This is a genomic window from Simplicispira sp. GW247-4R2A (genome assembly GCF_059424465.1).
In genome coordinates, this window is sequence record NZ_JBWKZM010000018.1 from 1 (window position 1) to 93,616 (window position 93,616).

Here is a 93,616-nt window from a genome sequence, read left to right on the forward strand (position 1 = left end):
GCGTACTGGAGGTACGTGAGGATTCCCCGACGGGCCCCGCAACAACGCAGATCGCCCGCCCGGTAGCCAGTCACACCCCCACCCTCAAGGGCGTAGCGAGCGGGATGAGCTGCTAGGCGCGGGTGGCGGGGAACCGGAGCGTACTGGAGGTACGTGAGGATTCCCCGACGGGCCCCGCAACAACGCAGATCGCCCGCCCGGTAGCCAGTCAACTAAAACGGGAATTTCATGCCGCCGGGGAGGCCGGGCATCCCCGCCGTCAGCTTGCCCATCTTCTCCTGCGACGTATCTTCCGCCTTGCGCACCGCAGCATTAAACGCCGCGGCCACCAGGTCTTCGAGCATGTCTTTGTCTTCGGCCAGCAAGCTGGGGTCGATGGTGATGCGTTTGACGTCGTGCTTGCAGGTCATCACGACCTTGACCAGCCCGGCGCCTGCCTCGCCTTCGACCTCGACATGCGCCAATTCGTCCTGCGCCTTCTTGAGGTTGTCCTGCATGGCCTGGGCCTGCTTCATGAGGCCGGCGAGTTGTCCCTTGTTGAACATGGTGAAATCCTTTGTTGATCGATGGGGGGCGGCCTACAAGGGCCGGATGCTTCCAGGAACGATTTTCGCGCCATGGTTCTGCACCATGGCTTGCACGAAGGGGTCGTTCATGACAATGGCGCGGGCGCGCTCCAGGTCGGCATTTTCCTGTGCCGTATTGCGCCGGGCCGGCGTATCGCTGACGCGGCCCGTTTCAACACTAATGCGCTCGGCGTGCCCCGCGGCAGACAGCGCCGCCCGCAGACGCTCGCGGCTTGCCGGCTGGTTGAGCGATTCGCGCTCCACCCGCAGCAGCCAATGGTCGCCATCGCGCGCGATGAGCTGCGATTGCAGCGCCAGCTCGCGCACCAGGGCGGTGACCGATTCGCTGGCAATGAGCTGCTGCACCACGGCGTGCCAGCAATCGCCCTCCTCGGTCGGCTCGGACTGCGGCGCCTGCCCCTCGGCCCGGGGCTGCAGGCGAGGGCCGGGCTCGGGCATTTCGCGCACCGGCACGTTAAGCACAGACGGCGCTGGTTCGCGGGCGAGTACTGGGGGATGCGCGGAGGCTGTCGCCGTGGCGCTGGCTTCGGGCGCTGCGTGCTCGACCCCCTCGCCAGACACCACTGGCGCCGCCGGGGTGCCATTCGCTTCGTTTTCGATAGCTGCTTGCGCAGGCGGGGCATGCGCTAGAGGCTTATTTTCCTCAGAATTTTCGGCTGTCGCGGGCGGCACCACCATTTCTGCCGCCGCGGGTGCGACCGGCGCTTGGGCCACTGGCGCAGCGGGCTCAGCCGTCAGCGCTGTTTTTTTTTCCGGCGCGCCGCCCGCTGGCTTGAAAGCCAGCAGGCGCAGCAGGACCATGGTGAGCGCCGCGTACTCGTCGGGCGCCAGGCCCAGCTCGGCGCGGCCGTGCAGGCACATGCTGTAGAGCAGTTGCGTCTCGTCGGGTGGCAGCAGCGCCGCCAGGCGCGCGGTTTCCTGCGCCTCGGCGTCGTCTTCGCCCGATTGGCGGTGGCCAGGGACCGCCTGCAGCACGGCCATGCGCTGCAGCAGGGCGCACATGTCTTCCAGCGCAGCGGCAGCCGACAGGCCGTGCAGGCGCAGCGCCTCGGCGGTCTCAACCACCGTGCGGCCGTCGCCACGCGCCAGTGCATCGACGAGGCGGGTGACGTGCGAGCGGTCCACACTGCCCAGCATCTGGCGCACTGCGGCCTCCTCGATGCTGCCGCTGCCAAAGGCAATGGCCTGGTCGGCAAGCGAGAGCGCGTCGCGCATGGAGCCGCGCGCGCCGCGCGCCAGCAGGCGCAGTGCCGCCGGCTCGGCGGCCACCTGCTCGGCGGCGAGCACATGAGCGAGGTGCTCCTGCACGGTATCGGGCGCCATGGGGCGCAGGTTGAATTGCAGGCAGCGCGAGAGCACCGTCACCGGCACCTTCTGTGGGTCGGTCGTCGCCAGCACGAACTTGAGGTATTCGGGCGGCTCCTCCAGCGTCTTGAGCATGGCGTTGAACGCCGTGGTCGTCAGCATGTGGACTTCGTCGATCATGAAGACCTTGAAGCGCCCCTGCACCGGTTTGTAAACCGCTTGTTCAAGCAGACTTTGCACCTCGTCCACGCCCCGGTTGGACGCCGCATCCAGCTCGGTGTAGTCGACAAAACGGCCGGCATCAATCGCCGTGCAGGCCGCGCAGACGCCGCAAGGGGTCGCCGTGATGCCGCCCTTCCCATCTGGCCCCTGGCAATTGAGCGACTTGGCCAAAATGCGAGAGACCGTGGTCTTGCCGACGCCGCGCGTGCCGGTAAACAGATAGGCATGGTGCAGCCGCTGCTGGGTGAGCGCATTGGTCAGTGCCTGCACCACATGCTGCTGGCCAACCATTTCGCCAAAATTGCGCGGGCGGTACTTGCGGGCGAGCACGAGGTAGGACATGTGGCAGGATTCTATGTGGCAGCGAACGTGACCCGCTCGCGTTCATGAGATATTCATCTTGCACTGCTAGCATCGGGTTTCTTTGTACAGGAAAACCCTATGACGCCCAACACCTTGGCCCATCACTACAGCCGCTGGTCGATTGCCCTGCACTGGTTGATGGTCGTGCTGCTGGTGGCTACCGCCGCCACCATGGAGCTAAAAGGAATCTACCCCAAAGGCAGCGCCGGGCGCAATTTGCTCAGGTCGGTGCATTTCCTCCTCGGTCTGTCCGTTTTTGCCTTGGTGTGGCTGCGCCTGCTGGCGCGCGCACTGGGCAGGACCCCCACCATCACCCCGGCGCCACCTGCATGGCAAGCCATGCTGAGCCATGTGGTGCACCTGGCGTTGTATGCGCTGATGATCGGCCTGCCGCTTCTGGGCTGGATGACCCTGAGCGCCAGGGGCGCACCCGTCACCTTGCCAGGCGGGTTTGGGCTCCCCCTGCTGCCTATCACTGAGAGCAAGGAAACAGCAAGCTGGATCAAGGAACTGCACGAAACCGGCGCCACGGTCGGCTATGTGCTGGTTGGCCTGCACGCCGCAGCCGCCCTGTTTCACCACTATGTCCAGCGCGATGACACCGTGCTGCGCATGCTGCCTGGCACACGCTGAAGCGCACGCAGCGCGTCGCATACAATCAGCGGTGACGGGCCTCCTCGCATGGTGAAGCAGCCAACCGGGTCAGGTGGGGAACCAAGCAGCCCTAACTGTGGAGCCAGTGCCGGGGTAAGGCTCGTCAACTTCTTCTTCGGCACTGCGCCAGGCAGTGCCTTCACTGCGTGCCGTGCGCCAGCAACGTTGCGACTTCCGGCGCCGAGCGCACGCCCAGCTTGCTGAAAACCCGGGCGCGGTGCACCTCCACGGTGCGCACGGCAATGCCCAGTTCATCGGCAATGACCTTGTTGAGCCGCCCCAGGGCGACGCGCTGCATGACCTCTTGTTCGCGCTCCGTCAGGCTGGCCAAGCGGGCGCGCAGCTCTGCACCGCGAGCCTGGTGGTTGTGCATCGCAGCATCTACCGCCAGCGCCTGCTCCAGGCGGTCCACCAGCGTGTTGTCGCTATAGGGTTTTTCAAGAAAATCAAAGGCCCCTTTCTTCAGGGCCTCCACCGCCATGGGAATATCACCATGGCCAGTCATCAGAAGCACGGGGTTGCGCACGCCGCGAACCAAAAGTTCACCGTGCAGCGCCAGGCCTGAGACCGGATCCATGCGCACATCGAGCAGAAAACACCCGCGCAGGCGGTCCGCAGGCGCCAGGTTCTGCAGCAGTTCGGCCGCGCTGGCAAAACTTTGCACCGCCAGATTGCGCGACTGCAGCAGAAAGACCAGCGCGTCGCGCACCGCCGCTTCGTCGTCCACCAGATAGACACAGGGTTGGAGCGCGCCGCTTGCAGTGTTCATATCAAAGCTTTCTCAATGATCTCTGGCGAATCTGCCAACACGGTCACGGCCATCGGCAAAATGAAACTGATGCGCGCGCCGCCCTGGGGGAGATCCGCCGCATCCATGGAACCGTAATGCGCCTCAATGATCGAGCGGCAAATGGCCATGCCCATGCCCATGCCGTCGGTCTTGGTAGAGAAAAAGGGCTGACACAGCTGCTCAATGCCCTGCCCCTTCAGACCAGGGCCATTGTCACAAACATCAAAGCGCACAAACCGCTCCGAGACGACACTAAAACCCAGCGTGATGGTTTTGGGCAAGCGCCCGGAATCCGCGCCTGTAGTCAGCGCGTCGGCGGCGTTGCGGATCAGGTTGATGAGCACCTGCTCCAGCAGCACGCGGTCGCCCTCCACCAGATGCGTACGCACGGGCAGCTGGTTGACTACGCGCACCCGGCGCTGCGACAGGTCGCGCCCCAGCAATTGCACCGCTTGGGTGGCAATGTCCGCAAGATCGCAAGGCTCTCGGTGCGGTTCTCTGCGCGACAAAAAATCCCGGATGCGTTGCACGATGGCCGCGGCATGCTCCGTCTGCTCGGCCTGGCGTGCCAGCGCCAAGGTGATGTGCCCATCGGTCACGTCGCGGTTCTTGAGCGCATTTTGCAAACCGGCGTTGTAGCTGGAAATTGCCGCCAGCGGCTGGTTGAGCTCGTGCGCCAAGGTCGAGGCGATTTCGCCCAAGGTGGCCAACCGAGCCTGGGTCGCCATGGCTTCGGTACGGCGCCGCTCGCTCTCCTGCGCACGAAGGCGTTCGGTGATATCGAGCACCGACCCCATCCAGCCGACCTGGCTGCCGCGCGCATCAATGAGGGGCGCTTCCACGATCAGCACCTCCAGAACGCCACCATCCCGCTTCCTCCAACGCACCTCATAGCCTTCTGGGGGCGCCCGCCCCGACATGGTGCGCCGGTGCAAGACCTGCATCTCATCCATGTTCTCGCTTTCCCAGTAAGGCATGGGCGGAACATGGCCCAAGAGCTCCTGAACACTGTAGCCGACCATATCGGCAAAGGCGCGGTTGACGTAGAGCAGGCGCCCGTGCAGGTCGCGGGCACGCAGGCCGACACGCAGCGACTCGCCCATGGCCGTGCGCCAGGCTGCCTCGGTGCGCCAGGCCGCCTCGGCACGCCGCACGCCCTGCATCTGGCGGCGCAGCAGCAGCGAGGCCCAGCCGATCATGGCCAGCAAAGCACCCAACAGCCAAGACGGAAAGGTGCGAAACCAGGGGCGAAAGCGCTCACGCAGAGCCAGTTCCAGGTAGGTCTCGCTCAGCAGGGGCGAGAGGCTGATGCGGTGCGACAGCGGTGGAACCGCAAAGCGCCAGGCGGCGCCAGGCGCGGCAGCCACCACCTGGTCAAAATCGTCCATCAGGCGGATGTCGTAGCGCTGTCCCATCCACCAGGGCGTCAACTCTTTGAGCAAGCGCGCCGGCTGCAGCCTGGCAATGAGCATGCCGGTCTGCCTGCCGCCATGGTGGAGCGGCGCCAGCAGATGCACCGAGACACCCGTCGGCGTGTCGTCGCGCCCCAGGGCATGGCGCGGGTCGGGCACCTCCGCCAGAATGCGATTGTTCGGGTCAAGCCAGATCAGGCTGACCCAGTACGCCTGTTGCGCACTGCGCACCGCGCTGTCCAACGCCAGGTTCTCGGGCGTAACCCCGTCGGCCACCAAATGCGCGGCCAAGCCGTCAAGGCGCAACTGCTCGGACTCAATGCGCGCACTCAGCTTGTCTTGCAGCCCCAGTGCGTCCACTTCCATGGTGTGGCGCAGCGCCTCCAGGTCGCGCCGATCGCTGGCCTCAAGCACCGCCATCACGGCCAGCACCAGAACCACCGCCAGGCAAAACGGCAAGACCCACAGCCATGCGCGCAGCTTCTGGTGCGACGGTGATGCGGGCAATGCGGGGGGAATCAGTGGCGACGGCACCAAAACAGTCTAAGGCCTCGGCACTGCGGTTGTCGGGGCGGCGGCTGTGTTGTGGAAATCCACAATGCCGCAAAATCGGGAAATGCAGAAAAATCCCCCTGCACAGCGGTGCACTCCTGCCCCGTTTCATCACCGGAGACATCTCATGAAAAAACGTTCTTTCCTGCTCGCGGTCGCCCTTACAGCCAGTTTTGGCGCCTATGCCCAGGCGCCCATCGTCATCAAGTTCAGTCATGTGGTGGCAACGGACACCCCAAAAGGAAAGGCAGCAGATTTCTTCGCCAAACGTGCCGCCGAGTTGACCAAGGGCCGCGTCAAGGTTGAGGTGTACCCCAACAGCCAGCTCTACAAGGACAAAGAGGAGATGGAAGCGCTGCAGCTGGGCTCGGTCCAGATGCTGGCGCCGTCGCTGTCGAAGTTTGCACCGCTCGGCGTGCGTGAGTTCGAGGTGTTTGACCTGCCCTACCTGTTCGACAACTACGACGAGCTGCACAAGGTCACTCAGGGCCCCGTCGGCAAGAGCCTGCTGGACAAACTTCAGCCCAAGGGCATCACCGGCCTGGCCTATTGGGACAACGGCTTCAAGTCGTTCTCGGCCAACCGGCCGCTGCACGCGCCGGCAGACTTCAAGGGCCTGAAGATGCGCATCCAATCGTCCAAGGTACTGGACGCGCAGATGCGTGCCCTGGGCGCCATCCCGCAGGTGATGGCGTTCAGCGAGGTCTACCAGGCCCTGCAGACCGGTGTGGTCGATGGCACAGAAAACCCGCACTCCAACCTCTACACCCAGAAGATGTATGAAGTGCAAAAGGACATGACGCTCTCCAACCACGGCTACCTCGGCTATGCCGTTGTCGTGAACAAGAAGTTCTGGGACGGCCTGCCAGCAGATATCCGCACCGAGCTCAACCAAGCCATGACCGAAGCCACCAAGGTGGCTAACGACGATGCGAAACAGGACAACGACAACGCACTGGCCAAGGTGAAGGCTTCCGGCAAGACCAACGTCTACACACCCACCGATGCGGAAAAATTGGCGCTGAAAAAAGCCCTGATTCCCGTGCACAAGCAGATGGCCTCGCGCATTGGCGAAGACACCATCAAGGCGATCTACAAGGAAACCGGCTTCGATCCGTCGAAGCTCTAAAGCAGCAGCAGCATGAAGCGCCGGGTTGATCGCCGTGTCAGCCCGGCGCTTCGCGCATCCGCAGGCAGATGCCCCTTCCCCGCCTTTTGTCCACGCCGCATCTCGGTAGCGCATACCGAAAACGTTCCGCGGTCGCTTGTGACCGCAAGGAGAAGCTGTTGTGAAATGGCTTGATCATCTTGAAGAGTGGCTCATCACCGTGTTGATGGGGCTGGCCACGCTCATTACTTTTCTGGCGGTGATCCACCGCTACGCCTCGGGCCTGGCGATACCGGGCCTGCAGGACTGGCTGCTGCGGCAGGACGTGTCCTGGGCGCAGGAAGCCACCATCTACCTTTTCGTGTGGATGGCCAAGTTCGGCGCTGCCTACGGCGTGCGGACCGGCATCCACGTCGGCGTTGACGTGGCGATCAACCGATTGCCCGAGCGCACACGCGGAAAAATCATCGTCTTTGGCTTGCTGGCTGGCGCCTTCTTCACCTTCTCGCTCGCCTCCTTCGGCGGAAGTTTTGTTTGGGAAAATGGCGCGCACTACCGCATTTTCAGCATCCTGGGCCTGAGCCTTGACGGCCTCACGCAAGGGCCTGTCACGCCCGACATGGAGATGCCGACCTGGATCGTGTACTCCGCCATTCCGCTGGGTTCCGGCTTGATGTGCTTTCGCTTCCTGCAAGTGGCGTGGAATTTCATCCGTACCGGCGAACTGCCCCACCATGACCACGGCCACGTCGACGGCCTGGAAGAAGGCGTCGAGGAAGACGCCGCCCCCGATTTGCACCCGCAGGAGCACACGCGATGAACGGTCTGATCATTTTTGGGCTTTTGCTCACGCTGATGCTCACCGGCATGCCGGTGTCCATTGCTCTGGGCCTGACCGTTCTGAGCTTCATCTTCGGTTTCACCGATGTACCGGCACAGGCCGTGGCATTGAAGCTTTTCACCGGCATCGAGAACTTCGAGATCATGGCGGTGCCGTTTTTCATCCTGGCAGGCAATTTTCTGACGCACGGTGGTGTTGCCAAGCGGATGATCACCTTCGCCGCCTCCATGGTGGGCCATTGGTATGGCGGCCTGGGTCTGGCCGGCGTGCTGGCCTGCGCGCTGTTTGCCGCCGTTTCCGGCTCATCCCCGGCAACCGTGGTGGCCATCGGCTCGATTCTGCTGCCAGCGATGGTCAAGGCAGGCTTTCCCAAGAGCTTCGGTGCCGGCGTTATCACGACCTCGGGCGCGCTGGGTATCCTGATCCCACCCTCGATCGTGATGGTGATGTATTCGGTCTCCACCAACACCTCGCTCGGCGCACTGTTCATGGCCGGCGTGGTCCCCGGCATCGTGCTGGCGTTTTTGCTGGGGCTGACAACCTGGTACCGGGCGCGCAAAAACAACTACCCTCGTTTGCCCAAAGCCAGCTGGGCCACACGTGGCAAGGCGTTTCGCGAGTCCTTCTGGGGGCTCATGCTGATCGTGATCGTGATGGGCGGCATCTACGCGGGCCTCTTTACGCCAACAGAAGCAGCAGCCATGAGTGCGGTGTACGCGTTCGTCGTGGCGGTCTTTGTCTACAAGGATTTGCGCCTGAGCGAAGTGCCACGGGTGCTGCTGGCATCCGCCAACATGAGCGCCATGCTGCTCTACATCATCACCAACGCGGTGCTGTTCAGCTTTGTTCTCACCAACGAGCAGATCCCGCAGCACCTGGCGGACTGGATGGTGGGAATGGGACTGGGCCCCATCGCCTTCCTGCTGGTGTGCAACGTCCTGCTGCTGGTGGCAGGCAATTTCATGGAGCCATCGTCCATTGTGCTGATCATGGCGCCCATCCTCTTTCCGGTCGCCGTGAAGATGGGCATCGACCCGGTGCACTTCGGCATCATGATGGTCGTCAACATGGAGGTCGGCATGTGCCATCCGCCGGTGGGGCTCAATCTGTACGTGGCCTCCGGCATCACCCAGATGGGGATTACGGAGCTCACCGTCGCCGTCTGGCCCTGGCTGCTGACGATGTTGGGCTTTCTTGTCGCCGTCACCTACTGGCCGCCAATGACGCTCTGGCTACCGCACATACTGGGGATGGGCAGGTGAGCCGCTAAACCCTTTATCGCGCCACTTCTGGCCTGCTGCGCCTCCCCGTTCAGCAGTGCCTCAGTGGCGCGAACGGCGCTTGCGGGGCCGAGGCGCGTCGGCGCTTGCGGCGTTTTCTTTGGATTTTCCCAGGCGCGACTCCGTTCCCTTGATCAGACGCGCGATGTTGTCCTTGTGCCGCCAGGTCAGCAAGCTCGACATCACCACGATGGACGCGGCGATGGTGCGCTCGGTATCCCAGACGATGCCGCCCACCATCACGTAGTACACCGGTGCAAACAAGGCGCTGGCCAGCGAGGCGAGCGATGAATAACGGAAGAAAAACGCCACGATGAGCCAGGTGGCGACAGTGGCCAGCCCCAGCCAGGGACTGAAGCCCACCAGCACGCCCAGCGCGGTGGCCACGCCCTTACCGCCCTGAAAACGGAAAAACACCGGCCACAGGTGGCCCGCGAAAGCGGCCAGCCCCACCATCGCCTGCGTGCCGTCCTCCAGCCCATACGGCGCACCGTACCAGCGCACCAGCACCACCGGCAGCCAGCCCTTGGCGGCGTCGAGCAGCAGCGTGACGATGGCGGCGGCCTTGCTGCCCGAGCGCAGCACGTTGGTGGCTCCAGGGTTCTTGCTGCCAAAGGTACGCGGATCGGCCAGGCCCATGGCGCGGCTGACGACAACGGCAAACGACAGGGAGCCCAGCAGGTAGGCGGCAAGCACGGCGACAAAGCTATAGGCAACAGGCACGGAGGCAACTCCAGAAATTCAAACGCAAACGGACAGCAATGGCCCGCACCAGCGAACGGCGGGCCATTGTGCCAGCCACCCGGACCTGGGCGGCGAACACGCGCCTACATCTCCAGCGCGCATTGCACCGGCCGAGCACCCAGCAATTGCACACAGACCTGTGGATCCATCTGCACCAGAAACCCACGCCGCCCGCCGTTGATGGCGATGCGCGGCAGCGTGAGGATGCTCTCCTCGATGTACACGGGCATCTCGCGGCGCGTGCCAAAGGGCGACGTGCCACCCACCAGGTAGCCGCTGTGGCGGTTGGCGACCTCGGGCTTGCAGGGTTCGACCGATTTGGCACCTATCTGGCGTGCCAGGTTCTTGGTGGACACGGTGCGGTTGCCGTGCATCAGCACCAGTAGGGGTTTGGCGTCCTGGTCCTGCATGACCAGCGTCTTGACCACGGCGTACGGGTCCAGCCCCAGCACCGCCGCGCTGTGCTGGGCGCCACCGTGCTCCAGGTACTCGTAGGGGTGGCCGGTGAACGCCACGCCGTGCGCACGCAGCATCTGCGTCGCAGGGGTTTCGCTGACGTGCGCGGCCTTGCTGTCTTTCTTTGCCATAGTTTGAAAATGATAGCTGTTCGCGCTTACAGCATAAGCGCTAGGGCCTCATTTGACCTCAAATTGCGGGGTCGCCCATTTCCCAGCGCAGCACGTCGATCGCGGCGAGCAGCTCCGGGCTGAGCGTGGCGCCAAAAGCGCCAATATCTTCCTCCAGCTGCGCCAGCGAGGTCACGCCAATGATGGTGCTGGCGACCTGCCACTTGGTAGCGCAAAAGGCCAACGCCATCTGCGTGGGGCTCAATCCGTGGTCGCGTGCCAGCTGGTTGTAGCGGCGCGCGGCCGCGAGCGCCTCGGGCCGGCCCCAGCGCTGCTTGCGCACGCTGGCGTAGCTGGCAATGCGCGCACCAGCGGGCGCATTCGGGCCCTCGATGCCGCTTGCGTCGTACTTGCCGGTGAGCAGACCAAAGCCGAGGGGCGAATAGGCCAGCAAGCCCACCTTCAGCCGATGGCAGGTTTCGTCCAGGGCGTTCTCGTAGCTGCGGTTGATCAGGCAGTACGGGTTTTGCACGCTCACGACGCGGGGCAGCCCGTGTTGCTCGGCCAGCCGCACAAATTCATGCACGCCATACGGCGTTTCATTGGACAAACCAATGTGGCGCACCTTGCCAGCGCGCACCAGGCCGGCAAGCGCATTGAGTTGCGCGTGGATGGGCGTTTGCGATGTTTCCTTGGCCGGGTCGTAGTACTGGGTGCCAAAGGCTGGCACATGGCGCTCGGGCCAGTGGATCTGGTAGAGGTCAATGACGTCGGTCTGCAGGCGCCGCAGGCTGGCCTCACAGGACGCGACGATGTCGGCCGGCGTCATGCCCTTCCCTTCGCGCACCCAGGGCATGCCGCGCGACGGCCCAGCCACCTTGGTGGCCAGCACGATCTTGGCGTGCAGACCGGGCCGCGAAGCAAACCAGTTGCCGAGGATGGTCTCGGTCGCACCAAAAGTTTCGGCACGCGCCGGCACGGCGTACATCTCGGCCGTGTCAAGGAAATTGATGCCGCGCTCGACCGCACGGTCCAGGATGGCATGGGCGGTGGGCTCGTCCACCTGTTCGCCAAAGGTCATGGTGCCCAGGCAGATGGGGGTGACGTGCAGGTCGCTCTGACCGAGTTGGAGTGTTTTCATGCGGTGCGGGGCTTGTCAAAAGGGAGCGCTGCAGTTTACGGGCGCGGGCGCAATCGTGCAGGCGAGCAAGCGCACAGGTGTTTGTCGCCGCAAGGACAAGCCGCTTGCGCAAGCCATGAATAATTGGCGGATGTATTTCGAACGCTTTCCCGCCCGCACCGAGTTCGTGCGCATCCGCTCACTCGACTACCACGTCTGGCGCTGGGGAGCGCCCGAGGTCGATGCTCCGCCACTTGTTTTGGTGCATGGCTGGATGGACGTGGGCGCTTCCTACCAGTTCATGGTGGACGCCCTGTCCGAGGCCTTCGTGCAAGGCCGGACCATCCTCGCACCCGACTGGCGCGGTTTCGGGCTCACCAAGCCCCCGGTGCCCACCGACCACTACGCCTTTGCGGACTACCTGGCCGACCTGGACCAGTTGCTGGACCACTGCGCCGGCGATCGCCCGGTGGACCTGGTGGGCCACAGCATGGGCGGCAACATCGCCATGATGTACGCGGGGGTGCGGCCGGCGCGGGTGCGGCGCCTGGTGAACCTGGAAGGCTTTGGCCTGCCCGCCTCCCAACCGGAGTCTGCGGTGCGCCGCTATGCGGAGTGGATGGACGAAATCCGCCAACTCGAACGCGGCGAGATGGCGCTCAAAAGCTACGACAGCCTGGACGGCGTGGCGCGGCGGCTCATGAAGACCAACCCACGCCTCTCGCAGGACAAGGCGCAATGGCTGGCACAGCATTGGGCCGCGCAGGACGCGTCAGGCCGCTGGGCCATCCTGGGCGACGCCGCGCACAAGGTGAAGAGCGCGCAGATCTACCGCGTGGACGAGGCGCAAGCGCTCTACGCCGCCATCACCGCGCCCACGCTGGCGGTGGAAGCCAGCGGAGACAGCCTGGGCCAGTGGTGGCAGGGCCACTACACGCTGGCGCAGTACCACGAGCGCCTGAAAGCCGTGGCGGACTGCCGCACCGCCGTCATCCAGGACGCCGGCCATATGCTGCACCACGACCAGCCCGAGGCGCTGGCACAACTGATAGAAACCTTTTTGCGCGACTGACGTCCGATTTATTTGATGAAAATAGCCATCTAACGCTTATCCTGTAAGCGTTAAAAGCTATCAAGAACATAGTATCAGGCTGCGCGAGCAGCTTCGGCCAAGCGCTCGGCACAGCGGCTTGCCTGCGCAGCGTCGCGCGCCTCCACCATCACCCGCAGTACCGGCTCGGTGCCGCTGGCGCGAATCAGCACACGGCCCAGGGCGCCCAGTTCGGCCTGCACGGCTTCGGTTTCCCGCGCCAGATGGGCATTGCCGCGCCAGTCGCTGCCGGGCGCCAGCCGGACATTGAGCAGCACCTGCGGGAACAGCGTCACCTCTTCCATCAACTGCGCCAGCGTGCGGCCACTGCGCACCACACACTGCAGCACCTGCAAGGCGCTCACCAGGCCATCGCCCGTGGTCTGCTTGTCGAGCGCCAGCAGGTGGCCCGAGCCCTCACCGCCCAGCAACCAGCGGCGCTGCGCCAGCTCTTCCAACACGTAGCGGTCGCCCACCTTGGCGCGCACGAGCTTGACACCGCGTTCGGCCAATGCCAGCTCCACCGCCATATTGGTCATCAGGGTGCCGACCACGCCCGGCACGAGTTCGTCGCGGCCCATGCGCTCGCGCGCCATGAGGTAGAGCAGTTCGTCGCCGTTGTAGAGGCGGCCAGCGGCGTCCACGACCTGCAGACGGTCGGCATCGCCGTCGAGTGCAATGCCGTAGTCGGCATGGTTGGCGCGCACCGCGAGCACCAGGGCGTCGGGATGCGTGGCACCGACCTCGTGGTTGATGTTGAAGCCGTCCGGCGCGCAGCCCATGGCGATCACGTCAGCACCCAATTCGTGGAACACCTTGGGTGCTACCTGGTAGGCAGCTCCGTGCGCAGCATCCACGACGATTTTGAGCCCTTTGAGCGTGAGGTCGTGGGCAAAGGTGCTCTTGCAAAACTCGATGTAACGCCCCGAGGCATCGTCCAGCCGACGCGCTTTGCCCAAGGAGGCCGAATCCGCCCACACAGGCAGTTCCTGCAGCGCCTCCTCAACGGCCCGCTCCCAGCTGTCCGGCAGCTTGCTGCCTTGGGCACTGAAGAACTTGATGCCGTTGTCTGCAAACGGGTTGTGGCTGGCGCTGATGACCACACCCAGGCTGGCCCGCTGGGCACGCGTCAAGTAGGCAACGGCGGGCGTGGGCAGCGGCCCGAGCAAGACCACATCGACACCAGCAGAATTAAAGCCTGATTCCAGTGCGCTTTCGAGCATGTAGCCCGAAATGCGCGTGTCTTTGCCAATCAGCACCGTAGGGCGCTCTTCGCTGCGCTTGAGCACGCGGCCCACGGCATGGCCGAGGCGCAGCATGAAGTCGGGTGTGATGGGCGGTTGCCCTACCGTACCGCGGATGCCATCGGTGCCGAAATACTGTCGGTCCATTTTTCCTCCCAAAATTTTCTTGTGCAGGCCGTGCGAGCAAGCCACTTAGAGCCTGTTCAAAGTGGCCTGCCCGCTGGCCGAGCGCCATACGGCGAGCGCCTGCACGGTCTCACGTACATCGTGCACACGCACGACACGGGCGCCACGCTCGACCGCCAGCAGTGCCGCGGCAATGCTGGGAATCAGGCGCTCGCCCACTTCCTGCCCCGTCACCGCACCCAGCGATGACTTGCGCGACCAGGCAGCGAGCAGCGGGTAGCCAGTGGCCAGCAGCTCGTGCTGACGCGCCAGCAGGGAAAAATTCTGCGCCACGGTCTTGCCAAAGCCAATTCCAGGATCGAGCAAAATTCGGCTCTTTTCAACGCCTAGCGCTTGCAGAATGGACGCTTGCCGCTTCAAAAAAAGGAGCACTTGTGCAGGCACATCGCCCTCCATGGGCGCTGCCTGCATGGTCTGCGGTTCGCGGTGCATGTGCATCAGGCAGACGCCACAACGCGGGTGCCCGGCCACCACTTGCGCCGCATCGCCGCAGCGCAGGGCCCAGACGTCGTTGATGACGTCGGCGCCCAGGTCAAGGACCGCTCGCATCACCTCAGGTTTGTAGGTATCCACCGAGACCGGCACACCCAGCGCCACAGCACCGCGCACCACTGGCAGCACACGGGCAAGCTCCTCTTCCAGAGGGACGGGAGGACTGCCGGGCCGCGTGGATTCGCCACCGATGTCAAGCAGATCAGCCCCGTCCTTCAGCAGCACCTCGCAGTGGCGCAGGGCGGCTGCAGCGTTGGCGTGTTTGCCCCCATCGGAGAAAGAATCTGGCGTGACATTGACGATGCCCATGACCTGCGGGCGGCCGAGGTCGATGGCGAAGCGGCTGGTTTGCCAGAGCATGGGGGTGATTGGTGCAGAAGAATGAACAAACGGGGCTTGCGCCCCGTTTGTTCGTTGCAGGAATGCCTGCATCAGGCCGCTGTCGGCGCCGGATCGGGTGCCACGGCAGGTGTGCCGCCGGTCGGGCCATCACCGCCCGACGAGGGCGTGCGCGGCGTCCAGTCCTTGGGCGGGCGCGGCGGCTTGCCGGCCATAATGTCGTCGAGTTGGTCGGTGTCGATGGTCTCCCATTCGAGCAGCGCCTTGGCCATGGCGTGCATCTTGTCGCGGTTGTCCTCGATCAGCTTGCGTGCCTGGGCGTACTGCTCATCGATGATCTTGCGCACTTCCTGATCGACCTTTTGCATGGTCGACTCGCTCATGGTGGTGGTTTTGGTGACCGAACGCCCCAGGAACACTTCACCTTCGTTCTCGGCATAGACCATGGGACCAAGCGCATCGGTCATGCCGTAGCGCGTGACCATGTCGCGGGCAATCGAGGTCGCCCGCTCGAAGTCGTTGCTGGCGCCCGTGGTCATCTGGCCCATGAACACTTCCTCGGCAATGCGGCCGCCAAAGAGCATGCTGATCTGGTTCAGCATGTATTCCTTGTCGTAGCTGTAGCGGTCTTGCGCCGGCAGGCTCATGGTGACACCCAGCGCACGGCCGCGCGGGATGATGGTGACCTTGTGCACTGGATCGCACTTGGGCAGGAGCTTGCCGATCAGCGCGTGGCCCGACTCATGGTAGGCCGTGTTGCGGCGCTCTTCCTCGGGCATGACCATGCTCTTGCGCTCAGGGCCCATCAGGATCTTGTCCTTGGCGCGCTCGAAATCCTGCATCTCGACCGTACGCGCATTGCGGCGCGCGGCCATCAGCGCGGCCTCGTTGCACAGGTTGGCCAGATCGGCGCCGCTCATACCCGGTGTGCCGCGCGCGATGACGCTGGGGTTCACGTCCTGGCTGACCGGGATTTTGCGCATGTGCACGTTGAGAATCTGCTCGCGGCCGCGGATGTCCGGCAGCGTCACATACACCTGCCGGTCGAAGCGGCCGGGGCGCAGCAATGCAGCGTCAAGAATGTCGGGCCGGTTGGTGGCAGCCACCACAATCACACCCAGGTTGGTCTCGAAGCCGTCCATCTCGACCAGCATCTGGTTCAAGGTCTGCTCGCGCTCGTCGTTGCCGCCGCCCAGGCCTGCGCCACGCTGGCGGCCCACGGCGTCGATTTCGTCGATGAAGATGATGCAGGGAGCGTTCTTCTTGGCGTTCTCGAACATGTCGCGCACCCGGGCCGCGCCCACGCCGACGAACATTTCGACGAAATCAGAGCCGGAAATCGAGAAGAACGGCACCTTGGCCTCGCCCGCAATCGACTTGGCCAGCAGCGTCTTGCCGGTGCCCGGAGGGCCGACCAGCAACAGGCCGCGCGGAATGCGGCCGCCGAGCTTCTGAAAGCGTTGCGGGTCTTTCAGGAAATCGACAACTTCCTTGACTTCTTCCTTGGCCTCGTCGCAACCGGCCACATCGGCAAACGTCACCGTGTTGTTGTTCTCGTCCATCATGCGCGCCTTGCTTTTGCCAAAGCTGAAAGCGCCGCCCTTGCCGCCGCCCTGCATCTGGCGCATGAAGTACACCCAGACACCAATCAGGAGCAGCATCGGGCCCCAGCTGACCAGCAGGGTCATGAGCAGCGAGCCTTCCTCGCGCGGCTTGACATCGAACTTGACGTTGTTGTTGATGAGGTCGCCCACCAGGCCGCGATCGAGGTACGTCGCGGTGGTGCGGATGCGCCGGTCGTCGTTGGTGACAGCGACGATCTCGGTTCCGCCCTGGCCTTCCTGAATGGTGGCGCTCTTGATGCGGTTGTTGCGCACCTCGCTCAGAAACTCGGAGTAGCCCACATGGCCAGCCGACGCACTGACGCGGGTGTCAAATTGTTTGAACACCGTAAAAAGCACCATGGCGATGACAAGCCATACGGCGACTTTCGAAAACCACTGATTGTTCAAGCGGGGCTCCAGAGGGATTGGCAGGGTTGGTTTGACCCAGATAGCGCCAATTTTAGGCCTTTCAAGGTCTGCCGCTCTTGCGCCGTCAGGAAACCGGCCATTGCGCCGGTGCGGTCTCTCAATCTTTGCGGCCTATCCCGACCAGAAAGGTTTCAGAAGACTTGTCGCGCGAGGCCTTGGGTTTCACGGTTTTCACCACACGAAACTGCGCGTGAAAGCCTTGCACCAGCGCGTCGTAGCCCTGGCCGTGAAACAGCTTGGCCACGAGCGCTCCTTGCGGCTGCAGATGGGCACGGGCAAAGTCAAGCGCCAACTCGACCAAGAGCGAAATACGCGCGCCATCGGTTGCTGCAATGCCCGAGAGATTGGGCGCCATGTCCGAGACCACCAGGTCCACCTTGCGCCCCTCAAGCGCTGCTTCCAGTTGTGCCAGCACCGCGTCTTCGCGGAAATCCCCCTGCAGAAAGCGCACGCCTTCGATAGGTTCCATGGGCAGTATGTCGAGCGCCAGGATGGTTCCCGCCAGTTGGCCACCACCGCTGCTTCCCAGGCGCCGGCGCACATACTGGCTCCAGGCCCCAGGTGCGCTGCCCAGATCGACCACCACCGCGCCTGGGCGCAGCAGGCCAAACTGCTCGTCAATCTCCTTGAGCTTGTAGGCGGCGCGCGCGCGGTAGCCCTCATGCTGAGCGAGTTTCACGTAGGTGTCGTTGACGTGGTCGTTCAGCCAAGCCTTGTTGACCTTCTTGCTTTGGGTTTTGACTTTCATGGAAGTCCATTGTCGCTCGACATTCGGTAGTGGCGATTGCGTCAAGCACACATGTCGCGCAAGTGCAGTGAAGGCACCCTACGCCGGGCCGCAGACATAATACGTGCCATGCCCCAAATAGAACTCCACTCGGCCGAGCGCCGCGAATTGCGCGCCCAGGCGCACCACCTGAACCCTGTGGTCATGGTAGGCGGCGATGGCCTGACGCCCGCAGTGCGCAAGGAAATCGAAGCTGCGCTCGACGCGCATGGCCTGATCAAGATCCGCGTCTTCAGTGACGACCGCGCGGCGCGCGAACTGATGTACCAGGAACTCGCTGCAGAACTGAATGCCGCACCCATCCAGCACATTGGCAAGCTCCTGGTGCTGTGGCGCCCCCAGCCCGAGAAGCTCAAAACTCCCGACGAGGACCGCATGCCCGGCCCGCGCGATGTCAAGGTGCTCAAGTACAGCAAGCGCGGCGGCCAACGCCCAGAGATCAAGCAACTGCGCGTGCTGGGCAACCAGCGGCTGACGCCAGGCGGCCAGGTCAAGCGCGCCAAGAAACCCAGGCCCATCTCGATCAAGAAACGCCAGGCCCCTTGACGGCGATGCGTGAGGCCAGCCAGGCGCACCCGCGCCACGTCATTTGCATGAAATGGGGCACGAAATACGGCCCCGAGTACATCAACCGGCTCTACACCATGGTACGCCGGCACCTGAGGGGAGACTTCAACTTTGTCTGCCTGACGGACGATCCCGCAGGCATCCGCAGCGAAGTGCAGTGCCTGCCAATCCCACCGCTGGACCTGCCCGCTGGTATTCCCGAGCGTGGCTGGAACAAGCTCGCCACCTTCGCCGCCGATCTCCATGGTTTGCAGGGCACGGCGCTGTTCCTGGACGTGGACGTGGTGGTCACCGGCAGCCTGGACGATTTTTTCACCCAGCCGGGTGAATTTCTCATCATCCACGACCACAAGCGGCCCTGGCGCATCACCGGCAACTCGTCGGTGTACCGGTTCGAGCTGGGTGCCCATCCCGATGTGCTCGCTTACTTCCGCACGCATTTCGACGAAATTCGGCGGCGCTTTCGCAACGAGCAGGCGTATCTGTCGGATTTCCTGCACCGCCAGGGCAAGCTCGCCTACTGGCCCGACACCTGGTGCCCGAGCTTCAAATACCACTGCATTCCGCGCTGGCCGACCAATTACTGGCGCCTCCCCTTCGTGCCAGAGGGCGCACGCGTCGTGATCTTCCATGGCGAATGCAACCCGCCCGACGCATTGGCGGGGCGGCGCAACCGACGTTTTCGTTTTATTCGCCCCGCTGCGTGGGTAGCCGAGCACTGGCACGAGTAGCATCGGCGCGGCGGCAGTCGACTCGTGTCTCTACCAGCGAACGCCGCGCAAGCGGCTCAGGGGAATGGTCGCTTATCTGCCGTACACCACAGCACGGCCAGCGCACACAACCACTGCAGGCCAAACATTGTGGAGCCCACGCCGTGCCACAGGCGCAGGTTTTGCCGCGCCTCGATGCGCGGCGCCACACCAAACTGCACCAGCACAGCGAGCAGCATGCCCGCCAGTATGAAAACCATAGCTGCGCGCGCCCATGGATATTGCGCTACCTCCCCTCTTGGCCTTGAGATCAGGAGCAGAAGCAGGCCACAGCCAACGGACACCCAGGTCTGCACAGCAAACAAGCGCGCCGCCATATTGCCCGCCATGGCTGGGGTCGCCAGGTGGACGAACAGCATGGGAACGACCAGCGCGCCAAGCGTGGTCAGGCTCCCCCACCACAAGGCGGCGAGGAGGACAGGAAAGCGCTGGCGCAGGGGGCTCATGTGCGCACCCTATCGCTTGCGCCGTGCGCAGCCCGCGACACTGGCGCAACCCACGCCAGCGGCCGCCGTGCAAAGGCTACTTCGCCGCACTGGCGGTGCCTACTAGGGGGTTGTCGCCTCATCAGGCGTAGCTGACTGCCACGATTTCGTAGTGGCGCACGCCACCTGGTGCCTGCACTTCGGCGGTATCGCCTTCGACCTTGCCAATCAAGGCACGTGCAATCGGGCTGCCAATGTTGATCAGCCCTTGCTTGAGGTCGGCCTCGTCTTCTCCCACGATCTGGTAGGTAACGGCTTCGCCCGTGTCTTCTTCCTCCAGCTTGACCGTGGCGCCAAACACCACCCGCCCTTCAGCATCGAGGGTGCTCGGATCGATGATCTGAGCCGCCGAGAGCTTGCCTTCAATTTCCTGGATGCGCCCTTCAATGAAGCCCTGGCGGTCCTTGGCGGCGTCGTATTCGGCGTTTTCGCTCAAATCGCCCTGGGCGCGAGCCTCGGCAATGGCGGCGATAACGGCGGGACGATCCACCGTTTTGAGTCTATGCAGTTCGGCCTTGAGTTTCTCGGCGCCGCGTTTGGTAATGGGAAGAGTGGCCATGGCCCGACGTCTCCGTTGGTGGTGGTGTGCCGCAGAAAAGCGCGGCTTGTCTACGCATGCACAGCCAGAAGGTGGTGTGGCATGCCCCAAAAGCAAACCGCCGCACGTTGCCGCGCGGCGGTGTTGATCTGGCGCTGATTATGCCGTGTTTGCGTTCTCGAAAGAAGCCCCCCCGGGGGGCCTCAGGCCAGGAGCTGCGCGTGCATCTCCTGCACGGAGATCACGTCGAGCTGGTCCATGTGGCGCATGCCCTCAACCGCGGCTTCGGCGCCAAAAATGGTGGTGAAAGTGGTGACCCGGGCCAACAAAGAACTGGTGCGAATGGCGCGCGAGTCGGCAATGGCATTGCGGCGCTCTTCCACGGTGTTGATGACCATGACGATTTCGTTGTTCTTGATCATGTCCACGATGTGCGGACGCCCTTCCGTCACCTTGTTGACCACCTGCACCGGCACCCCGGCAGCGGCAATCGCAGCGGCCGTGCCTTTGGTGGCGACCAGCTCAAAGCCCAGCTCGACCAACTGGCGCGCAATGTCCACCGCGCGCGGCTTGTCGCTGTTTTTGACCGTAAGAAACACCTTGCCGGACGTCGGCAGGTTGGTGCCGGCTCCGAGCTGGCTCTTCACGAAAGCCTCGCCAAACGTCTTGCCAACACCCATGACCTCGCCGGTGGATTTCATTTCGGGGCCAAGGATCGTGTCCACACCCGGGAATTTGACGAAGGGGAAAACCGCCTCCTTCACGCTGAAATAGGGCGGCGTCACTTCTTTGGCAATACCCTGGCTTGCCAGTGTCTGCCCCGCCATGCAGCGCGCCGCCACCTTGGCCAGCTGAATGCCCGTGGCCTTGCTGACGAAAGGCACGGTGCGGGAAGCCCGCGGGTTTACTTCAAGCACGTAGATGATGTCCTGGCCGTCCACCTGCTGGATGGCGAACTGCACGTTCATCAGGCCCACCACGCTGAGCCCCTCTGCCATGGCGGCTGTCTGGCGCTTGATTTCGTCGATGGTGGGCTGCGACAGGTAGTAAGGCGGCAGCGAACAGGCCGAATCGCCACTGTGCACTCCTGCCTGCTCAATGTGCTCCATCACGCCGCCGATGAAGGTGACACCGGCGCAGTCGCGCACGCAGTCCACGTCGCATTCGATGGCGTTGGAGAGAAAGCGGTCCAGCAGCACGGGCGAATCGTGGCTGACCTTCACGGCCTCGCGCATGTAGCGCTCCAGGTCGCGCTGCTCGTGCACGATTTCCATGGCGCGGCCACCCAGCACATAGCTCGGGCGCACCACCAATGGGTAGCCCAGGGCCTCGGCCTTCTCCAGTGCCTCGGGCTCCGTGCGCGCCGTGGCATTGGGCGGCTGGCGCAAGCCCAGCGCACCCAGCAGCTTCTGGAAGCGTTCGCGGTCTTCGGCGGCGTCGATCATGTCGGGGCTGGTGCCGATGATGGGCACACCCTCGGCGGCGAGTGCCAGCGCCAATTTGAGCGGCGTCTGGCCACCGTACTGCACGATCACGCCTGCGGGCTTTTCTTTGTCCACGATTTCCAGCACATCTTCCAGCGTGACCGGCTCGAAATACAGACGGTCCGAGGTGTCGTAGTCGGTGGACACGGTTTCAGGGTTGCAGTTGACCATGATGGTCTCGTAGCCGTCCTCGCGCATGGCGAGGGCAGCGTGCACGCAGCAGTAATCGAACTCAATGCCCTGGCCAATGCGGTTCGGCCCGCCGCCCAGCACCATGATCTTTTTCTTGTCGGTAGGCTCGGCCTCGCACTCTTCCTCGTAGGTCGAATACAGGTAGGCGGTGTTGGTGGCGAACTCGGCCGCGCAGGTGTCAACCCGCTTGTAGACCGGGCGCACATTCAGTGCTCGGCGCTGGTCGCGTACGGCCTTTTCGGTCGTCTTGAGCAGCTTGGCCAAGCGCCGGTCGGAAAAACCTTTTTGCTTCAAAGTGCGCAGCTCACCGGCATCCAGCGCAGCCAAGGCGCCCTCACCTTGCTCGGCGGTCAGTTGGTCGATATCCAGCTCGATCTTCACGATCTGCTCGATCTGCACCAGGAACCAGCGGTCGATCTTGGTGAGCTCGAACACTTCGTCCACGGAGAGTCCCATGGCGAAGGCATCCCCCACGTACCAGATGCGCTCGGGGCCGGGCTCGCCCAGCTCTTTTTCGAGCACTTCACGATCCTGGGTTTTCTCGTTCATGCCGTCCACGCCCACTTCCAGGCCGCGCAGTGCTTTCTGGAAGGATTCCTGGAAGGTGCGGCCCATGGCCATGACCTCACCCACGCTCTTCATCTGCGTAGTCAGGCGGCTATCGGCAGCCGGGAACTTTTCGAAAGCAAAGCGCGGGATCTTGGTGACCACGTAGTCGATCGAGGGTTCGAACGACGCCGGTGTGGCGCCACCCGTGATCTCATTGCGCAATTCATCGAGCGTATAGCCCACGGCCAGCTTGGCCGCCACCTTGGCAATCGGGAAACCCGTGGCCTTGGAGGCCAGTGCCGACGACCGCGAGACGCGCGGGTTCATCTCGATGACGATCATGCGGCCGTCCTTCGGGTTCACCGAGAACTGCACGTTGGAGCCGCCCGTGTCCACGCCGATCTCGCGCAGCACGGCCAGACTGGCGTTGCGCATGATCTGGTATTCCTTGTCGGTCAGCGTCTGCGCGGGGGCCACGGTGATGGAATCACCGGTGTGCACGCCCATGGGGTCCAAGTTTTCAATCGAGCAGATGATGATGCAGTTGTCCGCCTTATCGCGCACCACTTCCATCTCGTACTCTTTCCAGCCCAGGAGCGACTCTTCAATCAGCAGCTCGCTGGTGGGCGAAGCTTCAAGGCCGCGCTTGCAAATCGTCTCGAACTCTTCGGGGTTGTAGGCAATGCCGCCGCCCGTGCCGCCCAGCGTGAAACTGGGGCGGATGACGGTCGGAAAGCCCAGCGTTTTCTGCACGGCCCAGGCCTCGTCCATGCTGTGGGCGATGCCCGATCGCGCCGAACCCAGGCCGATGCGGGTCATCGCATCCTTGAACTTGAGACGGTCTTCGGCCTTGTCGATGGCTTCGGGCGTGGCGCCAATCAGTTCGACCTTGTACTTGTTCAAGACGCCGTGGTGCCACAGGTCCAGCGCGCAATTGAGCGCCGTCTGGCCACCCATGGTGGGCAGGATGGCGTCGGGGCGCTCCTTGGCAATGATCTTCTCGACCGTCTGCCAGGTGATGGGCTCGATATAGGTGACATCAGCCGTGGCCGGGTCGGTCATGATCGTCGCGGGGTTGCTGTTGATCAGGATGACTTTGTAGCCTTCTTCGCGCAGCGCCTTGCAGGCCTGCACGCCGGAGTAGTCGAATTCGCAGGCCTGGCCAATCACAATGGGGCCGGCGCCGATGATGAGGATGCTTTTGATGTCTGTGCGTTTTGGCATGGGGTGCAATCAGTCGTTGGATGCGGCTGGGGCATCGGGCCCGGCCGCGGCGCGGCGCTGCTGGAGCTTTTCCAGGAGCTGCGTGGCGCGCTCGGCGGGCAGGTTTTTCTGCATCAGCTGCAGCAGGCCGTCGCCCTGAACGAGTGGGCTCAGCACTTCGGTCTCGGCTTCATAGAAGGTGGCGTCCCACTCCTGCAGCGCCTCGGCGAAGGTGGCGTCGTCCCAGGTCTTGCCTTTGGCCACCAATGTGACCAGCGGCATGGCCTTGTGTTCAATGAACGCCTTCTTGTAGGGTTTTTGCTGCCAGCGCTCGGCAAACCATTCACGGTGCGGCGGTGGCAGGCTGAGCACGCGTTTGTGGATGGCCTTTTCAAACGCCGCGGCAGGAAAACTGAACAGCTTCATGCCGCCACGGCTCCAGCTGTCGAACCGGCAGCAACTCGGGCATCGTGCATGGCATCGACAAAGCGGTCGAACAGGCCGGCGATGTCGTGGGGCCCAGGCGAGGCTTCAGGGTGGCCCTGAAAGCTGAAGGCCGGCTTGTTCCGGTAGGCCAGGCCCTGCAAGGTACCGTCGAACAGGCTCACGTGCGTGGCGCGCAGGTGCGCCGGCAGGCTCTCTGTTTTCACGGCAAAACCATGGTTCTGGCTGGTGATGCTTACGCGCCCGGTATCCAGGTCTTTCACGGGATGGTTACCGCCGTGGTGGCCATGCGCCATCTTGAACGAGCTGGCACCCGCCGCCAACGCCATGATCTGGTGCCCCAGGCAGATGCCGAAAACTGGCATGCCGGAGTCAATGATCTCGCGGGTGGCGGCAATGGCGTAGTCGCAGGGCTGCGGGTCGCCCGGGCCATTGGAGAGGAACACGCCGTCGGGTGCCAGCGCGAAGGCCTCGGCAGCCGTGGTCTGCGCCGGTACGACGGTGACGCGGCAGCCGCGCGCGGCAAGCATGCGCAGGATGTTGTACTTGACCCCAAAATCGTAGGCCACCACGTGGAATTGCGGTGCCTGCTGCTCGCCATAGCCGGCGCCCAGTTGCCATTCGGTCTGGCTCCACTCGTAGCGGGTTGGCGTGGAAACCACCTTGGCCAGATCCAGACCGGTCATGGAAGCCGCAGCACGGGCTTGCGCCACCGCCTCGTCCCGCAGCGCCTGGGTGACTTCCTGGCCGGGCGCCAACGCCAGAATGGCACCGTTTTGCGCGCCCGTACTGCGCAGCCGCCGGGTGAGCGCACGCGTGTCGATGTTGGCAATACCCACCGTGTTCGCGCGCTTGAGGTAGCACGAGAGGCTTTCGGTACTGCGAAAGTTGCTGACGACAGCGGACAGGTCTTTGATGATCAGGCCAGCGGCATGAATCCTCGCGGCTTCGACATCCTCAGCATTGGCGCCGTAGTTGCCCACATGCGAGACCGTGAGGGTCACGATCTGCTGGCAGTAGCTCGGGTCGGTGAGGATTTCCTGGTAGCCGGTCATGGAGGTGTTGAACACCACCTCGCCGACCGTGGAGCCGGGGGCTCCAATCGAATTGCCGATAAAGACCGTGCCGTCTGCAAGCGCCAGGATGGCGGGCGGGAAACTTCCCTTGAGAGACAAAAGCACTGGGTTCTCCGGATGGTTACGGTCGCCCGGCGCCTGCGCACAATCCCGCATGGCATGCGTGGATGGCGGCTCTCGGATAGTTTATTGCTTTGGGTGCGGTCGGGCGACGCTGTTGCGAGAAAAGCCCCCGATTGTAGCCGCAGGCGCCTGCTCATGCAGGCGACGGACCGCGCGAGACCCCGATCCCGATCCGCCTTGGGTGCTTCCAGGCTCAGCGCATGCAGCCGCTGGCGTGCAGACAGATGGCGGCAGCGGCTGCCACGTTGAGGGATTCTTCACCGCCTGGTTGTGCAATCCGAATGCGCTGCGTAGCGTGCGCCTCAATACCGGGTGCAACCCCTTGCCCTTCGTGCCCAAACACCCAGGCGCAAGGCCAGGGAAGCGCTGCCCGGTGCAAAAAATCGCCCTCATGCACATGCGTCACCAAAAGCGGCACCTGCAACGCAGCCAGATCCTCGCTCTCCAGACCTTCTACCAGAGTGAGCCCAAAATGCGCCCCCATACCAGCACGCAGCACCTTGGCTGACCACAGGGCCGCACTGCCCTTCAAGGCCAGCACCTGGCGAAAACCGAACGCCGCGCTGCTGCGCAGGATAGAGCCAACGTTGCCGGCGTCCTGCACGCGGTCGAGCACCACCGTGGGCGCCTGCGGATCGGGCCGCGCGGCGACCGGAAGATCCAGCACGTAGCCCATGCCGGCAGGCGACTCCAACGCACTGATGCTGGCAAACAAAGCATCTGGAAGTACTATGACTTTAATAGCTGAAGGCGCTTTATCCATATGCGCCAGAGGCCAAAAAGACTCTGAAAAAACCGCGATGGCAGGTGCGCGGCCCCGCTGGCGCGCCGCCTCGCACAAATGTTCGCCCTCGATCCACACGCGCCCCTGCTTGCGGTACTGCGTACTGTCTTGCGCCAGGCGCCGCAGGTCCTTGACGAGCGGGTTGTCGCGTGAGCTGATGTGCACCACCTGCGGCGCTGTCATGGCGCTGGCTCCCCAGGGGCGCGCCAATGCAAGGCCACGGGTGCAAACGAGCGCCGGTGCAGCGGGCAGGCGCCGTGGGCCCGCAAGGCGTCCATGTGCGCCGCCGTGCCATAGCCCTTGTGGCCAGCAAAGCCGTATTGCGGGTACTGCGCATCCACCTGGACGCACCAGCGGTCGCGGTACACCTTGGCCAGGATGGACGCGGCAGAGATGGATGGCACCAGCGCATCGCCCCCCACTATCGCCTCGGCCGCGCAATCGAGCACCGGCAATCGGTTGCCGTCCACCAGCACCAGGCCCGGGCGCAGGCGCAGACCGGCCACGGCGCGCTGCATGGCCAGCAGGGTCGCCTGCAGGATGTTGAGCCGGTCGATCTCCTCGACGCTGGCCTCGGCAATGGCAAAACACAGGGCGCGGGCGCGAATCTGCTCGAACAGCGCTTCACGCCGCGCCGGTGAGAGTTTTTTGGAATCGTTCAGCCCGGCGATGGGCTGGCGCTCGTCCAGGATCACCGCCGCTGCCACGACGGGGCCTGCCAGAGGCCCTCGCCCAGCCTCATCCACGCCGGCCGTCAGAACCGGACCATGCCAGGGAAGGTGGCCTTGTTCAGGCTTCAATGATTTGGCGGATCGCATCCGAGGCCAGTTCAGAGGTATTGCGCGCGAGTGTGTCGTGCAATGCGGCAAAGCGCTTTTGCAGCGCCGTGACACGGTCAGATCGGGACTGGCAAGCAGCCAACCACTCCAGCACCGCAGCGGCCAGCGCCTCGGGCGTGGCGGCGTCCTGGATCAGCTCGGGCACGACAAAATCCTGGCACAGGATGTTGGGCAGGCCCACCCAGGGCTGGAGCTGGCGGCGGCGCATCAGGCGCCAGCTCACTGGGTGCATGCGGTAGCCGATGACCATGGGGCGCTTGAAGAGCGCGGCCTCCAGTGTGGCGGTGCCGCTGGCAATCAGCGTGACATCGCAAGCCGCCAATACCGTATGCGACTGTCCCGTGACGATCTGCAGCGCGTCCTGCATACCGCACTCACGCGCGCAAGCGGCAATGCGTTCCTGCAGCGCCGGCACCGCGGGAACTATCATTTTGATAGCTGGAAGCGCTTGTCGGATAAGCGCTGCGGCCTTGAAAAAGGCTGGAGTGATGTACTGCACCTCGGCACTGCGGCTGCCGGGCAGAATGGCCAGCACCGGCCCCTCCTGCGGCAAGCCGAGCCGTGCGCGCGCCGCAGCGCGGTCGGGCTCGCGTGGAATCACGGCAGCGAGTGGGTGGCCCACGTAGGTCGCCGCAATGCCGTGCTTCGCGAGCAATGCCGGTTCAAATGGGAAAATGCACAGCACGTGGTCGGCAGCGCGGCGGATTTTCTCCACCCGATCGGCACGCCAGGCCCAGATGGACGGACAGACAAAATGCACCGTGCGCGTGCCGGCGGCGCGCAGATCAGTCTCCAGCGCCAGATTGAAATCGGGGGCATCCACGCCGATGAAGACCGAGGGCGGCGCAGCCAGCAGCCGCGCGCGCAACTGGCGCCGGATGCGCACCAGTTCCACCAAACGCCGCAGCAGCTCGACGCTGTAGCCGTGCACGGCAAGCCGGTCGCTCGGCCACCACGCATCAAAGCCTTGCGACGCCATCTGCGGCCCGCCGATGCCAAAGGCCTGCAAATCCGGCCACAAACCCCGCATACCGCCCAGCAGCAGGCTGGCCAGCAGGTCACCAGAGGCTTCGCCCGCCACCATGGCGATGCGCGGTTGCGACGGCATCATTCAGCGCACGATGCCGCGCGACGACGCATCCAGCAGGTCGAGCATCATCGCCACGTCCTGCTGCGCGTCCTCGGCCGGCAGTTCTGCAATCGCCGCGCGCGCTGCGGCCAGCGTCAGGCCCTGGCGGTAGAGCAGACGGTGCATCTGCTTGATGACCCGCACGCGCGCTGTCGAGAAGCCGCGGCGGCGCAGGCCGACGATGTTGAGGCCGCGCACGGCCAGCGGATTGCCGTCGACCAGCATGAAGGGGGGCACATCTTGCGACACGGCGCTGGCAAAGCCAACCATTGCGTGGGCGCCGATCGAGACAAACTGATGAATGCCGGTGAGTCCGCCGATCGTGACCCAGTCAGCAAGGTGAACATGACCGGCCAGCGTGGTGTTATTGGCCAGCGTGGTGTGGTTGTCAACGCGGCAGTCGTGCGCGATGTGCGTATACGCCATGATCCAGTTGTCGCTGCCCACGCGCGTGATGCCACCTGCCCCCGGCACACCGATGTTGAAGGTGCAGAACTCGCGGATCACATTGCGGTCGCCAATGACAAGTTCGGTCGGCTCGCCAGCGTATTTCTTGTCCTGCGGCACCGCGCCCAGGGAAGCAAACTGGAAGATGCGGTTGTCGGCGCCAATCGTCGTGCGCCCTTCGATCACGCAGTGTGCCCCCACCGTGCTGCCAGCACCGATGGACACATGCGGGCCAATCACGGCGTAAGGGCCCACCTCGACAGAGGAATCAATCTGCGCCGCCGCATCAATGACGGCGGTGGCGTGTATGCGCGCCGCGACCACTTCTCGCCTCTCTTTAGCCGACGGCGCGCATGGTGCACATGAGTTGCGCCTCGCAGGCAACCTCGTCGCCGACGCTGGCGATCCCCTTGAACTTCCAGATACCGCCACGCACGCGATCGATGGTGATGTCCAGCATCAGCTGGTCGCCCGGCTCCACGGGCCGCTTGAAACGGGCGCCGTCGATACCGACGAAGTAGTAAATGTTGTTTTCATCAGGCACCTGGCCCATGGCATCAAACGCCAGAAGCCCTGCCGCCTGGGCGAGCGCCTCAAGAATCAAGACACCCGGCATCACGGGATGCCCGGGAAAATGCCCCATGAAATAGGGCTCGTTGAAGGTGACGTTCTTGACGGCCTTGATGCGCGTGTTGCGCTCGAGTTCGAGCACCCGGTCCACCAGCAGAAAAGGGTAGCGGTGGGGGAGTTGCTTGAGAATTGCGTGGATGTCCATCATGGGCGTTCGGGTGTGTTGTTTTCCAGGCAGCTTTCCAGCGCCTTGATGCGCTCGCGCAAGCGGTGTAACTGCTTGAGCGTAGCGGCGTTTTTTTCCCAGCGCGCATTGTCATCGATAGGGAACATGCCAGTGTAGTGGCCGGGCCGATGGATCGAATGCGTCACGACCGTAGCGGCCGAAACATGGACGTCATCGGCCACACTGAGGTGGCCGAGCACAATGGCCCCGCCCCCAAAAGTGCAGCGTGCACCAATCTTCGCACTGCCGGCAACGCCCACGCAGCCCGCCATGGCGCTGTGGCGTCCGACATGCACGTTGTGGCCGATCTGCACCAGGTTGTCGAGCTTGACACCGTCTTCAATCACCGTGTCGTCCAGGGCGCCGCGATCGATACAGGTGTTGGCGCCGATCTCTACATCGTCGCCAATGCGCACCGCGCCGAGCTGCTCGATCTTGGTCCAGGCGCCTCGCTCCTGCGCAAAGCCAAAGCCGTCGGCGCCAATCACCACGCCCGAGTGGACGATGCAGCGAGCGCCGATGTGGCAATCCTCGCCCAACGTGACTCGGCTGCGCAGCACAGTGTCCGCGCCGACCTCGGCACCTCGTTCAATGACGCACAGGGGTCCAATGGCGGCCGAGGGATGCACCACGGCGTCCGGGCTGACCACGGCGCTGGGGTGAATTCCGCCCACTCGCGCAGGGCCGATATGTCGCTTCCATAGCTTGGTCGCACGTGCAAAGCAGGCATACGGGTCGTCCGCGACGATACAGGCACCGCGCGCTTTCGCCAGCTCGGCCATGGCGGGAGCCACGATGACGCACGCCGCTTTGGAAGCGGCAAGCTGCTGCTGGTAACGCGGATTGCTCAGAAAGCTCAGCGCGTCGGGCCCCGCTGTCTCAAGCGGCGCCAGCCGATCAATGCCTAACTGCGCGTCGCCATAAAGATGCGCACCCAAGGCCTCGGCGATTTCCCCCAGGCGAAGACTCACGCCAACACCGCAACTCGCAGGCCGCGCTTACTTGGCAGGCGCCGCATTGAGCGCCTTGATCACTTTGTCCGTGATGTCATTCTTGGGATTGATGTAGACCGCCTGGTCAAGAATGAGGTCGTATTTTTCCTGCTCGGCGATCTGCTTGACGACCTTGTTCACACGGTCGCCCATTTGCGTCAGCTCTTCGCTCTTGCGCGCGTTCAGGTCTTCCTGGAATTCGCGGCGCTTGCGCTGGAAATCACGGTCCTGATCCACCAACTGGCGCTGGCGGGCGGCCCGCTGGCTCTCGGAGAGCGTAGGTGCCTCGCGTTCGAACTTGTCGTTGGCCGCCTTGAGAGTATTGCCTTGGTCGAGCAGGTCCTTATCGCGGCGCGAGAACTCCTGCTCAAGCTTGGCCTGTGCGGCCTTGGCGGTGTTGGCCTCGCGAAATACGCGTTCGGTATGAACGAAGCCGGCCTTGAACTCTTCGGCTTGAGCAGGCGCCCAGGCGGCAACAGACGCCAGAGCCAGAGCGTACGCGAAGTGACGGGAAATATGTTTCATTAGAAGGACGTTCCGATCTGGAATTGCAATGCCTGGATTCTATCGCCGGCGAATTTGCGTATAGGCTTGGCGTATGCTAGGCGCAGAGGCCCAAGCGGTGAGATCCAGCTGATTCCCACACCTGTAGAGGCACGCATTTCATTGAAGCGAATGGGGTCGCCATCGCCATACACATTGCCCACGTCGAGGAAGGTAAACACGCGCAGCGTGCGGTCGTTGCCAGCCCCTGGGAAGGGAGCGATCAGTTCGGCGTTCAGCGTCACCTTCTTCGGTCCACCCAGCGATGCGCCCGTCACATCACGCGGACCCAGGGTGCCCTGATCGAAACCGCGCACCGAGCCCAAGCCGCCGGAATAGAAATTCTTGAACACCGGGAACGGGCGGCCACCAAGCCCCTTGCCCATTCCCAGCTCACCATTGAGGGCCACTGTGAACTTCTTGTTCAATGGTACGTACTGCTGGTACTGGTAGTTAGCGCGCAGATAGCGCGCATCCCCCGCGACCGACCATTCAGAATTCAGGCGCTGGTAACGGCCTGAGTTGGGTGCCAGCGCACTGTCGCGGCTGTCACGCGACCAGCCGATGGTCAGCGGCACGGCCGAGCTGCTGGCGCCATAGCGGTCTGCATAGACCAGGTAGGCCGCCGGAATGTTGGTCCCCGCCTTGATGCGCGTCTGCTCCAGGCCACCGCCGAAGAACACCGTATCGGTTTCGCTGAACGGCACGCCAAAACGCGCGCTGGCACCCGTGGTCACCAGTTCGTAGTTGCCGCCCTGGTCTTGGTACGGTTTGTCGGTACGGTAGTAAACGTCGAGTGTGCGCGAAATACCGTCCTGCGTGAAATAAGGGTTCGTGGTGCTCAGGACAAGGGTGCGCTTGTATTTGCTGGTATTGACGTCGATGCCCAGATAGTTCCCCGAGCCAAAGACATTCTCCTGCTTGATGGCAAACGAGAACGACACCTTTTCGGCACTGGAGAAACCTGCCCCCAGCTGCAGTGAGCCTGTGGGCTTTTCCTTGACGGCGATGACCAGATCCACCTGGTCGGGCGCACCTGGAACCTCCACGCTCTCGACGCTGACTTCCGTGAAATAGCCCAGCCGGTCGACGCGGTCACGTGACAGGCGAATCTTCTCACCGTCGTACCACGAGGCTTCAAACTGGCGGAATTCGCGCCGCACCACCTCATCACGCGTGCGGTCGTTGCCTGAAACGTTGATGCGCCGCACATAGGCGCGCCGCTGCGGGTCTGCCGTCAATACCAGCGCCACCCGGCCGTGCTCGCGATCAATCTCTGGAACAGCCTCAACGTGGGCAAAGGCAAAACCGAAATTACCAAAATGGTCCGAAAACGCCTTGGTGGTTTCCGTGACCTCGTCGGCGTTGTAGGGCTCACCAGGCCGAATGGCGACCAGGGATTTGAATTCGTCCTCGCGGTTCAGGTAGTTGCCTTCAAGCTTGACGCCGGACACCACGAAACGCTCACCCTCGGTGACGTTGACAGTGATGGAAATGTCTTGCTTGTCAGGTGAAATTGCCACTTGCGTGGAGTCGATGCGGAACTCCAGGTAGCCGCGCTGCAAGTAGTAGGAGCGCAGAGTTTCCAGATCGGCGTTGAGTTTGGGCCGTGCGTAACGGTCGGACTTGGTGTACCAGCTTAGCCAGCCACCCGTGTCCTGGTCGAAGAGCCCCTTGAGCGTCGAGTCGCTGAACGCCTTGTTGCCAACAATGCGGATGTCCTTGATGCGCGCCGTCTCGCCCTCGGTCACCGTAAAAGTGAGGTTCACGCGGTTGCGATCCACCGGCGTGACCGTGGTCACCACCTCGGCAGCGTAAAAGCTCTTGTTGATGTATTGGCGCTTGAGCTCCTGCTCGGCGCGGTCAGCCAGCGCCTTGTCGTACGGGCGACCATCGGTCAGGCCAATGTCGCGCATCACGTTTTTGAGCGTGTCCTTGTCGAATTCGCGCGCCCCGGAAAACTCCACGGCGGCAATCGTGGGTCGCTCCTGCACCACCACGACCAGCACATCGCCAGACGCTTCCAAACGCACATCGGTGAACAGGCCCAGGGCAAACAACGCCCGAATGGCCGCTGCGCCCTTCTCGTCGTTGTAGTCGTCGCCGACATGCACGGGCAGCGACGCAAAAACCGTTCCGGGCTCTACACGCTGCAGACCCTCCACCCGGATATCACGCACCTTGAAAGGCGCAAGCGCCCAGGCCGCCTGTGCTGCGAGAACCAGGGCCGCCACGGCCGCAACGGTCCGCACGCCAAAGCGAGGTAGTTTCTTCATCATGGAGAGAGATCGATGTCGGGTACCGCCGTATGCTTTCGCACGGGCCCGCAAGTTAGCCAAATAGCCGGGTGAAATCGTTGAACAATGCGATGGACATCATAAGCAGCAAGACCGCAATGCCGCCACGCTGCAGATTTTCCATCCAGACTTCGGACACGCCCTTGCCTGTAATGCCCTCCCAAAGATAATACATCAGGTGGCCGCCGTCGAGCACCGGCAGTGGCAGCAGGTTCAGCACCCCGAGACTGACGCTGATCAGGGCCAGAAACGTCAGGTACTGGGTCACGCCCACATGGGCTGAGCGGCCGGCGTAATCGGCAATGGTCAGTGGGCCGCTGATGTTCTTGAGGGAGGCCTGGCCAATCACCATGCGCCCCATCATCTTGAGCGAGAGTGCCGACACCTGCCAGGTGCGCTTGACCCCATTCCACAAGCCTTCCAGCGCTCCATAACGTACCGTGGTAAAGCGGGGGGGCTCGCCCACATACGCGCCAATGCGGCCAATCACCTGGCCTTCGTCGCCCACGGCATCGGGCGCCACCGTGATCTCCAGTACATGACCGCCGCGCTCGACGCTCCAGTTCTGCGCCAACGGGGCACCCGCGCTCACCGAGGCGCGGATACGTTCACGCAGTTGCTGCGCGTCGTCTATTTCCGACGGGCCGATACGCAGCACCAGATCCCCCTTTTGCAGGCCGGCGCGGGCTGCGGCGCCGTCCGCTACCAACTCGCCAATCACGGGCCGGCTCCAGGGGGTAGCAATGCCGACCTTGCGCAGCAGGTCGGCATCGGCTTGCTTGGCATCTATCTCATCGAGCGGCAGCAGCACGCTGCGCGACACGCCAGGACGGGCTTGGACCTCCAGCCGGGCAGGTAGACCATCGAGCGCACCGCGCGTCAACGTCCAGCGAAGATCCTCAAACGAGCGCACTTCGCTGGGCTGGTCGTCTCCCAATGCAATGCTCTGCACCAACTCACCGCCATGCAGCCCGGCGCGCTGGGCGATGGAGCCCTCTGGTGGGCTTGACAGGTACGCCATAGGCTCTTGCACGCCCGCCCAGTTCACCACGGCGTAGAGCAGTACCGCCAGCAGCAAATTGGCCAGCGGCCCGGCCGCCACCACGGCCGCTCGTGCGCGCAGCGGCTTGTTGTTGAACGCCAGGTGCTTTTCTTCAGGGGCTACAGGCGCCTCGCGCTCGTCGAGCATGCGCACGAAGCCGCCCAGCGGGATGGCGCCCACCACGAATTCAGTGGGCGAGCCCTTGGGCTGCCAACGCAGAATCGGTTTGCCGAAACCCACCGAAAACCGCAGCACCTTGACACCGCAGGCCACCGCCACGCGGTAGTGGCCGTATTCATGCACAGCAATCAGGATGGCAAGTGCGCCAACGAAAGCAATGAAGGTCAGCATGGCTGTTTCCTCGAAACTCAGGCAGACATGCGCATGGCATGCTGCTCGGCGCTGCTGCGCGCTTTGGCATCAAGATCGAGCAGGGCGTCGAGTGAATCGGGATTGGACGAGGGGACTGCGGACAAAGTTTCAAGATTCAAGGCGTGAATCTGGTCAAAACGGATACGCCGTTCCAGAAACGCTTGCACCGCCACCTCATTCGCCGCATTGAGCACCACCGTGGTTCCGGGCGCTGCGGCCAGCGATTCCCAGGCCAGGCGCAAGCCTGGGAATCGCTCGGGATGGCCATGGTCGTCGATGGACTCAAAGGTCATGGCACTGAGTGCATGGAAATCGAGCGCTGCGGCGCCCGAGGCGACGCGTTCCGGCCAGGAGAGCCCATAGGCAATCGGCACGCGCATGTCGGGGGTGCCCATTTGTGCCACCACCGACATGTCGCGGTACTGCACCATCGAATGGATGGTGCTCTGCGGGTGGATCACCACATCGAGCTGCGCCGGCGCCAGCCCGAAGAGGTAGCGCGCCTCGATCACCTCCAGCACCTTGTTCATCATGGTGGCCGAATCCACTGAAATCTTGCGCCCCATGACCCAGTTCGGGTGCGCGCAGGCGTCTTCGGGGGTGACATCGCGCAGGCTCGCCGGCGCACGGGAGCGAAAGGGCCCGCCCGAGGCGGTCAAAATAATTTTGTCAACGCGCCCGGCCCAGGTCGCCGGGTCTTCCGGGAGTGACTGGAAAATAGCCGAATGCTCACTGTCGATCGGCAGCAAGGTGGCGCCGCCGCTGCGAACCGCCTGCAAGAAAACCTCGCCGCCCACCACCAAGGCTTCCTTGTTGGCCAGCAGCAGGCGCTTGCCAGCACGCGCCGCAGCCAGACAGGGCGCCAGGCCCGCAGCCCCGACGATGGCGGCCATGACGCTGTCCACCTCCGGGTGAGACGCTATCATTTCAAGAGCATCATGCGCTTGAATTACCTGCGTCAGAAGCCCATTTGACTTGATTTTTTCAGCCAATTCGCGTGCGTGAACTGCACTTGCCATGACCGCGTAGCGTGGCTGGAACTGGGCGCACTGCGCCAGCAGCAGATCCACCTGCGTGGCGGCACTGAGGGCAAACACCTCGAAACGCTTGGGGTGACGCGCGACGACGTCGAGGGTGTTTTTGCCGATTGACCCGGTCGAGCCAAGTACCGTGATACGTTGGCGCATCAGGCCACCAACGAGGTCAGCATCATGGCCAGCGGTAGCGTGGGCAACAAGGCGTCCACACGATCGAGCACGCCACCGTGACCAGGGAGCAGATTGCTGCTGTCCTTGGCACCGGCACTGCGCTTGACCAGCGATTCAACCAAATCCCCCACGACACTCATGCAAGCCATGAACAATACGCCAAGCACCAGCAGCCACGGGCCCTGGCTTGCCAGGCGCGAGTAAAGGCTGGGTACGGTGGCGCCCCAATGGCGGTCTAGCACAGACCACGCCAAAGCCAGCAGCAACACTCCGGCAACACCGCCCCACACGCCTTCCCAGCTCTTGCCCGGGCTGATCGAGGGGGCCAGCTTGTTTTTCGTGAAGCGCAGGCCAAAGCTGCGGCCAGTGAAATAGGCGGCGATGTCGGCCATCCAGACCAGCGCCATCACCGACAGGAGAAAGTTGATACCGATCATGCGCGCCCGCACCACCGCCAGCCATGCCAGCCAAAGGGCGAGCACGCCAGCGACAAGCCGCAGCGCCTGTGGAATGCGAGGCCAACCCGCAACCCCCGCGCGCAGCAGCCAGGCCGAGCCCAGCACCCAGGCCCCAGTCGCCACGGTCCACAACAGCACCAAGGGGCGTAGCAGCCAGCCGGCCTGCCAGGACGCAAGGCACAGAAGCGCACAAAGGGCTGCCAGCACGAGCGATGCGGCAAACGTGCAGCCATTGAGCCGCCCCCACTCCCAGGTTGCTCCCACCACCAGCACCAGCACCACGGCCGCAAATGCAATCGGCTGTGGGTAGAAAAGCGCCGGCAACAAAATGGCCAACAAGACCAGGGCCGTGACGATGCGCTGCTTGAGCATGGCGGTCCTTCAGGCACGCGCCAGAGCGTGCGGCTCTTGGGCAAGTTGCTCAGAAATCAGGCCAAAGCGGCGCTCGCGGCCATGGTAGGCCGCTATGGCCGCATCCAGCGCTGCCTCGTCAAACTCCGGCCAGAGCTTGTCGCTGAAAAAAAGTTCGGAATAAGCACTTTGCCACAGCAGGAAATTGCTCAGCCGCATCTCGCCGCCAGTGCGAATCAAAAGGTCGGGGTCGCGCACATGCGACAGCGCCATGGCGGCGTCCAGACTGTCCGGCGTGATCGCCTCGCCGCGCGCCGCCAGGCTGGCTGCGGCCTGGGCAATGTCCCAGCGGCCACCATAGTTGAAGCAAATGTTGAGCACCATGCGCGTGCAGTGTGCCGTCTGCTCCTCGGCCTGCTCCAGACCCGCACGCATGGAAGCCGTAAGGTTGGCGCGTTCGCCGACGAAGTGCAGGCGAATGCCATCGCGCGCCAATTGCGACACTTCGCGCCCTATGGCCCGTGCCAGCAGTTCCATCAGGCCGGACACTTCGTCGGCCGGGCGATTCCAGTTTTCGGAGGAAAACGCGAATACGGTAAGCACCGACACGCCACGCTCGGCGCAGGCCTTGACGCAGCGGCGCAACGCATCCACGCCCTGCTTGTGGCCCGCGAGACGCGGCAGGAAACGGCGTTTTGCCCAGCGGCCATTGCCATCCATGACGATGGCGATGTGGGTGGGTGCAGCGAGGGATTGGGCCATGCAGACGGGGTGCAGCGGTGCTTTCACACCGCCATGATGTCCTGTTCCTTGGCGATCACCAAGGCGTCGATGTCCGCCACATGGCGGTCGGTGATTTTCTGAATCTCGGCCTCGGAGCGCTTCTGGTCGTCTTCGGACGCCAGCTTGTCCTTGACCATGCGCTTGACAGCTTCGTTGGCGTCGCGGCGCAGGTTGCGCACGGCGATCTTGGCCGACTCGCCCTCGTTGCGCGCCAGCTTGGTCATTTCCTTGCGGCGCTCTTCGCTCATGGGCGGCATGGGAACACGGATCAGATCGCCCAGAGATGCCGGGTTCAGACCCAGGTCGCTCTCGCGGATGGCCTTTTCGATCTTGGCCCCCATGCCCTTTTCCCACGGCTGCACGCTGATGGTGCGGGCGTCGAGCAATTGCACGTTGGCCACCTGGCTGAGTGGCACCATGGAGCCGTAGTACTCCACATGGATGGAATCGAGCAGCGCGGGGCTGGCGCGGCCGGTGCGGATTTTCTGCAGGTTGTTCTTGAAGGCAACGATGGACTGGTCCATCTTGCCCTCCATGGTCTTGCGAATATCGGTTGTCATGTTCTTTCTCCTCGAAATCGGGGCCCGCGGCCGCGCAGTGCTTCAGGCATGCACCAGCGTGCCTTCGTCCAACCCCATCACAACCCGCTTGAGTGCCCCGGGCTTGAAGATGGAAAACACCTTCACCGGAAGCTTCTGGTCGCGGCACAGAGCAAACGCGGTGGCGTCCATGATGCCCAAGTTGCGCACCATGGCCTCGTCAAAGCTCAGTGTCGCATAGCGCGTGGCCGACGGATCCTTGTGCGGGTCGGCGGTGTACACGCCATCCACCTTGGTGGCCTTAAGAACGAGTTCGGCGCCAATCTCGGCGCCGCGCAGCGCCGCTGCCGTGTCGGTGGTGAAAAACGGGTTGCCGGTGCCGGCGGCAAACACCACCACCTTGCCTTCTTCCAGGTACTGCAGCGCCTTGGGCCGCACGTACGGCTCCACCACCTGCTCGATGGAAATGGCCGACATCACGCGCGCCGTCAGTCCCTGTTTGTCCATGGCATCGGCAAGCGCCAGCGCATTCATCACCGTGGCCAGCATGCCCATGTAGTCGGCTGTGGCCCGGTCCATGCCCTCGGCACCACCCGCGACGCCGCGAAAGATGTTGCCCCCACCAATCACCACCGCCACCTCGACGCCCATGCGGGTGATTTCTACCACCTCGCCCACCATGCGCACAATGGTGGCGCGGTTGATGCCAAAGGCATCGTCGCCCATCAGCGCCTCACCGGACAGCTTGAGCAAAATGCGCTTGTAGGCCGGTGTGGCAGTCGTCATGGAACGCTCCTTCTTGAGGCTTTGGTTGGTGAACAGACGTATGGACAGTGTTCAGGCGCCGGCCTTGGCAGCGGCGACCTGGGCAGCCACTTCGGCAGCAAAGTCGTCCACCTTCTTCTCGATGCCCTCGCCGACCACGTACAGAGCAAAACCCTTGACGGTGGTGGCGCGCTCTTTGAGCATCTGCTCGACGCTTTGCTTGTCGTTCTTCACGAAGGCCTGGTTGAACAGCGACACCTCCTTCAGGTACTTCTGCACGCCGCCTTCAATGCGCTTGGCCACGATTTCGTCGGACTGCACCGGCTTGCCTTCGGCTTGCGCCTTGGCTTTGTCTTCCGCAGCCTTGGCAGCGGCCACCGAGCGCTCTTTTTCAATCAGCTCGGCAGGCACATCGCTGCTGGCGAGGGCCACAGGCTTCATGGCGGCAATGTGCATCGCCACATCCTTGGCGGCAGTTTCGTCGCCTTCGTACTGCACCACCACGCCAATGCGCGTGCCGTGCAGGTAAGACGCAAGCTTGTCGCCGCCAGCAAAGCGCTGGAAACGGCGGAACGACATGTTCTCGCCAATCTTGCCAATCAGACCCTTGCGCACGTCTTCCAGCGTGGGACCGAAGCTGTCTTGTTCATACGCCAGTGCGCCCAGCGCGGCGATGTCGGCCGGGTTGTGCTTGGCAACAAGCTCGGCGGCGGCATTCGCCATGGCGATGAAACTGTCGTTCTTGCTGACGAAGTCGGTTTCGCTGTTGACTTCAACCAGCGCGCCGGTGTTGCCGTCGATGAAGCTTGCCACCACGCCCTCGGCCGTGATACGCGACGCCGCCTTGCCGGCCTTGGTGCCGAGCTTGACGCGCAGCAGCTCTTCGGCCTTGACCATGTCGCCATTGGCCTCGGTCAGCGCCTTCTTGCATTCCATCATCGGGGCATCCGTCTTGCCACGCAGTTCACCCACCATGCTTGCGGTAATTGCAGCCATTCTCAGTTCTCCAAATTCAATTCAGTCGTATCAAGATAAAAAAAGGGGGCCGATTCAGCCCCGCTTTTTCTTGCGACAAACGTCGCGCGGGCAGGGGACTCTCAGGCCACGGTCTCTTGCACTTCCACGAACTCGTCAGAGCCTTCAGTGGACACCGCCTTCACCACATCGGACACCACGTTGTTGCGGCCCTCAACGACCGCATCCGCCATGGCGCGCACGTACAGGTCAACCGCTTTGGCGGAGTCGTCGTTGCCAGGAATGACGTGGTCAATGCCTTCGGGCGAATGGTTGGTATCAACCACACCAATCAACGGAATGCCGAGCTTCTTGGCTTCAGCAATGGCGATCTTGTGGAAGCCCACGTCGACCACAAAGATGGCATCGGGCAGGGCCGTCATGTCCTGGATGCCGCCGATATCCTTTTCGAGCTTCTCGATCTCACGCGTGAACATGAGTTGCTCTTTCTTGCTCAGGGATTCAAGGCCAGCTTCCTGCTGCGCCTTCATGTCCTTGAGGCGCTTGATGGAGGTCTTGACGGTCTTGAAGTTGGTCAGCATACCGCCCAGCCAGCGCTGGTTCACGAAAGGCACGCCAGCGCGCTGGGCTTCAGCTGCGATGGTGTCGCGGGCCTGGCGTTTGGTACCGACAAACAGCACGGTGCCGCGGTTGGCGGTGAGCTGCTGAGCGAACTTCGTCGCCTCCTGGAGCATCGGCAGCGACTTTTCCAGGTTGATGATGTGAATCTTGTTGCGGTGGCCGAAGATGTACGGGGCCATCTTGGGGTTCCAGAACCGGGTCTGGTGGCCGAAGTGAACGCCGGCTTCCAGCATTTCGCGCATGGTGACTGCCATAAAAGTACTCCAAAGGTTGGGTCTAAAATCCAGTCCGACATCGCGGCCCGCCACTTCATTCGCTGGCACGGCCGCAACACCTTGGCGGGACTGGTTTGCTATTGTTTTCGCTGAGGTTTAACGCTCTGCAAAACCCAAGGATTCTAGCATAGGCATGGCAAAAGACCTTGACAGCACGCTGCGCCTGCTGCACACAGGCGCCACCAGCGCCAGCGCGGAAATGCAAACCTGCATCGCCCGCGCGCAAGCGCCGGAATGCCACCACGCGTTTTCGCTTCCTTTATTTGATGAGGCGCTGCAGACGGCCGCATCGCCCTCACTGGCGCACCGCCCCCTGGCTGGTTTGGCGGTGTCGGTCAAAGACCTGTTTGGCATGCAGGGCATCACCAGCATGGCGGGCTCCACCGTGCTGGCGGCCGAGCCGCCCGCCCTGCAAGACGCCCCCGCCGTGGCGCGCCTGCGTGCCGCTGGCGGCGTGGTCGTGGGCCGCACGCACATGGTGGAATTCGCCTTTTCGGGCGTCGGCACCAACCCTCACTACGGCACCCCGGCTGCCTTTGACGGGCGTTTTGGCGCCCTGCCCGGGCCGGCGCGCGTGCCCGGAGGCTCTTCATCGGGGGCCGCTGTGTCGGTGGCGACTGGTGCTGCCTTCATCGGCCTGGGCTCGGACACCGGCGGCTCGATTCGCATCCCCGCAGCGCTGTGCGGCATCGTCGGCTTCAAGAGCACGGCGCGCCTGGTGCCGACCGAAGGCGCCGTGCCGCTCTCCACCACCCTGGACACGGCCTGCGCCATGACCCGCTCGGTCCGGGACGCCGTGCTGGCGCACGAAATTCTGGCGGCCCGGCGCATCACACGCAGTGCGGCGCCGCTGTCGATGTGGCGCCTCGCCGTGCCCGGCGGCGTGTTTCTGGACGGGCTGGACGCCACCGTGCGCACGGCGTTTGAGCGCAGCATCGCGCAACTGCGCGCCGCCGGCGCCCACATTGAAGCAATTGAGCTGCGGCAAGCCGAGGAACTGTCAGGGCTGCAGGTACGCGGCAGCTTTGCCGCCGCCGAGGCCTTCGCCTGGCACCGCCACCGCTTGGCCCGGCACGCAGCCGCCTACGACCCGCGGGTGCGCGTGCGCATCGAGCGCGGCGCCACCATGTCTGCCGCCGACTACATTGATCTGTTGCAGGCGCGAGCCGGCTGGATCTCCAGCGTCGAAGCAGCCATCGCCGGCTTCGACGCCCTGCTCTCCCCGACGGTGCCCCTCGTCGCACCGCCTATTGCCAGCGTGGCGCCGGCCAATGGCCAGGATGCCGCGCAGGACGCTGTGCGCGACGCCGAGTTCCAGCGCGTCAACGCCTTGCTGCTGCGCAACACCAGCGTCGTCAACATGCTCGACGGCTGCGCCCTGTCGCTGCCCTGCCATGTGCGCGGCGAGTTGCCGGTGGGCCTGATGGTCTGGCACGGCGCACTGCACGACGACGCGGTGCTCAATATTGGCCTTCGTGCCGAAGAATTGCTCCAAAAACAATAGCTATCAGCGCTTACTACATAAGCGCTAGAAGCCAAAAACCCTTAAATTTATGAAGATAGCGATCGTGGGCGCCGGCGTGGTCGGCGTCTCAAGCGCGTACGAACTCGCGCGCGCAGGGCATGCGGTGACGGTGTTCGAGCGCCGCTCCAGCGTGGCCGAAGAATCGAGCTTTGCGCCAGGGGCTGTACTGGGCGCCGGCTTGCTCGCGCCCTGGGCCATGCCAGGCGCCATGGCAGCGCCCAGCCTGGTGGGTTCCGGCATCCGGGTGCGCACGCGCGGCGCCACTGTGGCCGAGCTGCGCTGGCTTTGGAACTGGCGCAGTGCAGCGCGCGCTGCTTTGCGCAGCAGCGAGCCCCCGCCGGCCATGCATGCGCTGGCAAAGCTGGCGCAGTTCAGCCAGCAGTGCTTTCTGGAGACCACCGAGGCGCTGGAACTTGATCTGGAACGCAGCCAGGGTGCACTGGTGCTGCTGCAAGATGAGCAGGGCGCGGCACCCTTGCGCGCGGCCGTGACGGCCCTGCGCGATGCTGGCACGGCGCTGCATGAAATCGGTGCCGAGGCCGCGCGCCACATCGAACCCGGCCTGGCAGAGGCCGAGCGCCTGACCATTGCACTGCACCTGCCACAGGCCGAGGCGGCCAACTGCCGCCAGTTCACCAGCGCTCTGCGCCAGGCGGCGCAGCGCCTGGGCGTGGTGTTCGAGTTTCAGGCCGAGGTCGCACGCTTGAGTCCATCCAGCGCTCGCATGGCGCTGCATCTTCAGGGCGAGACCCAGCCGCGCCCATTTGATGCCGCCGTACTGTGCACCGGCGCCCACACCGCACGTCTGGCGGAGCCGCTCGGCCTGCACCTCGGGCTGGTGGCGCTCTGGGGCAGCTCGCTGACCGCGCCGCTGCGCGAAGACGCCGCCGCGCCGCAAGGTGTCGTGATCGATGTGGCGCGGCAGGTGACGATCGCGCGCCTGGGCCAGCGCGTGCGTGTGGCCGGTGGCGCAGAACTCGGGCAAAGCGACGGCACGCCCCACCCGGCTACCGTGCGCCAGCTTCACGAAGCGCTGGACGCCTGGTTCCCTGGCAGCACGCAGCGCGCTGGCATGCAGCTGTGGCGCGGCGCACGGCCCATGCGCCCAGGCGGCCTGCCTGCGCTAGGGGCTAGCGGCGTGCCCGGTCTCTGGCTCAATTTGGGCCACGGCGGCTATGGGTGGTCGCTCGCCAGCGGCTGCGCACGCCTGCTGTCCGAGATGCTGAGCGGGCAGACGTGCGCATGGGCAGCGAGCGAACTGGCGCATTTTTCCGCCGCCAAAGCTTGAGCCGGTAACGCCAAGTGCGCAACCCGCACGCCCATAATGGCGCGCATGCTGCGCATCCTGCCTGACCGGCCCCACGCCCTGCACGACCTTGCCGCCACGCGCGCCCTGGAACAGGCCGCAGCGGCGGGTCTGCCCGAACACACGCTGATGCAGCGCGCAGGCCTGGCCACCGCGCAGCTCGCTCTGGCGCTCGCGCCGCACGCGCGCAAGGTGTGGATCGTCTGCGGGCCAGGCAACAACGGCGGCGACGGACTGGAAGCCGCCCTGCACCTGCACAACCCCACCCGCCAGGTCACGGTGACCTGGTTGGGCAACGATACCCACGTGCCGCCCGACGCACGCCGCTCGCTTGAGCGCGCGCGCAGCGCCGGCGTGTGCTTTGCCGACGGCCCCGCTACGGCCCTGACCGAGCGCGACTTGTGCATCGACGCGCTGCTGGGCATTGGCCTTGCGCCCGGGGATGCCTCGCGCCCGCCGCCTGAGCGTTGGCGCGCCCTGCTGCACCAGTTGCGCGCCGGCCCAGCCCCCTTGCTGTGTGTGGATGTGCCCAGCGGCCTGCAGACCGACGCCGGCGCCTGGGCAGAAGGATTCGCGCCGCGCATCCCCCCGGGGGCGCTCTGCCACACCCTCTCGCTCCTCACGCTCAAACCCGGCCTTTTCACCGCACAAGGGCGCGATGCCGCTGGCACCGTATGGCTTGATCGATTGGGCGTCTCTCCGGAGGATGCCCGTGCCTGCGCCTGGCTGGCCGGCCCGCCCGAACACAGCCCCCGCCCCCACGCCAGCCACAAGGGCAGCTTTGGCGACGTTGCCATCGTCGGCGGCGAAGGCCTGGCGCGGCGCGGCATGGGCATGGAGGGCGCGGCCCTACTTGCCGCCACGGCCGCATTGCACGCAGGTGCCGGGCGGGTGCTGGTGGCCCTATTGGACGGCGGCGCATTGCACGCTGCCAACTCGACCCCTGAACTGATGCAGCGCCACTTCGAGGCCCTGGAACTGGGCCAACTGACGGTGGTCTGCGGCTGCGGCGGCGGCGAAGCGGTGATCGAGGTGCTACCGCCCGTGCTCGCCCAAGCCGCTCGCCTGGTGCTGGATGCCGATGCGCTCAATGCCATTGCGCGGGACGCCAAACTGCAAACCGCCCTGGCCCAGCGCGCGGCGCGCGGCCTGCCCACCATCCTGACGCCCCACCCACTGGAAGCCGCCCGCCTGCTGGGCTGCAGCGCTGCCAGCGTGCAGGCCGACCGACTCACCGCAGCGCACACGCTGGCGCAGCGCTTTGGCTGCGTTTGTGTGCTCAAGGGCTCGGGCAGCATCGTGGCGCCCCCCGGGGAAGCCCCCTCTTTCATCAACCCCACGGGAAACGCCCGATTGGCCACGGCGGGCACGGGCGATGTACTGGCCGGCATGGTGGGCGCGCGCCTTGCCGCTGGCGACGCCCCGCTCGCCGCGGCGCGCCATGCGGTGTTCGTGCATGGCCGCCTGGCCGACGGCTGGCCCAGCGGCACAAGCTTGGTCGCCAGCGCATTGGCCTGCGCGCCAAATTTTGATTAAAAATAGGCGCTAGCGCTTATCCCATATGCGCTAGCAGCTCCTAAAACTATAGCGAAACGCACGCAAACGGCGGTCTGCGCTTCAGCTCCGGCGTGACTTGCCCTTGCCGGTACGCGCCGGTGCCTGGGTCAGCAGCGCAGCCTGCTGCCGCGATTTGCCTGCCGACGCGGGCGCCGAAGATGCAACGCGCCCGGCCTTGCGGCTCATGGGTGGTGCATCGTCCGCATCGCTGCGGGAACGCGCCGGCTTATCGCTTTTTTTGCTGCCGTTTTTCCCGCCGCTTCGGTCGCCAGCGCCGCGCGGCGCCAGCGCCTCGCCTTCATGCACCAGGCGGAAATCGATGCGGCGGCCATCAAGATCGACCCGGCTGACCTGCACGCGTACGCGCGAGCCGATGGCGTAGCGGGTACCGCTGCGCTCGCCGCGCAGTTCCTGGCGCGCCTCGTCGAACTTGAAGTAATCGCCGCCCAGTTCGGTGATGTGCACCAGGCCTTCGACGTACATCGCGTCCAGCGTGACGAAGATGCCGAAGCTGGTGACGGACGACACCACGCCGCCGTATTCCTCGCCCAGGTGCTCGCGCATGTACTTGCACTTGAGCCAGGCCTCGACATCGCGGCTGGCCTCGTCGGCACGGCGTTCGTTGGCGCTGCAGTGCAGGCCCGCCGCTTCCCACGATTGCGTTTCCGCCAGCGCAGCGCCCGTTTCCTTCTTGCGCGGCACGGCGCCGGGCCGGGGGACGCGCGCTGCCAGGCGCTTGGCCAACTTGGCATGCGCTTCACCCGGCATCGGCAGCATGGGCAGGCGGTACTTTGTATTGCCCAGAATCGACTTGATGACGCGGTGCACCAGCAGGTCGGGGTAGCGGCGAATCGGGCTCGTGAAGTGCGTGTACGCCTCGAACGCCAGACCAAAGTGGCCGCTGTTGATGGGCGTGTAGATGGCCTGCTGCATGGAGCGCAGCAGCATGGTGTGGATTTGCTGGGCGTCCGGCCGGTCTTTGGTGGCTTCGGCAATCGCCTGGAACTCGGACGGTGCCGGGTTGTCGCTGATGGTCATGCCCACCGCCATGGCCTTCAGGTAGCTGCGCAGGATGTCCTGCTTCTCGGGCGTCGGGCCTTCGTGCACCCGGTACAGGCCGTGCTGTTTGCCCTGCGCGATGAAGTCGGCGCTGCAAACGTTGGCGGCCAGCATGGCTTCTTCGATCAGCTTGTGGGCGTCGTTGCGCGTGCGCGGAATGATTTTCTCGATGCGGCCATTGTCGTCGCAGACGATCTGTGTTTCGGTGGTTTCAAAGTCCACCGCGCCGCGCTCGCGCCGGGCAATCAGCAAGGCGCGGTACACGTCGTGCAAATTCAGCAGATCGGACACGCGCTCCTGCCGTTTTGCCGCCTCGGGACCGCGCGTGTTCGCCAAAATAGCGGCTACCTCGGTGTAGGTAAAGCGTGCATGGCTGAACATTACCGCCGGGTAGAACTGGTAGGCGTGCACCTCGCCCTTGGCGGTGATCAGCATGTCGCAGACCATGCACAGGCGCTCGACCTCTGGGTTCAGCGAGCACAGGCCGTTGGAAAGCTTCTCGGGCAGCATCGGGATGACGCGGCGCGGAAAGTAGACGCTGGTGGCGCGGTCGTAGGCATCGATGTCGATGGCGCTGCCGGTCTGCACGTAGTGGCTCACGTCGGCGATGGCAACCAGCAGGCGCCAGCCCTTGGCGCGGCCCACTTTCGCTGGTTCGCAGTACACAGCATCGTCAAAATCGCGCGCGTCTTCGCCGTCGATGGTGACGAGCGGGACATCGGTCAGGTCGATGCGGGCCTTCTTGTCCTGTGGGCGTACCTTGTCGGGCAAGGCGCCGGCCTCGGCCAGGCACCCCTCTGAAAATTCATGCGGCACGCCGTACTTGCGCACGGCGATCTCAATCTCCATGCCGGGGTCGTCGACCTCACCGAGCACCTCGGTGATGCGGCCCACGGGCTGGCCATAGAGCGCGGGTGGCTCGGTCAGTTGCACAACCACCACCTGGCCCGGCTGCGCATCGGCGAGCGCCCCCTTGGGGATAAGCACGTCTTGCCCGTAGCGCTTGTCCTCAGGCGCAACGATCCACACGCCGCTTTCTTGCAGCAGCCGCCCGATCAGCGGTTGCGCGGGCCGCTCAATGATTTCAACCACCCGGCCCTCGGGACGGCCGCGCCGGTCCTGGCGCACGATACAGACACGCACGCGGTCTTTGTGCAACACCGCGCGCATCTCGTTCGGGGGAAGAAAAATGTCAGACAGACCGTCGTCGCGCAGGACAAAACCGTGGCCATCGCGGTGCCCTTGAACCGTGCCTTCAAATTCGTCGGAAGGCTGGTTTGCGGGCAATTTTTCACTCATTTTTTTGCTATACAATCTCGTTCTTTCCTGAAATGCCCAGGTGGCGGAATTGGTAGACGCACTAGTTTCAGGTACTAGCGAGTAACATCGTGGAGGTTCGAGTCCTCTCCTGGGCACCAAGTTTAACGAGAAGCCGCTGCGTAAGCGGCTTTTTTGTTGTTATTCGCTTGATCAGCGCATGAATCTTGGGTTCATTGCTATAAAATTCAGACATTCGAGTTCAAGCCCAGATGGCGGAATTGGTAGACGCACTAGTTTCAGGTACTAGCGAGTAACATCGTGGAGGTTCGAGTCCTCTTCTGGGCACCAAGCAAAAAGCCGCTGCAATCCTTGCAGCGGCTTTTTTATTGGGCATCGAGATTAAGCGCGCATCAGCGCCTTCAACGCGTTTTGCAGTCGGCGAGCGGCGCCCGCCTCGCTCGGCGTTGCCAGCAGCTGCGCCACATCCTGCGTCCAGGTCTCAGCCGGCGCTGCTTCATTGCGGCGCGTAAGCAGCTGCAATTGCATCATCCGGCGGGCCGATAGCTGATCGGCGGGCGTCGGCACTTCGGCGGCGATTTCAAGCCTGAGCAGCAGATCTGCTGCGGGCGCCTTGGGCTTGGGCTGCGGTGCTTGCGATAGCGCCTGCACCCAAAGGTTGCGCGCAGCTGCGTTCACGGCGCGGCCAAATTCCTGCGTGGATGGGATCTGCGAGGCATCGCGCGACTCCCAGGCCGCCAGCAAATGCGCCAGAGCTTCGCCGTGCGCCTGGGCGGCGAGCTTGCGCAGCGCCGCCTGCGCGTGCTCCAGTGCCTCGCGCTGTGCCCGGAAAGCGGCATCGCCCAATCGCGGCCCACGGTCAACAAACTCTGCACGCTCACCAAAGCGCCCCGATGGACGACCCATGCCCGGCGCACCATCGCGCGCCCCCCGGGCATCGCGGCGTTCGCCCGGCCTGGCGCCTCGGCCTGGTGCTGCCGGCACATCCTTCTTCATACCCGGCCGGTCGTCGCCGCGTACGGCCACGACCGGGCGTGGCACGGCCCGTGGTGCTGGCGCAGCAGCTTCTTCACCTTGCGCGCCGGCGTTGAGCTCTGCGGCGGCATCCATCGGAGAAGACGCTGGAGAAGCGTCTTGCGCCTGTCCTTCTGCGCTGCCAGCACCACTGCCTGAGGCCTTGGTCGGTGCCTCAGGAGGCTGCGCGATAGCCTGTTCGGCGGCATGGGCCGCCTGACCACGCAAAGCAGCCTCCAAAGCAGCCACGGCAGCGCGAATCGCCTGGACGTCACCGCCAGCGTTGGCGGCTTCCAGAGCCTTGGAGGCTTCGAGCACGGCTTTGTCGTGTGCGCTCGTCTGCTCTGCGCCGCGCTCGCGCTCGGCCGTCTTGCGATTGAAGGCCTCGTCAATGGGCTTGCGGAATGCGTCCCAAAGCTTTTGCTCCTGGCGTCGCTCCATCGGCACGGCTTGTGCCTCGGCTTGCCAGCGTTGCTGCAGAGCCTTGACGGCGTCGATGCGCAGCATGGGCGCGGCACCCAGCACTGCCGCCTCCTCAATCATGGCCTGGCGTCGACCCAAGCTGGCTGCTTGCGCGGCTTCAAACGGCGCAGCCGCCGCGTCCATGGCCCGCTTCCACTGGGGCAGCAGTTCGGCCAGCAGCTTCTCGCCCACATGCCCGCCCTCACGCCAGCGGGCGCCAAATTGCTGCAGTCCGCGCAAAACAGACTTCCAATCGGTATTGGTGGCGTTCTGCTCGCCCCAGGCCTGGAGTTCGGCAATCAGGGCCAAGCGCTGCGCCTTGTGCTCGGCTGCGTCAGCGCGCACTTTCTCCAGCCAAGCTTCCACCACCTTGTGTGCTTCGTTGCACGCCTCGTCGAATTTCTTCCATAGGCCATGGTTGGGCGCACCACCCTGATCGGCCTGCTTCCATTGCTCGCGCAACTGGCGCAGGCTCTCTTGCATCTTGCGCCCGCCCAGGGCCTGGCCATCCGGGCGATTGAGCAAGCCATGCGCCTTGGCAATGAGGTCTTCGCGGACCTGGTCAGAGCTCCAGCGCTGCCAGCCTTCGAGCTCGCCCGCCGCCACCAAACCCGCGTGCACGCGCTGCTCCAGCGCTGTGTCGATATGCCGGCCATGCTGCTTGAGCACGGTTCGCAGTGCCGCGGCAGCGCCAGAACTGGCTTTGCCGTGGCCCTGCGCCGTTTCCTGCTCCAGCTTGGCGAGCGCCTCAGACACCTTGGCCACTGATTGGGCGACGATCGCCGGGTCTGTTCTGGGCTTCGCAGGACGCGGAGCGCTCGCTTCGACCGCAGCCGGAACCTCGCCACGCGCGGCGCGCAATTCGTCGGCCCACAGCGGGACCGCCGGCAGCGGTGCCTGCGCATCTGCCGCCGCAGCCGCAGCCTGGGCGATGGCGGCCTGGAACGCATCCCAGACAACGAGCAGTTGCGCACGCGACGTATCAAGGAGCGGAGGAAAGCGCGCCTCCACGCTTGGCCAGCTGGCGTCGCTCGCCAAGGCCTGCGCCTGGTCCTGCCAGTTCTGTACGTCAGCCTGCAGCGCCTCACGCACCGCGTGGGCATCCTGCCAGGATTTGGTCGACAGCACTTCAATGCGCTGGGCAAGCAGCACCGCGGCCTCGCGCTGCACCTGCACGCGGTGCTGGAGGTCTTCAATCACCTTGATGCGCTCGGTCAAAGCCGTCTTAAGCTCGGCCAGCGGTTCGCGTGAGAGCGGCGCACCGGCCTTGGCGGCGTCGCGCTGCCAGGCCATGGCGTCGGCGATATTGAGTTTGGAGGCCGCCAGCAGCGCAGTGGCCTTTTCTGCCCATTCGGCAGCAATCAACTCCTGGCTTTTGGCTCGGCGAATTTCATCCAGACGCTCGCGCACCGCACGCGCAGCGCCTTTGTCGCGGCCACTCAGCTCCTTGAAGACTTCCTGGAGCTGCGCCGGCTCGGGCTGTGAGACCAGCCACTCACGAATGCGGGCAGCGCGCTCACCAGAGGTTGCAGCAGAAAAGGCTCCACCAGTCAGCCCGTCCAGGGGATGCACGGGCGCTGCCGGTGCCGGCGTGGGGGTGAGATCAGGGGCGTCGGACATCTTGTTGCGCAAAGAAAAAGGAAACATGAGCAGGTTGAGGCGATGGCGTACAAGAGCTCGCCAATCAAACAAAGAAATAAGAACAGAGGGCACGTCATTGCGTGCATGGGCCTATTTTCACCGCGTTTTGGTTCGACTCCCCAATTTCCTGGTTTTCACACCAGCGCCCGCTGCCTGCACTTGCCTCGCAGAGGCCACCAGGCGGAGCGATGCAAGCACCGTGAAGCCTTCAAGGGTCTTGTCGGCACAGGCCAAATCAGCGGTTTCATACAGCTATTTAATAACAAACAAAGCTAATAAACTACAATGTTAGTGTTGACCTGGCATTTGATGCCCTCCTAGAATCCGCGATCTTGGCACCAACGCTAAGTACAAACCCCAGTTCCGCTGCCGATCTCGGCTAAGTCAAAACGGTCCAGTGCTACACGCCAGGCACGAATTTGATGGCGTACCAATCAGGTGAACATCGCGAACGCGAGACCTTGTGTCTGTGCGAACCGCGACAGTACCGCCGAAAGGAAGCTATGACAGCGACAGGAAAGTTGGCCGCGGCCTTGCGTGTGATGGCAAACACCTTGACCAACGTCTTTTTGAAAACGACCCACAACAGCTTTGCGCTGCTCGGACTCGCCGTGGCCTGCTTGGCCATCATGCTGGCAGCACGCCCCGATTTGCGTGCCCAAGGCGAAGTGCAACTGCGCAGTTGGCTTGAAGCGCGCCAGAGCGTGGCACCAGAAGCGGACGACGCACTAGATATAGAGGAGCCGAGCGAACGGGTGCTGGCAACAGATCCGCAAGGCCTGCCCAAGGAGCAGGCACGCGTGGCCTATTGGCTCAGCAAGAAATACAACGTGGCGCCTGAGCCACTGAGCTTGCTGGTCAGCGAGGCCTATGAAATTGGCAGCAAGACCAAGCTCGATCCGACGCTCATTCTGGCCATCATGGCCATTGAGTCGAGCTTCAATCCCTTTGCCCAGAGCCCGGTCGGCGCGCAAGGCCTGATGCAAGTGATGACCCGCGTGCACACCGACAAGTATGAGAGCGCGGGCGGGCATCTCGCAGCCTTTGACCCGGTCACCAATTTGCGGGTCGGCGTACAGGTGCTGCAAGAATGCATCCGCCGCGCCGGCTCCCTCGAAGGCGGCTTGCGTTACTACGTGGGCGCCGCCAATATTGAAAGCGATGGCGGCTATGCCGCCAAGGTGATGGCCGAGCACTTCCGCTTGCGCCAGGTAGCCGCCGGGCGCAGCACGCGCACCGCACCTTCCGCCGCCGGCACCTTGACCACCAAGGCCGTGACGCCTGCTGCGCCGGCCCCTGCCATCCCGGCTGCGGCCAGCGCCGACAAAGTCGCCCTGCTCTCCGCACTTTGAGCAAGTCGGCCCAGGGTCTCAGGTAAACTCGCGGGGTACGCGACTGGCGATAGGCGCGGCCCCAAGGGCCGTCGCTGACGTGGAAACCAGCAAGGCGCTGTCCTTGTGAACCACCGGGAAGCGTGCCGCACGGGCCCCCGTCCGCTGCGTTCCGCCGTTCGCCTGGGCAGCCCTTGATTCAAGGGACACAAGTTCACAGGACTGCCATGTACCAACGCAATATTCTCGTAGAGCAAACCGACCCTGAGCTGTTCGCTGCCATTCAGGCCGAAAACCGGCGCCAGGAAGAGCACATCGAACTGATCGCGAGCGAGAACTACGCCTCGCCCGCTGTCATGTGGGCCCAGGGCACGCAGCTGACCAACAAATACGCCGAGGGCTATCCCGGCAAGCGCTATTACGGTGGCTGCGAGTACGTCGACATCGCCGAGCAGCTGGCCATTGCCCGCATCAAAGAGATTTTTGGTGCCGAAGCGGCCAACGTGCAGCCCCACTGCGGCGCGTCGGCCAACGAAGCGGTGTTTCTTGCCTTCTTGAAGCCGGGCGACACCATCATGGGCATGAGCCTGGCCGAAGGCGGGCATTTGACGCACGGCATGGCACTCAACATGTCGGGCAAGTGGTTCAACGTGGTGTCCTACGGGCTCGACGCCAACGAGGTCATCGACTACGACGCCATGGAACGCAAGGCGCACGAGACCAAGCCCAAGCTCATCATCGCGGGTGCTTCGGCGTACAGCCTGCACATCGACTTCGCGCGCTTCGCCAAGGTGGCCAAAGACGTCGGCGCCATTTTCATGGTGGACATGGCGCACTACGCCGGCCTGATTGCCGCTGGTGTCTATCCCAACCCCGTGCCGCACGCGGATATCGTCACCAGCACCACCCACAAAAGCCTGCGCGGTCCGCGCGGCGGCGTCATTCTGATGAAGGCGCAGCATGAGAAGGCGATCAACAGCGCCATCTTCCCCGGCCTGCAGGGCGGCCCGCTGATGCACGTGATTGCGGCCAAGGCGGTAGCCTTCAAGGAAGCGCTGCAACCCGAATTCAAGCAGTACCAGGAGCAGGTGCTCGTCAACGCACGCATCATGGCCGAAACCTTGACGCAGCGCGGGCTGCGCATCGTCAGCGGTGGCACGCAGAGCCACTTGATGCTGGTCGACCTGCGTGCCAAGGGCATTACCGGAAAGGATGCCGAAGCAGTATTGGGATCGGCCCACATGACGATCAACAAGAACGCCATCCCGAACGATCCGGAAAAGCCCATGGTGACCAGCGGCATCCGCCTGGGCACGCCTGCCATGACCACGCGCGGTTTCAAGGACGAGGAAGCCCGCCTGACCGCCAACCTGATTGCCGACGTGCTCGACAAGCCGCGCGATGAGGCCCATGTGGCTGCCGTGCGTGCCAAGGTGAACGCGCTGACGGCCCAGTTCCCCGTCTACCGCGGGTAAAGCGGCGATCATGAAGTGCCCCTTCTGCGGCCATCTCGACACCCAGGTGGCCGAGACGCGGGTCGCGGAAGACGGCGACTTCATCCGCCGCCGGCGCCGCTGCCTGGCCTGTGGCAAGCGCTTCACGACCTACGAGAAGCCTGAAGTCAGCTTTCCTGTCGTCGTCAAGAAAGACGGGCGACGCACTGAGTACGCCCATGCCAAGCTGCTCGGCTCGTTTGCCATTGCGCTGCGCAAGCGCCCGGTAAGCACGACGCAGGTGGACGCGGCCATAGAACGCATCGAGGAACAGCTCCTCAGCCTGGGGCAGCGCGAGATCGCGTCCAGCCGCATTGGCGAACTGGTCATGCGCGAACTCAAGAAGCTCGATCAGGTGGCCTACATCCGCTACGCCAGCGTGTACCGCAGCTTCGAGGACATCGACGAGTTCAAGCACCTGGTGGACGAGGTGCGGCGCTGAGCCAGCGCTTGCCCCGCGCTCAAGAGCGCGAAAATTTTAAGGTTTTTTGGCCTCTAGCGCTTATCCAGTAAGCGCCAGAAGCTATTCTTTCTATAGCGAATTCAAGGGGCTTCGGCTGCAATCGGCGCCACGCTTTGGTGCACGTCGCCGCACTGCGCGCGGTGGCGCAGGGCATGGTCCATCAGCACCAGCGCCAGCAGTGCCTCGGCAATGGGCGCCGCCCGTATGCCCACACAGGGGTCGTGGCGGCCGCGGGTGCTGACCTGGACCGACTGCCCGGCTGTGTCAATCGACTCGCGCGGACTGAGGATGGAACTGGTTGGCTTGATAGCGATCTGCACCTCGATGTCCTGCCCCGTGCTGATGCCGCCCAATACCCCGCCCGCATGGTTGCTGCGAAAGCCCTCGGGTGAGAGCGAATCGCCATGCACGGTGCCCCGCTGCGCGGCGCTGGCAAAACCGGCGCCGATTTCCACGCCCTTGACGGCATTCAATCCCATCATGGCCCAGGCAATGTCGGCATCGAGCTTGTCGTAAATCGGTTCGCCCAGCCCAATGGGAACGCCGGTGGCCTGCACGCGGATGCGCGCACCGCAGGAGTCGCCCGCCTTGCGCAGCGCGTCCATATAGGCCTCCAAACGCTGCACGTCGGCCACCGGTGCAAAAAACGGGTTCTGCGCCACGTGCTCCCAGGACTCAAAGCCAATGTCGAGCTCGCCCAGTTGGCTCATGCAGGCGCGCACCTGGGTGCCGAACTGCGCAGCCAGCCACTTTCGCGCCACGGCGCCGGCCGCCACGGTGGGCGCCGTCAGCCGTGCTGAGGAACGCCCGCCACCGCGCGGGTCGCGTACGCCGTACTTGTGCCAATAGGTGTAGTCGGCATGTCCGGGGCGAAAGCGCTGGGCGATATCGCCATAATCCTTGCTGCGCTGGTCGGTGTTGCGAATCAACAGGGCAATCGGCGTGCCGGTGGTCAGGCCTTCGTAGACCCCCGAGAGGATTTCCACCGCATCGGGCTCGGCGCGCTGTGTGACGTGGCGACTGGTGCCGGGGCGGCGCCGGTCCAGGTCGGCCTGGATGTCGGCCTCGCACAAAGGCATGCCAGGCGGGCAGCCGTCGATCACGCAGCCAATGGCCGGGCCGTGGGATTCACCAAAGTTGGTGACTGCGAAAAGGGTGCCGAATGTGTTGCCGCTCATGGGCCGCCATTATCAGGGCAGCGACACGGGCGAGCACCGCACAAGTGGCTTACTTCCCGGCGGCGGCACCGGGCGTATCGCTGTCCTCGCCCTCGGGCCAATCGCGGATATAGGCCTTGAGCATTTTGTTTTCGAAATTCTGGCTGTCCACCACGGCCTTGGCAACGTCGTAGAAGCTGATGACTCCCATCAGCATGCGGTTGTCCATGACCGGCATGTAGCGCGCGTGGCGTTCGAGCATCATGCGGCGCACTTCGTCCATATCGGTCGCATTGGTACAGGTCAGCGGGTGGTCGTCCATGGCCGTACGCACCAGCATCGTGCCCACTGCGCCGCCATTGCGCACCAGCGCCTGGATGACTTCGCGGAAGGTGAGCATGCCCACCAAGTCGCCATGCTCCATGACCACCAGCGAACCGATGTCCCGCTCCGACATCACGCGCACGGCGTCCGCAAGTGGTTCGGCAGGGTGGGCGGTGTAGAGCGTATTGCCCTTCACACGCAAGATGTCGCTGACTTTCATGGGGGTTCCTCGCTGTGTGCAGCAAGCTCTGTGTTGCTGCGCGGCCTCATAAATATAGCCCACAATGCCGCACACGCCCATCCACGATTGCATTGGAGACCCTTCATGCCCGGTTACGCCGACCCTGGCTTCGACACCCTGGCCCTGCACGCAGGCGCCATACCCGACCCTGCCACCGGCGCACGCGCTGTTCCCATTCACCTCACCACGTCTTTCGTTTTTGACTCCAGCGACCACGCGGCTTCGCTGTTCAACATGGAACGCGGCGGCCACGTGTACTCGCGCATCAGCAATCCCACCACGGCCGTACTGGAGCAGCGCATGGCGGCCCTGGAAGGCGGCGTGGGGGCTCTGGCCACCGCCAGCGGGCAAGCAGCCCTGCATCTGGCCATTGCCACTTTGATGGGCGCGGGCTCGCACATCGTTGCCAGCAGCGCGCTGTATGGCGGCTCCCAGAATCTTTTGCATTACACCTTGCGCCGCTTCGGGATCGAAACGAGCTTTGTACCGGCCGGCGATGTGGACGCCTGGCGCGCCGCCATCCGCCCCAATACGCGCCTGCTGTTTGGCGAGACCGTGGGCAATCCAGGCCTCGACGTGCTCGACATTCCGACCGTGAGCGCCATCGCCCACGAGGCTGGCGTCCCATTGCTGGTTGACTCCACGTTCACAACCCCCTGGCTGATGAAGCCTTTTGAACACGGGGCCGACATCGTGTACCACTCCGCCACCAAGTTCCTCAGCGGGCACGGCACGGTGATAGGCGGCGTGCTGGTCGATGGCGGCAGTTTCGATTGGGAAGGCTCTGGCCGCTACCCCGAGCTGACCGAGCCTTACGACGGCTTTCACGGCATGGTGTTCGCCGAGGAAAGCACAGTCGGTCCGTTTTTGTTGCGCGCGCGCCGCGAGGGCTTGCGCGACTTCGGCGCCTGCATCAGCCCACACACCGCCTGGCTGATTTTGCAAGGCATCGAAACCCTACCGCTGCGCATGCAGCAGCACATGCGCAACACGGAGCGCGTGGTGGAGTTCCTGGCAAGCCACCCTTTTGTGGCGCGTGTCGGCCACCCGATGCTGCCCTCGCACCCTAGCCACCAATTGGCGCAGCGGCTGCTGCCGCGGGGCGCCGGCTCCGTCTTCAGCTTCGACCTCAAGGGCTCACGCGAGCAAGGGAAGAAGTTCATTGAAGCATTGAAAATTTTCAGCCACCTGGCCAACGTAGGCGACTGCCGCAGCCTGGTCATTCACCCCGCCAGTACTACGCACTTCCGCCTCAGCGACGAAGCACTGAACGCTGCTGGCATCACCCAAGGAACGATTCGCCTGTCCATCGGCCTGGAAGACGTGGACGATTTGATAGACGACCTCAAGCGCGCCCTGAAGGCCGCAGAAAAAGCGGGAGCCTGAGCATGCGCTTGCCAGTCAACGGACACGACACCTATTGCTACACCGGCGGGCGCAGCTTCGACCCGACTCGACCCACCGCCGTCTTGATCCACGGCGTGCTCAACGACCACAGCGTCTGGGCCATGCAGAGCCGCTGGCTGGCCAACCATGGCTGGAACGTGCTGGCAGTCGATTTGCCCGGCCATTGCCGCAGCGCCGGCGCGGCCCCCCAAAGCGTGGAGGAAGCGGCGGATTTCATCATCGCCTTGCTCGACGCCCTGGGGGTGGAGCGTGCCGCCTTGGTCGGGCACAGCTGGGGCTCGCTGATTGCGCTAGAGGCGGCGAGCCGCATGAAAGCGCGCGCCACGCATCTCGCCCTGGTGGGAACGGCGTGGCCCATGAAAGTGTCGCCTGCCCTACTGGACGCGGCCCTGAATGCCCCAGAGACAGCGCTGCGCATGGTCAACGTGTACTCCCGCAGCACCTTGTGCGCGCCACCCTCGGCACTCGGGCCTGGAACCTGGGTCTTTGGCGCCCAGATGGCGCTGGGCCGGCGGGTGTTGGCCAGCAATCCCGAGGTGAATGTCTTTCACCGAGGGTTCATGGCATGCGACCAGTATGCCGGGGGCGAGGCTGCCATGGCGCGCATTGAATGCCCCGTGCTGTTCGTGCTCGGCGCGCAGGACCAGATGACGACACCCAAGGCAGCACAGACCTTGGTGGCTGCCGCAAGGCAGGCAGGCAAAGCGGTAACCGTGCGCATGCTGCCCGTGGGGCACAACGAAATGACCGAAGCGCCGGAGGAAACGCTGGCGGCGCTGCGCGATTTTCTGGTGGATCGCCACGATAGGAATTAAGAAGAAAACAGGCCCTAGCGCTTATCAAACATAGCGTTTTAGCTATATAAATAAGAGCGTTTTCGCACACCCAGCGCACGCACTGTGGGCAGATAAAAACAGGTGCCCTCGCTACCGGTGGTCTTGCACCCATGCCCAAAGGGGCCGACGACCATTAGCGCGGCTTGCGTATGTCGGGGTCGACCCGCGCCTCGAAGCGGTCGCTGTTGCTGCCAAACCCGACCGGTTGATCGGGCGCTGGCGGTGCTGTGGTGGGAACGGGGGGCAATTCGTCCTGCGTCAGAAAGGGCAGAGGCGCACTGCTCTCGGCTTGCTCGGACAGAGCGTCCAGGTGCGCCACGTCGCTCAGGTCGAGATCAAGCGCCGTGCTGCCGGCCGCCGCTGCCGGATCGGCCGGACGGTCCCCAGGGGTCTCGAAGGCCCAATCGTGCTCAAACTCCATCAGATTGCTGGCGGGAGCGGCGGTGGGCTCAATCAACTCTGCCTGAGGCGTTTCCCAATCCGTGGGCTCCAGCGGCGTCGTACGCGTGCGCGAACTCGAAATGCCGCGCGTGGCGGCAGGCGTTGTGCGCGCCACCGCGTGCAGCAACAAAAGGTCGTCGTAAGCAGGCAAATCGAAGCGCTGCTGCTCGCTCGCTTGGCCTCGAAAGAGCAATTCCTGCAGCAAGGGCACTACGGACGGATCGCACCACAAGGCCTCGATCCGCGCCAGCACCTCGGGGTAGGCAAACAGCGTCTTTCCCTGGCGAGAGAATGCGGCAAATTCGGGCACCTGCGCGTTGAAATAGCGGTGAAACTGCGTACGCAGCGCATTGAACTGCTCAATCCGGCTCAGTGACCGGTACAGGCGCAACAATTCAAGGTATGCCAGGGGCGAGGACGTCTGATTGGCCTCAATGTGTTTTTTCATCACATCAATGGCTTGGTCGTGCTCTCCAACGGAAACGAAAAACTCTGCCTGCTGCTGCAGATCGAACAAATCTTCCGGGTTCACCACCGCAGCGACGGGTGCAGGCGCATCGGACGTGGCAGGCGTCACGGGCTCGACCTGCTCCACCGACCCGGTCTCCTGCAAATGTCCGAACTCAATGGGCAGCATGCCCGATGGCAAAAGCTCTGGCTCAGTGGGCCGCACGCGCAGTGAGTGCTCAGCATGCACAGGTGCCCGCACGGACGCCATCTGAGCCGCAGTGCTGGCAGCACTTGCCGAAGCGGCCTCCGTATTTTGCACAACCGCCTGCGCCCAGGAGCGCTCGCCGCCAGGCGCCGGCCGGCGAAGCCGCGTCCACATCCATAGCAGCGCCCCCGCAAGCAAGAGCAGCAACGCGCTGAGGACATAGACGACCTGTGCAGAGAAACGCTCAGCCACCCGTTGTTGCAATGCCTGTTGAACCTGTAGCGCAGCTGCCTTGTCGCGCTCGGCCTGGGCGTGCTGCTTGGCCAATTCGGTTTCCTGTGCAACCTGGCGCGCCGCCTCCTGCAACAGCTCTTGCGGCTGCATGTTCAGCGCCCGCCAGCGTGCAGCGGCTTCTTCACGCTGCACTGGAGACGCGGGCGACAGCGTTGCAATCTCTGGAGAAGCCCGCAATACGGAAGGCGCTTCCAGCCAATCGGACAAAGGTTCCATGACCAAGCGTGAGCGTCCCGAGTCTTCCGCTGCCTTGGGCACGGCAGCTTGGTGGCCCGCTCGGCCATGCTTAGGTCGCTTCACAGACTTCTGGGGTGCTTCTGCAACTGCCTGGGTGCGGCGACCCGGCATGCCACCCGAAGCTTGTGCCCGCCCGGAAGGCCCTGAGAGACCTGCGGCAGGCTGTTGGGGCATGTTTGCCAAGCTTGCAGCAGCAAGCTGGCGAGCACTCAAAGAGGTTTCCGGATAGGCCAATACGGTATAGGTACGCACCACGCTGCCCGAACAGCCGGCGGCAAGCCGCACACTCAGCACGGGCTCATTGATCGGTTGTGTGCTCTGGACACGGATGGCCGTGGCACGCCCCTCCCTCGGGGCAACGGGAGACACCAGAATTTGGCTGCGTGAGAGCGGTGTGTCCCCAGCCGTCACGTCCGCGCTGATGCAGGCATCTGCCAACTGCGCGCCATCGGTGTGCACGTCGAACACGAGGTCCAATGGCCTACCCAGCACCACCGTGCCCTGGGGATTGCCAAGGGACAGTGCCGCTGCACCGCTCGCCGCGACCCCCATCGAGACGGCTAGGAGAAGATTGCGAAGTCTCACTTTTTTTTCAATTTGCTTCAGGTAATTCTTGCATAGATTGCAGTATTTACGCGAACGGGATAATCAAACAATGAAAAAGCAAATTTCACGTGTCGGTATCGTGGGCGCTGGCGCCATGGGCCAAGGCATTGCACAGCTTGCGGCGCAGGCTGGCTGCACCGTTTTGTTGCTCGACATACGCCCGGGGATTGCACAAAGCGGTACCACCGCCATAGCCGCACATTGGCAGCGCATGGCGGCCACGGGCAAATGCACGGCGGAGACGGCCTCCAGGTGGCAAACCCAGCTTTCCACGGTCGATCAGATGCCTGAACTGGCGAGCTGTGATCTGGTGGTAGAGGCCATCATTGAGCGTACGGATGCCAAGCTCGCCTTGCTGGCTGAGCTCGAAGCTATCGTCTCACCCGGCGCGGTGCTGGCGAGCAATACCTCGTCGCTCCCCATCACGGCGTTGGCCGTCAGGCTGGCCCACCCGGGTCGCTTTTGCGGTTTTCACTTCTTCAACCCGGCACCTCGCATGAAGGTGGTGGAAGTGGTGCCCGGCCTCAAGACGGATCCACGCACTTGTGACGCCCTCGCGGACCTGGCCGTGCGCATGGGGCATACGCCGGTGCGCGCACAAGACACTCCCGGCTTTATCGTGAACCATGCAGGCCGGGCGTTTGGTACGGAAGCGCTGCGTATCGTCTCCGAAGGTGTGGCCGACTTCGCGACGGTCGACCGCATTCTGCGTGACCAGGTGGGCTTTCGCCTGGGCCCTTTCGAACTGATGGACCTTACCGGGCTTGATGTGTCGCACCCGGTCATGGAATCCATCTACCACCAGTTCTACGAAGAACCCCGGTTTCGCCCCAGTGTGATCACCGCACAGCGCCTCGCCGCAGGCGTGCTGGGTCGCAAAAGCGGCGAAGGTTTCTACCGCTACGAGCAAGGGGTGGCCCAGGTGCCCACAGAAGCGCCGACCCCTGCGGTGAACGTGATCCCGGCGGTATGGGTGTCCCCTCGCGCCGCGCGCCGTGCCGAGATTTACCAGTTGCTCAAGGACCTCGGCGCGTCCATTGAAACCGGGTCAGCACCGTCCAGCCAGGCCTTGTGTCTTGTGGCACCGCTGGGCTTTGATATCACCACGGTTGCGGTGGTGGAGCGGCTGGACCCGGCGCGCACCGTCGGCATCGACATGCTCATCGACGACGCCAGCACACGGCGCCGTGTGCTGGCCACCAACCCGGCGACGCGCTCGGACATGCGCGACGCTGCGCATGCACTCTTTGCACGCGACGGCAAAGCCGTGAGTGTCGTGCGCGACAGCGGCGGCTTTGTCACGCAGCGCGTGGTGGCGCACATCGTGAACATCGCCAGCGACATATGCCAGCAGGCGATTTGCAGCCCCTCCGACCTAGAGCTTGCCGTCACGCTCGGCCTGGCCTACCCACTTGGGCCTCTCGCCATGGGCGACCGCTGGGGGCCGACCAACATCCTGGAAGTGCTGTTCAACCTGCAGACCGTGTATGGTGACCCGCGCTACCGCCCCAGCCCCTGGTTGCGCCGACGCGGTGCACTGGGTCTGAGCCTCACCCACACAGAGGGCTGACACGCCATGGCTGCCGAACTCCTAAGCCACACCGAGGGCCAGACCCTGGTTCTGACGCTGCGCAACCCCGATCAGCACAACACGCTGGGCCCCGACATCTATGCCGCCGGCATCGAAGTGCTCAACGGTGCCGAGCGAAGCACCGATATCCGCAGCGTAGTGTTGACGGGTGCCGATGGCCTGTTCAGTGCCGGGGGCAACCTGGTGCGGCTGCAGGCCAACCGCACGCTTGATCCCGCGGTGCAGGCGGCCAGCGTGACGGCTCTGCACGACTGGATCGAAGCGCTCAGAACCTATCCCAAACCCGTGGTTGCAGCAGTCGAAGGTGTGGCTGCGGGGGCAGGCTTCGCTCTGGCTCTGGCCTGCGATTTTCTTGTGGCATCGCGCAGCGCACGCTTCTCGCTTGCCTACAGCCGCGTCGGCCTGTCACCTGATGGCGGTGCAAGCTGGGCTCTGGCGCAGGCCATTCCGCGCACGCTGGCGGCAGAGTGGCTGATGCTGGGCGATACGCTGCCAGCCGAGCGCCTGCATGCGCTCGGCATCGTCAACCGGCTGACCGATCCCGGCGCTGCGCTGGGCGGTGCTCTGGATTTGTGCGCAGCCCTCCATGCGCGCGCGCCCAATGTGCTCGCCAGCGTCAAGGAACTGCTCGCCGAGGCGCGCACCAACGATCTGCATGCCCATTTGGCCGAGGAGCGCAAGCACTTTGTCCGCAACCTGCAGCACCCCAACGCAGGCGAAGGTATTGCAGCTTTCCTGGACAAACGCAGGCCCCATTTCCGCTGAAAAATGCTGCTGGCCACGTGCGTGCCAGACACCCAGGAGACATCGCAAGCGCGGGCCAGCCGGTCCCGGACGCGACAATAAAACCGCCACCAGTCACCCACAAGACAGACCATGGACGACCCTATTCTTACTATCGACGAACGCGAGGCGATCAACTCTGGTCGCTGGTTTTCTTCCCTCTCCCCTTCGCTGCGACACGACATTCTCCGATGCGCCTACGTCAAACGTTTCAAGGACGGCAGCCTGATCTGCGCCCGTGGCGATCCACCGGAGGATTGGATCGCCTGCGCCAAGGGAGCGGTACGCGTGAGTTCGACCTCCATCTCGGGCAAGCAGATCACACTGACGTACGTGGAGCCGGGCATCTGGTTTGGCGACGTTTCCATCTTCGACGGCGACCGGCGCACACACGACGCCTATGCCCATGGGGAAACCACCATCTTGTGCGTAGCCAAGAGCGATTTCAAAAAAATCCTGGCGGTGCACGTCGAGCTCTACGAAGCCATGCTGCGACTGCATGCGCGGCGCATTCGCCAGCTCTACGGTCTGGTGGAAGATCTCAATACCTTGCCCCTGCGCGCGCGCCTGGCCAAACAACTGTTGCACCTGGTGCGCAGTTACGGCATCTCCAGCCTGTCCCACAACGACGAAATGCGCATTGGCCTGCAACTGGCGCAGGAAGAGTTGGCACAGCTCCTGGGCGCCTCGCGCCAGCGGGTGAACCAGGAACTCAAGGCCATGGAGCGGGACGACATCATCCGCATCGAGCCGGGTGGCTTGGTGGTGTGCGACCGCCCCGCGCTGATGCGCCTGACCGAGCTCGACAACTGAGCATGTACCACCCATGAGCAACTTTGACCATTTTGTTGGCACACGCCCGGTGTCTGACACACACGCATTCGACACCGCAGCCTTGAGCGCCTGGCTGGCGCCGCGGCTGGAAGGTTTTGCCGGCCCTTTGCAGGTGGAGATGTTCAAGGGCGGCCAATCCAATCCGACCTACAAATTGGTCACGCCGAGCCGCAGCTATGTGATGCGCGCCAAGCCCGGTCCGGTGGCCAAACTCCTGCCCTCGGCGCATGCGGTGGAGCGCGAATTTGCCGTCATGAGCGCGCTGCAAGGCACCGACGTGCCCGTGCCACACATGCACGTGCTGTGCGAGGACGAATCCGTCATCGGACGCGCCTTCTACATCATGGAGTACATGGAAGGCCGTGTGCTGTGGGACCAGGCCCTGCCCGGCATGACGCCCGCGCAGCGCGGTGCCATCTACGACGAAACCAACCGCGTGATCGCTGCGCTGCATACCGTGCCGTATGCCGAGCGTGGCCTGGCGGGATATGGCAAGCCAGGCAATTATTTCGAGCGCCAGATCGGCCGCTGGAGCAAGCAGTACCAGGCGTCCATCACCCAGCCGATTGCCGAGATGGACCGGCTCATGGAGTGGCTGCCCGCACACATTCCCGCTGGCGCGCGAGACGAGGCACGCACGTCCATCGTGCATGGCGACTTCCGCCTCGACAACCTCATGTTCCACCCCACCGAGCCGCGCGCCATTGCCGTGCTCGACTGGGAGCTGTCCACGCTCGGCCACCCGCTGGCCGACTTCAGCTACCACTGCATGGCCTGGCACATTCCGCCCGGCATGTTTCGCGGCATCGGCGGGCTGGACCACGCGGCGCTGGGCATCCCCTCGGAAGCCGAGTACATCCGCCGCTACTGCGAACGCACGGGCCTTGCTACCCCCGAGGAACTTGCGCGCGACTGGAATTTCTACCTGGCCTACAACCTGTTCCGGCTCTCAGCCATCTTGCAAGGCATTGCCAAGCGCGTCGAAACAGGCACGGCGTCGAGCGCCCAAGCCAAGGCATCGGCCACCGGCGCAAGGCCGCTGGCGGAAATGGCCTGGGGCTTTGCCCAGCGCAGCTAGCGGCTTCCATTTTTGAAGGAGAACTCCATGGACTTTGACTATTCCCCCAAGACCAAGGACTTGCAGGCACGCCTGATCAGGTTCATGGACGAACACATTTACCCCGCTGAAGCAGACCTGGCACGGGAGCTGGCCGCCAACACCCAGGCGGGCAAGCGCTGGACGCCGCTGTCGACCATTGAAAACCTCAAACCCAAGGCGCAGGCTGCGGGGCTGTGGAATTTGTTCCTGCCCGTGGACACCGCCGAAGCCTCGGGCTACCAGGGCGCGGGGCTGACCAATCAGGAATACGCACCGCTGGCCGAAATCATGGGCCGCGTCGTCTGGGCCAGCGAGGTTTTTAACTGCTCGGCACCGGATACCGGCAACATGGAGACCATCGCACGCTACGGCGACGAAGCGAACAAGGCGCGCTGGCTCAAGCCACTGCTCGAAGGCAAGATCCGCTCGGCCTTCGCCATGACCGAGCCGGCCGTCGCCTCCAGCGACGCGACCAACATCGAGACCCGCATCGAGCGCCAGGGCGACGACTACGTCATCAACGGCCGCAAGTGGTGGACGTCCGGCGCCAACGACCCGCGCTGCGCCGTGTTCGTCACCATGGGCAAGACCGACCCCGAGGCGCCGCGCCACTCGCAGCAAAGCATGGTGCTGGTGCCTGCCAACACCCCCGGCGTCAAGATCCTGCGCAACCTAAACGTCTTTGGCTACGACGACGCACCGCATGGCCACGCCGAAGTGCTGTTTGAAAACGTCCGGGTCCCCACGTCGAACATCCTGCTGGGCGAAGGCCGTGGTTTTGAAATCGCGCAAGGACGCCTTGGCCCAGGGCGCATCCACCACTGCATGCGCCTGATCGGTCTGGCCGAACGCGCACTGGAACTGATGTGCCGGCGCGCGCTTTCGCGCGTCGCCTTCGGCAAGACCGTAGCGCAGCAGGGCGTGACCCAGGAGCGCATTGCCGAAGCACGCTGCAAGATCGACATGGCACGTTTGCTGACGCTCAAGGCCGCCTGGATGATGGACGTGGCTGGCAACAAGGTCGCCAAGACCGAAATCGCCATGATCAAGGTCGTCGCGCCCAGCATGGCCTGTGACGTGATTGACTGGGCTATACAGGCGCACGGCGGTGGCGGCGTGAGCGACGATTTTCCGCTTGCCTACGCGTACGCCGGCGCACGCACCTTGCGCTTTGCCGACGGCCCGGATGAAGTGCACCGCGCTTCCATCGCCAAGATGGAGCTGGGCAAATACGCAGCACCCAAAGCGCACTGACGGCCACCACCCAGTACGCCTCAGATATATCAAAAACCATAGCTACTAGCGCTTACCCCATAAGCGCTAGTAGCTATTTTTACGTATATTTTTTCAAAAACCAAACGCTAAGCGCCGTGCACGTCCCCATCCCGGACATGAAACGTCAGCACCGGGGCATCCGCTCCAAAGGGCGTGCCCAGGGATATCTGCCCACTGCCATGCAGCATGCAGGCGTCACGCCGCAAACGCACTTCTGTCTCGCTGCCATCGAAGCGCACCCAGCTGCCAAAGCTGCTCACATCGGTGAGCGTAAAGCACCCTTGGCGCCAGTCGATGCGCGCGTGCGTGCGTGAGACACGCGGGTCGTGTACAAAGCAGTCCGCTTCAGGCGAGCGCCCTATGTGCAGAGGCGCTTCTTCCGAACCAAAGCTGCGCATATCGTCCAGCCAGGCCAACTCCACGCTCGCTGCTCCATGGTCAATGGGCGCAACCAAACTCGACAACCCCGCGTGTTGGGTCAACGCGTCCTGCGGCAGGTCTTGGCGCCAATCTGCCTGGTACACCACCTGTGATTCGGACTTGCCGCGAATGTCGAAGGCGCCCAGACGACGAAATTGCACTTGCAGCACAGCGCCAGCGTCCACGGCCGTGGCGTCAGTCACCCACACTTCATTGGCCAGCGCACGCTCGCACAAACGCGATGCCACATTGACGGCGTCTCCGTAGGTATCGCCATCGAGCTCCATCACTTCGCCGCTGGCGATGCCGATACGAACCGCCATGCGCAGGGGCTCAGCCCAGCGCGCCAGATTCGCTTGGTGGCTGCGCTGCAAGGCCGCTGCGGCCGTGATCGCCGCAGAGGCCTCCACAAACACACTCAGCACACCATCGCCCAGCTCCTTGACGACGCGGCCACCATAGGCCACGACGATGTCACCCATCCAGCGGGTCAAGCGGCTGACCACCTTGGAAGCTCGCTCGTTGCCAAGGGATTCATACAACGCGGCGCTTCCCGACAAGTCGGCAAACATGACGGTGGCAAAGGTGCGCAAGGGGTGCTTTTTCAGGCAGGCGGTAAGTAAAACAGTTTAGGGCAGCAGCCTGCAGTCGTGGGCCCACTGTCGCTAAGCACCCACAGTCGCATCGGCTCGCGGCACGGACAGCCAGTGGGCGGCGCCCTGCCCTGCCATGCGCCCGCTGGCCAAGCACGCCGTCAGCAGATAGCCGCCCGTCGGCGCCTCCCAGTCGAGCATCTCGCCGCAGCAAAAGACACCAGGGCGACAGCGGAGCATCAGGTGCGCGTCCAGAGATTCCTGCGCTACGCCGCCCGCCGTGCTGATGGCCTCCGCGACAGGCCGCGCTGCAAGTACCGTCACCGGCAAATGCTTGATGGCGGCCGCCAGGACAGCAGCATCGCTGAGTTGTTCTTTGGTCAGCAGTTCGTGCAGCAAGGCCAGCTTCACGCCCGAGAGACCCAAGCGACTTTTCAGATGGGTGGACAACGATCGGGAGCCACGGGGATGCGCAACCTCGGCAGTGACCCGTTCGGCAGGGTGATCAGGCAACAAATCCAGATAGAACGTGGCACTGTGGCTGCGTGCAATTTCGTTGCGCAAGAGCGCGGAAACTGCATAGATCAGGCTACCTTCCACCCCTGTACTGGTCACCACAAACTCGCCGCGCCGCACAAAACGATTGCCCACACTGTCCACAAATGACAGCGCTACCGATTTCAGCGCTGCGCCTGCATGGCGCTCGCAGAAATGAGCGCTCCAGCCGCTGGCCTGCGCCACGCCCTGCCCCACCAAGTCTTTAAAAAACTCCCGCCGATTCTCGCCGCGCAGAGCCGCCCCACCCACGACATCAAAGCCGCAGTTGGCGGGCAGCAGCGGCGCCACCTGCGTCCCATCAGCGGCAAGTAGGGGCACCCATGCCCCATCCGAGCCCAATTGCGGCCAGCTCGCACCCCCAAGTGCCAATACCACCGTGCGCGCCAGCACACGGTGCGAACCGTGCGGCCCTTCCAACAGCAGCGCTCCATCATCGGCCCAGCCCCGCCAGCGCTCCCGCATGTGCAGTTGCACCCCGGCAGCGCGCAGGCGTGACAACCAGGTACGCAAAAGAGGCGCCGCTTTCATCTCCTGCGGAAACACACGCCCAGAAGTGCCAATGAAGGTACTCACCCCCAGGCTCTGTGCCCAGGCCCGCACTTGCGGCGCCCCCAGCTCTGCCAGCCACTGCGCCACCCAGGGCGCACGGTCGCCGTAACGCTGTACGAAGGCCGACTCGGGCTCCGAATGCGTCAGATTCAGCCCCCCTTTGCCCGCGAGCAGGAACTTGCGCCCCACAGAAGGCATGGCATCGTAGAGATGAACGCGCCATCCGGCGGCGGCAAGCTGCTGGGCAGCCATCAAGCCCGCGGGCCCCCCACCCACCACCACGGCATCAACAGCCGTGCCGGCCTGGCTTATAGGATCGTCCAATTTTCTAGTCCTTCATATATCGTTTTTCGCTATGACAGTCATAGCAAACTTAGACCCTCCCAAGGGTGGGTGGGAGTCTGTTTCTGTCACAATCGCGGTACTCTATCTGTTTCGCATCGATCAAAGGAAAAGCATGGCCAGCGATCTCATCAAGCACCTCTCAGACGCCAGTTTCGAAGCCGACGTGCTTCAGTCTGCAACGCCCGTCCTGGTGGACTACTGGGCCGAGTGGTGCGGCCCCTGCAAGATGATTGCCCCCATCCTCGACGAAGTAGCTGGCAGCTACCAAGGCAAGCTGCAAGTCACCAAAATGAACGTGGACGACAATCGCGAGGTGCCAGCGCGCTATGGCATCCGTGGCATTCCAACGCTGATGCTGTTTCGAAACGGTGAGCTTGCCGCTACCAAGGTGGGCGCCATGAGCAAGGCACAACTCACCGCCTTCATCGACCAGCAACTGGCCTGAGACAAGCCTGCGCTGCTGCGGCCAGCCCGCAGTCCGCGCAGCTCTTTTTTGTGATCCACGAGCCGCAATCGCCCGTTGGCCTTGTCCTGAGTTTTTCCTGTCATAATCATTTCCGCTCTCCGCTACGCAAACCCCGGCGTCCGATTCGAGCACTTCAGGCCTGACAGATCCGCTCACAGCGGCCTTCCTGGTACAGAGCCTCTTCCCTGATTTCTACCAACTCCGCTCAGGAGTCACTCCATGCACCTCAACGAACTCAAGGCACTGCACGTGTCCGAAGTCCTCCAGCAGGCGGAAGCGCTTGACATCGAAAACGGCGGCCGCATGCGCAAGCAGGAGCTGATGTTCGCAATCATCAAGAAGCGCGCCAAGGCGGGCGAGCAGATTTTTGCCGATGGCGTACTGGAAATCCTGCCTGATGGTTTTGGTTTCCTGCGCAGCCCCGACACCAGCTACACCGCCAGTACCGACGACATCTATATCAGCCCCAGCCAGGTACGGCGCTTTAATCTGCACACTGGCGACATGATCGAGGGCGAGGTGCGTACGCCCAAGGACGGCGAACGCTACTTTGCGCTCACCAAGCTCGACAAGGTCAACGACGGCCCGCCCGAGCAGAACAAGCACAAGGTGATGTTCGAGAACCTCACGCCGCTGTTTCCCAAGGAACACATGCGGCTTGAGCGGGACATCAAGAGCGAAGAAAACATCACCGGCCGCATCATCGACATCATCGCGCCCATCGGCCGCGGCCAGCGCGCACTCATCGTAGCGCCCCCAAAGAGCGGCAAGACAGTGATGATGCAGCACATCGCCCATGCCATCACGGCCAACAACCCCGACGTGCACCTGATGGTGCTGCTGGTGGACGAGCGACCGGAAGAAGTGACGGAAATGCAGCGTACGGTGAAGGGCGAGATCATTGCCTCCACCTTCGACGAGCCCGCCGCGCGCCACGTGCACGTGGCCGAAATGGTGATCGAGCGCGCCAAGCGCCTGGTCGAGCTCAAGAAGGATGTCGTCATCCTTCTCGACTCCATCACCCGTCTGGCACGCGCCTACAACAACGTTGTGCCCTCGTCGGGAAAGGTTTTGTCAGGCGGCGTCGATTCCAATGCCCTGCAACGCCCGAAGCGTTTCTTCGGCGCAGCGCGCAAGGTAGAAGAAGGCGGGTCGCTGACCATCATCGCCACGGCACTGGTCGATACCGGCAGCCGGATGGACGAAGTGATCTTTGAAGAGTTCAAGGGGACAGGCAACTGCGAGATTCACCTCAGTCGCCGCCTCTACGAAAAGCGCGTCTTCCCCGCCATCGAGCTCAACAAGAGCGGCACGCGACGTGAAGAGCTTCTGCTGGCGCCAGAAATCCTGCAAAAGACACGCATCCTGCGCCAGTTCATGTACAACATGGACGAAATTGAGTCCATGGAGCTCATGATCAAGAACATGAAGGCCACCAAGAGCAATGTCGAGTTCTTCGACATGATGCGCCGCGGCGGATAAAAGTTATAATTGCAGGCTTTTTTGCGGAAAGTAGGTCAGATGGTCTGGCCCGGCTCCCGCAGCGACATTCAAGGATCAGCATGAAAGAAGGCATTCACCCCAACTACCGCGAAGTGCTCTTCGTGGACCTCTCCAACGGTTTCAAGTTCGTCACGCGTTCGTGTGCGAACACCAAGGAAATGGGCAAGACCGACGACGGCCGTGAACTGCCGCTGTTCAAGCTCGATACCTCCAGCGAATCGCACCCCTTCTACACGGGCACGCAAAAGTCGGTCGACAACATGGGTGGCCGCGTCGAGCGCTTCCGCAACCGCTTCGGCAAGACAACGGCCAAGTAAGCAACGGCAAGCGCACTGGCGGGCCCTCAAAAGCCACCTCCAAACGCCAGCGCCCTCGCACCCATCGGAAGACAGCCCGGGAAACCGCGCTGTCTTTTTGTTTGCCCGTATGCTTGGCTGCAAATCTATCGCCTGATTCCGTGTGAACCAACCGACTCCCGCCATCGTTCCCCACAGCGCCGTGCGACCACTGCCGCGCTGGGCGCTATTGCTGCTGTGCACAGCCTACGTGCTGCCAGGTTTTATTGGCCGCGACCCCTGGCGCGGGGCGGACGTCACCACCTATGGCTACATGCTGCAACTGGCGCAGGGGCATACGCCATGGCTGGCGCCACTGCTGGGCGGGCTTCCGCCGGAATCAGATGGCTTGCTGCCCTACTGGATTGGTGCCTGGGCCCTGCAAGGCACAGAAGGCATCCTGCCTGCCATCTTCGCCGCCCGGATTCCCTTTGCACTGCTGCTGGTGCTGACCTTGTGGGCCACCTGGTGGGGTATTTATGCACTGGCACGCAGCCCTGGTGCGCAGCCCGTGGCATTTGCCTTTGGCGGTGAGGCCTCACCCGCAGGCTATGCCCGTGCCATCGCCGATGGTGGGCTGCTTGCGCTGCTCGCCAGCCTGGGGTTGGCCCAGCCTTCGCATGAAACTACCGCCTATCTCACACAGCTGTGTGCCACCGCGCTGGTGTTCTACGGGTTGGCGGCCATGCCCCGTCACCGCTGGGGCCCGTGGGTGGCAATGTCCTTGGGTCTGCCCGGCTTGGTGCTGAGCGGCGCTCCGGTGCTGGCGGTGCTCTATGGCACGGGTGGCGCGGTGCTGTGCCTATGGGCGCCAGAGCAGTCGCAGCACAGCGCACGCAATGGCCGCGCTGCCTGGGGCCTGCTCGCGCTGACCCTGGCGGCGGCGCTGCTTGCATGGCAGTTGGGCCTCTCGGAGCGGCATGTCTTCTGGCCGGATTTCGAGAAAGACGGGCACAACCTCGCACGCCTGCTGCTGTGGTTCACCTGGCCCGCCTGGCCGCTCGCGCTGTGGACCTTGTGGCGCTGGCGCGGCCATGTCTTCACCCGGTCATTGCAACGCCATTTGTGGCTGCCCATGTGGTTTGCCGGGTGCGCACTGGGCGCCACGGTCCTCTCGCGGCCAGCAGACCGCGCGCTGCTGCTGGGCCTGCCGGCGCTGGCAGCGCTCGCTGCCTTTGCACTGCCCACGCTCAAACGCAGTGTTTCGGCCTTGATCGACTGGTTCACTCTGCTGTTTTTTTCGGCCTCGGCGATTGCGATCTGGGTCATCTGGATCTCCACGCAAACCGGCATCCCCGCCCAACCAGCCGCCAACGTCGCCCGGCTGGCACACGGCTTTCGGCCAGAATTTTCCGCTGTGGCGCTGGCCGTGGCGCTGGCGGCCACAGCAGCATGGTGTGCCGTGGTCGTCTGGCGCACGGGGCGCAACCAGAGCGCGCTGTGGAAAACGCTGGTACTCCCGGCGGCGGGCACCACGCTGTGCTGGCTACTGCTCACCACCCTGTGGTTGCCCATGCTTGACTATGCGCGCAGTGACGCACCGCAGGTTCGGGCTTTGCAGGCGCTCATCGGCCGCCCCGTCTGCGTGCATGTCCTGGGACTGGACCAGGGCCAGTTTGCCGCGCTACAGATCTTTGGCAGCATCACCATGCAGCCGCTCACCGCTGCTGCGCCGTCATGCCCCTGGCTCGTGGAAGCCGACGATGCTCCCACCCCGGCCTTGCGGCGCACACCGCCCGACGCGAAGGAGTGGGTGCTGGCGGGCCGGATCGGCCGACCAACAGACCGCAACGATACGCTGGTGGTGTATCGGCGTGCCCCGCCCTGATTGGCGCATCAGCCGCTCAAAGCGGCACCTGCCGCCGGCGCAGCCGGAAGGCGGGAAACGTGATCCGGAACGATGAGCCCTTCCCCACCACACTCTCGATGAGCAGTTGGGCACCGTGGCGCTGCGCCACATGCTTGACGATGGCCAGCCCCAGCCCCGTGCCGCCGGTATCACGCGAGCGGCTGCGATCGACCCGATAGAACCGCTCGGTGATGCGCGGCAGGTGCTCGGCGTCAATGCCTGGCCCGGTATCGCGCACCGAAAAAACCGCACTGCCATCGGGCTGCCAAGCCCATTGCACATCGACGCTGCCATCACCCGGGGTATAGCGAATGGCATTGCCCACAAGATTGGCCAGAGCACTGTGCAATTCGGCCGGCACGCCCGCAATGTCACCCACATCTTCGGGACGGTTGAACTGCGAAAAACGGAGCGTCTGCCCCGGTGCGATCAGTGCCTGAAGGGCACGCGCCTCCTGCTCGCAGCGTTCCAGCAGCGCGGCGACCGGCACCCATTCAGCAATTCCGGGTGGCGGGCTGGCCTCAAGCCGTGAGAGCGCCAGCAGCCCCTCGACCACACGTTGCATGCGTTGGGCCTGCTGTGCCATGAGGGCAAGGTAGCGTGACTTTTCCTGGGGATCCAGCGTGAGCGTTTGCAAGGTTTCAATAAAACCTGCCACGACGGTGAGCGGCGTACGGATCTCGTGCGACACATTGGCGACGAAATCGCGCCGCATGGCTTCGGCCTGCTCCACTGCAGTCACGTCGCGCGTCAGCATGAGCTTCTGGCCATCGCCATACGCGCACAGCTGGATCGACAGGCGGGCCACATGCGCACTCTCGGCCGGGCGCGTGGAGATCACCACATCGTGCGACCAGTCTTTTCCGGCCAGGTAGGCGGTAAAGTCCGGGTCGCGCAGCAGGTTGCCAATGAACTGCAGCACATCGCGCTGCGCATCGATGGCCAGGTGTTGTGCAGCGCGCTGGTTGCACCAGACAATCCGGCCCCGGTCGTCGAGCAGCAGCACGCCATTGGGCGTGGCCTGGAGCGCATCGAGAATCCCATGCAAGCGCTCGTCGCTCTCGTGCGTCGCCTGGTCCCGCACACGCAGCAGGCGCTGCACCCGGTCCACGGCTTCCCCCAGTACCCCCACGCTCGCCGGGGCGGGACCGTCGGGGGCGGCGCGTAGCCAGTGCAGCATGCGGGCGGATCGCAGCAGATCGACCAAAAACCAGCACCAGACCACCCCGGCGCCCACCCACACCGCTGCCCAAACGCCGCCCAGCCAGAAACCGAAGGCAGCCCCGAGCAGTTGCACCAGGAAAAAAATCAGCGCGCGGGCCAGCATGGACATAAGAGCCGGGGTATTGAACAGAAAAAATTGATCAAATTGGCCTCTGGCGCTTTATACATATGGGCTGCAGGCTATGAATGTGAGAGCACATCACAGCCGAATAACTCCGGCGCCGCTTCAGTCGGGGACGGTTGAGCCGCCTCCAGCCTGACCGGAAAACCGGTAGCCCGCGCCACGCACCGTCTCGATCATGGCGCCCGCCTGGCCCAGCGCTTCGCGCAGGCGCTTGACGTGCACATCCACCGTACGCTCCTCAATGAAAACATGGTCCCCCCAGACCTTGTCCAGCAACTGAGCGCGGGAGTGCACCCGCTCGGGGTGCTTCATGAAGTAGCGCAGCAGCCTGAATTCCGTAGGGCCCATGCGCAGCTCAGTGCCCAGATACATCACGCGGTGCGTAGCGGCATCCAGCAGCAGACCGCCAAGTTCCACCGCCTCCGCAACCTGCTCAGGCGCACGGCGGCGCAGCACGGCGCGGATGCGCGCCAGCAACTCCTGGGTGGAAAACGGCTTGGTGATGTAGTCGTCCGCGCCGGCATCGAGGCCGGCGACCTTGTCGGGCTCGTCGCCGCGCGCGGTCAGCATCAGGATGGGAATGCCGCGCGTGCGCGCGTCGCCGCGCCACTTTCGCGCGAGCTGCAAGCCACTCTGGCTGGGCAGCATCCAGTCCAGCAGAATCACGTCGGGCAGTACGGCGTCAAGCTCGCGCTGTGCGCTGGGGCCGTCTTCGGCCCACACGGGCACAAAACCGTTGTGCCTGAGGTTGACGGCAATCAGTTCGGCAATCGCCGGTTCGTCCTCTACCACCAGCACTTTGGGAAGATGCCTCATCAGCGCAGCACCGACTCGATCTCGGCCACCGAGGTGTGGCGCACGTCCGTACCCTCGACCAGGTAAATGATGAGTTCGGCCACGTTCTTGGAGTGGTCACCGATGCGCTCAATGGCCTTGGCGATAAACAGTAGATCGAGGCTGGGCGAAATGGTGCGCGGATCTTCCATCATGTAGGTGATGAGCTTGCGCACGAAGCCATCGAACTCCTCGTCAATGAGGTCGTCCTCCTTGAGAATGGCCAGCGCTGCCCGAGTGTCGAGCCGCGCAAACGCATCCAGCGCCTTGTGCAGCAAACCGGAGGCGAGATCGGCAGCCACGCGCAGGTCCATGGTGGGGAGGTTGCGCGGCGCGCCAGTTTCGATGATGGAGCGCACCATGCGCGCCATCTTGCTGGCCTCATCACCCATGCGTTCCAGGTTGGCCGTGGCCTTGGAGAAAGCCATCAAGAGGCGCAGGTCACGCGCGGTGGGCTGGCGCCGGGCAATGATGGTGGAGAGCTCGCGGTCGATATCGACTTCGAGCGCATTGATACGTGTCTCTAGCGTGGCTACGGTGTCCACGGCCTCCAGGCTGAACTGCGACAGGGCGCGGATGGCGTGACCGATCTGCGATTCCACGAGCCCGCCGAGTTCCATGACACGGGCCGAAACGGTATTGAGCTCGGTATCGAACTGCGAGGATAGGTGCTTTTCTGTCATGTTGCCTCCGGTCAGCCAAATCGGCCGGTGATGTAGTCTTCCGTTTCGCTGCGCTTGGGCTTGACGAACAACTGCTCTGTTTCGCCAAATTCCATCAGATCGCCGAGGTACATGTAAGCGGTGTAGTCGCTGCAGCGGGCCGCCTGCTGCATGTTGTGGGTCACGATGACCACGGTGTAATCGGCCTTGAGCTCGGCAATCAGCTCCTCGACCTTGGCGGTTGAAATGGGGTCGAGCGCGGAACACGGCTCGTCGAGCAGCAGCACTTCGGGTTTGATGGCAATGCCGCGCGCAATGCACAGACGCTGCTGTTGTCCGCCCGAGAGGCTGGCGCCGCTCTGATGGAGCTTGTCGCGCACCTCTGTCCAGAGCGCTGCCTTGCGCAGCGCCCATTCCACGCGCTCGTCCATCTCAGGAGCACTCAAGCTGTCGAACAGCTTGACGCCAAAAGCGATGTTGTCGTAGATCGACATGGGAAACGGCGTGGGCTTCTGAAACACCATGCCGACCTTGGCGCGCAGCAGGGCCACATCCTGCTTGCTGGTCAGCAGATTCTCGCCGTCTAGCACGATCTCGCCTTCGGCGCGCTGCTCGGGATAGAGCTCAAACATGCGGTTGAACGTGCGCAGAAGCGTCGATTTGCCGCATCCCGACGGCCCGATGAACGCGGTGACCTTGTTCTCAGGAATGTCGAGGTTGATGCCCTTGAGCGCATGGAACTTGCCGTAATAGAAGTTCAGGTTGCGCACCGTGATCTTGGGCGCAGTCGGCATGGCGGCAGTGTTCAGCCTGGAAGGCGGTGCAAGCGTGGTGGTCAGCATGGTGTCCAAACAGACGGCTTACGCCGTTTCATTTTTTGACGCGCGTGAGCACGCGCGCCAGGATGTTGAGGGCCAGCACGGCCATGGTGATGAGGAACACCCCCGCCCAGGCCAGCTTCTGCCAGTTCTCGTAGGGGCTCATGGCGAACTTGAAGATGGTCACCGGCAAGCTGGCCATGGGCTTGGACAGGTCGGCGTTCCAGAACTGGTTGTTCAGCGCGGTAAACAGCAGCGGCGCCGTCTCGCCCGCGATGCGCGCCACCGCGAGCAGCACACCGGTGATGACGCCGGCCCGCGCCGCGCGCAGCGTGATGAAAGAAATCACCTTCCACTTCGGCGTGCCCAAGGCATAGGCGGCCTCGCGCAGGCCCGCCGGCACCAGCAGCAGCATGTTCTCGGTCGTGCGAATGACCACCGGCACCACGATCAGCGCCAGCGCCAACCCCCCGGCGTAGCCAGAGAAGCTTTTGAAGCGCGTCACCATGACGGTATAGACGAACAAGCCGATCACGATGCTGGGCGCCGAGAGCAGGATGTCGTTCACAAAGCGTGTGACCTGCGCCAGCGGGCCGTGGGTGTCGTACTCCGACAGGTAAATGCCCGCCAGGATGCCGATCGGCGTGCCCACGAAGGTGGCCAGCGCCACCATGGTGAGCGAGCCAAAAATGGCGTTCGACAGCCCCCCCGCTTCGTTGGGCGGCGGCGTCATTTCGGTGAACAGCGCCAACGACAACCCGCCCAGACCCAAGCGGAGGGTTTCCCAAAGAATCCACACCAACCAGAACACGCCGAACACCATGGCCAGCAGCGACAGACCCAGCGCAATGCGGTTGACGCGCTTGCGCCTGGCAAAACGCGCGGCCCGTGCAGCGCCCAGGTCGGCCGCTGAAATCAAGGTTTGCGAGGTGCTGCTCATGACCGGGCTCCTTCGTTCTTCTGCAGGCGCAGCAGCAGAATTTTTGACAACCCCAGCACCACGAAGGTAATAAAAAACAGCACCAGCCCCAGGTAGATCAGCGACGCCTGGTGCAGCCCCTCGCCCGCCTCGGCGAACTCGTTGGCGAGCGCGGACGTGATGCTGTTGGCGGCGGCAAACAGCGACAACGAATCGAGCTGATTCATGTTGCCGATCACAAAGGTGACCGCCATGGTCTCGCCCAGCGCACGGCCCAGCCCCAGCATGATGCCACCCAGAACCCCCGTCTTGGTATAGGGCAGCACGACCTTGGAGACCACCTCCCAGGTCGTCGAGCCCAAGCCGTAGGCCGACTCTTTGAGCAACGTGGGCGTCACTTCAAACACATCTCGCATCACCGCCGAGATAAACGGAATGATCATGATCGCCAGGATGATGCCCGCCGACAAAATGCCAATGCCCACGGGCGGACCTGACACCAGCGCACCCAGATACGGCACGCCAGAAAACAACTTTTGCAGCGGCGCCTGCACCCAGGTCGCCAGAATGGGGCCAAACACCATCAGGCCCCACATGCCGTAGACGATGGACGGAACGGCAGCCAACAACTCGATGGCCGTGCCCAGCGGGCGCCTGAGCCAGCCGGGTGAGAGCTCGGTGAGGAACAGCGCAATGCCGAAACTCACCGGTACGGCAATCAGCAAGGCGATGGCCGAGGTGGCCAAGGTGCCGTAAATCATCACCAGACCACCGTACTCATCCTTCACCGGGTCCCACACGCTATTGGTCAGAAAGCCCAGCCCATAGGCTTCGATAGCGGGCCAGGCCCCGATGACCAGGGACACCAGGATCCCTGCCAAAGTTGCCAGGGTGAGCCAGGCCGCCGCATGCGCAAGCAGCGCAAAAACACGGTCGGCCAGTACGCCGGAGATTCGAAACTTACGCGGTGGAGGCATATTCTTCTGGGCGCCCGCCAGAGCATGGGCGCCTGGCGCGGAGGAAACGGTAAGTGTAGACACTAGGCTGTCCTGGTGATCGAAATCGGGCGGCGGCGCCCAATGCGCCGCGCCCAACCGCGCTTACTTGAACGTAACGGCCTTGCCCGAGCTGTCCTTGATCTCGCCCCAGGCCTTCATGATCACGGCCTTCACGCTATCGGGCATGGGCACGTAGTCCAGATCGGCCGCCGTCTTGTCACCATGGGTGTAGGCCCAATCAAAGAACTTGAGTACCGTGGTGGCCTGCATGGGCTTGTCCTGCACCTTGTGCATCAAAATAAAGGTAGCGCCCGTGATGGGCCATGAGTCTTTGCCAGGCTCATCGGTGAGGATCTGGTAGAAGCTCTTGTTCCATTCGGCGCCCGCCGCGGCGGCCTTGAAAGCCTTGTCCTCAGGCGAGACAAAGGTGCCGGTGCTGTTGGACAGCTGCACGTACTTCATCTTGTTTTGCTTGACGTAGGCGTACTCCACGTAGCCAATGGAGTTGGGCAGACGGCCGACGAAGGCAGCAACACCCTCGTTGCCCTTGCCACCCGCGCCGGTGGGCCATTTCACTGTCGTGCCTACGCCCACGGAGGACTTCCACTCGGCATTCACCTTGCTCAGGTAATTGGTGAAAATGAAGCTGGTGCCCGAACCGTCTGCGCGGCGCACCGGAGAAATATCGGCATCAGGCAGCTTCACGCCAGGGTTGAGCGCCACGATGGCAGGATCGTTCCAGCGCTTGATCTTGCCCAGATAAATATCGCCCAGCACGTGCCCACTCAACTTCATCTGGCCGGCTTCGATACCTTGAATATTGACCACCGGCACCACGCCACCGATCACGGTGGGGAACTGCATCAAGCCCTTCTGAGCCAGGTCCTTATCTTCCAGGGGCATATCAGAAGCACCAAAGTCCACCGTCTTGGCGTCGATCTGGTGGATGCCGGCGCCCGAACCAACCGACTGGTAATTGATGCGCACGCCGGTCGCCTTGTTGTAGTCAGACGCCCATTTGGCATACAGCGGCGCGGGAAAGCTGGCGCCAGCGCCGGTAGCCTCTTGCTGCGCGTACGCGCCGCCAGCAAACGCCACAGCCACTGCGCCAGAGACCAAAATTCGAATCATTGAACCGTTCATTGCAAAACCCCTTGCCTTGGTTGATGGAAAGCAAGTGCAATTTAGGCGCTCAATGTGACATGTCTGTGACATGTGCGACTCCCTGCATCCGTCGAAACCACCAGTGTCACAGCACCGTCACGGCACAAATATACGCTGAGCGCTTCTTCCACCAACCGCTTCGCGCGGGTTTGCCATGCCTTCAGGTTTGCGCTCCAGCCTTCCCATCAGCCGCAGGGGTTTTTTGCACGCCGCCAGCTCGGCCCTTGCCCTGTGGGGCCTGCCGTCTGCAGCCCAACCACGGTCACCCGGCACCGACACCACGCCGATTGCCGTGGCCCAGGTGGTCGATATGTCCGCCAACCTGCAGGACGTGGGGCGCGATTTCCTTGTCGGTTCACAGGCCGCCTGGCAAAGCATCAATGCCGCGGGAGGTGTGCAGGGCCGCCCCGTGCGCCACCTGAGCTTTGTCACCGACGGCAGTGCCCAGGGCACGCGTGATGCCTGGCAGCGCATCGAGGCAACGGCCAACTGCGTGGTCCTGTCGGGCTGCGTGGGAGACGCGGCCACCCGCACCCTGACCGGACTGCAGGCCAAAAGCCCAGGCGGGGCCACGCTGGCGCAGGTGGCCCCCTGGGTACAGGCAGAGGACACCTACCCCGACAGCAGCGCCGTATTCGGTATTTTTCCGGGCTACCGCGAACAGATGGCCCATGCGCTCAGCTCCCTGTCCAGTGTGGGCGTGCGGGAAATCGGGGTCGCGTTTTCCCATGCCCGTCAACGCGATGCAGCCTTGCCCGCGGTCGAGCAGGCGGCCGCTACCCTGGGCCTGAAACTGCGCTCCCTGCCTGCGCCGGGCCAGGCGCCCAGCAGCGCCGAACGCCAGGCCGAGCAGACCCAGGCCATCGTGTTGTTCGTGGGCGGTACACCTGAACTGCACGCGTTCGCACAGCGCCTGCCAGCCCAGCCGGGCGGCCACCGCTACATCATTACGCTGGCCGATGTGAACCTGCAGGTGCTCGGGCAAATGGGCGGCGTGCCCCACCACTCCTCCGTCATTGCGACGCAGGCGGTGCCACTGCTGACCTCAAGTACCGGCGTGGTACGGGCCTACCGCCAGGCGCTCGCACACTACTACGACGAACCGCCATCGCCCCAGGGCTTGGCCGGCTTCGTGGCGGCACGCTACACCGCAGCCATGCTCTCGGGCATGCGCACGGGCATCACCCGCGCCAGCGTCCTGCAGGCGCTGCGCGAGCGCAAGGACACCGATGTGGATGGCTTCATGGTGCGCTGCGAAGGCGCCGAGCGCCGCAGCGGCTACGTGACCCAGACCATGCTGTCTGCCGATGGGCGACTGATCGGCTGACCAGCGGGCTACCGCAGTGCCGGCCGGGCCGGGCGCGGCGCACGCGGGTGCTATCCTGCCCAACACCGCCAACCGTCTGATTTTCCCTATTTTTCCCCTCTATTTTTTCCACAATGCAAAACGGAATGTTGCTCGCCGCCGTCGATCTTGGATCCAACAGCTTTCGCCTTGAGATCGGCCGGCAAGACAACGGCCATATCCAGCGCGTGGAATACCTCAAAGAAACCGTGCGCCTGGGAGGCGGGCTGGACGAAGACCACAACCTGAGCCTGGACGCCATGCAGCGCGGCTGGGACTGCCTGGCGCGCTTTGCCGAACGGCTGGGGGGCTTTGCGCACACACAGGTACGCGCGGTGGCCACGCAGACACTGCGCGAGGCCAACAACCGGGAAGCCTTTCTGCACCGCGGCAGCGAGGTGCTGGGCCATGCGATCGACCTGGTCTCCGGCCCCGAGGAGGCCCGCCTCATCTACCAGGGCGTGGCGCACCTGCTGCCGCAGTCGGACGAGCGCAGGCTGGTGATCGACATCGGCGGTCGCTCGACCGAGCTTATCCTGGGCCAGCAATTCGACGCACGCGCCGTTGCCTCCTACCGTGTGGGCAGCGTCGCCTGGTCGGCGCAGTATTTCGCCGATGGCCGCTTTACCGCCAATGCCTTCGAGCGCGCCGAGGTCGCCGCACAAGCGGCCTTGGAAGATGCGGCGGAGATGTTTTCGTCCAGCCACTGGGAGTTGGCCTACGGCGCCTCGGGCACGGTGGGGGCGGTGGCGGACATTCTGGCGGGCGCGGGTTTCGAGCGCGATCGCATCGGCCGCGACGGCCTGCTCTGGCTCAAAGCCCAGTTGCTGCGCGCGCAAAGCGCCGACCGCGTGCGCCTGGACGGCCTCAAGGAAGACCGGCGTCCGGTGATCGGGGGCGGCATCAGCGTGCTGTGTGCCGTGTTCGACCTGCTGCGCATCGACAGCCTTAACGTGGCCCAGGGAGCGCTACGCCAGGGCGTGCTGTACGACATGGTCCAGCGCGAACACCCCGAATCCGACCTGCGCGTGCTCACCGTGCAGACACTCATGCAACGCTTTGCCGTCGATGTGGACCAGGCTGCACGCGTGGCGCGCACGGCGGTGGATTTGTACGGGCAACTGCGCGGCCCCGGGGCGATGGGCGCACGAGAACTGGCCTGGGCGGCGCAGTTGCATGAAATCGGCTGCATCGTCTCGCATGTCGATGCGCACCGCCACGGCGCCTACATCCTGGACAACACCGACGCGGCCGGCTTCTCGCGCGACGAGCTCGCCCAACTGGGTACGCTGGTGCTCGGCCAGCGCGGCAAGCCACGCAAACTGGATGTGGACATGAGCGACACCACGCTGGCCCTGCAACTGCTGTGCCTGCGGCTGGCCAAAGCCTTGTGCCATGCACGGCGCGACCCGTCAACCGAAGGGCTGAGCCTGCGCCTGTCCGGTCAGCGCTTTGCCCTGCAGGCACGGCCCGGCTGGGCAAGCGAATTTCCGCAATCGGCCTACCTGCTGCAAGAGGAAGCGGCGGCATGGAACAAAACGCCCTGGGACTTGCAGCTTGATCTGCCCTGAACCGCTCCCGCGCCATCCGCGCTGTCGTTTGCTATGGTAAATATAGCTGTGTTCCTATAGTGGTATTGCGTTATCGGCAGATTTTCATCATATAGTTGACCTAAAGAAGCTCAGGCGACTGCACTGCCAGCAGCACGGTTTCCCATGCGTCCACGCGCTGGCGCTGGCGCAGCCACCACACCGCGCCCTTGCGCACTGCGCAGGCCCCGCCCGCCAGGCCAAGCGTCTGGGCCAGCACCTCGCCCAGCACGGGCTGGTGCCCGACGACCAGCACCGTGCCGCGCCCCTGCGGCCAGCGCGCGCAGTCGAGCAGATCCTGCGCGCTGCCGCCCGGCGCCAGTTCGGCGCACAGCCTGAGCTTGCGCCCCAGGGTGCGCGCCGTCTGCTCGGTGCGCAGCGCCGGGCTGCACAACACGCGCAGGCCTTCGGGCAACTGGCTGTCCAGCCACCGGGCCATGCGCGTCGCCTGGCGCTCGCCGCGCGCTGTCAGCGGACGCCGCAGGTCTTCAAGGCCGGCGCCGCCTGGAGCGGCTTCCGCATGGCGCCAGAGGATGAGATCCATCACCGGGCGCAGCACGCCGCATCGCTTGCGCACTGGGCGTAACGCGCCATCAGCGCGGCCTGAACGCTGTTGCCGGTGACGGGATGCGGCGCACGGGCATAGCTGCCGTCGGGTCGCAACTGCCAGGCGTCGCGGTCATCGTGCAGCGCTCCGACCAGGCACTCGTCAATGATGCGCTGGCGCAGGCGCGGATCGGACACCGGCCACGCCAGTTCGACGCGGCGCAGCATGTTGCGGTTCATCCAGTCGGCGCTGGAGAGATACAGCACCTGCTCCTCACCGTGCGCAAAATAAAACACGCGCGCATGCTCCAGAAAGCGGCCGATCACCGAGCGCACCCGAATGTTGTCGCTCACGCCCGGAACGCACGCGGGCACGATGCAGGCGCCGCGCACGATCAGGTCGATACGCGCCCCCTGGGCCCCCGCTTTCAGCAGCGCCAGCGCCAGCGCTTCGTCCGTGAGGGCATTCATCTTGAGGACGATGCGCGCCTCCTGCCCCTGCGCTGCCGCCTTACCCACCGCGGCCACGCGCTCGAGCATGCGCCGCTGCAGGTGAAACGGCGCCACCAGCAGGCGCCGCATGCGCGGCAGAACACTCTGGCTGGCCAGATGGCTGAAAACCTGGTCCATGTCGGCGGTAAGCAGGGGGTCGGCCGTCATGTAGCTCAGGTCGGTATACAAGCGCGCCGTTCGTGCGTTGTAGTTGCCCGTGGAAAGATGGCCATAGCGCCGCATGCGCCGGCCCTCGCGCCGGGTGATGAGCAGCATCTTGGCGTGCGTTTTGAGGCCCAGCACGCCATACACCACCTGGGCGCCAGCGCTCTCGAGCGCCTCGGCCCAGTTGATGTTGGCCTCCTCGTCAAAGCGCGCCTTCAGTTCCACCACCACCATCACTTCCTTACCCAGGCGCACGGCCTCGCGCAAAAGTTCCAGCAACTGCAAGTCCGAGCCGGTGCGGTAAATGGTCTGCTTGATGGCAACCACTGCCGGATCGAACACGGCCTCGCGCAGCAGCGCCAGCACCGCATCGAAACTCTCGTACGGCTGGTGCGCCAGCACGTCCCCTGCGTGCAGATGCGCGAACAGCGAGCCTGTGTGCGGCAAATCCCGAGGCCAACGCGGCGTCCAGACCAGAAACAACAGGGAAGGCTCGCTGGCCATATCGACCAGTTGCGACAAGCGCACCAGATTCACCGGGCCTTCCACGCGGTACATGGCCGCCTCGGGCAGTTCAAACTGGCGCAGCAGGAAGGCGCAGAGAAACTCCGTACAGCCCGCCGACACTTCGAGCCGCACCGCCTGCCCGAAATTGCGCTGCTGCAGACCCTGGCGCAGCACGGTGCGCAGATTGCGCACGTCTTCCTCGTCCACCGCCAGATCCGAATGGCGCGTGACGCGAAACTGCGACAGCTCCGTCACCTCACGGCCCACGAAGAGATCGGACAGGTGCGCGCGCACCACGCTTGAGACGCTGACAAACTGCCGGCCTTCAGGCGCGACGGAGGCCGGAAGGCGGAAAAAGCGCGGCAGGGCCCGCGGCACGCGCACGATCGCCACTTCGTTGTGGCGGCCAAATGCGTCGCTGCCGGAGAGCCGGACGATGAAATTGAGCGACTTGTTGGCCACTTGGGGAAAGGGGTGCGCGGGGTCCAGGCTCACCGGCAGCAGCAAGGGACGCAATTCGCGCTCGAACAGCGCGCGCACCCAGCGGCGCTGTGCGGGCGACCGCTCACCATGTGCGATCACCCGGATCCCATGCAGCGCCAGTTGGGGGAGCAATTCGTTCTGGTAGAGCGCGTACTGCCGGTTCACCAATTGGCGCACCGTGGCGGCAATGGCCTCGAAGGCCGGCCGGCCGGCCACCGAGTTGCGCGCGGACGCCAGGTGCGGCTCGGCCCGCACTTCAAAAAACTCGTCCAGGTTGGACGACACGATGGCCAGGAAGCGCAGGCGCTCGAGCAACGGCACGTCGGCCCGCGCTGCCCAGTCAAAAACGCGTTGGTTGAACGCCAGGATGCTCAGATCGCGATCCAGCAGCGCGGCTTCCAGTCGGGGCACGGCAGGTGCGTGCGTAGGCGGCCCAGGCGGCGGCGCCACGTCTTCGACAGGTGTTGGCACAGCGAGGCACAGGAGCGGACGAAGCATAGGCGAGCGGAACCCTCAGAGCAATAGGACAGCCTGCGACAGCCAGGCCGCACCAGCGAGGCCAGTGGCGTACGCGCGCCGCGCTCGGTGTGCTTGGTAGTTTGTCCAGCCTTTGTGACACGCCCGTGACGCTCCCGTTCCCGCACCCGCGCCGGGAACCAGCGAGTCACCCGCGACCAGACACTGCGCATACACTTATTCCCCGTTGGATTCAGGCGCGCCCACGGCGGATGGTGAAACAATTGCATACAATCTCGCAGCCAAGGCCCCCTGCACCCGCCCGGCCGCCTCCGCACCGCTGTTTCATTGAACGAGTTTGCCCCCTCCCTTTCTGCCGCGCCCCCCAACACGGCTTCGCCTGAGCGCACCCTGCACGAGTTGCAGGCGCTGCTGGACAACGCGGGCGCGGGCATCGTTTTCATCCGCGAACGGCAGGTGGTGCGCTGCAATGCCCGGTTTGCACAGTTGTTCGGCTATGCCTCGGCGGCCGAATTGATTGGCCAGCGCAGCGAGAGCTTTTCCCTGGGTCGAGCGGCCTATCGCGATCTGGGGCGCGCAGCCTTTCCCGTGATCGCGGCCGGCAAGCCCTACACCACTGAGCGCGAAATGCGGCGGCGGGGCGGCCAGCGCTTCTGGGCCCGCCTCACCGGCAGCCTGATCAATGCGGCCGAACCGCTGGACGGTGCTGTCTGGGTCATCGATGACCTCGATGCGCAAAAAGCCGCGCAGAACCAGCTGGAAGCCGCTTTGTGGGAAAAGCAGACTTTGTTCGACCACGCCATGGTGGGCATCGTCTACCTCGTCGACCGCAAGATGACGCGCTGCAACAGCTTCTTTGAAAACATGCTGGGCTACGGTCCGGGCGAGCTGACCGGCTGCTCGACGCGGCAGTGGTACGCCACCGACGCCGAGTGGGACGACATTGCGCAGCGCAGCTATCCGGTACTGCAGCGCGGCGATTCGTTTGCGGGCGAAGTCACCATTTGCCGCAAGGACGGCCGCCAGATCGTCTGCGAAGTCTGCAGCCGGGCCTTGCATCCTGGCAAGCCCGCGTTGGGATCGCTGTGGACCGTGATGGACGTGACCGAGCGCCGCAGCGCCCAGGCCGCAGTGGCCCAGGCCCAGGCCGAGCTCGAGCGCCAAGTGCAGGAACGCACGCGCGAGCTCAGCGACACCGTCGACACCCTGCACCGCGAAATGAAAGAGCGCCGCGCCGACCGCGACCGCATCCACTGGCTCGCCCACTACGACGCCTTGACCGGCCTGCCCAACCGCACGCTGCTGGCCGAGCGCAGCCGCGACGCCATCAGCGCTGCTCAGCAAAACAATACACCGCTGGCCGTCGTCTTTCTCGACCTCGACCATTTCAAACACGTCAACGACTCGCTGGGTCACCGCGTCGGCGATGCCCTGCTGGTCGCCATTGCCGAGCGCCTGCGCGCCGTGGTGCGCGACAAGGACACGGTCTGCCGCCTCGGCGGTGACGAGTTCATTCTGCTGCTGCCCGGCGCCGATGCCAGGGGCGCGGAACGCGTGGCGGGCAAACTGCTCGATGCCTCCAAGACGCCCTACCAGATCGGACACCACGAGCTGACCATGGCGCCCTCGATGGGCATTGCCGTGTTCCCTCGCGACGGCGCAGATTTCGAAACGCTTACGCAGTCGGCCGACGTGGCCATGTACCGCGCCAAGCAGGGCGGGCGCAATACCCACCGGTTCTTCACGCCCGAGATGCAGGCCCAATCGGCCCGTGCCCTGACGCTGGAGAACGCGTTGCGGCGCGCGCTGGAGCGCGGGCAGTTCACGCTGCACTACCAGCCGCAGGTCCACATAGCCACCGGCCGACTGCACGGCGTCGAAGCGCTCCTTCGCTGGCAGCACCCCGAACTGGGCGCCATCTCGCCCACCGAATTCATTCCCCTGGCCGAGGACAGCGGCCAGATTCTGGCCATTGGTGATTGGGTGTTGCGTACGGCCTTGGCGCAGTTGCGCGCCTGGCAACACGCCGGCCATGCGGTGCCCAGCGTGGCTGTGAACCTCTCGGCCGTGCAGTTCCGCCAGCCCGGCATGCCCGAGCGCATCGGCCAGATGCTGGCCCAGGCCGAGCTGCCGGCGCATGCGCTGGAGCTGGAACTGACCGAAGGCGTGGCCCTGGACGACCCGCAGTCGGCGAGCGCCACCATGGACCAACTAAACGCCCTTGGCGTGCGGCTCGCCATTGACGACTTCGGCACCGGGTATTCGTCGCTCAGCCTGCTCAAGCGCTTTCCCATCCACAAGCTGAAAATCGACCAGTCCTTTGTGCGCGACCTGGGCGAGGACGCCAGCGACCGCGCCCTCGTCAGCGCCATCGTGCGCATGGCGCAGGCCCTGGGCATCGCAACCACCGGCGAAGGCGTCGAGACGCCGCAGCAGCTCGCCTTCCTGCGGGAACAAGGCTGCACCGAGGCCCAGGGCTACTACTACGCCCGCCCCATGCCGGGCGACGCCCTGCCCGGCTGGCTGCATGCCCACTCGCAGGCTGCGGGCACGCAACCTGTGCCCTGACGGCCAAACTTTTGAGAAAAATAAGGCTCCAGCGCTTGTTGGTCCTAGGTTTTCAGCTATCTTCTAAATAGCAAATTACTTCTGTCTGCAGCGCGTGAGAAAATGGCCGATTCCTCACCAGACACCCAAAGACAACACCATGGAAGCAGAACGCATCAACCTCATCGGCAACTCCCTGCAAGACCTCACGGAGCGCACCCGTGAGTTACGGGGGTATCTTTGACTACGATGCCAAATTTGAACGCCTGCGCACGGTAAACGCCTCGCTCGAAGACCCCTCGGTCTGGAACGACCCGAAGAAGGCCCAGGAGCTCGGCAAAGAGAAAAAATCCCTCGACGGCGTGGTACTCACGCTTGAGCGCCTGACGCGCGAGCTGGCCGACAACAGCGAGCTCTACGAGATGAGCCGCGAGGAAGGCGACGAGGCCGGCCTGATCACCATCGAGCAGGAAACCGCCAAGCTGCGCCCGGACATCGAGGCGCTTGAGTTCCGCCGCATGTTCCGCACCGAAGCCGACCCGCTGAACTGCTTTATCGACATCCAGTCCGGCGCCGGCGGCACCGAGGCCTGCGATTGGGCCAGCATGCTGCTGCGCCAGTACCTGAAGTACGCCGAGCGCAAGGGCTTCAAGGCGACGGTGGAAGAAGAAACCCCGGGCGACGTGGCCGGCCTCAAGAGCGCCACCATCCATATCGAGGGCGATTACGCCTACGGCCTGCTGCGCACCGAAACCGGCGTACACCGGCTGGTGCGCAAATCGCCGTTCGACAGTTCTGGCGGCCGCCACACCAGTTTTGCCTCGCTGTTCGTCTATCCGGAAATTGACGACTCGATCGAAATCAACATCAACCCGTCCGACGTGCGCACCGACACCTACCGCGCCAGCGGCGCAGGCGGCCAGCACATCAACAAGACCGACTCGGCCGTGCGCCTGACCCACCTGCCGACCGGCATCGTCGTGCAGTGCCAGGACGGGCGCAGCCAGCACGGCAACCGCGACATCGCCTGGCAGCGCCTGCGCTCCAAGCTCTACGACTTCGAGATGCGCAAGCGCCAGGAAGAAGCGCAAAAGCTCGAAGACACCAAAACCGACGTCGGTTGGGGCCACCAGATTCGCAGCTATGTGCTGGACAACAGCCGTATCAAGGACCTGCGCACCAACGTCGAAATCTCCGCCACCCAGAAAGTGCTGGATGGCGACCTCGACGCCTTCATCGAAGCTTCATTGAAGCAAGGTATTTAAGGAATCTGCATGTTTTCATTGCGCGAAGACGGCCAGGCACCCGCCACCGCCCGCCACCGCGGCGACTACCAGGCCCCGGCCTGGTGGATCGACACCGTAGACCTCACCTTCGACCTCGACCCGGCTAAGACACGCGTCCTGAACCGCATGCGCGTGCGCCGCAACCCGGACGTGCCAGCGCAGCCGCTGCGCCTCGACGGCGACGAGCTGAACCTTGCGCGCGTGATGGTCAACGGCGCCGGCACGTCCTTTCGCATGGACGCAGGCCAATTGGTGCTTGAAAACCTGCCCCAGGACGAGGCCGGTTTTGACCTGGAGATCTTCACCACCTGCGCGCCCGAGAAGAACACCGCCCTGATGGGGCTCTACGTGAGCCAGGGCACGTTCTTCACGCAGTGCGAGGCCGAGGGCTTTCGCCGCATCACCTACTTCCTCGACCGCCCGGACGTCATGGCCAGCTACCAGGTGCTTCTGCGCGCCGACAAGGCCGCCTACCCGGTGCTGCTCTCCAACGGCAACCTGGTGGAGCAAGGCGACTTGGATGGCGGCCGGCACTTCGCCAAATGGGTGGACCCGCACAAAAAGCCCTGCTACCTGTTCGCCCTGGTGGCCGGCAAACTGGTCGCGCGCCAGCAGCGCATCACGTCCCGCACGGGCAAGGAGCATCTGCTGGAGGTGTACGTGCGCCCCGGCGACCTGGGCAAGACCGAGCACGCGATGAATTCCCTGATGGCCAGCGTCGCGTGGGACGAAACGCGCTTTGGCCTCAGCCTTGATTTGGAGCGCTTCATGATCGTCGCCACCAGCGACTTCAACATGGGCGCCATGGAGAACAAGGGCCTGAACATCTTCAACACCAAGTACGTGCTGGCCAGCCAGGCCACGGCCACCGATGTTGATTTTTCCAACATCGAAAGCGTGGTCGGCCACGAGTACTTCCACAACTGGACCGGCAACCGCGTCACCTGCCGCGACTGGTTCCAGCTCAGCCTGAAAGAAGGCCTGACGGTGTTCCGCGACCAGGAATTTTCCATGGACATGGCGGGCAGCGCCTCGGCCCGCGCCGTCAAGCGCATCGAGGATGTGCGCGTGCTGCGCACCGTGCAGTTCCCCGAAGACGCTGGCCCCATGGCGCACCCGGTGCGGCCCGAAAGCTACGTGGAAATCAACAACTTCTACACCGTCACCATTTACGAAAAAGGTGCTGAAGTGGTGCGCATGATGCACACCCTGGTGGGCCGCGAGGGCTTTGCGCGCGGCATGAAGCTGTACTTCGAGCGCCACGACGGCCAGGCCGTCACCTGCGACGACTTCGCAGCCGCGATTGCCGACGCCAACCCCGGCAGCGAACTGGCCACGCGGCTCGATGCCTTCAAACGCTGGTACAGCCAGGCCGGCACGCCCTGCGTCAAGGCGCAAGGCGAATACGACGCCACCGCGCAAACCTACACCCTCACGCTCAGCCAAAGCTGCCCAGCCACACCGAACCAGCCGAGCAAGCTGCCTTTCGTCATTCCCGTCGAACTGGGCCTGCTGGCACAGGACGGCAGCGCCCTGCCCCTGCAGATGGAAGGCGAAACCGCCCCCGGCGCCAGCACGCGCACCGTGGTGCTCGACGCGCCCAGCCTGACGCTGCGCTTCATCGGCGTGGCGAGCGCGCCCGTGCCTTCGCTGCTGCGCTCGTTCAGCGCACCGGTGCGGCTGGACTACGCCTACACCGACGCCGAACTGCTGACGCTGCTGGCGCACGACACCGACGCCTTCAACCGCTGGGAAGCAGGCCAGCGCCTGATGCTGCGCTGCGCTATCAATGCAATAGCTGGTAACGCAGATGCACCAAGCGCTGGAGGCACATTTGATGCTGAAATCATGGACGCGGACCTGCTCGCCGCCCTGCGCCGCACACTGCGCGACCCGCAGCTCGACGCCGCCTACAAGGAGCTGGTGCTGAGCCTGCCCTCCGAAAGCTACCTGGCCGAGCAGCTCGACGTGGTGGACCCGCAGCGCGTGCATGCGGTGCGCGAAGCCATGCGCCTGCAACTGGCCACCGCTCTGCGCGGCGACTGGGAAGCCGCCTACGAAGCCAGCCACGACACCAGCGCCTACCAGCCAGACGCGGCATCGGCCGGCCGCCGCGCCCTCGCCGGCCAGGCGCTGTCCATGCTGTGCCTCGCCGCGCAGCACACGGGTGACGCCGTCTGGCCCGGCAAAACGCTGCAGCGCTTCAAGGATGCCGGCAACATGACCGACCGCTTTGCTGCACTTGCAGCCCTGGTGACCAGCGGCCACCCGCACGCCGCGGCCGCACTGGTGCGCTTCCATGCCTTGTTCAAGGACGACGCCCTGGTCATCGACAAATGGTTTGCCCTGCAGGCCGGCACGCCCGATCGCGGCGGCCACGTACTGCCCGCCGTGCAGGCGCTGATGAAGCACCCGGACTTCCAGATCGGCAATCCGAACCGCGCGCGCAGCCTCATCTTCAGCTACTGCAGCGCCAACCCTGGCGCCTTTCACCGCGCAGACGGCGCCGGCTACCGCTTCTGGGCCGACCGCGTGCTCGCGCTTGACGCCATCAACCCGCAAGTCGCCGCCCGCCTGGCGCGCGCCTTGGACCGCTGGAGCAAGCTGGCCGAACCCTGGCGCAGCGCGGCGCATGCCGCCATTGCCCAGGTGGCCGGACATGCCAAACTCAGCAAGGACGTGCGCGAGGTGGTCACCCGCGCCCTGGAGACCCCATGACACCCCCCAAAAAAATCTCCCTCACCCGCTACCTCGTCGAGCAGCAGCGTATCGACGGCCTCATTCCCGGCCAGTTGCGCCTGCTGCTCGAAGTGGTGGCACGCGCCTGCAAGAGCATCAGCCACGCGGTGAACAAGGGCGCGCTCGGCGGCGTTCTGGGCAGTGCCGACAGCGAAAACGTGCAGGGTGAAATCCAGAAGAAGCTCGACATCATCGCCAACGAGGTGCTGATCGAAGCCAACGAATGGGGCGGCCACCTGGCGGGCATGGCGTCCGAAGAAATGGACGCCATCTACGTAGTGCCCAACCGCTACCCCAAGGGCGAATACCTGCTGCTGTTCGACCCGCTCGATGGCTCCAGCAACATCGACGTGAACGTCAGCATCGGCACCATCTTCAGCGTGCTGCACATGCCCGAAGGTGACCGCGGCGTGGACGAAGGCGATTTTCTGCAGCCCGGCAACCGCCAGGTCGCCGCCGGCTACTGCGTCTACGGCCCGCAGACCACCCTGGTGCTGACCGTGGGCGACGGCGTCGTCATGTTCACGCTGGACCGCGAGCAGGGTTCGTTCGTCCTCACCCAGGAGAACGTGCGCATTCCCGCCGACACGCAGGAATTCGCCATCAACATGAGCAACATGCGCCACTGGGCCCCGCCCGTGCGCCGCTACATCGACGAGTGCCTGGCCGGCAAGGAAGGCCCGCGCGGCAAAGACTTCAACATGCGCTGGATCGCCAGCATGGTGGCCGACGTGCACCGCATCCTCACCCGCGGCGGCGTCTTCATGTACCCCTGGGATCAACGCGAACCCAACAAGCCCGGCAAGCTGCGCCTGATGTACGAGGCCAACCCCATGGCCTGGCTCATCGAGCAGGCCGGCGGCGCCGCCACGAATGGCAAGGAGCGCATCCTGGACATCCAGCCGACCAAGCTGCATGAACGCGTCAGCGTCATTCTGGGCTCAAAAAACGAGGTTGAACGCGTGACCAGCTACCATTCCGGGCTATAATTTTGAGCTAAGCCGGTGTAGCTCAGTCGGTAGAGCAGCTCATTCGTAATGAGAAGGTCGGGTGTTCGATTCATCTCTCCGGCACCAAGTCAGTAAAAGAAACCCCGCTATTCAAAAGGTAGCGGGGTTTTCTTTTGGTGACGCCATGTAGCCAGCGGCACCGCGTTTTGTTGATTGTGGCCGCACACGGATATCGAGCACCAGTCGGCGAAAGAAAGCCGCGTGCACGTTACCGCTTACTTCTATTGGGTCTTAAACAGGGTGCCAAGCTTCGTCGTCTAGTCGGCTTGGGACTCAGCAAAACGCGCTTGCAATTCCTGCTGGCGCTGTCCTGCTGCCAGCATCGCATCCATCAGGTCTAGCATCGCCACGATGGCCTGCATGGCTTCTCCATCCGTCGTGGCGAGGTTGCCCAAACGGGTCATACCGGTAGTTGGCTTCTATTTGTGCATTCGCTTGTCCTGCGAGCGTGCTGGTGAAGTTTGTGAGCCGCTCCGCCGCGTTGTAGCCGTAGCGCTTCTCCCCTTGGCTGTTGCTCTCCGTCTTCGTGTGGCCCTGCGCCGTATAGCCGCGCTGCAGCAGTTGGCCGTCCACCGCCTTAAGCAGCGCCGTCACGCCATCGACGCCCAGGCGCTGCTGGTAATGCCAGATAGTGTTGCAATCGGGGACGTTGGCGCTGTCGGCGAGCAGACAAAAACGCTGGTAGCTCATGCGGTCGAGCAGTTGGTATTCCATCTGCTCATCGCTGAGCTTGTAGAGACACTTCAGGATCAGAATGCGCACCATGACCGCTGTGGGGTACGCCGGGCGCCCGCCCCGGGTGGCTTCCGGGTGGCTTCACCTCTGGGCAGCAGTTGATCAATGACCTGCGTGAGGTGGTCAAAGTCGATGTGCCGGGCCATTGTTTGCAGTGGGTCGCCCAGGGTCTCGATCTTGTGCTTGCGCGCAGCTTCGGCGAAGAGGCCGAACTTAATGGCACTGCACGCTTGCGGTTTGCTCATCGGGGGATTGTCGCGTTGGCTGGAATGGTCCCGGGCGGGAGATGGGGGTTTTTAGAGGTTCCCCTTATTCTTGTGCCACGTATCGTACCAAAAATATAATAAAAACTGAATTGCAAATGCCACCGTCAAATATTTAACCAACCTCACTTCCGACCTATTGAAATCCATCAAGACGAAGTTAATAGGCTCCACCAAATATCTCAACGATCTAATCGATGCGACTATTAATAAACCGTCAGCCGAAGCAAAACAACAGATTAATAATATTTTTGCAAAAATAGACCATCTATTATTAACAATATATTGCAATATTTTACAAGTTAGCGGAATGAAAATAAAATACGGAATAATATAAATGAAAATGACTCCCTCCGTGATTATCGACATAACAAGAAATCCAATCAATCCAAAAGCAAAACATTTTGACATAAAGATTTCGATAAATATTGGCTTATTACTATCGGGCACCTATAAAACCCTTGAATTCCGGAAATTCCTACTCTCAACTCATTGATTTATATGGTGTCAATCTTGCGCGAGAGGGGTTTTTTAGAGGTGCCCTATCGATGATTGCAACAGTTAGATCGATCAAAAAATAAAAATCCAACTTGGACAACAGCCTCATAATAACCAAACGCGATATAACTACATGCCGTCATTGCAGGAAGGCCGTTCTTGATTTGTTTTCTGCACGTTCTAATCATGCATAAAAGAAACCTATTGTCGCAATCAGCCTTATTAGTCCGCCCTGAACAATTCTGTTTTTAGCCGCAGGTAGGTCGGTGCTCATGCGCAGCGGGGAACAGTGCAGCGATGAT

78 protein-coding genes, 3 tRNA genes, 1 other RNA gene, 1 pseudogene and 1 riboswitch are annotated in these 93,616 nt (G+C 63.7%); of the genes and pseudogenes, 34 read left to right on the forward strand and 49 right to left on the reverse strand.

Going from position 1 to position 93,616, the window contains the following annotated elements; translation table 11 throughout:
• Positions 1 to 212: 212 nt before the first annotated feature.
• Together AC07ZH_RS12885 and dnaX are read right to left on the reverse strand one after the other, a co-directional pair.
• The gene (locus AC07ZH_RS12885) at positions 213 to 545 is read right to left on the reverse strand and encodes a YbaB/EbfC family nucleoid-associated protein (RefSeq protein WP_119110557.1); all 333 of its coding nucleotides are present in this window, start codon (positions 543 to 545) and stop codon (positions 213 to 215) included.
• 33 nt (positions 546 to 578) lie between these two features.
• Complete coding sequence (gene dnaX, locus AC07ZH_RS12890) at positions 579 to 2,456, reverse strand: DNA polymerase III subunit gamma/tau (protein ID WP_495200095.1); 1,878 nt, start codon at positions 2,454 to 2,456, stop codon at positions 579 to 581.
• A 99-nt stretch (positions 2,457 to 2,555) separates the two neighbouring features.
• Here dnaX and AC07ZH_RS12895 point away from each other — a divergent pair, with 99 nt between their 5' ends.
• Together AC07ZH_RS12895 and ffs are read left to right on the forward strand one after the other, a co-directional pair.
• Entirely contained in the window at positions 2,556 to 3,110 is a 555-nt protein-coding gene (locus tag AC07ZH_RS12895; protein WP_495200096.1) for a cytochrome b, read from the forward strand.
• A gap of 33 nt (positions 3,111 to 3,143) precedes the next feature.
• Positions 3,144 to 3,239, forward strand: an RNA gene (gene ffs / locus AC07ZH_RS12900) — signal recognition particle sRNA small type.
• 31 nt (positions 3,240 to 3,270) lie between these two features.
• Here the strand turns inward: ffs and AC07ZH_RS12905 are convergent.
• Positions 3,271 to 3,900: a response regulator transcription factor gene (locus AC07ZH_RS12905; RefSeq protein WP_119110490.1), complete on the reverse strand. Its 630-nt coding sequence runs from the start codon at positions 3,898 to 3,900 to the stop codon at positions 3,271 to 3,273.
• Complete coding sequence (locus AC07ZH_RS12910; RefSeq protein WP_495200097.1) at positions 3,897 to 5,840, reverse strand: sensor histidine kinase; 1,944 nt, start codon at positions 5,838 to 5,840, stop codon at positions 3,897 to 3,899. The genes AC07ZH_RS12905 and AC07ZH_RS12910 overlap by 4 nt, the downstream gene beginning before the upstream one ends.
• A gap of 172 nt (positions 5,841 to 6,012) precedes the next feature.
• On the opposite strand from AC07ZH_RS12910, the gene AC07ZH_RS12915 reads away from it, so the two are divergent.
• From AC07ZH_RS12915 to AC07ZH_RS12925, 3 genes are all read left to right on the forward strand, one after another.
• A complete protein-coding gene (locus AC07ZH_RS12915) occupies positions 6,013 to 7,014 on the forward strand; it encodes a TRAP transporter substrate-binding protein (protein WP_495200098.1) in 1,002 nt (333 codons plus the stop codon).
• A gap of 160 nt (positions 7,015 to 7,174) precedes the next feature.
• Positions 7,175 to 7,813 (forward strand): TRAP transporter small permease, encoded by a 639-nt coding sequence (locus AC07ZH_RS12920; protein ID WP_199665492.1) that lies wholly within the window; start codon positions 7,175 to 7,177, stop codon positions 7,811 to 7,813.
• Complete coding sequence (locus AC07ZH_RS12925) at positions 7,810 to 9,096, forward strand: TRAP transporter large permease (protein ID WP_495200099.1); 1,287 nt, start codon at positions 7,810 to 7,812, stop codon at positions 9,094 to 9,096. Before AC07ZH_RS12920 ends, AC07ZH_RS12925 begins: the two co-directional genes overlap by 4 nt.
• Positions 9,097 to 9,156: 60 nt before the next feature.
• On the opposite strand, the gene plsY is transcribed toward AC07ZH_RS12925, so the two are convergent.
• From plsY to AC07ZH_RS12940, 3 genes are all read right to left on the reverse strand, one after another.
• Positions 9,157 to 9,837: a glycerol-3-phosphate 1-O-acyltransferase PlsY gene (plsY, locus tag AC07ZH_RS12930; RefSeq protein WP_495200100.1), complete on the reverse strand. Its 681-nt coding sequence runs from the start codon at positions 9,835 to 9,837 to the stop codon at positions 9,157 to 9,159.
• 104 nt (positions 9,838 to 9,941) lie between these two features.
• On the reverse strand, positions 9,942 to 10,445 hold the full coding sequence (locus tag AC07ZH_RS12935) for an aminoacyl-tRNA deacylase (RefSeq protein WP_119110485.1): 504 nt from the start codon (positions 10,443 to 10,445) through the stop codon (positions 9,942 to 9,944).
• A 58-nt stretch (positions 10,446 to 10,503) separates the two neighbouring features.
• Entirely contained in the window at positions 10,504 to 11,565 is a 1,062-nt protein-coding gene (locus AC07ZH_RS12940; RefSeq protein WP_495200101.1) for an aldo/keto reductase, read from the reverse strand.
• Positions 11,566 to 11,695: 130 nt separating this feature from the next.
• Here AC07ZH_RS12940 and AC07ZH_RS12945 point away from each other — a divergent pair, with 130 nt between their 5' ends.
• Complete coding sequence (locus AC07ZH_RS12945; protein ID WP_495200144.1) at positions 11,696 to 12,616, forward strand: alpha/beta fold hydrolase; 921 nt, start codon at positions 11,696 to 11,698, stop codon at positions 12,614 to 12,616.
• A gap of 74 nt (positions 12,617 to 12,690) precedes the next feature.
• On the opposite strand, the gene glmM is transcribed toward AC07ZH_RS12945, so the two are convergent.
• The 4 genes from glmM to AC07ZH_RS12965 all read right to left on the reverse strand — a co-directional run bounded on the left by glmM (position 12,691) and on the right by AC07ZH_RS12965 (position 17,676).
• The gene (gene glmM / locus AC07ZH_RS12950; protein WP_495200102.1) at positions 12,691 to 14,025 is read right to left on the reverse strand and encodes a phosphoglucosamine mutase; all 1,335 of its coding nucleotides are present in this window, start codon (positions 14,023 to 14,025) and stop codon (positions 12,691 to 12,693) included.
• 45 nt (positions 14,026 to 14,070) lie between these two features.
• Positions 14,071 to 14,916, reverse strand: a complete 846-nt coding sequence (gene folP, locus AC07ZH_RS12955; RefSeq protein WP_495200103.1) for a dihydropteroate synthase — start codon at positions 14,914 to 14,916, stop codon at positions 14,071 to 14,073.
• Positions 14,917 to 14,987: 71 nt separating this feature from the next.
• A complete protein-coding gene (gene ftsH / locus AC07ZH_RS12960; protein ID WP_119110480.1) occupies positions 14,988 to 16,907 on the reverse strand; it encodes an ATP-dependent zinc metalloprotease FtsH in 1,920 nt (639 codons plus the stop codon).
• A gap of 118 nt (positions 16,908 to 17,025) precedes the next feature.
• A complete protein-coding gene (locus AC07ZH_RS12965) occupies positions 17,026 to 17,676 on the reverse strand; it encodes an RlmE family RNA methyltransferase (RefSeq protein WP_119110479.1) in 651 nt (216 codons plus the stop codon).
• A 108-nt stretch (positions 17,677 to 17,784) separates the two neighbouring features.
• On the opposite strand from AC07ZH_RS12965, the gene AC07ZH_RS12970 reads away from it, so the two are divergent.
• Positions 17,785 to 18,261, forward strand: coding sequence for a YhbY family RNA-binding protein (locus AC07ZH_RS12970; protein ID WP_119110499.1), 477 nt, complete (start codon positions 17,785 to 17,787; stop codon positions 18,259 to 18,261).
• 5 nt (positions 18,262 to 18,266) lie between these two features.
• On the forward strand, positions 18,267 to 19,013 hold the full coding sequence (locus AC07ZH_RS12975) for a glycosyltransferase (RefSeq protein WP_495200145.1): 747 nt from the start codon (positions 18,267 to 18,269) through the stop codon (positions 19,011 to 19,013).
• Between the two features lie 56 nt (positions 19,014 to 19,069).
• On the opposite strand, the gene AC07ZH_RS12980 is transcribed toward AC07ZH_RS12975, so the two are convergent.
• From AC07ZH_RS12980 to rpsB, 21 genes are all read right to left on the reverse strand, one after another.
• The gene (locus tag AC07ZH_RS12980) at positions 19,070 to 19,498 is read right to left on the reverse strand and encodes a DUF4149 domain-containing protein (protein ID WP_495200104.1); all 429 of its coding nucleotides are present in this window, start codon (positions 19,496 to 19,498) and stop codon (positions 19,070 to 19,072) included.
• Positions 19,499 to 19,619: 121 nt separating this feature from the next.
• A complete protein-coding gene (greA, locus tag AC07ZH_RS12985; RefSeq protein ID WP_119110476.1) occupies positions 19,620 to 20,096 on the reverse strand; it encodes a transcription elongation factor GreA in 477 nt (158 codons plus the stop codon).
• Between the two features lie 182 nt (positions 20,097 to 20,278).
• On the reverse strand, positions 20,279 to 23,524 hold the full coding sequence (carB, locus tag AC07ZH_RS12990) for a carbamoyl-phosphate synthase large subunit (RefSeq protein ID WP_495200105.1): 3,246 nt from the start codon (positions 23,522 to 23,524) through the stop codon (positions 20,279 to 20,281).
• A 9-nt stretch (positions 23,525 to 23,533) separates the two neighbouring features.
• Complete coding sequence (locus AC07ZH_RS12995) at positions 23,534 to 23,929, reverse strand: hypothetical protein (protein WP_495200106.1); 396 nt, start codon at positions 23,927 to 23,929, stop codon at positions 23,534 to 23,536.
• Entirely contained in the window at positions 23,926 to 25,128 is a 1,203-nt protein-coding gene (gene carA, locus AC07ZH_RS13000; protein WP_495200107.1) for a glutamine-hydrolyzing carbamoyl-phosphate synthase small subunit, read from the reverse strand. Before carA ends, AC07ZH_RS12995 begins: the two co-directional genes overlap by 4 nt.
• 211 nt (positions 25,129 to 25,339) lie before the next feature.
• A complete protein-coding gene (locus AC07ZH_RS13005) occupies positions 25,340 to 26,113 on the reverse strand; it encodes a TrmH family RNA methyltransferase (RefSeq protein WP_495200108.1) in 774 nt (257 codons plus the stop codon).
• Positions 26,110 to 26,748 carry a ribonuclease HII gene (gene rnhB, locus AC07ZH_RS13010; protein ID WP_119110473.1) on the reverse strand — a complete coding sequence of 213 codons (639 nt, stop codon included), beginning with the start codon at positions 26,746 to 26,748 and terminating at the stop codon, positions 26,110 to 26,112. Before rnhB ends, AC07ZH_RS13005 begins: the two co-directional genes overlap by 4 nt.
• A complete protein-coding gene (gene lpxB / locus AC07ZH_RS13015) occupies positions 26,720 to 27,877 on the reverse strand; it encodes a lipid-A-disaccharide synthase (protein WP_495200146.1) in 1,158 nt (385 codons plus the stop codon). Before lpxB ends, rnhB begins: the two co-directional genes overlap by 29 nt.
• Before the next feature lie 3 nt (positions 27,878 to 27,880).
• Positions 27,881 to 28,669 carry an acyl-ACP--UDP-N-acetylglucosamine O-acyltransferase gene (gene lpxA / locus AC07ZH_RS13020; protein WP_119110472.1) on the reverse strand — a complete coding sequence of 263 codons (789 nt, stop codon included), beginning with the start codon at positions 28,667 to 28,669 and terminating at the stop codon, positions 27,881 to 27,883.
• Positions 28,670 to 28,682: 13 nt separating this feature from the next.
• A complete protein-coding gene (gene fabZ, locus AC07ZH_RS13025; protein WP_119110471.1) occupies positions 28,683 to 29,123 on the reverse strand; it encodes a 3-hydroxyacyl-ACP dehydratase FabZ in 441 nt (146 codons plus the stop codon).
• On the reverse strand, positions 29,120 to 30,112 hold the full coding sequence (gene lpxD / locus AC07ZH_RS13030; RefSeq protein ID WP_495200109.1) for a UDP-3-O-(3-hydroxymyristoyl)glucosamine N-acyltransferase: 993 nt from the start codon (positions 30,110 to 30,112) through the stop codon (positions 29,120 to 29,122). Before lpxD ends, fabZ begins: the two co-directional genes overlap by 4 nt.
• 27 nt (positions 30,113 to 30,139) lie before the next feature.
• Positions 30,140 to 30,658: an OmpH/Skp family outer membrane protein gene (locus AC07ZH_RS13035; RefSeq protein ID WP_495200110.1), complete on the reverse strand. Its 519-nt coding sequence runs from the start codon at positions 30,656 to 30,658 to the stop codon at positions 30,140 to 30,142.
• Entirely contained in the window at positions 30,658 to 32,955 is a 2,298-nt protein-coding gene (gene bamA / locus AC07ZH_RS13040) for an outer membrane protein assembly factor BamA (protein WP_495200111.1), read from the reverse strand. The genes AC07ZH_RS13035 and bamA overlap by 1 nt, the downstream gene beginning before the upstream one ends.
• A gap of 52 nt (positions 32,956 to 33,007) precedes the next feature.
• Complete coding sequence (rseP, locus tag AC07ZH_RS13045) at positions 33,008 to 34,366, reverse strand: RIP metalloprotease RseP (protein WP_495200112.1); 1,359 nt, start codon at positions 34,364 to 34,366, stop codon at positions 33,008 to 33,010.
• A gap of 17 nt (positions 34,367 to 34,383) precedes the next feature.
• Complete coding sequence (ispC, locus tag AC07ZH_RS13050; protein ID WP_495200113.1) at positions 34,384 to 35,574, reverse strand: 1-deoxy-D-xylulose-5-phosphate reductoisomerase; 1,191 nt, start codon at positions 35,572 to 35,574, stop codon at positions 34,384 to 34,386.
• Entirely contained in the window at positions 35,574 to 36,425 is an 852-nt protein-coding gene (locus AC07ZH_RS13055; RefSeq protein ID WP_495200114.1) for a phosphatidate cytidylyltransferase, read from the reverse strand. The genes ispC and AC07ZH_RS13055 overlap by 1 nt, the downstream gene beginning before the upstream one ends.
• 9 nt (positions 36,426 to 36,434) lie before the next feature.
• Positions 36,435 to 37,166 (reverse strand): polyprenyl diphosphate synthase, encoded by a 732-nt coding sequence (uppS, locus tag AC07ZH_RS13060; RefSeq protein ID WP_495200115.1) that lies wholly within the window; start codon positions 37,164 to 37,166, stop codon positions 36,435 to 36,437.
• A gap of 23 nt (positions 37,167 to 37,189) precedes the next feature.
• A complete protein-coding gene (gene frr, locus AC07ZH_RS13065; RefSeq protein ID WP_495200116.1) occupies positions 37,190 to 37,747 on the reverse strand; it encodes a ribosome recycling factor in 558 nt (185 codons plus the stop codon).
• Positions 37,748 to 37,789: 42 nt separating this feature from the next.
• Complete coding sequence (gene pyrH / locus AC07ZH_RS13070; RefSeq protein ID WP_495200117.1) at positions 37,790 to 38,512, reverse strand: UMP kinase; 723 nt, start codon at positions 38,510 to 38,512, stop codon at positions 37,790 to 37,792.
• 51 nt (positions 38,513 to 38,563) lie between these two features.
• Positions 38,564 to 39,487 carry a translation elongation factor Ts gene (tsf, locus tag AC07ZH_RS13075; RefSeq protein WP_119110462.1) on the reverse strand — a complete coding sequence of 308 codons (924 nt, stop codon included), beginning with the start codon at positions 39,485 to 39,487 and terminating at the stop codon, positions 38,564 to 38,566.
• A 101-nt stretch (positions 39,488 to 39,588) separates the two neighbouring features.
• Positions 39,589 to 40,341: a 30S ribosomal protein S2 gene (gene rpsB, locus AC07ZH_RS13080; protein ID WP_495200118.1), complete on the reverse strand. Its 753-nt coding sequence runs from the start codon at positions 40,339 to 40,341 to the stop codon at positions 39,589 to 39,591.
• Positions 40,342 to 40,495: 154 nt separating this feature from the next.
• Between rpsB and AC07ZH_RS13085 the strand changes: the two genes are divergently transcribed.
• The 3 genes from AC07ZH_RS13085 to AC07ZH_RS13095 are packed head-to-tail and all read left to right on the forward strand — an operon-like array spanning position 40,496 to position 44,729.
• On the forward strand, positions 40,496 to 41,866 hold the full coding sequence (locus AC07ZH_RS13085) for an amidase (RefSeq protein ID WP_495200119.1): 1,371 nt from the start codon (positions 40,496 to 40,498) through the stop codon (positions 41,864 to 41,866).
• A 49-nt stretch (positions 41,867 to 41,915) separates the two neighbouring features.
• Positions 41,916 to 43,175 (forward strand): FAD-dependent oxidoreductase, encoded by a 1,260-nt coding sequence (locus tag AC07ZH_RS13090; RefSeq protein ID WP_495200120.1) that lies wholly within the window; start codon positions 41,916 to 41,918, stop codon positions 43,173 to 43,175.
• A 45-nt stretch (positions 43,176 to 43,220) separates the two neighbouring features.
• On the forward strand, positions 43,221 to 44,729 hold the full coding sequence (locus AC07ZH_RS13095) for an NAD(P)H-hydrate dehydratase (protein WP_495200121.1): 1,509 nt from the start codon (positions 43,221 to 43,223) through the stop codon (positions 44,727 to 44,729).
• An 81-nt stretch (positions 44,730 to 44,810) separates the two neighbouring features.
• Here AC07ZH_RS13095 and rnr read toward each other — a convergent pair whose 3' ends face one another.
• Positions 44,811 to 47,108: a ribonuclease R gene (gene rnr / locus AC07ZH_RS13100; RefSeq protein WP_495200122.1), complete on the reverse strand. Its 2,298-nt coding sequence runs from the start codon at positions 47,106 to 47,108 to the stop codon at positions 44,811 to 44,813.
• Between the two features lie 34 nt (positions 47,109 to 47,142).
• Between rnr and AC07ZH_RS13105 the strand changes: the two genes are divergently transcribed.
• Together AC07ZH_RS13105 and AC07ZH_RS13110 are read left to right on the forward strand one after the other, a co-directional pair.
• Positions 47,143 to 47,227, forward strand: a tRNA-Leu gene (locus AC07ZH_RS13105).
• A gap of 105 nt (positions 47,228 to 47,332) precedes the next feature.
• Positions 47,333 to 47,417, forward strand: a tRNA-Leu gene (locus AC07ZH_RS13110).
• Positions 47,418 to 47,468: 51 nt separating this feature from the next.
• Here the strand turns inward: AC07ZH_RS13110 and AC07ZH_RS13115 are convergent.
• Positions 47,469 to 50,183 (reverse strand): DUF349 domain-containing protein, encoded by a 2,715-nt coding sequence (locus tag AC07ZH_RS13115; RefSeq protein ID WP_495200123.1) that lies wholly within the window; start codon positions 50,181 to 50,183, stop codon positions 47,469 to 47,471.
• A 524-nt stretch (positions 50,184 to 50,707) separates the two neighbouring features.
• Here AC07ZH_RS13115 and AC07ZH_RS13120 point away from each other — a divergent pair.
• The 3 genes from AC07ZH_RS13120 to nrdR all read left to right on the forward strand — a co-directional run bounded on the left by AC07ZH_RS13120 (position 50,708) and on the right by nrdR (position 53,470).
• Positions 50,708 to 51,556 (forward strand): lytic transglycosylase domain-containing protein, encoded by an 849-nt coding sequence (locus AC07ZH_RS13120; RefSeq protein ID WP_495200124.1) that lies wholly within the window; start codon positions 50,708 to 50,710, stop codon positions 51,554 to 51,556.
• Between the two features lie 29 nt (positions 51,557 to 51,585).
• Positions 51,586 to 51,731: riboswitch (ZMP/ZTP riboswitch) on the forward strand.
• 31 nt (positions 51,732 to 51,762) lie between these two features.
• Positions 51,763 to 53,010 (forward strand): serine hydroxymethyltransferase, encoded by a 1,248-nt coding sequence (gene glyA / locus AC07ZH_RS13125; protein ID WP_119110454.1) that lies wholly within the window; start codon positions 51,763 to 51,765, stop codon positions 53,008 to 53,010.
• 10 nt (positions 53,011 to 53,020) lie between these two features.
• Positions 53,021 to 53,470 carry a transcriptional regulator NrdR gene (nrdR, locus tag AC07ZH_RS13130; protein WP_119110453.1) on the forward strand — a complete coding sequence of 150 codons (450 nt, stop codon included), beginning with the start codon at positions 53,021 to 53,023 and terminating at the stop codon, positions 53,468 to 53,470.
• Between the two features lie 101 nt (positions 53,471 to 53,571).
• On the opposite strand, the gene aroC is transcribed toward nrdR, so the two are convergent.
• Both aroC and AC07ZH_RS13140 read right to left on the reverse strand, forming a co-directional pair.
• Positions 53,572 to 54,669, reverse strand: coding sequence for a chorismate synthase (gene aroC, locus AC07ZH_RS13135; RefSeq protein ID WP_119110452.1), 1,098 nt, complete (start codon positions 54,667 to 54,669; stop codon positions 53,572 to 53,574).
• A 49-nt stretch (positions 54,670 to 54,718) separates the two neighbouring features.
• A complete protein-coding gene (locus tag AC07ZH_RS13140; protein ID WP_119110451.1) occupies positions 54,719 to 55,192 on the reverse strand; it encodes a CBS domain-containing protein in 474 nt (157 codons plus the stop codon).
• A gap of 105 nt (positions 55,193 to 55,297) precedes the next feature.
• On the opposite strand from AC07ZH_RS13140, the gene AC07ZH_RS13145 reads away from it, so the two are divergent.
• Complete coding sequence (locus AC07ZH_RS13145) at positions 55,298 to 56,599, forward strand: O-acetylhomoserine aminocarboxypropyltransferase (protein WP_119110450.1); 1,302 nt, start codon at positions 55,298 to 55,300, stop codon at positions 56,597 to 56,599.
• A 2-nt stretch (positions 56,600 to 56,601) separates the two neighbouring features.
• On the forward strand, positions 56,602 to 57,435 hold the full coding sequence (locus AC07ZH_RS13150; RefSeq protein WP_495200125.1) for an alpha/beta fold hydrolase: 834 nt from the start codon (positions 56,602 to 56,604) through the stop codon (positions 57,433 to 57,435).
• A gap of 154 nt (positions 57,436 to 57,589) precedes the next feature.
• On the opposite strand, the gene AC07ZH_RS13155 is transcribed toward AC07ZH_RS13150, so the two are convergent.
• Positions 57,590 to 59,635, reverse strand: coding sequence for a type IV pilus assembly protein FimV (locus AC07ZH_RS13155; RefSeq protein WP_495200126.1), 2,046 nt, complete (start codon positions 59,633 to 59,635; stop codon positions 57,590 to 57,592).
• A gap of 103 nt (positions 59,636 to 59,738) precedes the next feature.
• Here AC07ZH_RS13155 and AC07ZH_RS13160 point away from each other — a divergent pair, with 103 nt between their 5' ends.
• The 5 genes from AC07ZH_RS13160 to AC07ZH_RS13180 all read left to right on the forward strand — a co-directional run bounded on the left by AC07ZH_RS13160 (position 59,739) and on the right by AC07ZH_RS13180 (position 65,250).
• On the forward strand, positions 59,739 to 61,259 hold the full coding sequence (locus AC07ZH_RS13160; RefSeq protein WP_495200127.1) for a 3-hydroxyacyl-CoA dehydrogenase: 1,521 nt from the start codon (positions 59,739 to 59,741) through the stop codon (positions 61,257 to 61,259).
• A 6-nt stretch (positions 61,260 to 61,265) separates the two neighbouring features.
• Positions 61,266 to 62,045 (forward strand): oxepin-CoA hydrolase, alternative type, encoded by a 780-nt coding sequence (locus tag AC07ZH_RS13165; protein ID WP_495200128.1) that lies wholly within the window; start codon positions 61,266 to 61,268, stop codon positions 62,043 to 62,045.
• Between the two features lie 111 nt (positions 62,046 to 62,156).
• Complete coding sequence (locus AC07ZH_RS13170; protein WP_495200129.1) at positions 62,157 to 62,876, forward strand: Crp/Fnr family transcriptional regulator; 720 nt, start codon at positions 62,157 to 62,159, stop codon at positions 62,874 to 62,876.
• A 13-nt stretch (positions 62,877 to 62,889) separates the two neighbouring features.
• Entirely contained in the window at positions 62,890 to 63,975 is a 1,086-nt protein-coding gene (locus AC07ZH_RS13175; protein WP_495200130.1) for a phosphotransferase, read from the forward strand.
• A 27-nt stretch (positions 63,976 to 64,002) separates the two neighbouring features.
• Positions 64,003 to 65,250, forward strand: a complete 1,248-nt coding sequence (locus AC07ZH_RS13180) for an acyl-CoA dehydrogenase family protein (protein ID WP_495200131.1) — start codon at positions 64,003 to 64,005, stop codon at positions 65,248 to 65,250.
• 107 nt (positions 65,251 to 65,357) lie between these two features.
• On the opposite strand, the gene AC07ZH_RS13185 is transcribed toward AC07ZH_RS13180, so the two are convergent.
• Both AC07ZH_RS13185 and AC07ZH_RS13190 read right to left on the reverse strand, forming a co-directional pair.
• A complete protein-coding gene (locus tag AC07ZH_RS13185) occupies positions 65,358 to 66,284 on the reverse strand; it encodes an adenylate/guanylate cyclase domain-containing protein (RefSeq protein WP_495200132.1) in 927 nt (308 codons plus the stop codon).
• Positions 66,285 to 66,356: 72 nt separating this feature from the next.
• A complete protein-coding gene (locus tag AC07ZH_RS13190) occupies positions 66,357 to 67,715 on the reverse strand; it encodes a TIGR03862 family flavoprotein (protein WP_495200133.1) in 1,359 nt (452 codons plus the stop codon).
• A gap of 133 nt (positions 67,716 to 67,848) precedes the next feature.
• Here AC07ZH_RS13190 and trxA point away from each other — a divergent pair, with 133 nt between their 5' ends.
• From trxA to AC07ZH_RS13210, 4 genes are all read left to right on the forward strand, one after another.
• A complete protein-coding gene (trxA, locus tag AC07ZH_RS13195; protein ID WP_119110441.1) occupies positions 67,849 to 68,181 on the forward strand; it encodes a thioredoxin TrxA in 333 nt (110 codons plus the stop codon).
• Positions 68,182 to 68,421: 240 nt separating this feature from the next.
• Complete coding sequence (gene rho / locus AC07ZH_RS13200) at positions 68,422 to 69,684, forward strand: transcription termination factor Rho (protein WP_119110440.1); 1,263 nt, start codon at positions 68,422 to 68,424, stop codon at positions 69,682 to 69,684.
• An 80-nt stretch (positions 69,685 to 69,764) separates the two neighbouring features.
• Complete coding sequence (locus AC07ZH_RS13205) at positions 69,765 to 70,022, forward strand: type B 50S ribosomal protein L31 (RefSeq protein ID WP_495200134.1); 258 nt, start codon at positions 69,765 to 69,767, stop codon at positions 70,020 to 70,022.
• Between the two features lie 142 nt (positions 70,023 to 70,164).
• Positions 70,165 to 71,868 carry a hypothetical protein gene (locus AC07ZH_RS13210; protein WP_495200135.1) on the forward strand — a complete coding sequence of 568 codons (1,704 nt, stop codon included), beginning with the start codon at positions 70,165 to 70,167 and terminating at the stop codon, positions 71,866 to 71,868.
• A 16-nt stretch (positions 71,869 to 71,884) separates the two neighbouring features.
• Here the strand turns inward: AC07ZH_RS13210 and phoR are convergent, their stop codons facing one another.
• From phoR to pstS, 7 genes are all read right to left on the reverse strand, one after another.
• Positions 71,885 to 73,222, reverse strand: coding sequence for a phosphate regulon sensor histidine kinase PhoR (gene phoR, locus AC07ZH_RS13215; protein ID WP_495200136.1), 1,338 nt, complete (start codon positions 73,220 to 73,222; stop codon positions 71,885 to 71,887).
• A 117-nt stretch (positions 73,223 to 73,339) separates the two neighbouring features.
• Positions 73,340 to 74,053: a phosphate regulon transcriptional regulator PhoB gene (phoB, locus tag AC07ZH_RS13220; protein ID WP_495200137.1), complete on the reverse strand. Its 714-nt coding sequence runs from the start codon at positions 74,051 to 74,053 to the stop codon at positions 73,340 to 73,342.
• Complete coding sequence (phoU, locus tag AC07ZH_RS13225; RefSeq protein ID WP_119110435.1) at positions 74,053 to 74,754, reverse strand: phosphate signaling complex protein PhoU; 702 nt, start codon at positions 74,752 to 74,754, stop codon at positions 74,053 to 74,055. Before phoU ends, phoB begins: the two co-directional genes overlap by 1 nt.
• 11 nt (positions 74,755 to 74,765) lie before the next feature.
• Entirely contained in the window at positions 74,766 to 75,527 is a 762-nt protein-coding gene (gene pstB / locus AC07ZH_RS13230; RefSeq protein WP_495200147.1) for a phosphate ABC transporter ATP-binding protein PstB, read from the reverse strand.
• 76 nt (positions 75,528 to 75,603) lie between these two features.
• The gene (gene pstA, locus AC07ZH_RS13235; RefSeq protein ID WP_119110434.1) at positions 75,604 to 76,491 is read right to left on the reverse strand and encodes a phosphate ABC transporter permease PstA; all 888 of its coding nucleotides are present in this window, start codon (positions 76,489 to 76,491) and stop codon (positions 75,604 to 75,606) included.
• Positions 76,488 to 77,447 carry a phosphate ABC transporter permease subunit PstC gene (gene pstC / locus AC07ZH_RS13240; protein ID WP_119110433.1) on the reverse strand — a complete coding sequence of 320 codons (960 nt, stop codon included), beginning with the start codon at positions 77,445 to 77,447 and terminating at the stop codon, positions 76,488 to 76,490. The genes pstA and pstC overlap by 4 nt, the downstream gene beginning before the upstream one ends.
• 123 nt (positions 77,448 to 77,570) lie before the next feature.
• Positions 77,571 to 78,611 carry a phosphate ABC transporter substrate-binding protein PstS gene (gene pstS, locus AC07ZH_RS13245; RefSeq protein WP_119110432.1) on the reverse strand — a complete coding sequence of 347 codons (1,041 nt, stop codon included), beginning with the start codon at positions 78,609 to 78,611 and terminating at the stop codon, positions 77,571 to 77,573.
• A 175-nt stretch (positions 78,612 to 78,786) separates the two neighbouring features.
• Between pstS and AC07ZH_RS13250 the strand changes: the two genes are divergently transcribed.
• Positions 78,787 to 79,959, forward strand: coding sequence for an ABC transporter substrate-binding protein (locus AC07ZH_RS13250; protein WP_495200138.1), 1,173 nt, complete (start codon positions 78,787 to 78,789; stop codon positions 79,957 to 79,959).
• A 113-nt stretch (positions 79,960 to 80,072) separates the two neighbouring features.
• Positions 80,073 to 81,548: a Ppx/GppA phosphatase family protein gene (locus tag AC07ZH_RS13255; RefSeq protein ID WP_495200139.1), complete on the forward strand. Its 1,476-nt coding sequence runs from the start codon at positions 80,073 to 80,075 to the stop codon at positions 81,546 to 81,548.
• A 100-nt stretch (positions 81,549 to 81,648) separates the two neighbouring features.
• Here AC07ZH_RS13255 and AC07ZH_RS13260 read toward each other — a convergent pair whose 3' ends face one another.
• Both AC07ZH_RS13260 and ppk1 read right to left on the reverse strand, forming a co-directional pair.
• Positions 81,649 to 82,113, reverse strand: a complete 465-nt coding sequence (locus AC07ZH_RS13260) for a SixA phosphatase family protein (RefSeq protein ID WP_495200148.1) — start codon at positions 82,111 to 82,113, stop codon at positions 81,649 to 81,651.
• On the reverse strand, positions 82,110 to 84,257 hold the full coding sequence (ppk1, locus tag AC07ZH_RS13265) for a polyphosphate kinase 1 (RefSeq protein ID WP_495200140.1): 2,148 nt from the start codon (positions 84,255 to 84,257) through the stop codon (positions 82,110 to 82,112). The genes AC07ZH_RS13260 and ppk1 overlap by 4 nt, the downstream gene beginning before the upstream one ends.
• Positions 84,258 to 84,563: 306 nt before the next feature.
• Between ppk1 and AC07ZH_RS13270 the strand changes: the two genes are divergently transcribed.
• The 5 genes from AC07ZH_RS13270 to AC07ZH_RS13290 all read left to right on the forward strand — a co-directional run bounded on the left by AC07ZH_RS13270 (position 84,564) and on the right by AC07ZH_RS13290 (position 91,884).
• Positions 84,564 to 86,804: a sensor domain-containing protein gene (locus tag AC07ZH_RS13270; protein WP_495200141.1), complete on the forward strand. Its 2,241-nt coding sequence runs from the start codon at positions 84,564 to 84,566 to the stop codon at positions 86,802 to 86,804.
• Between the two features lie 139 nt (positions 86,805 to 86,943).
• Positions 86,944 to 88,048 (forward strand): peptide chain release factor 2 gene (gene prfB, locus AC07ZH_RS13275; RefSeq protein WP_495200142.1). Its coding sequence is split into 2 segments (ribosomal slippage): positions 86,944 to 87,024 and positions 87,026 to 88,048, totalling 1,104 coding nucleotides; the frame shifts between segments, so codons are not numbered across the junction.
• A 9-nt stretch (positions 88,049 to 88,057) separates the two neighbouring features.
• Positions 88,058 to 90,787, forward strand: coding sequence for an aminopeptidase N (gene pepN, locus AC07ZH_RS13280; RefSeq protein ID WP_495200143.1), 2,730 nt, complete (start codon positions 88,058 to 88,060; stop codon positions 90,785 to 90,787).
• Positions 90,784 to 91,797, forward strand: a complete 1,014-nt coding sequence (locus AC07ZH_RS13285; protein WP_119110424.1) for a class 1 fructose-bisphosphatase — start codon at positions 90,784 to 90,786, stop codon at positions 91,795 to 91,797. Before pepN ends, AC07ZH_RS13285 begins: the two co-directional genes overlap by 4 nt.
• Before the next feature lie 11 nt (positions 91,798 to 91,808).
• A tRNA-Thr gene (locus AC07ZH_RS13290) sits at positions 91,809 to 91,884 on the forward strand.
• 468 nt (positions 91,885 to 92,352) lie between these two features.
• Here the strand turns inward: AC07ZH_RS13290 and AC07ZH_RS13295 are convergent.
• Positions 92,353 to 92,798 (reverse strand): annotated as a pseudogene (locus tag AC07ZH_RS13295) (transposase); the annotation flags it as partial.
• Positions 92,799 to 93,616: the final 818 nt, after the last annotated feature.

Coding starts and splice junctions, on each gene's coding strand:
- rnr (WP_495200122.1), bottom strand. CDS start 47,108: ATGAGTGAAAAATTGCCCGCAAACCAGCCTTCCGACGAATTTGAAGGC.
- glmM (WP_495200102.1), bottom strand. CDS start 14,025: ATGGACCGACAGTATTTCGGCACCGATGGCATCCGCGGTACGGTAGGG.
- AC07ZH_RS13160 (WP_495200127.1), top strand. CDS start 59,739: ATGAAAAAGCAAATTTCACGTGTCGGTATCGTGGGCGCTGGCGCCATG.
- carB (WP_495200105.1), bottom strand. CDS start 23,524: ATGCCAAAACGCACAGACATCAAAAGCATCCTCATCATCGGCGCCGGC.
- AC07ZH_RS13115 (WP_495200123.1), bottom strand. CDS start 50,183: ATGTCCGACGCCCCTGATCTCACCCCCACGCCGGCACCGGCAGCGCCC.
- AC07ZH_RS13145 (WP_119110450.1), top strand. CDS start 55,298: ATGCCCGGTTACGCCGACCCTGGCTTCGACACCCTGGCCCTGCACGCA.
- AC07ZH_RS13250 (WP_495200138.1), top strand. CDS start 78,787: ATGCCTTCAGGTTTGCGCTCCAGCCTTCCCATCAGCCGCAGGGGTTTT.
- AC07ZH_RS13175 (WP_495200130.1), top strand. CDS start 62,890: ATGAGCAACTTTGACCATTTTGTTGGCACACGCCCGGTGTCTGACACA.
- aroC (WP_119110452.1), bottom strand. CDS start 54,669: ATGAGCGGCAACACATTCGGCACCCTTTTCGCAGTCACCAACTTTGGT.
- AC07ZH_RS13005 (WP_495200108.1), bottom strand. CDS start 26,113: ATGACAGCGCCGCAGGTGGTGCACATCAGCTCACGCGACAACCCGCTC.
- AC07ZH_RS12975 (WP_495200145.1), top strand. CDS start 18,267: ATGCGTGAGGCCAGCCAGGCGCACCCGCGCCACGTCATTTGCATGAAA.
- ppk1 (WP_495200140.1), bottom strand. CDS start 84,257: ATGCTTCGTCCGCTCCTGTGCCTCGCTGTGCCAACACCTGTCGAAGAC.
- fabZ (WP_119110471.1), bottom strand. CDS start 29,123: ATGATGGACATCCACGCAATTCTCAAGCAACTCCCCCACCGCTACCCT.
- pstA (WP_119110434.1), bottom strand. CDS start 76,491: ATGAGCAGCACCTCGCAAACCTTGATTTCAGCGGCCGACCTGGGCGCT.
- AC07ZH_RS12895 (WP_495200096.1), top strand. CDS start 2,556: ATGACGCCCAACACCTTGGCCCATCACTACAGCCGCTGGTCGATTGCC.
- AC07ZH_RS13035 (WP_495200110.1), bottom strand. CDS start 30,658: ATGAAACATATTTCCCGTCACTTCGCGTACGCTCTGGCTCTGGCGTCT.
- AC07ZH_RS13155 (WP_495200126.1), bottom strand. CDS start 59,635: ATGGGGGTCGCGGCGAGCGGTGCAGCGGCACTGTCCCTTGGCAATCCC.
- AC07ZH_RS13090 (WP_495200120.1), top strand. CDS start 41,916: ATGAAGATAGCGATCGTGGGCGCCGGCGTGGTCGGCGTCTCAAGCGCG.
- frr (WP_495200116.1), bottom strand. CDS start 37,747: ATGACAACCGATATTCGCAAGACCATGGAGGGCAAGATGGACCAGTCC.
- AC07ZH_RS13255 (WP_495200139.1), top strand. CDS start 80,073: ATGCAAAACGGAATGTTGCTCGCCGCCGTCGATCTTGGATCCAACAGC.
- AC07ZH_RS13140 (WP_119110451.1), bottom strand. CDS start 55,192: ATGAAAGTCAGCGACATCTTGCGTGTGAAGGGCAATACGCTCTACACC.
- AC07ZH_RS12885 (WP_119110557.1), bottom strand. CDS start 545: ATGTTCAACAAGGGACAACTCGCCGGCCTCATGAAGCAGGCCCAGGCC.
- AC07ZH_RS13150 (WP_495200125.1), top strand. CDS start 56,602: ATGCGCTTGCCAGTCAACGGACACGACACCTATTGCTACACCGGCGGG.
- uppS (WP_495200115.1), bottom strand. CDS start 37,166: ATGGCCCAATCCCTCGCTGCACCCACCCACATCGCCATCGTCATGGAT.
- tsf (WP_119110462.1), bottom strand. CDS start 39,487: ATGGCTGCAATTACCGCAAGCATGGTGGGTGAACTGCGTGGCAAGACG.
- bamA (WP_495200111.1), bottom strand. CDS start 32,955: ATGATGAAGAAACTACCTCGCTTTGGCGTGCGGACCGTTGCGGCCGTG.
- pstC (WP_119110433.1), bottom strand. CDS start 77,447: ATGCCTCCACCGCGTAAGTTTCGAATCTCCGGCGTACTGGCCGACCGT.
- AC07ZH_RS12995 (WP_495200106.1), bottom strand. CDS start 23,929: ATGAAGCTGTTCAGTTTTCCTGCCGCGGCGTTTGAAAAGGCCATCCAC.
- phoU (WP_119110435.1), bottom strand. CDS start 74,754: ATGACAGAAAAGCACCTATCCTCGCAGTTCGATACCGAGCTCAATACC.
- pstB (WP_495200147.1), bottom strand. CDS start 75,527: ATGCCGACTGCGCCCAAGATCACGGTGCGCAACCTGAACTTCTATTAC.
- pyrH (WP_495200117.1), bottom strand. CDS start 38,512: ATGACGACTGCCACACCGGCCTACAAGCGCATTTTGCTCAAGCTGTCC.
- AC07ZH_RS13120 (WP_495200124.1), top strand. CDS start 50,708: ATGACAGCGACAGGAAAGTTGGCCGCGGCCTTGCGTGTGATGGCAAAC.
- AC07ZH_RS13170 (WP_495200129.1), top strand. CDS start 62,157: ATGGACGACCCTATTCTTACTATCGACGAACGCGAGGCGATCAACTCT.
- AC07ZH_RS13285 (WP_119110424.1), top strand. CDS start 90,784: ATGACACCCCCCAAAAAAATCTCCCTCACCCGCTACCTCGTCGAGCAG.
- rseP (WP_495200112.1), bottom strand. CDS start 34,366: ATGCTGACCTTCATTGCTTTCGTTGGCGCACTTGCCATCCTGATTGCT.
- AC07ZH_RS12965 (WP_119110479.1), bottom strand. CDS start 17,676: ATGAAAGTCAAAACCCAAAGCAAGAAGGTCAACAAGGCTTGGCTGAAC.
- AC07ZH_RS12945 (WP_495200144.1), top strand. CDS start 11,696: ATGTATTTCGAACGCTTTCCCGCCCGCACCGAGTTCGTGCGCATCCGC.
- pstS (WP_119110432.1), bottom strand. CDS start 78,611: ATGAACGGTTCAATGATTCGAATTTTGGTCTCTGGCGCAGTGGCTGTG.
- nrdR (WP_119110453.1), top strand. CDS start 53,021: ATGAAGTGCCCCTTCTGCGGCCATCTCGACACCCAGGTGGCCGAGACG.
- AC07ZH_RS13205 (WP_495200134.1), top strand. CDS start 69,765: ATGAAAGAAGGCATTCACCCCAACTACCGCGAAGTGCTCTTCGTGGAC.
- AC07ZH_RS13095 (WP_495200121.1), top strand. CDS start 43,221: ATGCTGCGCATCCTGCCTGACCGGCCCCACGCCCTGCACGACCTTGCC.
- rnhB (WP_119110473.1), bottom strand. CDS start 26,748: ATGCGATCCGCCAAATCATTGAAGCCTGAACAAGGCCACCTTCCCTGG.
- AC07ZH_RS12935 (WP_119110485.1), bottom strand. CDS start 10,445: ATGGCAAAGAAAGACAGCAAGGCCGCGCACGTCAGCGAAACCCCTGCG.
- AC07ZH_RS12940 (WP_495200101.1), bottom strand. CDS start 11,565: ATGAAAACACTCCAACTCGGTCAGAGCGACCTGCACGTCACCCCCATC.
- AC07ZH_RS13165 (WP_495200128.1), top strand. CDS start 61,266: ATGGCTGCCGAACTCCTAAGCCACACCGAGGGCCAGACCCTGGTTCTG.
- AC07ZH_RS12925 (WP_495200099.1), top strand. CDS start 7,810: ATGAACGGTCTGATCATTTTTGGGCTTTTGCTCACGCTGATGCTCACC.
- rpsB (WP_495200118.1), bottom strand. CDS start 40,341: ATGGCAGTCACCATGCGCGAAATGCTGGAAGCCGGCGTTCACTTCGGC.
- pepN (WP_495200143.1), top strand. CDS start 88,058: ATGTTTTCATTGCGCGAAGACGGCCAGGCACCCGCCACCGCCCGCCAC.
- greA (WP_119110476.1), bottom strand. CDS start 20,096: ATGGCCACTCTTCCCATTACCAAACGCGGCGCCGAGAAACTCAAGGCC.
- trxA (WP_119110441.1), top strand. CDS start 67,849: ATGGCCAGCGATCTCATCAAGCACCTCTCAGACGCCAGTTTCGAAGCC.
- AC07ZH_RS12905 (WP_119110490.1), bottom strand. CDS start 3,900: ATGAACACTGCAAGCGGCGCGCTCCAACCCTGTGTCTATCTGGTGGAC.
- AC07ZH_RS13085 (WP_495200119.1), top strand. CDS start 40,496: ATGGCAAAAGACCTTGACAGCACGCTGCGCCTGCTGCACACAGGCGCC.
- folP (WP_495200103.1), bottom strand. CDS start 14,916: ATGCTCTGGCAAACCAGCCGCTTCGCCATCGACCTCGGCCGCCCGCAG.
- AC07ZH_RS12970 (WP_119110499.1), top strand. CDS start 17,785: ATGCCCCAAATAGAACTCCACTCGGCCGAGCGCCGCGAATTGCGCGCC.
- glyA (WP_119110454.1), top strand. CDS start 51,763: ATGTACCAACGCAATATTCTCGTAGAGCAAACCGACCCTGAGCTGTTC.
- rho (WP_119110440.1), top strand. CDS start 68,422: ATGCACCTCAACGAACTCAAGGCACTGCACGTGTCCGAAGTCCTCCAG.
- phoB (WP_495200137.1), bottom strand. CDS start 74,053: ATGAGGCATCTTCCCAAAGTGCTGGTGGTAGAGGACGAACCGGCGATT.
- AC07ZH_RS13055 (WP_495200114.1), bottom strand. CDS start 36,425: ATGCTCAAGCAGCGCATCGTCACGGCCCTGGTCTTGTTGGCCATTTTG.
- lpxB (WP_495200146.1), bottom strand. CDS start 27,877: ATGCCGTCGCAACCGCGCATCGCCATGGTGGCGGGCGAAGCCTCTGGT.
- ispC (WP_495200113.1), bottom strand. CDS start 35,574: ATGCGCCAACGTATCACGGTACTTGGCTCGACCGGGTCAATCGGCAAA.
- AC07ZH_RS13180 (WP_495200131.1), top strand. CDS start 64,003: ATGGACTTTGACTATTCCCCCAAGACCAAGGACTTGCAGGCACGCCTG.
- AC07ZH_RS12980 (WP_495200104.1), bottom strand. CDS start 19,498: ATGAGCCCCCTGCGCCAGCGCTTTCCTGTCCTCCTCGCCGCCTTGTGG.
- dnaX (WP_495200095.1), bottom strand. CDS start 2,456: ATGTCCTACCTCGTGCTCGCCCGCAAGTACCGCCCGCGCAATTTTGGC.
- AC07ZH_RS12915 (WP_495200098.1), top strand. CDS start 6,013: ATGAAAAAACGTTCTTTCCTGCTCGCGGTCGCCCTTACAGCCAGTTTT.
- phoR (WP_495200136.1), bottom strand. CDS start 73,222: ATGTCCATGCTGGCCCGCGCGCTGATTTTTTTCCTGGTGCAACTGCTC.